The organism is Leclercia sp. UBA5958 (assembly GCF_002430365.1).
GTDB lineage: Bacteria > Pseudomonadota > Gammaproteobacteria > Enterobacterales > Enterobacteriaceae > Enterobacter > Enterobacter pneumoniae.
Genome location: NZ_DJCE01000007.1, coordinates 1 through 114811 on the forward strand (window position 1 = coordinate 1; position 114811 = coordinate 114811).

108 protein-coding genes, 2 tRNA genes and 1 pseudogene (1 of these 111 cut by a window edge) are annotated in these 114811 nt (G+C 55.4%); 77 read left to right on the forward strand and 34 right to left on the reverse strand.

Going from position 1 to position 114811, the window contains the following annotated elements; all coding sequences use genetic code 11:
- Positions 1–177 precede the first annotated feature (177 nt).
- Positions 178–981 carry a 2,5-didehydrogluconate reductase DkgB gene (dkgB, locus tag B2Q93_RS09450; protein WP_286932672.1) on the forward strand — a complete coding sequence of 268 codons (804 nt, stop codon included), beginning with the start codon at positions 178–180 and terminating at the stop codon, positions 979–981.
- A 22-nt stretch (positions 982–1003) separates the two neighbouring features.
- Here dkgB and yafC read toward each other — a convergent pair whose 3' ends face one another.
- Positions 1004–1909, reverse strand: coding sequence for a DNA-binding transcriptional regulator YafC (yafC, locus tag B2Q93_RS09455; RefSeq protein WP_046886694.1), 906 nt, complete (start codon positions 1907–1909; stop codon positions 1004–1006).
- A gap of 103 nt (positions 1910–2012) precedes the next feature.
- Here yafC and B2Q93_RS09460 point away from each other — a divergent pair, with 103 nt between their 5' ends.
- The 3 genes from B2Q93_RS09460 to B2Q93_RS09470 all read left to right on the forward strand — a co-directional run bounded on the left by B2Q93_RS09460 (position 2013) and on the right by B2Q93_RS09470 (position 5054).
- Entirely contained in the window at positions 2013–3203 is a 1191-nt protein-coding gene (locus B2Q93_RS09460; protein WP_286932674.1) for an MFS transporter, read from the forward strand.
- Between the two features lie 197 nt (positions 3204–3400).
- Complete coding sequence (locus B2Q93_RS09465; RefSeq protein ID WP_046886696.1) at positions 3401–4201, forward strand: endonuclease/exonuclease/phosphatase family protein; 801 nt, start codon at positions 3401–3403, stop codon at positions 4199–4201.
- 82 nt (positions 4202–4283) lie between these two features.
- Positions 4284–5054, forward strand: coding sequence for a class I SAM-dependent methyltransferase (locus tag B2Q93_RS09470; RefSeq protein WP_286932676.1), 771 nt, complete (start codon positions 4284–4286; stop codon positions 5052–5054).
- 52 nt (positions 5055–5106) lie between these two features.
- On the opposite strand, the gene mltD is transcribed toward B2Q93_RS09470, so the two are convergent.
- Both mltD and gloB read right to left on the reverse strand, forming a co-directional pair.
- On the reverse strand, positions 5107–6474 hold the full coding sequence (gene mltD / locus B2Q93_RS09475) for a murein transglycosylase D (RefSeq protein ID WP_286932677.1): 1368 nt from the start codon (positions 6472–6474) through the stop codon (positions 5107–5109).
- Between the two features lie 71 nt (positions 6475–6545).
- The gene (gene gloB, locus B2Q93_RS09480; RefSeq protein WP_286932679.1) at positions 6546–7301 is read right to left on the reverse strand and encodes a hydroxyacylglutathione hydrolase; all 756 of its coding nucleotides are present in this window, start codon (positions 7299–7301) and stop codon (positions 6546–6548) included.
- Positions 7302–7333: 32 nt separating this feature from the next.
- On the opposite strand from gloB, the gene B2Q93_RS09485 reads away from it, so the two are divergent.
- Positions 7334–8050 (forward strand): class I SAM-dependent methyltransferase, encoded by a 717-nt coding sequence (locus B2Q93_RS09485; RefSeq protein WP_046886700.1) that lies wholly within the window; start codon positions 7334–7336, stop codon positions 8048–8050.
- Here B2Q93_RS09485 and rnhA read toward each other — a convergent pair.
- A pseudogene (gene rnhA, locus B2Q93_RS09490) lies at positions 8051–8627 on the reverse strand (ribonuclease HI).
- On the opposite strand from rnhA, the gene dnaQ reads away from it, so the two are divergent.
- The 9 genes from dnaQ (at position 8581) to B2Q93_RS09535 (ending at position 17698) form a co-directional block, all read left to right on the forward strand.
- On the forward strand, positions 8581–9312 hold the full coding sequence (dnaQ, locus tag B2Q93_RS09495) for a DNA polymerase III subunit epsilon (RefSeq protein WP_040077050.1): 732 nt from the start codon (positions 8581–8583) through the stop codon (positions 9310–9312). The pseudogene rnhA and the gene dnaQ overlap by 47 nt on opposite strands.
- Positions 9313–9442: 130 nt before the next feature.
- Positions 9443–9519: transfer RNA gene (locus B2Q93_RS09500), tRNA-Asp, on the forward strand.
- Between the two features lie 401 nt (positions 9520–9920).
- Positions 9921–10640 (forward strand): FadR/GntR family transcriptional regulator, encoded by a 720-nt coding sequence (locus B2Q93_RS09505; RefSeq protein ID WP_040077049.1) that lies wholly within the window; start codon positions 9921–9923, stop codon positions 10638–10640.
- Positions 10637–11650 (forward strand): ABC transporter ATP-binding protein, encoded by a 1014-nt coding sequence (locus tag B2Q93_RS09510; protein ID WP_286932681.1) that lies wholly within the window; start codon positions 10637–10639, stop codon positions 11648–11650. The genes B2Q93_RS09505 and B2Q93_RS09510 overlap by 4 nt, the downstream gene beginning before the upstream one ends.
- A complete protein-coding gene (locus tag B2Q93_RS09515) occupies positions 11647–12729 on the forward strand; it encodes an ABC transporter ATP-binding protein (RefSeq protein WP_046886703.1) in 1083 nt (360 codons plus the stop codon). Before B2Q93_RS09510 ends, B2Q93_RS09515 begins: the two co-directional genes overlap by 4 nt.
- Positions 12730–12731: 2 nt before the next feature.
- Positions 12732–14246 carry an ABC transporter substrate-binding protein gene (locus B2Q93_RS09520; protein ID WP_286932682.1) on the forward strand — a complete coding sequence of 505 codons (1515 nt, stop codon included), beginning with the start codon at positions 12732–12734 and terminating at the stop codon, positions 14244–14246.
- A 21-nt stretch (positions 14247–14267) separates the two neighbouring features.
- A complete protein-coding gene (locus B2Q93_RS09525) occupies positions 14268–15209 on the forward strand; it encodes an ABC transporter permease (RefSeq protein ID WP_040077043.1) in 942 nt (313 codons plus the stop codon).
- A gap of 2 nt (positions 15210–15211) precedes the next feature.
- Complete coding sequence (locus B2Q93_RS09530; protein WP_212477124.1) at positions 15212–16087, forward strand: ABC transporter permease; 876 nt, start codon at positions 15212–15214, stop codon at positions 16085–16087.
- A 9-nt stretch (positions 16088–16096) separates the two neighbouring features.
- Positions 16097–17698 carry a gamma-glutamyltransferase family protein gene (locus B2Q93_RS09535; RefSeq protein WP_212477335.1) on the forward strand — a complete coding sequence of 534 codons (1602 nt, stop codon included), beginning with the start codon at positions 16097–16099 and terminating at the stop codon, positions 17696–17698.
- A 77-nt stretch (positions 17699–17775) separates the two neighbouring features.
- Here B2Q93_RS09535 and B2Q93_RS09540 read toward each other — a convergent pair whose 3' ends face one another.
- Positions 17776–18546: an amidohydrolase gene (locus tag B2Q93_RS09540; protein ID WP_286932686.1), complete on the reverse strand. Its 771-nt coding sequence runs from the start codon at positions 18544–18546 to the stop codon at positions 17776–17778.
- 108 nt (positions 18547–18654) lie between these two features.
- The gene (fadE, locus tag B2Q93_RS09545) at positions 18655–21099 is read right to left on the reverse strand and encodes an acyl-CoA dehydrogenase FadE (protein WP_286932688.1); all 2445 of its coding nucleotides are present in this window, start codon (positions 21097–21099) and stop codon (positions 18655–18657) included.
- A 238-nt stretch (positions 21100–21337) separates the two neighbouring features.
- Here fadE and lpcA point away from each other — a divergent pair, with 238 nt between their 5' ends.
- Positions 21338–21916 carry a D-sedoheptulose 7-phosphate isomerase gene (gene lpcA, locus B2Q93_RS09550; protein WP_040077038.1) on the forward strand — a complete coding sequence of 193 codons (579 nt, stop codon included), beginning with the start codon at positions 21338–21340 and terminating at the stop codon, positions 21914–21916.
- A 46-nt stretch (positions 21917–21962) separates the two neighbouring features.
- Positions 21963–22730 (forward strand): class II glutamine amidotransferase, encoded by a 768-nt coding sequence (locus B2Q93_RS09555; RefSeq protein ID WP_286932690.1) that lies wholly within the window; start codon positions 21963–21965, stop codon positions 22728–22730.
- Here B2Q93_RS09555 and dpaA read toward each other — a convergent pair.
- Positions 22701–23441, reverse strand: coding sequence for a peptidoglycan meso-diaminopimelic acid protein amidase (dpaA, locus tag B2Q93_RS09560; RefSeq protein ID WP_040077036.1), 741 nt, complete (start codon positions 23439–23441; stop codon positions 22701–22703). The genes B2Q93_RS09555 and dpaA overlap by 30 nt on opposite strands.
- A 423-nt stretch (positions 23442–23864) precedes the next feature.
- On the opposite strand from dpaA, the gene B2Q93_RS09565 reads away from it, so the two are divergent.
- The 7 genes from B2Q93_RS09565 to nqrM are packed head-to-tail and all read left to right on the forward strand — an operon-like array spanning position 23865 to position 29920.
- The gene (locus B2Q93_RS09565) at positions 23865–25208 is read left to right on the forward strand and encodes a Na(+)-translocating NADH-quinone reductase subunit A (protein WP_046886729.1); all 1344 of its coding nucleotides are present in this window, start codon (positions 23865–23867) and stop codon (positions 25206–25208) included.
- Between the two features lie 3 nt (positions 25209–25211).
- A complete protein-coding gene (locus tag B2Q93_RS09570) occupies positions 25212–26450 on the forward strand; it encodes an NADH:ubiquinone reductase (Na(+)-transporting) subunit B (protein ID WP_046886708.1) in 1239 nt (412 codons plus the stop codon).
- On the forward strand, positions 26443–27237 hold the full coding sequence (locus B2Q93_RS09575; RefSeq protein ID WP_046886709.1) for a Na(+)-translocating NADH-quinone reductase subunit C: 795 nt from the start codon (positions 26443–26445) through the stop codon (positions 27235–27237). The genes B2Q93_RS09570 and B2Q93_RS09575 overlap by 8 nt, the downstream gene beginning before the upstream one ends.
- Entirely contained in the window at positions 27230–27868 is a 639-nt protein-coding gene (locus tag B2Q93_RS09580; RefSeq protein ID WP_032616678.1) for an NADH:ubiquinone reductase (Na(+)-transporting) subunit D, read from the forward strand. The genes B2Q93_RS09575 and B2Q93_RS09580 overlap by 8 nt, the downstream gene beginning before the upstream one ends.
- Positions 27869–27874: 6 nt before the next feature.
- On the forward strand, positions 27875–28471 hold the full coding sequence (gene nqrE / locus B2Q93_RS09585) for an NADH:ubiquinone reductase (Na(+)-transporting) subunit E (RefSeq protein WP_046886710.1): 597 nt from the start codon (positions 27875–27877) through the stop codon (positions 28469–28471).
- Between the two features lie 11 nt (positions 28472–28482).
- Positions 28483–29706, forward strand: a complete 1224-nt coding sequence (gene nqrF / locus B2Q93_RS09590; protein WP_286932693.1) for an NADH:ubiquinone reductase (Na(+)-transporting) subunit F — start codon at positions 28483–28485, stop codon at positions 29704–29706.
- A 1-nt stretch (position 29707) separates the two neighbouring features.
- Positions 29708–29920 (forward strand): (Na+)-NQR maturation NqrM, encoded by a 213-nt coding sequence (gene nqrM / locus B2Q93_RS09595; RefSeq protein ID WP_046886712.1) that lies wholly within the window; start codon positions 29708–29710, stop codon positions 29918–29920.
- A gap of 34 nt (positions 29921–29954) precedes the next feature.
- Here the strand turns inward: nqrM and B2Q93_RS09600 are convergent, their stop codons facing one another.
- On the reverse strand, positions 29955–30800 hold the full coding sequence (locus B2Q93_RS09600) for a glycerophosphodiester phosphodiesterase family protein (protein ID WP_286932695.1): 846 nt from the start codon (positions 30798–30800) through the stop codon (positions 29955–29957).
- Positions 30801–30957: 157 nt separating this feature from the next.
- Between B2Q93_RS09600 and dinB the strand changes: the two genes are divergently transcribed.
- Positions 30958–32016, forward strand: a complete 1059-nt coding sequence (gene dinB, locus B2Q93_RS09605; RefSeq protein ID WP_286932697.1) for a DNA polymerase IV — start codon at positions 30958–30960, stop codon at positions 32014–32016.
- A gap of 41 nt (positions 32017–32057) precedes the next feature.
- Here dinB and pepD read toward each other — a convergent pair whose 3' ends face one another.
- The gene (gene pepD, locus B2Q93_RS09610) at positions 32058–33515 is read right to left on the reverse strand and encodes a cytosol nonspecific dipeptidase (RefSeq protein WP_286932699.1); all 1458 of its coding nucleotides are present in this window, start codon (positions 33513–33515) and stop codon (positions 32058–32060) included.
- 257 nt (positions 33516–33772) lie between these two features.
- On the opposite strand from pepD, the gene gpt reads away from it, so the two are divergent.
- From gpt to crl, 3 genes are all read left to right on the forward strand, one after another.
- The gene (gpt, locus tag B2Q93_RS09615) at positions 33773–34231 is read left to right on the forward strand and encodes a xanthine phosphoribosyltransferase (protein WP_040077024.1); all 459 of its coding nucleotides are present in this window, start codon (positions 33773–33775) and stop codon (positions 34229–34231) included.
- 97 nt (positions 34232–34328) lie between these two features.
- Complete coding sequence (gene frsA, locus B2Q93_RS09620) at positions 34329–35573, forward strand: esterase FrsA (protein ID WP_046886716.1); 1245 nt, start codon at positions 34329–34331, stop codon at positions 35571–35573.
- Between the two features lie 57 nt (positions 35574–35630).
- Positions 35631–36032, forward strand: a complete 402-nt coding sequence (crl, locus tag B2Q93_RS09625) for a sigma factor-binding protein Crl (RefSeq protein ID WP_046886717.1) — start codon at positions 35631–35633, stop codon at positions 36030–36032.
- Positions 36033–36100: 68 nt separating this feature from the next.
- On the opposite strand, the gene phoE is transcribed toward crl, so the two are convergent.
- Positions 36101–37153 carry a phosphoporin PhoE gene (phoE, locus tag B2Q93_RS09630; protein WP_286932701.1) on the reverse strand — a complete coding sequence of 351 codons (1053 nt, stop codon included), beginning with the start codon at positions 37151–37153 and terminating at the stop codon, positions 36101–36103.
- A gap of 306 nt (positions 37154–37459) precedes the next feature.
- Here phoE and proB point away from each other — a divergent pair, with 306 nt between their 5' ends.
- Positions 37460–38563, forward strand: coding sequence for a glutamate 5-kinase (gene proB, locus B2Q93_RS09635; protein WP_040077021.1), 1104 nt, complete (start codon positions 37460–37462; stop codon positions 38561–38563).
- 11 nt (positions 38564–38574) lie between these two features.
- Positions 38575–39828 carry a glutamate-5-semialdehyde dehydrogenase gene (proA, locus tag B2Q93_RS09640; RefSeq protein WP_212477106.1) on the forward strand — a complete coding sequence of 418 codons (1254 nt, stop codon included), beginning with the start codon at positions 38575–38577 and terminating at the stop codon, positions 39826–39828.
- A 40-nt stretch (positions 39829–39868) separates the two neighbouring features.
- Here the strand turns inward: proA and B2Q93_RS09645 are convergent, their stop codons facing one another.
- A complete protein-coding gene (locus B2Q93_RS09645) occupies positions 39869–42502 on the reverse strand; it encodes a bifunctional diguanylate cyclase/phosphodiesterase (protein WP_286932703.1) in 2634 nt (877 codons plus the stop codon).
- Between the two features lie 317 nt (positions 42503–42819).
- Between B2Q93_RS09645 and B2Q93_RS09650 the strand changes: the two genes are divergently transcribed.
- Positions 42820–42895 (forward strand) — tRNA-Thr (locus tag B2Q93_RS09650).
- Between the two features lie 8 nt (positions 42896–42903).
- Here B2Q93_RS09650 and B2Q93_RS09655 read toward each other — a convergent pair.
- Positions 42904–43356, reverse strand: a complete 453-nt coding sequence (locus tag B2Q93_RS09655; protein ID WP_286932704.1) for a GNAT family N-acetyltransferase — start codon at positions 43354–43356, stop codon at positions 42904–42906.
- 172 nt (positions 43357–43528) lie between these two features.
- On the opposite strand from B2Q93_RS09655, the gene B2Q93_RS09660 reads away from it, so the two are divergent.
- From B2Q93_RS09660 to B2Q93_RS09675, 4 genes are all read left to right on the forward strand, one after another.
- Complete coding sequence (locus tag B2Q93_RS09660) at positions 43529–44032, forward strand: DUF2778 domain-containing protein (protein WP_286932706.1); 504 nt, start codon at positions 43529–43531, stop codon at positions 44030–44032.
- A 260-nt stretch (positions 44033–44292) separates the two neighbouring features.
- Positions 44293–44784, forward strand: a complete 492-nt coding sequence (locus tag B2Q93_RS09665; protein WP_046886723.1) for an Hcp family type VI secretion system effector — start codon at positions 44293–44295, stop codon at positions 44782–44784.
- 204 nt (positions 44785–44988) lie between these two features.
- Positions 44989–45633: a LysE family translocator gene (locus B2Q93_RS09670; protein ID WP_046886730.1), complete on the forward strand. Its 645-nt coding sequence runs from the start codon at positions 44989–44991 to the stop codon at positions 45631–45633.
- A gap of 88 nt (positions 45634–45721) precedes the next feature.
- Positions 45722–46342 carry a LysE family translocator gene (locus tag B2Q93_RS09675; RefSeq protein ID WP_286932708.1) on the forward strand — a complete coding sequence of 207 codons (621 nt, stop codon included), beginning with the start codon at positions 45722–45724 and terminating at the stop codon, positions 46340–46342.
- A gap of 2 nt (positions 46343–46344) precedes the next feature.
- On the opposite strand, the gene B2Q93_RS09680 is transcribed toward B2Q93_RS09675, so the two are convergent.
- The 3 genes from B2Q93_RS09680 to B2Q93_RS09690 form a co-directional block, all read right to left on the reverse strand.
- Positions 46345–46581: a DUF1272 domain-containing protein gene (locus B2Q93_RS09680; RefSeq protein WP_072039535.1), complete on the reverse strand. Its 237-nt coding sequence runs from the start codon at positions 46579–46581 to the stop codon at positions 46345–46347.
- Between the two features lie 64 nt (positions 46582–46645).
- Positions 46646–48430 carry a diguanylate cyclase gene (locus B2Q93_RS09685; protein ID WP_286932710.1) on the reverse strand — a complete coding sequence of 595 codons (1785 nt, stop codon included), beginning with the start codon at positions 48428–48430 and terminating at the stop codon, positions 46646–46648.
- Between the two features lie 121 nt (positions 48431–48551).
- Positions 48552–49661, reverse strand: coding sequence for an AI-2E family transporter (locus B2Q93_RS09690; protein ID WP_046886726.1), 1110 nt, complete (start codon positions 49659–49661; stop codon positions 48552–48554).
- Positions 49662–50059: 398 nt separating this feature from the next.
- Here B2Q93_RS09690 and mmuP point away from each other — a divergent pair, with 398 nt between their 5' ends.
- From mmuP to B2Q93_RS09705, 3 genes are read left to right on the forward strand one after another with little or no spacing between them, the layout of a single operon-like run.
- Positions 50060–51460 carry an S-methylmethionine permease gene (gene mmuP, locus B2Q93_RS09695; protein ID WP_286932712.1) on the forward strand — a complete coding sequence of 467 codons (1401 nt, stop codon included), beginning with the start codon at positions 50060–50062 and terminating at the stop codon, positions 51458–51460.
- Positions 51447–52379 carry a homocysteine S-methyltransferase gene (mmuM, locus tag B2Q93_RS09700; protein WP_286932713.1) on the forward strand — a complete coding sequence of 311 codons (933 nt, stop codon included), beginning with the start codon at positions 51447–51449 and terminating at the stop codon, positions 52377–52379. The genes mmuP and mmuM overlap by 14 nt, the downstream gene beginning before the upstream one ends.
- A 5-nt stretch (positions 52380–52384) precedes the next feature.
- Positions 52385–52705: a hypothetical protein gene (locus B2Q93_RS09705; protein WP_286932715.1), complete on the forward strand. Its 321-nt coding sequence runs from the start codon at positions 52385–52387 to the stop codon at positions 52703–52705.
- Between the two features lie 26 nt (positions 52706–52731).
- Here the strand turns inward: B2Q93_RS09705 and fbpC are convergent, their stop codons facing one another.
- The 6 genes from fbpC to B2Q93_RS09735 form a co-directional block, all read right to left on the reverse strand.
- On the reverse strand, positions 52732–53778 hold the full coding sequence (gene fbpC / locus B2Q93_RS09710) for a ferric ABC transporter ATP-binding protein (protein ID WP_286932716.1): 1047 nt from the start codon (positions 53776–53778) through the stop codon (positions 52732–52734).
- Between the two features lie 4 nt (positions 53779–53782).
- Positions 53783–55861, reverse strand: a complete 2079-nt coding sequence (locus tag B2Q93_RS09715; RefSeq protein WP_286809841.1) for an ABC transporter permease — start codon at positions 55859–55861, stop codon at positions 53783–53785.
- A 65-nt stretch (positions 55862–55926) separates the two neighbouring features.
- Positions 55927–56958 carry an ABC transporter substrate-binding protein gene (locus tag B2Q93_RS09720; protein ID WP_040076991.1) on the reverse strand — a complete coding sequence of 344 codons (1032 nt, stop codon included), beginning with the start codon at positions 56956–56958 and terminating at the stop codon, positions 55927–55929.
- 11 nt (positions 56959–56969) lie between these two features.
- On the reverse strand, positions 56970–58271 hold the full coding sequence (gene uhpC, locus B2Q93_RS09725; protein ID WP_286932718.1) for an MFS transporter family glucose-6-phosphate receptor UhpC: 1302 nt from the start codon (positions 58269–58271) through the stop codon (positions 56970–56972).
- Positions 58272–58356: 85 nt separating this feature from the next.
- Positions 58357–59898 (reverse strand): MASE1 domain-containing sensor histidine kinase, encoded by a 1542-nt coding sequence (locus B2Q93_RS09730; RefSeq protein WP_286932720.1) that lies wholly within the window; start codon positions 59896–59898, stop codon positions 58357–58359.
- Positions 59898–60527, reverse strand: coding sequence for a response regulator transcription factor (locus B2Q93_RS09735; protein ID WP_040076988.1), 630 nt, complete (start codon positions 60525–60527; stop codon positions 59898–59900). The genes B2Q93_RS09730 and B2Q93_RS09735 overlap by 1 nt, the downstream gene beginning before the upstream one ends.
- A 240-nt stretch (positions 60528–60767) precedes the next feature.
- Here B2Q93_RS09735 and tauA point away from each other — a divergent pair, with 240 nt between their 5' ends.
- Genes tauA through tauD form a run of 4 tightly spaced genes read left to right on the forward strand, consistent with a single transcriptional unit; the run spans position 60768 to position 64181 of the window.
- Positions 60768–61730, forward strand: coding sequence for a taurine ABC transporter substrate-binding protein (gene tauA / locus B2Q93_RS09740; protein ID WP_286932722.1), 963 nt, complete (start codon positions 60768–60770; stop codon positions 61728–61730).
- 11 nt (positions 61731–61741) lie between these two features.
- Positions 61742–62509 (forward strand): taurine ABC transporter ATP-binding subunit, encoded by a 768-nt coding sequence (tauB, locus tag B2Q93_RS09745; RefSeq protein WP_286809835.1) that lies wholly within the window; start codon positions 61742–61744, stop codon positions 62507–62509.
- Positions 62506–63333, forward strand: coding sequence for a taurine ABC transporter permease TauC (gene tauC / locus B2Q93_RS09750; RefSeq protein WP_207293074.1), 828 nt, complete (start codon positions 62506–62508; stop codon positions 63331–63333). Before tauB ends, tauC begins: the two co-directional genes overlap by 4 nt.
- Complete coding sequence (gene tauD / locus B2Q93_RS09755) at positions 63330–64181, forward strand: taurine dioxygenase (protein ID WP_286932724.1); 852 nt, start codon at positions 63330–63332, stop codon at positions 64179–64181. The genes tauC and tauD overlap by 4 nt, the downstream gene beginning before the upstream one ends.
- Positions 64182–64250: 69 nt before the next feature.
- Here the strand turns inward: tauD and B2Q93_RS09760 are convergent, their stop codons facing one another.
- The gene (locus tag B2Q93_RS09760) at positions 64251–65963 is read right to left on the reverse strand and encodes a lysophospholipid acyltransferase family protein (RefSeq protein ID WP_286809827.1); all 1713 of its coding nucleotides are present in this window, start codon (positions 65961–65963) and stop codon (positions 64251–64253) included.
- A 130-nt stretch (positions 65964–66093) separates the two neighbouring features.
- Positions 66094–67068, reverse strand: coding sequence for a porphobilinogen synthase (gene hemB / locus B2Q93_RS09765; protein ID WP_207293077.1), 975 nt, complete (start codon positions 67066–67068; stop codon positions 66094–66096).
- A 525-nt stretch (positions 67069–67593) separates the two neighbouring features.
- On the opposite strand from hemB, the gene B2Q93_RS09770 reads away from it, so the two are divergent.
- Both B2Q93_RS09770 and B2Q93_RS09775 read left to right on the forward strand, forming a co-directional pair.
- Positions 67594–70365, forward strand: coding sequence for an autotransporter outer membrane beta-barrel domain-containing protein (locus tag B2Q93_RS09770; protein WP_286932725.1), 2772 nt, complete (start codon positions 67594–67596; stop codon positions 70363–70365).
- 62 nt (positions 70366–70427) lie between these two features.
- Positions 70428–71054, forward strand: a complete 627-nt coding sequence (locus B2Q93_RS09775; protein WP_286932726.1) for a helix-turn-helix domain-containing protein — start codon at positions 70428–70430, stop codon at positions 71052–71054.
- A 5-nt stretch (positions 71055–71059) separates the two neighbouring features.
- On the opposite strand, the gene ampH is transcribed toward B2Q93_RS09775, so the two are convergent.
- On the reverse strand, positions 71060–72217 hold the full coding sequence (ampH, locus tag B2Q93_RS09780) for a D-alanyl-D-alanine-carboxypeptidase/endopeptidase AmpH (protein ID WP_286932728.1): 1158 nt from the start codon (positions 72215–72217) through the stop codon (positions 71060–71062).
- 204 nt (positions 72218–72421) lie between these two features.
- Here ampH and B2Q93_RS09785 point away from each other — a divergent pair, with 204 nt between their 5' ends.
- The 3 genes from B2Q93_RS09785 to B2Q93_RS09795 all read left to right on the forward strand — a co-directional run bounded on the left by B2Q93_RS09785 (position 72422) and on the right by B2Q93_RS09795 (position 75406).
- A complete protein-coding gene (locus tag B2Q93_RS09785; RefSeq protein ID WP_040076982.1) occupies positions 72422–72955 on the forward strand; it encodes an isochorismatase family protein in 534 nt (177 codons plus the stop codon).
- Positions 72956–73070: 115 nt separating this feature from the next.
- Positions 73071–74291 (forward strand): peptide antibiotic transporter SbmA, encoded by a 1221-nt coding sequence (gene sbmA / locus B2Q93_RS09790; protein WP_286932730.1) that lies wholly within the window; start codon positions 73071–73073, stop codon positions 74289–74291.
- 14 nt (positions 74292–74305) lie between these two features.
- Positions 74306–75406: a DUF1615 domain-containing protein gene (locus tag B2Q93_RS09795; protein WP_286932732.1), complete on the forward strand. Its 1101-nt coding sequence runs from the start codon at positions 74306–74308 to the stop codon at positions 75404–75406.
- Here the strand turns inward: B2Q93_RS09795 and B2Q93_RS09800 are convergent.
- On the reverse strand, positions 75403–75705 hold the full coding sequence (locus tag B2Q93_RS09800) for a YaiY family protein (protein WP_040076979.1): 303 nt from the start codon (positions 75703–75705) through the stop codon (positions 75403–75405). The genes B2Q93_RS09795 and B2Q93_RS09800 overlap by 4 nt on opposite strands.
- A gap of 248 nt (positions 75706–75953) precedes the next feature.
- Between B2Q93_RS09800 and B2Q93_RS09805 the strand changes: the two genes are divergently transcribed.
- Positions 75954–76172: a DUF2754 domain-containing protein gene (locus B2Q93_RS09805; protein ID WP_040076978.1), complete on the forward strand. Its 219-nt coding sequence runs from the start codon at positions 75954–75956 to the stop codon at positions 76170–76172.
- Here the strand turns inward: B2Q93_RS09805 and ddlA are convergent.
- Complete coding sequence (gene ddlA / locus B2Q93_RS09810) at positions 76169–77269, reverse strand: D-alanine--D-alanine ligase (RefSeq protein ID WP_286932734.1); 1101 nt, start codon at positions 77267–77269, stop codon at positions 76169–76171. The two genes, B2Q93_RS09805 and ddlA, sit on opposite strands and share 4 nt — an antisense overlap.
- Before the next feature lie 106 nt (positions 77270–77375).
- Between ddlA and B2Q93_RS09815 the strand changes: the two genes are divergently transcribed.
- The 6 genes from B2Q93_RS09815 (at position 77376) to adrA (ending at position 83089) form a co-directional block, all read left to right on the forward strand.
- Positions 77376–78059, forward strand: a complete 684-nt coding sequence (locus tag B2Q93_RS09815) for an extensin family protein (RefSeq protein ID WP_046884488.1) — start codon at positions 77376–77378, stop codon at positions 78057–78059.
- 169 nt (positions 78060–78228) lie between these two features.
- The gene (locus B2Q93_RS09820; protein WP_286932736.1) at positions 78229–79452 is read left to right on the forward strand and encodes a multidrug efflux MFS transporter; all 1224 of its coding nucleotides are present in this window, start codon (positions 78229–78231) and stop codon (positions 79450–79452) included.
- A gap of 240 nt (positions 79453–79692) precedes the next feature.
- Positions 79693–79953: an anti-adapter protein IraP gene (gene iraP, locus B2Q93_RS09825; protein WP_040076973.1), complete on the forward strand. Its 261-nt coding sequence runs from the start codon at positions 79693–79695 to the stop codon at positions 79951–79953.
- A 98-nt stretch (positions 79954–80051) separates the two neighbouring features.
- The gene (gene phoA / locus B2Q93_RS09830; protein ID WP_046884486.1) at positions 80052–81470 is read left to right on the forward strand and encodes an alkaline phosphatase; all 1419 of its coding nucleotides are present in this window, start codon (positions 80052–80054) and stop codon (positions 81468–81470) included.
- A gap of 91 nt (positions 81471–81561) precedes the next feature.
- Positions 81562–81882, forward strand: coding sequence for a phosphate starvation-inducible protein PsiF (gene psiF / locus B2Q93_RS09835; protein ID WP_046884485.1), 321 nt, complete (start codon positions 81562–81564; stop codon positions 81880–81882).
- A gap of 106 nt (positions 81883–81988) precedes the next feature.
- The gene (gene adrA, locus B2Q93_RS09840; protein WP_286932738.1) at positions 81989–83089 is read left to right on the forward strand and encodes a diguanylate cyclase AdrA; all 1101 of its coding nucleotides are present in this window, start codon (positions 81989–81991) and stop codon (positions 83087–83089) included.
- Between the two features lie 14 nt (positions 83090–83103).
- Here the strand turns inward: adrA and proC are convergent, their stop codons facing one another.
- A complete protein-coding gene (proC, locus tag B2Q93_RS09845) occupies positions 83104–83913 on the reverse strand; it encodes a pyrroline-5-carboxylate reductase (protein ID WP_046884483.1) in 810 nt (269 codons plus the stop codon).
- 147 nt (positions 83914–84060) lie between these two features.
- Between proC and B2Q93_RS09850 the strand changes: the two genes are divergently transcribed.
- The 5 genes from B2Q93_RS09850 (at position 84061) to ppnP (ending at position 86810) form a co-directional block, all read left to right on the forward strand.
- Complete coding sequence (locus tag B2Q93_RS09850) at positions 84061–84519, forward strand: YaiI/YqxD family protein (RefSeq protein WP_040076966.1); 459 nt, start codon at positions 84061–84063, stop codon at positions 84517–84519.
- 250 nt (positions 84520–84769) lie between these two features.
- A complete protein-coding gene (aroL, locus tag B2Q93_RS09855; protein ID WP_207293087.1) occupies positions 84770–85294 on the forward strand; it encodes a shikimate kinase AroL in 525 nt (174 codons plus the stop codon).
- A 51-nt stretch (positions 85295–85345) separates the two neighbouring features.
- Positions 85346–85537 carry a protein YaiA gene (yaiA, locus tag B2Q93_RS09860; protein WP_040076963.1) on the forward strand — a complete coding sequence of 64 codons (192 nt, stop codon included), beginning with the start codon at positions 85346–85348 and terminating at the stop codon, positions 85535–85537.
- Between the two features lie 238 nt (positions 85538–85775).
- Complete coding sequence (locus tag B2Q93_RS09865; protein ID WP_046884481.1) at positions 85776–86453, forward strand: AroM family protein; 678 nt, start codon at positions 85776–85778, stop codon at positions 86451–86453.
- Between the two features lie 72 nt (positions 86454–86525).
- A complete protein-coding gene (gene ppnP / locus B2Q93_RS09870) occupies positions 86526–86810 on the forward strand; it encodes a pyrimidine/purine nucleoside phosphorylase (protein WP_040076960.1) in 285 nt (94 codons plus the stop codon).
- Between the two features lie 46 nt (positions 86811–86856).
- Here the strand turns inward: ppnP and rdgC are convergent, their stop codons facing one another.
- Positions 86857–87768, reverse strand: coding sequence for a recombination-associated protein RdgC (gene rdgC, locus B2Q93_RS09875; protein WP_286933410.1), 912 nt, complete (start codon positions 87766–87768; stop codon positions 86857–86859).
- Between the two features lie 124 nt (positions 87769–87892).
- Here rdgC and mak point away from each other — a divergent pair, with 124 nt between their 5' ends.
- Positions 87893–88798, forward strand: a complete 906-nt coding sequence (mak, locus tag B2Q93_RS09880) for a fructokinase (protein WP_040076958.1) — start codon at positions 87893–87895, stop codon at positions 88796–88798.
- A gap of 36 nt (positions 88799–88834) precedes the next feature.
- Here the strand turns inward: mak and sbcC are convergent, their stop codons facing one another.
- Together sbcC and sbcD are read right to left on the reverse strand one after the other, a co-directional pair.
- A complete protein-coding gene (sbcC, locus tag B2Q93_RS09885; RefSeq protein WP_286932741.1) occupies positions 88835–91969 on the reverse strand; it encodes an exonuclease subunit SbcC in 3135 nt (1044 codons plus the stop codon).
- On the reverse strand, positions 91966–93171 hold the full coding sequence (gene sbcD / locus B2Q93_RS09890) for an exonuclease subunit SbcD (RefSeq protein ID WP_286932743.1): 1206 nt from the start codon (positions 93169–93171) through the stop codon (positions 91966–91968). The genes sbcC and sbcD overlap by 4 nt, the downstream gene beginning before the upstream one ends.
- Positions 93172–93353: 182 nt before the next feature.
- Between sbcD and phoB the strand changes: the two genes are divergently transcribed.
- From phoB to malZ, 5 genes are all read left to right on the forward strand, one after another.
- Positions 93354–94043: a phosphate response regulator transcription factor PhoB gene (phoB, locus tag B2Q93_RS09895; RefSeq protein ID WP_040076955.1), complete on the forward strand. Its 690-nt coding sequence runs from the start codon at positions 93354–93356 to the stop codon at positions 94041–94043.
- A gap of 21 nt (positions 94044–94064) precedes the next feature.
- Positions 94065–95351 carry a phosphate regulon sensor histidine kinase PhoR gene (gene phoR, locus B2Q93_RS09900; RefSeq protein ID WP_046884478.1) on the forward strand — a complete coding sequence of 429 codons (1287 nt, stop codon included), beginning with the start codon at positions 94065–94067 and terminating at the stop codon, positions 95349–95351.
- Between the two features lie 418 nt (positions 95352–95769).
- The gene (gene brnQ, locus B2Q93_RS09905) at positions 95770–97089 is read left to right on the forward strand and encodes a branched-chain amino acid transporter carrier protein BrnQ (RefSeq protein WP_046884477.1); all 1320 of its coding nucleotides are present in this window, start codon (positions 95770–95772) and stop codon (positions 97087–97089) included.
- 77 nt (positions 97090–97166) lie between these two features.
- The gene (gene proY, locus B2Q93_RS09910) at positions 97167–98540 is read left to right on the forward strand and encodes a proline-specific permease ProY (RefSeq protein WP_286932744.1); all 1374 of its coding nucleotides are present in this window, start codon (positions 97167–97169) and stop codon (positions 98538–98540) included.
- A 132-nt stretch (positions 98541–98672) separates the two neighbouring features.
- Entirely contained in the window at positions 98673–100493 is a 1821-nt protein-coding gene (malZ, locus tag B2Q93_RS09915; RefSeq protein WP_286932746.1) for a maltodextrin glucosidase, read from the forward strand.
- Positions 100494–100540: 47 nt separating this feature from the next.
- Here the strand turns inward: malZ and B2Q93_RS09920 are convergent, their stop codons facing one another.
- Together B2Q93_RS09920 and acpH are read right to left on the reverse strand one after the other, a co-directional pair.
- Positions 100541–101143: a peroxiredoxin gene (locus B2Q93_RS09920; protein WP_207293092.1), complete on the reverse strand. Its 603-nt coding sequence runs from the start codon at positions 101141–101143 to the stop codon at positions 100541–100543.
- A 127-nt stretch (positions 101144–101270) separates the two neighbouring features.
- Positions 101271–101852, reverse strand: a complete 582-nt coding sequence (gene acpH / locus B2Q93_RS09925) for an ACP phosphodiesterase (RefSeq protein ID WP_207293093.1) — start codon at positions 101850–101852, stop codon at positions 101271–101273.
- A gap of 91 nt (positions 101853–101943) precedes the next feature.
- On the opposite strand from acpH, the gene queA reads away from it, so the two are divergent.
- The 8 genes from queA to B2Q93_RS09965 all read left to right on the forward strand — a co-directional run bounded on the left by queA (position 101944) and on the right by B2Q93_RS09965 (position 110056).
- Positions 101944–103014, forward strand: a complete 1071-nt coding sequence (queA, locus tag B2Q93_RS09930) for a tRNA preQ1(34) S-adenosylmethionine ribosyltransferase-isomerase QueA (protein ID WP_286932748.1) — start codon at positions 101944–101946, stop codon at positions 103012–103014.
- A 55-nt stretch (positions 103015–103069) separates the two neighbouring features.
- Positions 103070–104197, forward strand: coding sequence for a tRNA guanosine(34) transglycosylase Tgt (gene tgt, locus B2Q93_RS09935; protein ID WP_040076946.1), 1128 nt, complete (start codon positions 103070–103072; stop codon positions 104195–104197).
- A gap of 22 nt (positions 104198–104219) precedes the next feature.
- Positions 104220–104552: a preprotein translocase subunit YajC gene (gene yajC, locus B2Q93_RS09940; protein ID WP_003859109.1), complete on the forward strand. Its 333-nt coding sequence runs from the start codon at positions 104220–104222 to the stop codon at positions 104550–104552.
- 27 nt (positions 104553–104579) lie between these two features.
- A complete protein-coding gene (gene secD / locus B2Q93_RS09945) occupies positions 104580–106427 on the forward strand; it encodes a protein translocase subunit SecD (protein WP_046884474.1) in 1848 nt (615 codons plus the stop codon).
- 10 nt (positions 106428–106437) lie between these two features.
- Positions 106438–107409 (forward strand): protein translocase subunit SecF, encoded by a 972-nt coding sequence (secF, locus tag B2Q93_RS09950; RefSeq protein WP_046884473.1) that lies wholly within the window; start codon positions 106438–106440, stop codon positions 107407–107409.
- A 115-nt stretch (positions 107410–107524) separates the two neighbouring features.
- Positions 107525–108910: a M24 family metallopeptidase gene (locus B2Q93_RS09955; protein ID WP_286932765.1), complete on the forward strand. Its 1386-nt coding sequence runs from the start codon at positions 107525–107527 to the stop codon at positions 108908–108910.
- A gap of 77 nt (positions 108911–108987) precedes the next feature.
- Positions 108988–109353, forward strand: a complete 366-nt coding sequence (locus B2Q93_RS09960; protein WP_040076942.1) for a VOC family protein — start codon at positions 108988–108990, stop codon at positions 109351–109353.
- Between the two features lie 22 nt (positions 109354–109375).
- Positions 109376–110056, forward strand: a complete 681-nt coding sequence (locus tag B2Q93_RS09965) for a helix-turn-helix transcriptional regulator (protein WP_046884471.1) — start codon at positions 109376–109378, stop codon at positions 110054–110056.
- Positions 110057–110099: 43 nt separating this feature from the next.
- Here B2Q93_RS09965 and B2Q93_RS09970 read toward each other — a convergent pair whose 3' ends face one another.
- The gene (locus B2Q93_RS09970) at positions 110100–110984 is read right to left on the reverse strand and encodes a nucleoside-specific channel-forming protein Tsx (RefSeq protein ID WP_286932767.1); all 885 of its coding nucleotides are present in this window, start codon (positions 110982–110984) and stop codon (positions 110100–110102) included.
- A gap of 263 nt (positions 110985–111247) precedes the next feature.
- Complete coding sequence (locus B2Q93_RS09975; RefSeq protein ID WP_286932769.1) at positions 111248–111787, reverse strand: DUF3251 domain-containing protein; 540 nt, start codon at positions 111785–111787, stop codon at positions 111248–111250.
- A 153-nt stretch (positions 111788–111940) separates the two neighbouring features.
- On the opposite strand from B2Q93_RS09975, the gene nrdR reads away from it, so the two are divergent.
- The 5 genes from nrdR to thiL all read left to right on the forward strand — a co-directional run.
- On the forward strand, positions 111941–112390 hold the full coding sequence (gene nrdR, locus B2Q93_RS09980) for a transcriptional regulator NrdR (protein WP_040076938.1): 450 nt from the start codon (positions 111941–111943) through the stop codon (positions 112388–112390).
- Positions 112391–112394: 4 nt separating this feature from the next.
- On the forward strand, positions 112395–113498 hold the full coding sequence (ribD, locus tag B2Q93_RS09985; RefSeq protein ID WP_286932772.1) for a bifunctional diaminohydroxyphosphoribosylaminopyrimidine deaminase/5-amino-6-(5-phosphoribosylamino)uracil reductase RibD: 1104 nt from the start codon (positions 112395–112397) through the stop codon (positions 113496–113498).
- Positions 113499–113585: 87 nt separating this feature from the next.
- Complete coding sequence (gene ribE / locus B2Q93_RS09990) at positions 113586–114056, forward strand: 6,7-dimethyl-8-ribityllumazine synthase (RefSeq protein ID WP_040076935.1); 471 nt, start codon at positions 113586–113588, stop codon at positions 114054–114056.
- Between the two features lie 19 nt (positions 114057–114075).
- Entirely contained in the window at positions 114076–114495 is a 420-nt protein-coding gene (nusB, locus tag B2Q93_RS09995) for a transcription antitermination factor NusB (protein ID WP_040076933.1), read from the forward strand.
- Positions 114496–114571: 76 nt separating this feature from the next.
- On the forward strand, positions 114572–114811 hold the start of the coding sequence (thiL, locus tag B2Q93_RS10000) for a thiamine-phosphate kinase (protein WP_286932775.1). It continues 735 nt past the right edge of the window; 240 of the gene's 975 nt are visible here — the first part of the coding sequence; it begins with the start codon at positions 114572–114574; its stop codon lies beyond the right edge, outside the window.

A 114811-nucleotide genomic window follows, 5' to 3' on the forward strand; every position in this document is an offset into this window, starting at 1 on the left:
CCGTCCGTTCCGCCACTTATTGAAAGCCCTGAGCAGATGCTCAGGGCTTTTTTTTCGTCCGCGCTATTATTATTGCTTGAACAGCAAAAATCCTCTGCGTTTCACGATCTTTTTCTGCATAACGACAGCAGCGATAATCTTCCTCACTTAATAACAAAATGATTTATGAGGAATGACATGACTATCCCTGCACTTGGTCTGGGCACTTTCCGTCTGAAAGACAACGTTGTTATCGCGTCGGTAAAAACTGCCCTTGAACTGGGCTATCGCACCATTGATACGGCGCAGATTTATGATAATGAAGCGGCCATTGGCCAGGCCATTGAAGAGAGCGGTATACCGCGTGACGCGCTTTTTATCACCACCAAAATCTGGACCGAGAATCTCAGCAAAGAAAAGCTGATCCCAAGCCTTAAAGAGAGTCTGAAGAAGTTGCGTACTGAGTACGTTGATTTGACCCTAATCCATTGGCCTTCGCCAAACGATGTGGTCTCTATCGAAACGTTCATGCAGGCACTGCTGGAAGCGAAAGAACAGGGTTTGACCCGCCAGATCGGCATCTCTAACTTCACCATTCCACTGATGGAAAAAGCCATTGCAGCCGTAGGCGCGGAGAATATTGCAACGAATCAGATTGAATTATCGCCCTATCTGCAGAATCGCAAAGTAGTGAGCTGGGCAAAAGAGCACGGTATCCATATCACCTCTTATATGACCCTGGCTTACGGTAAAGCGCTAAAAGATGACGTTATAGTTCGTATCGCCGACAAACATAATGCGACACCAGCTCAGATCATTCTGGCCTGGGCTTTAGGAGAAGGATTCGCGGTGATCCCTTCCTCGACTAAACGTGAGAATCTGGCGAGCAACCTGTTGGCGCAGGATCTCAAGTTGGATGACGAAGATAGAAAAGCGATCGCGGCGCTAGAGTGCAACGATCGTCTGGTGAGTCCGGAAGGATTAGCGCCAGACTGGGATTAATGTTTTCTGGCTCTCTGAACCCTTACTCAGCTCCTTCGGGAGCTGTTTTTATACGTTCACTCAGAAAATCAATGAAGGCGCGGATCCGCGTGCTTACCGCTCTGTCGCTGTAGTACACGGCACTGAAAGGCATCTCAACGGGCAGACGTTTATCTGCCATCAACTCTACCAGCTCGCCTCGGGCTATTTCTTTATCAATCATGTAGTCAGACAGACAAGCGATTCCATTTCCCTCCAGACAGAGCTGTTTTAGCGTCTCTCCGCTGTTGGAAGACAATCCACACTCAATTTCATGTAGCTGCCCGTCATGGCAGGCTAGCGGCCACGTATTAAGGGACAAAGGCTCGGTAAAACCCAGGCACATATGTTGTTTGAGATCGTTCACCGTTGCGGGTTCGCCAAATTCTTTAAGATAGGCCGGAGAAGCAATAATCTTACGATAACTTTTAAACAGAGGGCGAGCGCGGAGGCTGGAGTCGGTTAATGTACCCGCTCTAATGGCGACATCAACCTTTCTTTCAATAAGATTAATGAATGTCTCTGAGGAGACCAGCGAAAGCGTCATTTCAGGATAACGTTCACGGAAAGGTTTGATTAGCGGCATCAGGAAATGCAGTACGACCGGCGTGGCGGCATCAATGCGTAATAACCCGCGCGGTGTGTTACGGCTCTCGATGATCTCGGTTTCTGCCGCTGCCATCTCCTGCAGTATGGACTGCACCCGGCGGAAATAGCGCTCTCCCTCTTCCGTCAGGCTGAGTTGCCGCGTCGTGCGGTTTAACAAGCTGACGCCAAGCTTCATCTCAAGCTTCTTCACTGACCGACTCACTGCTGAGTTGGCTTGCCCAAGCTGCTCCGCAGCACGACTAAAGCTTCCGCTTTCGACCACGGCGACAAAGATTGCCAGCTCTTCTGAGGTTGCTTTCATTGTTGCTATTTCCGCAAAATTATATTGATACTTTGACCATTTTTGTTATTTAAGCACTAACGCATACTACGTGTCATCTTAATCCTGATGAGACGGAGTTATTATGCCACTGGCATTACTTGCCCTGACGATCAGTGCCTTTGCAATTGGCACGACCGAATTTGTTATCGTAGGTTTAGTCCCTACCATCGCCGAACAACTTGCTATTTCGCTGCCTTCAGCGGGGTTGTTGGTTTCCATCTATGCGCTCGGCGTCGCTATCGGCGCGCCAGTCCTGACCGCGCTCACAAGCCGTTTGCCGAGAAAGCAGTTGCTCATAAGGCTGATGGTACTTTTCACCGCCGGGAACATGCTTGCCTGGCAGGCGCCAGATTATACGACGCTGGTGATTGCGCGCCTGCTTACCGGCCTGGCTCATGGGGTGTTCTTCTCGATTGGTTCAACCATAGCGACAAGCTTAGTGCCGAAAGAGAAAGCCGCATCGGCTATTGCCATTATGTTTGGCGGATTAACGGTCGCGCTGGTAACGGGAGTACCGCTGGGGACCTTTATTGGGCAGCACTTCGGCTGGCGTGAGACGTTTCTTGCGGTCTCTTTACTGGGCGTCATTGCGTTAGTGAGCAGTGTGTTATTGATCCCATCAAATATTCCGGGTCGTACAGCGGCGACACTGCGTGAGCAACTGCAAGTGCTCACACACCCGCGACTGTTGATCATTTATGTCATTACCGCCCTCGGTTATGGTGGCGTGTTTACGGCGTTTACCTTCCTAACACCTATGATGCAGAACCTGGCTGGCTTTTCCCCCAGCGCAGTGAGCTGGATCCTGCTGGGCTATGGTGTCTCTGTCGCGATAGGCAATATTTGGGGCGGTAAACTTGCGGATAAACAGGGTGCAGTGCCGGCATTGAAGATTATTTTTGCAGCCCTGGTGATATTACTGATGGTGTTCCAGTTTACTGCGTCGATTCAATATGCCGCGCTGGCAACCGTACTGGTCATGGGGATTTTTGCCTTTGGTAATGTTCCGGGCCTGCAGGTCTATGTCGTGCAGAAAGCGGAGCAGTATGCCCCGAACGCGGTAGATGTGGCATCTGGCCTGAATATCGCGGCATTCAATATTGGTATCGCACTGGGGTCGATAGTTGGCGGACAAACGGTACAGCATGCTGGGTTGGCGCAAACGCCATGGATAGGTTCCCTTATTGTTCTGGCTGCATTGGTGCTGGTTGGCATCAGCGGCCGTCTGGATAAGACCGACAGCCCCGTTCTGAAAAATGCGTCTGAAGGCTAGTCAATCATTTGATCCTTTTGGTTTAGCGAAGTGATAGTCCTGATGAAGCATCAGGACTATCAACGGTTATGCGGCAGCTTTCATAAACCCATTAAATGTTTCTCACCCATTGCATTGAAAGTGTGACCTGAAAACCTTATAACAATAGTACCCGCCCGTTTTTTGGGCGGTCCATGAGACTGAGGCCGTTTTCAACAGTGCGAAAGAATACCTATGCCATGCGCTATGTAGCCGGACAGCCAGCGGAGAGAATTTTACCTCCGGGCTCGTTTGCGACTATCGGCCAGGCATTGCCAGCCGGTGCGCCGTTAAGCAGCGACGAAAAAATTCGCGTGCTGGTGTGGAACATTTTTAAGCAGCAACGCGCCGAATGGTTATCTGTTCTGAAGAACTTCGGCAAGGATGCGCATCTGGTGTTACTGCAGGAGGCGCAAACGACCCCTGAGCTGGTCAGATTCGCTACCACAAACTATCTGGCTGCCGATCAGGTTCCGGCCTTTGTCCTGCCGCAGCATCCCTCCGGCGTGATGACGCTCTCTGCTGCACACCCGGTTTACTGTTGCCCGCTTCGCGAGCGAGAGCCTATTTTGCGGCTGGCCAAATCGGCACTGGTCACGGTCTACCCATTGCCTGACACCCGTTTACTGATGGTCGTAAACATACACGCCGTGAATTTCAGTCTGGGCGTCGATGTCTACAGTAAGCAGTTACTCCCAATAGGCGATCAAATTGCTCACCATAGCGGGCCGATTATCATGGCCGGGGATTTCAATGCCTGGAGCCGCCCGCGGATGAATGCGCTGTATCGCTTTGCCCGTGAAATGTCACTGCGCGAAGTGCGTTTTACCGATGATCAGCGCCGCAAAGCGTTCGGTCGTCCTCTCGATTTCGTCTTCTATCGTGGTTTGAACGTGCACGAAGCCTCTGTACTGGTTACGCGCGCTTCCGACCATAATCCTCTACTAGTTGAATTCAGTCCCGGCAAACCTGAGAAGTAATGGTTCGTCAGGTCTGCCGTGGGGCAGACCTGTGCTGGTGAGGTGCTGCCCTTTCTTTTTTCTAACAACAAAGGACAGTACGATGACAACACAATCCCATCATGACAACGTAGAAAAACAGTTCGGTTCACAGGCAAGCGCTTATCTGACAAGTGCAGTACACGCGTCGGGACGCGATTTAGTGCGTCTGGGCGAGCGTCTCGCCTCATTTCCAGACGCCCAGGTACTGGATTTAGGCTGTGGGGCAGGGCACGCCAGCTTTATTGCCGCCGGGCAGGTTGCAGGGGTGACCGCATATGACTTATCCAGCCAGATGCTCGATGTGGTTAACGTGGCAGCAAAGGAAAAAGGGCTGACCAATGTGACTACCCGACAAGGGTATGCAGAATCATTGCCGTTTGCAGAGGGGAGCTTCGACGTGGTGATCAGCCGCTATTCAGCCCACCACTGGCATGACGTCGGACAGGCGTTGCGCGAGATTAAGCGGGTACTGAAACCTGGCGGTATTTTCATCATTATGGACGTGATGGCGCCAGGCCACCCGGTACGTGATATTTGGTTACAGACCGTCGAAGCGCTGCGCGATACCTCGCACGTACGTAACTACAGTAGCGGCGAATGGTTAACGTGGATGACCGAAGCGGGATTAATAGCTCGCACGATGGTGACCGATCGCTTACCGCTGGAGTTCAGCTCCTGGATCGCCAGAATGCGCACGCCAGAAGCATTGAGCCAGGCGATTCGACTCTATCAGCAGAGCGCATCCGCTGAAGTGAAAGCGTACTTCGAACTGGAAAGTGACGGCTCTTTTACCAGCGATACCCTGTTTGCTGAGGCGCAAAAGGCCAGCTAAATAAAAAAAGGCACCGAGGGGAATCGGTGCCTTTTTCTTTCTGCGCCTGTTATCAGGAGTCTGGCGTTGCGTTGTTTTTTACAAACAACGTCAACTGGTCGCCTGGCTGCAGGTTGTCAGTATCATCATTCCAGCGCATCACATCTTTGATATTTACGCCGTGCGTTTTCGCGATACTGGAGAGCGAATCACCTTTGCGAACACGATAGGTAATGCTATCGCTGTTGCGGGCAAGACGCTGCGCGCTAGTACCCGCGCCAACGGTCAGGTTCTGACCTATCTTCAGGTTTGAACCACGCAGATTGTTCCACTGCTGCAAATCTTTGCTGCTCACGCCGAGTCGTGAAGCGATGCCCGAAAGCGTATCGCCTGAACGAACCTTATAGCTACGGCTGCTGACCGGTGAGTTATCGGCGAGCAGGGTTGACTGCACCGCAGCGATTTCACCAGACGCCAGCGAATTACGTAACTGTTCTGCATGCTTCTGCGGAACCAGTACGTATTTCGGACCACTGTTACCTAACGTCGAACCCTTCACGCCAGCGTTAAAGGCTTTCAGTTTCGTCACCGAGATGCCCGCCATATCGGCAACCTGCTTAAGTTCTACAGGATTGCTCAGACGCACTCTCGCCAGTGCCCGACTCTCGTCGGAAGTCGGTAACTGCACCCCATAACGTTTGCTGTTTTTGAGAATATCGCTCAAAGCCAGCATTTTTGGGACATACAGTTTGGTTTCCCGTGGCAGTGGAAGCGACCAAAAGTCCGTGGGTTTGCCACGCGCTTTATTCGCTTTCATTGCCTTCAGTACACGACCTTCACCGCTGTTGTAAGCCGCGACAGTTAGCAGCCAGTCACCATCAAACATCTTGTTCAGACGCTGCATCATATCGAGAGCGGCCGTAGTTGAGGCGACCACATCACGACGCGCATCGTAGCTGCGAGTCTGTTTTAAACCATAATTGCGCCCTGTGCTCGGTATGATCTGCCAAATACCTGCGGCATTGGCACCAGACGTTGCGTGTGGGTCAAAAGCGCTCTCCACTATGGGTAGGAGTACCAGCTCCATCGGCATGTTACGTTTCTTAACTTGCCCGGCTATCCAGTACATATACGGCTCTGCCCGTAAAGTTACATCGTGGAGATAGCTCTTATTTCTTAAATACTTCTGTTTCTGTTCGCGTATCCGGCTGTTTTCCGGAATTCCCATCTTTAGCTCGTCGCCAATAGAGGCCCACAAGTCCTGTTCCTGCGCAAATGACGTCCCATCGTCCATCCATCGCGCCGAACTTGTAAACTTCCCTGCTTCCCCTTGACCAGCTGCAGAAAGGCTCTGTGCGTGCTGTTGTACGTTGCCAGTGTTCTGAGACGCCTGGCAACCCACAAGCAGGACAGAGGCGAGTAAAATCGCTTTTGCCTTCATGTGTGTGTCAATAGTTGCTTAAAAGACGAGCGATGATAACGACCAATTTTTGAAAAGGCAACCCGCAATTGTTAAAAGTTGTCTTTCTTAGCCCTCAACCATGCGAAACAGGCCTCAGGGTGTTGCACAGTTGTTTCTTTGTTGATTTTATCAATTAAAACAGGATCATCCGTTCGTAGAAAAACATTAACTTTACGTTCATTTTTCAGAATAACAGGGAGTGTTTTTTGGTTTTTTGCACGTAACTCATTAACTTTATGGTAGTAATCGTTTATCGCTTGATCCTCAGGCAGAACGTGTCGGGCAAACTTCATATTTGCTAATGTATATTCATGCGCACAACAAATTAACGTCTCGTCAGGAAGCGCATTTATTTTTTGGAATGATTGATACATCTGGGCTGGTGTACCTTCAAAAAGTCTTCCGCAGCCGCCAGAGAACATCGTGTCACCGCAAAAAATATAAGGGAAACTGAAGAAAGAAACATGTCCCAAAGTGTGACCTGGTGTAGCAATTACGGAAAACTCCGACCTTAGTATGAGGATCTTATCGCCATCTTCTACTAAGCGTGTCGTACCCTTATCTTGCGTTTCAGCGGGGCCATATACCACAAGATGCGGGAATTTAGCGCGCAGCGCCGTCACGCCGCCCACATGGTCATGATGATGATGCGTTAACAGAATGGCGTCAGGCTGCCACTGGTTCTCCTCAATCGCCTGCAGAACTGGCGCGGCTTCACCGGGATCAACGATCACACAATGGTTTGTATCATCGGTCAAAACCCAGATGTAGTTGTCCTGAAACGCGGGAATACTGATAAGATTCATTTATTACCTCTGACTACGTAGCGGGTGTGTTGATGAAACCGGCAAGGATACCTCAGACAGTCTCACCACCGGAGCGATGGGCCGATTTGCCCTGGGGTGAATACTACCGCGAAGCGCTCGAGCAGCAACTCAAACCCTGGTTTGCAAAAATGTATGGTTTTCACCTGCTTAAGATTGGCAATTTAAGCGCGGAAATCAACTCGGAATGCTGTGCTATTTCGCACCAGGTGAATGTCTCTCTGGCTGGTCAGCCGCTACAAGTCAAAGCCAATCCATTGCACCTGCCTTTTGCCGAAAAGTCTGTCGATGCTTGTCTGCTGGCGCATACCTTACCCTGGTGTGGCGATCCTCACCGTCTTCTGCGGGAAGCCGATCGGGTGCTTATCGATGATGGCTGGCTGATTTTAAGCAGTTTCAACCCGATGAGTCTGATGGGGCTGCGCAAGCTGGTGCCCGTATTGCGTCGCACACCGCCCTATAACAGCCGCATGTTTACGATGATGCGCCAGCTGGACTGGCTCTCATTACTCAACTTTGAAGTGATGTATCACAGCGGTTTCCAGGTTTTACCCTGGACGCGGCGGGGAGGGAAGTTGCTTAGCACGCATTTCCCGGCGCTGGGCTGCATGCAGGTCATTGTGGCGCGCAAGCGGACTATCCCGCTCACGCTTAATCCGATGAAACAGAGCAAAAGCAAAACGCCGCTGCGTCAGGCCGTGGGTGCCACCCGGCAATACCGGAAGCCTTGATCACGCCTCCGGCTGATAACCCACATCTTCATGAACCGGATTCATTGCCGCTGCCCGCGCCAGCTCATCACAGCGTTCGTTCTCTGGATGTCCCGCATGGCCTTTAACCCACTCCCAGGTAATCTGGTGCTGGCTTAGTGCGGTATCAAGACGTTTCCACAGATCGACGTTCTTAACGGGTTTTTTATCTGCTGTCTTCCAGCCGCGTTTTTTCCAGTTATGGATCCACTGGGTGATCCCCTGGCGCACATACTGGCTGTCGGTGCTGAGCACCACATCGCAATGCTCTTTTAAGGCCTCCAGCGCCACGATAGCCGCCATCATCTCCATGCGGTTATTGGTGGTGAGCCGGTAGCCTTCACTGAAAGTTTTTTCATGCTCGCGATACCGGAGAATCGCGCCATAGCCGCCAGGGCCGGGATTGCCAAGGCAAGATCCATCGGTGAAAATTTCTACCTGTTTACGCATCTCTGGTAGACTTCCTGTTTTGAAACGATCGGTAAACGACAAGTCTGACATAAATGACCGCTATGAGCACTGCAATTACACGACAGATCGTCCTCGATACTGAAACCACCGGTATGAACCAAATCGGGGCGCACTATGAAGGCCACAAGATAATCGAGATCGGGGCGGTCGAGGTCATCAACCGTCGTCTTACCGGCAACAATTTCCATGTCTACCTCAAGCCAGACCGGCTGGTTGATCCTGAAGCCTTTGGCGTTCACGGTATCGCCGATGAGTTTCTGCTCGATAAGCCCACTTTTGCTGACGTCGCCGACGACTTTCTTGAATACATCACCGGCGCGGAGCTGATCATTCATAACGCATCGTTCGATATCGGCTTTATGGACTATGAGTTCAGTAAGCTTAATCGCGGCATTCCTAAAACGGATACCTTCTGTAAGGTGACCGACAGCCTGGCGCTGGCAAGAAGAATGTTCCCGGGCAAGCGTAACAGCCTGGATGCGTTGTGCTCGCGCTACGAAATCGATAACACCAAGCGAACGCTGCACGGCGCACTGCTCGATGCCCAAATCCTGGCCGATGTCTGGCTAACGATGACCGGTGGTCAAACGCTGTTAAAGTTTGGCAGTGATAATGACGCACAGCAGCAGCAAAACGAAGGCGGCATTCAGCGTCTTGTTCGTCAGGCGAGCAATCTGCGGGTTATACGGGCAGGTGATGAGGAGCTGGTAAATCACGAATCACGTCTCGATCTGGTGCAAAAGAAGGGTGGGAGCTGCCTATGGCGGGCATAAAACCTGCTTTTTTGCTGTTAATATCATCGGGTGGGCGATTTTTGCAGCAAACGATTAAAAACAAGAGAAAAAGCATTGACGGGTTCTGAGGCAGACCGTAATATTCGCCTCGTTCCCAAGGGAACAACGCGGAGCGGTAGTTCAGTCGGTTAGAATACCTGCCTGTCACGCAGGGGGTCGCGGGTTCGAGTCCCGTCCGTTCCGCCACATTCAGAAGGCCTGAATCAGAAATGATTCAGGCCTTCGTCGTTTCTACTCTGTCTGTCCTTTCTATCCCCTCTCTTTCTTATCTCACCATTCCTTTTTGTTAACATTTAATTAATTTAAATGGTGCAATTTATTAACAATTGCAGCTTTTTGGTGCAATATTTGCACTGTTATTGTGCATTTTATCGTCCAGGTGCTTTTTATTCGTTTCTCGATGTAACATTTCTGTAAAGAAATAACCCTTTTTTTATCATCATCTTATCTGAGCGATCCCAGAAATTTCCTGAACCAATGCGTAATTGGTTCGTTAATTGCTTAATCATTAAGGCAATAAGTAAAAATCTATATCAATAACTTATTGTTAATAAAAATAAAGTAATGATGAAAGCAGGCGAACCAATATGGAAAAAACGTCCGGATTTCTGGCAAATTCCAGTACCGCGCTTGAGCAACTGCGCGGGCTTATCAACCAGCATGAGTCAACACCAGGCATTCCGCTGCCCACTGAACGTGAGCTGTCGGAAAAACTCGGCGTAGGGCGACGGGAAGTTCGTCGTGCGCTGGATGTGCTGGAAGAGGAAGGGCGTATCTGGCGCAAGCAGGGCAAGGGCACGTTTATTGGCCCCGCTGCACCCGTTGAACCCTTAGCCTTGCAGGGGCTGGTTCAGCAGACCAATTTGCTGGAGGTCATGGAAGCCCGTCTGCAGCTCGAACCCGGCTTAGCCCGTCTTGCGGCACTGCGTGCCACCAGGGAAAACCTCGCGCTGATGCAGCGCATGCTTGAACGTATCGACAAGGTCAGCCCGGACGACCGCGATCTGAATGAACTGTGGGACAGCGCCTTTCACCGCGCCATCGCCGAAGCCGCAGGTAATCGCCTGATGCTTGGCCTCTTTGACGCCATCGATGCCGTCAGACGTGATCCTGCCTGGCAGCATCTGCGTGAAATGGCGCGTACGCCGGAGCGCGTCGACGTTTATAACGACCATCACCACAAAATCATCACGGCGATCATTCATCGCCAGCCCAACGAAGCTGCTGCCGCTATGCGCGAGCATCTGCTGAGTCTGCAAACCGCCCTGATCCAGGCGATCAACCTTGAGGATGCTCCCCTGCTATGACGACAATCCCTTTTAAGGAGACCGCGCCAGTTCTGCGTCTGCATAATCTCAACGTCAAGTTCGCTGGCTCGCCGGTCAGCGTACTGGACGGTATTTCACTCAGCGTTAAAGCGGGGAAAACCCTGGCGCTGGTGGGTGAATCAGGCTGCGGAAAGAGCATTACGTCGCTGGCGCTAATGGGGCTGCTCCCCTCAAGCGCGCAAATTGTTAGCGGTGAGATGCAGTTTCGACGCCATGATCTGCGCCAACTCTCGGCGCGTGAATACGCCGACCTGCGCGGCAGCGAAATGGCGATGATCTTCCAGGAGCCGATGACCTCGCTCAACCCGGCCTTTACCCTGGGCGATCAGCTTAGCGAGGCGGTCATGCGTCATCAGAAGGTTTCTAAGTCTGATGCGATGGCCGTTGCACGGCAGATTCTCGAAAAGGTGCAGATCCCGGCGGCAGAAATGCGCCTGAAATCGTATCCGCATCAGCTCTCGGGTGGCATGCGCCAGCGCGTGATGATTGCGATGGCGTTGATCAACCATCCGCGTCTGCTGATTGCCGATGAACCAACGACCGCGCTGGACGTGACTATTCAGGCCCAGATCCTGACGCTGCTAAACACCCTTAAAGACGAGACCGGCACCGCCGTGCTGATGATCACCCACGATCTTGGCGTGGTGGCGGAGGTCGCGCAGCAGGTGGCCGTAATGTATGCCGGACAGGTGGTCGAGCAGGGGAGCGTTGAGGCGATTTTTGCCGACCCGCAACACCCGTATACCATCGGACTGATGGGCTCTATCCCTTCGATGGGGGCCCGCAAAGGCCAGCTCTCGACCATTCCTGGTGCGGTACCTTTGCCCCAATCCATGCCTGTGGGCTGTCGTTTCGCCACGCGCTGTCCGTTTGCGCAGACTCGCTGCCATAACGAAAAACCGCAGCTCAGTACGCAGGGTGCGGGCCATCAGGTTGCCTGTTTCCGCGTACCGCTTGAGCAGCACATCGCCCTGGGAGAAATTGCATGACCACACCCATTCTGGAAGCTCGCGATCTGAGCAAACTCTTCCCCGGGCCGAAAAAGCTCTTTGCCCCACAGCGCTTTGTCACCGCGGTGGATCGGGTCTCGCTCTCGGTTATGCCTGGCGAAACGCTGGCGATAGTCGGCGAGTCGGGCTCGGGTAAATCGACCCTGGGCCGTCTATTGCTGCGTCTGCTGGCGGCGAGTGAAGGGCGCGTTTTTTATCAGGGCGAGGAGATCACCCATGCTTCGGGTTCCCGTCTGAACCAGCTGCGTCGTGAGTTGCAAATTATCTTTCAGGATCCCTTTGCCTCGCTAAACCCGCGCATGACGGTGGAGCAGATCGTCGGTGAGCCGCTGTGGCTGCATCAGGATATGAAAAAAGCCGATCGTCAACACCGGGTGGTGGAGCTATTAAAAACCGTTGGATTACCGGCCGCCTGGGCGGAGCGCTATCCCCACGAGTTTTCCGGTGGGCAGCGTCAACGTATCGGGATCGCACGCGCACTGGCCTCCGGGCCAAAGCTGCTGCTGGGGGATGAGCCTGTCTCGGCGCTGGATGTCTCGGTTCAGGCGCAGGTGGTCAACCTGCTGGAAAGTCTAAAACATCAGCTGGGTCTGACCATGGTTATCGTGGCGCACGGCCTGGCGGTGATCCGCCACATGAGCGACCGCGTAGCCGTCATGTACCTCGGGCAGATCGTCGAGCTGGCGACGGTAGATGAAATTTTTGACGCGCCGCTGCACCCCTATACCCAGGCGTTGATTGCCTCTGCTCCGCAGATGCAGCCGGGTGCCCAGCGCGATACCCCCTTGCTACAGGGCGATTTGCCGAATCCGGCGGATCCCCCCAGCGGGTGTCGTTTCCACACTCGCTGTCCTTACGTCACGGATGAATGCCGCCAGGTAGAGCCGATCGATCAGGTTCTGGAAGGTGGACGTCAGGTGGCCTGCCACCGCTGGCAGGAGATCAACCGCGATCGCAGTGTTATTCAGATAGCACCGCCATCGGCAGCCTTTTTGCGACGCCGCGCGCTGTTCGAACACGCGGCAACCCACTCCTCTCTTCCAGCCAGGAACTCATGATAATGACAATGCGAAATTCTCTTTTGACCGTACTGGGAAGTGTTATGTTGCTGGGCGCGGCGCTGCCTGCGCAGTCTGAAACCGTGCTGCGCATCGGCCTCGGTGCCGATCCCGATATGCTCGATCCTCACCTGGCGCGCACCTATTATGGCCGCTTTATCTTTGCCTCGCTGTGCGACAGGCTGGTGGACGTGGACGAGCACCTGAAAGTGGTGCCAGGGCTGGCAAAAGACTGGACATGGAGCGAAGACGGTAAAACCCTGACCATGAATCTGCGCGAGGGGGTCACCTTCCACGATGGCGAAAAGTTTGATGCGGCTGCGGCGAAATATAACCTCGATCGCGCCCTCACGCTGAAAGGTTCTCTGCGTAAAAGCGAAATCTCCTCCATCGAATCGGTGGAGGTAAAAAGCCCAACCCAGATTGCTATCCACCTGAAGACCCCGGACGCGGCGCTGCTGATGCAGCTTACCGACCGTGCCGGCGCAATGATGGCGCCGCAAGCCGCGGCGAAACCCGACTTCGCCGCGCATCCGGTCTGCTCTGGCCCCTATAAATTTGACAGCCGCGTCTCGCAGGATCGCATCGTGCTGAGCCGTTTCGATAATTACTGGAACAAAGAGGCCTACCACTTCGACAAAATCATTTATCTGCCGATCCCGGATGCGTCGGTGCGTCTGGCGAACCTGCGCGCGGGCGATCTGGATCTCACGGAAGGCGTGGCCGCAAGCGATGTCAAAACCGTTGAGGCCGACAGCAAACTGGCGCTGGCGAAGGTCACTGGCCTCGGCTACCAGGGCATCACCTTTAATATCAATAACGGCAAGGTGTCGAAAAACGATCCGTTCCAGGATGCTCGCGTGCGTGAAGCCTTCTCACAGGCGATTGACCGCGATGCGCTGAACCAGGTGGTGTTTGAAGGACTCTATACGCCAGCAAACCAGGCGTTCTCGCCGGTCAGTCCTTACCATGTGAAGGTGCCGGTGCCGCCGCGCGACGTTGAAAAAGCCAAAGCGCTGCTGAAAGCCGCGGGTGTGACCACGCCGCTGAACGTCAATCTGCTGGTGCCGAATAACCCCACCTCGCAGCAGGTAGGCCAGGTATTGCAGGCGATGGTGGCGGAAGCGGGCTTTAACCTCAATCTGCAAATGACCGAGTTCGCCACGTTACTGGATCGCCAGCAGAGCGGCGATTATCAGCTGAGCTTCTCCGGCTGGTCAGGCCGTCCTGATCCCGATGGCAGCATTTATGGCTTCATCAACAGCAAGGGCAACCTCAACGATGGGCGCTACAGCAACGCGCAGGTAGACGAGTGGCTCGCGCAGGCACGTCTGAGTAACGACCCGGCAGTACGCCAGCCGCTCTACAACAACGTCGTGAAGCAGCTGCAAACCGATATGCCGATCGCCTACCTCTACTTCGAACCGCGTATTTTCGGTCTGAATAAGAACGTACAGGGGTTCAAGCCCTATCCGGACGGTATCGTGCGTCTGGCGGGCCTGTCGCTGGCCAAATAACTGAGGGCGTGAGGAGAAACCATGCTGGAACTGATTTGCAAACGCCTGCTGCTGGCCATCCCGACCTTGCTGCTTGTGAGCATGATGGTCTTCGGGCTGCAAAAGTTGCTGCCCGGCGACCCGCTGATTGCGATGGCGGGAGAGGAGCGTGACCCGGCGGTCATCGCTCAACTGCGCGCGGAGTTAAACCTCGACGCACCGCTACCGGTGCAGTATTACGACTGGCTGACCCGCGCGCTGCAGGGCGACCTCGGTGTCTCCTTACGTACCCATGAACCGGTTACCACGCTGATTGCCAGCAAGTTGCCGGTAACTCTTGAGCTGTCGCTGCTGGCGATGATCATCGCGCTGGTGTTTGGCATCAGCATGGGGATCCTTGCCGCGGTGAATAAAAATAGCTGGGTGGATCATGGGGCTAACTTCGTGGCGATCTCCGGGATCTCGATACCGCACTTCTGGCTGGGGATCCTGCTGATTCTGGTCTTCTCGGTCAATCTGCAGTGGCTTCCCGCCTCAGGCTATGTGCCGTTTAGCGAAGATCCCCTGCAGAACCTGCGCACGCTGCTGCTGCCTGCGTCGGTGCTGGGTACCGGTCTGGCGGCGACGCTCATGCGCCATACCCGAGCCTCGATGATCGCGGTATTGAAGGCAGATTATATCCGTACCGCGCGGGCCAAAGGGCTGCTGCCCAACGCGGTGATCCTCAAGCACGCATTCCGCAACGCGCTGGTGCCGGTGATCACCCTTACCACGCTGTTGTTTGGCGAGTTGCTGGGCGGGGCGGTCCTGACCGAACAGGTCTTCACTATTCCAGGCTTCGGCAAAATGATCGTCGATTCTGTCTTTAACCGCGACTACGCGGTAGTGCAGGGCGTGGTGCTAATTGTGGCTATCGGCTTCCTGATGCTGAACCTGCTGGCGGACGTCCTCTACGTGCTTATCAACCCGAAAATGCGAGGTTAATTATGGCGGAACTGACTACTCAATCCGTTGCGGCCGTCACCCCCCGCGCGCAGAACCGGGTGCTGAAAAAATTTCTCGCCAACAAAAGTGCGGTAATAGGGGCCGTGGTTGTGGGGATCTTTGTCCTGATTGCGCTGCTGGCACCCTGGATTGCCCCGTTCGATCCGGTGAAAGCGAACTTCCTCGCGGTCCGTAAGCCGCCGTCGGAGCTGTTCTGGTTTGGCTCCGACGAACTGGGGCGCGACATTCTGTCACGCATCATCTGGGGCGCGCGTACCTCGCTGATGGCGGGCTGTGTCTCGGTGGTGATTGCGGTGGTTATCGGCGTCCCGCTGGGGCTGGTGGCGGGCTACTTCCAGGGGATCTGGGATGGCGTCATCTCCCGTTTTATCGAGGCGCTGCTGGCCTGCCCGTTCCTGATCATGGCTATCGCGCTGGGGGCGTTTTTAGGCCCGAGCCTGACCAACGCCATGATCGCCATCGGTCTTTCGGCGATGCCGATTTTTGCTCGCCTGACGCGTGGCCAGGTGATCGCTATTCGCAACGAAGAGTACATCGACGGCGCGCGGGCGATCGGTCTGCCGGACCGTTGGATCATCATCAAATACGTGCTGCCAAACGTGATGTCGCCGATTCTGGTGCAGGCCACGCTGGCGATTGCTTCAGCGATTATTGCCGAAGCCAGCCTTTCGTTTTTGGGGTTGGGCCAACAGCCGCCAAACCCCTCCTGGGGCTCGATGTTGAATACGGCAAAAGGTTTTCTTGAACAGGCGCCCTGGATGTCTGTTTTCCCCGGGATCGCCATATTCCTGGCGGTGCAGGGCTTTAATTTACTCGGTGACGGCCTGCGCGATGCGCTCGACCCGCGCCACGACTAAGGAGTCATGATGACCAAAGCGCTTGATTTTACGACCGGTTACGATTCTCGCCGTCCGCCCATGATGGGACATAACGCGGTGGCTACGTCACAGCCGCTGGCGGCGCAGGCAGGTATGCGTATGCTGCAACTGGGTGGTAATGCGGTCGATGCCGCGGTCGCCACCGCCATGGCGCTGACCGTGGTGGAGCCAACGGGTTGCGGCATCGGCAGCGATGCCTTCGCCATCATCTGGGATGGCGAAAAGCTGCATGGTCTGAACGCCTCCGGGCGCTCGCCGGCCAGCTGGCATGCGGATCTCTTTGCCGGGAAAACCGCCATGCCCGAGCTGGGCTGGGATGCAGTAACCGTGCCTGGCGCGGTCTCCGGCTGGGTGGCTCTGGCAGAGCGTTTCGGCACGCTTCCCCTCACCACGCTGGCACAGCCTGCCATTGAATATGCGCGGAATGGCTTCCCGGTATCGCCGCTGATTGGCCATCTCTGGCAGCGCGGTTACAACAAACTAAAAGATCAGCCCGGCTTTAGCGCCTGCTTCGCGCCGGAAGGCCGCGCGCCGCGGGTGGGTGAGATCTTCCGCAATCCGGCGCAGGCCGCGTCGCTGGAGCTGATTGCCAAAACCAATGGCGAGGCCTTTTACCGGGGCGAGCTGGCAGAGAAAATTGCCGCCTTTGCAACCGAGCATGGCGCACACCTGACGAAAGACGATCTTGCCAACCATCGCGTGGATTGGGTGGAGCTGCTGTCACGTGATTTTGCCGGCGGTTCCGTTCAGGAGTTACCGCCTAACGGCCAGGGCATTGCGACGCTGATCGCGCTGGGTATTCTGGAGCAGTGCGGCATTGAAAAGCATCACCCGGACTCCGTGCAGTCGCTGCACCTCTCCATCGAGGCCATGAAGCTGGCACTGGCGGATCTTGACCGCTATGTGGCCGATGAAGCTCATATGGAATTTGCCGCCAAAGAGCTGCTGAGCGACCATTATCTGAAATCACGCGCCGCGCTAATCGACCCGGATAACGCCTCTGACTTTGTCTACGGTTCACCGACCCAGAGCGGCACGGTCTATCTTTCTACGGCCGACGCCAGCGGAATGATGGTCTCGTTCATCCAGTCTAACTTTATGGGCTTTGGCTCAGGCGTAGTAGTGCCAGATACCGGTATCAGCCTGCAAAACCGCGGTTGCGGCTTTGTGCTGGATCCTAAACACCCGAACACGCTGGCGGGCAGCAAGCGTCCGTTCCACACCATCATTCCTGGCTTTGCGATGGACGGCAACGGCAAACCGCTGATGTCCTTTGGCGTGATGGGCGGGCCGATGCAGGCGCAAGGGCATATGCAAATGGCGCTGCGAATTATGCTGCACGGCCAGAACCCGCAGGCCGCGATCGATGCGCCGCGCTGGCGCGTAGTGCAGGGCAGGGAGGTGATCGTCGAATCCACCTTCGATCGCAATACCATCGCCGCGCTGCGTGCGCGTGGGCATCAGATTGTGGTGGAGGATCCGCTGCAAGAGTACAACTTTGGCGGCGCACAGGTGATCTATCGCCTGCCGGAGGGGCACTATGTTGCCGCGACGGAGAGCCGCAAAGACGGGCAGGCGTTAGTGAGTTAATAACTGACCTTAGGGGGAGGGAACGGCATTGCACGGTTCCCTCGCCCCTTTGGAGAGAGGGTCAGGGTGAGGAGAACTCACTCAATACGAAACGGATCCGCATCCTGCCAGGCAGGGAACTTCTCCCGATACTCCTTTAACGCCGTCAGCGAGAGCTCAGCGTCAATGCGCGTCGCCTGATGTGGCTCGGCGGTGGCAATGAGCTCGCCCTGCGGGCTCACCACCCGGCTATCACCACGATAATGGTGACCATTGCCGTCGGTGCCTACCCGGTTACATCCCGCGACCCAGGCCTGGTTTTCAATGGCCCGCGCGGTCAGCAGAGCTTGCCAGTGCAGCGAGCGCGGAGCGGGCCAGTTGGCAACATACAGCGCAAGGTCATAATCGTCGCGGTTACGTGACCAGACCGGGAAGCGCAGGTCGTAACAGACCAGCGGCAGAATACGCCAGCCGCGCCACTCAAACACCACGCGCACATTACCCGCCTCGTAATGCTGATGCTCATCGGCCATTCTGAAGAGGTGGCGCTTGTCGTAGAAATGCACCTTACCTTCAGGCTCCACCAGCAGGAAGCGGTTCACCGGGCCACGTTCAGTTTGCAGGGCAGCGCTGCCTGCGATCAACGCGTTGGCTTGCTGTGCCTTTGCCTGCATCCAGGCCACGACCTCTTCCTGTGCCAGCGATTTTGTCGCGGCTTCCATGGCAAAGCCGGTAGTAAACATCTCCGGCAACACAATGATATCGCGACCGGAAATCGCCTCCAGCTGACGATCAAAATGACGCAGGTTGGCAGGGCCATCCATCCAGACTAAGGGGTGTTGTAACAGCGTAATTTTCAAACCAGGCACAGTTAAGACTCCTCACAGGACCGCATCAAAACACTGTAGCACGAGGCCCGGCGAAATGGGGGCAATAAAAAACCCCGCACGGGGCGGGGTTTGTCGGTCCGATTTGGCTTACGCCGCTTCAGGCTTGCGGACCTTCTCCGGCAGCTTTACCGGCTGGGTCGCCAGCTCTTCAGCATCGAAATCATCAACGTTGATACTGCGCAGACGACTCTCTTCCGCTTTCACCAGCACAGCCGCTTCATCCGGGGTGATGATCCCACCCGCCATCGCCTGCTGAGCCAGTTCATCCAGACGGGTAAACGGCAGGTTTTTGCCCAGCTGTTTACAGATTTTCTGGTGAATCGGGTCGGCCGCCATGACATCCAGCAGCGCCTGTTCCAGCAGACCGACCGGATTATGCTCCGTCGGGGCCAGATACTGACCGCGGCCGATACGGGAGCGGGTTGCGCTCGGTATTTGCAGGATCTTCGCCACTTTATGATCCAGCTTATCGCTCGGTGCCAGGTAGTGACGTCCGGTCGGGAAGATCACCACGCGCAGGGCACCGGCCACAAAGCGGTTCGGGAAGTTCGCCAGCAGATCATCAATGGCCTGTTCTGCCTGATAAAGCGCATCCTGTACGCCCCAGTGCACCAGCGGCAGATCCGCTTCATGACGGCCTTCATCGTCGTAGCGTTTCAGTACCGCCGAGGCGAGGAAGATCTGGCTCAGCACATCGCCCAGACGGGCTGAGATGCGTTCACGACGCTTCAGGCTTCCGCCCAGCACGGCCATGGAGACGTCCGAGAGCAGCGCCAGGTTAGCACTCAAGCGGTTAAGGTGCTGGTAGTAACGTTTAGTGGCATCGCCGGTTGGGGTGGCACTGGTGAGACCGCGCGTCAGACCCAGCCAGAAGCTACGCATTTCGTTGCTTCCCACGTGACCAATATGTTTAAAGAAGAGCTTATCGAACGCGTCGAGATCGTTGTTCTGCGCCGCCGCCATCTCTTCCAGCACATAAGGATGGCAACGAATCGCCCCCTGGCCGAAGATCATCATGCTACGGGTCAGAATGTTTGCCCCTTCTACGGTGATGGCAATAGGCGCACCCTGATAGCCTCGCGCCAGGAAGTTGCCTTCGCCGAGCATAATGCCTTTACCGCCTGCGATATCCATCGCATCAATAATCGACTGCTGCGCACGGTGGGTACAGTGATACTTCACAATCGCCGACAGCACCGCCGGTTTTTCGCCGAGCATGATGCCGTAGGTAATTAATGATGCCGCGGCGTCCATCACGTAGGCATTGCCTGCGATACGCGCCAGAGGCTCTTCGATCCCTTCCATCTTGCCGATGGCAATTTTGAACTGACGGCGGATATGCGCATAAGCACCAATCCCCATCGCCACCGATTTCAGGCCACCGGTAGAGTTCGACGGCAGGGTAATACCACGCCCGACCGACAGACACTCCACCAGCATACGCCAGCCCTGACCGGCCATTTTCGGACCGCCAATAATGTAATCAATCGGGACAAAGATATCCTGTCCGCGCGTCGGCCCGTTCTGGAACGGCACGTTCAGCGGGAAGTGGCGGCGGCCAATTTCAACGCCAGGCGTTGAGGTCGGGATCAGCGCACAGGTAATGCCCAGCTCTTCATCATCGCCCAGCAGTTTGTCCGGGTCAGAGAGTTTAAAGGCCAGCCCCAGCACGGTGGCGATAGGTGCCAGCGTGATGTAGCGCTTGTTCCAGGTCAGGCGCATACCCAGCACCTGCTCACCCTGCCACTCACCCATGCAGACCACGCCGGTATCCGGAATGGCGCCCGCATCGGAGCCCGCTTCCGGACTGGTCAATGCGAAGCAAGGGATCTCCTGGCCACGGGCCAGTCGCGGCAGATAGTGATTTTTCTGCTCTTCCGTACCGTAATGTTGCAGCAGCTCACCCGGGCCTAATGAGTTAGGTACCCCGACGGTGATCGCCAGGATGCCCGAAACCCCGGCCAACTTTTGCAGCACGCGGGCTTGCGCGTAAGCCGAGAACTCCAGGCCGCCGTACTCTTTTTTGATGATCATCGCGAAGAAGCGATGTTCTTTCAGATATGCCCAAAGCTCAGGCGGTAAATCGGCCATCTCATGGGTGATAGCAAAGTCGTTTGCCATGCGGCACGCTTCTTCTACCGGGCCATCGATAAAGGCCTGCTCTTCTGCGGTCAGACGCGGCTGAGGATAGTTGTGCAGTTTTTTCCAGTCCGGCTTGCCCTGGAAGAGGTCACCTTCCCACCAGGTGGTGCCAGCGTCGATTGCCTCTTTCTCTGTACGGGACATCGGCGGCATCACTTTACGGAAACCGCGGAATACCGGGGCAGAGATCATCGACTTACGCATCGACGGTAAATTGAACGGCAACAGGATGATGGCCAGCGGCAGTACCATCCAGATATTCCACAGGCCAGCTAATCCCAGCGCTGCGGTCCAGGCCAGCAAAATCAGGCTGCTCAGCAGCAAATTGACGCGGTGATAAAAGAGCGCACCGATCAGAACAACGGTTGCGATAAGACTCAAAATCATCATAAAGAAAAGCTCCCTTGCTTGTAGGAGGTCTGACCACTTGTGATGATATGGTTGTAGTGGATGTCACTTCTTTTAGCAATGTGTTTACAAAGTAATTACAACCTGGTTCACATTGTTCATGTTTTACCCGGCACAAAAAATCAAAACCGCCGACGAATCGTGTGGCTTTAGCTTCTCGCTTTTCGCGCTATCCGTTACACTCGCACTGTTATTTCATCAATACTGAAGGATTATCCTCATGTACCAGGATCTTATTCGTAACGAACTGAACGAAGCGGCGGAAACGCTGGCCAACTTTCTGAAAGATGAAGCCAATATCCACGCTATTCAGCGCGCGGCGGTCCTGCTTGCCGACAGCTTTAAAGACGGCGGTAAGGTGCTCTCTTGCGGCAACGGTGGCTCACATTGTGACGCCATGCACTTCGCCGAAGAGCTGACCGGTCGTTATCGTGAAAACCGTCCGGGCTACCCGGCGATTGCGATCTCCGACGTGAGCCACATCTCCTGCGTGAGCAACGACTTTGGTTACGACTATGTCTTCTCTCGCTATGTTGAAGCGGTGGGGCGTGAAGGGGATGTTCTGTTGGGCATTTCCACGTCTGGTAACTCCGGTAACATCATCAAAGCGATTGAAGCGGCCCGGGCGAAAGGGATGAAAGTCATCACCCTGACCGGTAAAGATGGCGGCAAAATGGCCGGCACGGCGGACATCGAGATCCGCGTACCTCACTTTGGCTATGCTGACCGCATCCAGGAAATTCACATTAAAGTGATTCATATCCTGATTCAGTTGATCGAAAAAGAGATGGTTAAGTAAATCTTCGCCGGGGGCATCATTGTCCCCGCTGTTGTGGAGGTCATGTATGTGCGAACTGCTCGGGATGAGCGCCAATGTGCCAACCGATATCTGCTTTAGTTTTACCGGGCTGGTGCAGCGCGGAGGAGGGACCGGGCCGCATAAAGACGGCTGGGGTATTACCTTCTATGAAGGCAAAGGCTGTCGCACCTTCAAGGATCCACAACCCAGCTTTAACTCACCTATAGCCCGTCTGGTGCAGGATTATCCGATAAAATCCTGCTCAGTGATTGCCCACATTCGCCAGGCAAATCGCGGCGAAGTGGCGCTGGAAAATACCCACCCCTTTACCCGCGAGCTCTGGGGACGTAACTGGACTTACGCGCATAACGGGCAACTGTCGGGCTATAAATCGCTGGAAACCGGCAACTTCCGCCCGGTGGGCGAAACCGACAGCGAAAAGGCTTTTTGCTGGTTGTTGCACAAACTGACCGAGCGCTACCCGCGCACGCCAGGCAATATGACCGCGGTATTCAAATACATCGCCTCGCTGGCCACCGAGCTACGTGAGAAAGGGGTATTTAATATGCTGCTGTCGGACGGGCGTTACGTCATGGCGTTTTGCTCTACCAACCTCTTCTGGATCACCCGTCGGGCGCCGTTCGGTGTGGCAAAGCTGCTGGATCAGGATGTGGAAATTGATTTTCAGACCGAGACCACACCCAACGATGTGGTCACGGTGATCGCCACTCAGCCGCTGACGGGCAATGAGTCCTGGCAAAAGATCATGCCAGGAGAGTGGGTCTTATTTTGCCTCGGGGACCGCGTAATTTGACGCCAGCTGTGGATGAACCACTTCGTGGCTAAGCGGCTTGCTGACCACATAGCGGCCATCCACGACTGATACGGTCGGCGGCTTACGCGTTTGCTGGAAGTAGTCATAACCCGGTTTGAGCTGTTTCCAGAAATCGGCGTAATAAGAGTATTTATGACGCTGCATATTGGCATCGGTCATGCGGAACGGATAGATACTCACCTGAACGCCAGGCTGGCCAAACACCAGTGCGCCGGTCACAAACTGGAAGATCTCATCAATTCCGCTGTCGGTCATGGCGTAGCAGCCAACTGAGACGCAGGCACCGTGGATCATCAGGTATTTGCCGTCATAACCATGCGCACGGTCGTACTGATTCGGGAAGCCGATATTGATCGCTTTATAGAAGCGGCTATCGGGTTTGAGCTGGCTGCGCTGCACGGTATAGAACCCTTCCGGACTCTTAAAATCGCCCTGGCGCTGTTTCGGGCCTAGTCCGCCGGAATAGTTACAGATTTTGTAGCTGTCGAGCAGCTGATACGTCTCACCCATCTTCACGTAAAGATCGAGCGTCCGCTCCTCTTTAAAGATCTGGATATAGACAGGGGACCCCATCAACTGTTGCTTATACTCTTTGCTGACCGGCGTTGTCGAGCTATCGCTGCTGAGCAGCCCGGCAAATGACACGCACGGAATCAGAAGCATCGCAATGAACAATGCGATTTTGCGCATACTACATGTTCCTTGATAAAACTAAACCAACTTGCCAGGACGGCAAAAGAGACCCGAAATCAGATTTATCTGCATTTAGGAGCGCTCACATTAGCACCACTGGAGTTTTTCGCAAGATCCAGGGCGCGGGTTTACAAAATAGTTTTACGTTATATCCCATCTCGTCTGCGATGGCTGTGAGAACTTTGCGCATTAGCTCGCATTTTAGTGCCCGGCACGCCGCAATTCCTGCCGCCTGAACCCGGGAAATGGTACACTTCGGCAGCCTTAAGACCGAAGGATTAGAAAGGATGCTTTTCTCAGGAGTTGGCTCAACTCCGCCGCTTATCCGGGTGCCTCAACCCTCCCTTTCTTCCTGTGTATCGATTATTGACCCGTCTGGCTTGTTCGCCGGTCAGGTTGTTTATGGGTATTGCTAACACTATGATAAGAATCAAAAAAGGACTTGATTTGCCGATCTCCGGCATTCCAGTGCAGCAGATCTCTCCAGGCTCGCGCCCGCATCATGTCGCTGTTCTGGGGGATGACTACGTGGGGATGCGGCCTGCCATGCTGGTACAGGAGGGGGACAGCGTTGTAAAAGGACAGGCGCTGTTCGAAGATAAAAAGAACCCGGGCGTGCTCTTTACCGCCCCGGCCAGCGGCACCGTGGTGGCTATTCATCGCGGCGAGCGGCGTGTTCTGCAATCGGTGGTGATTCGCATTGAGGGCGACAGCCAGCGTGAGTTCGCCCACTACCCGCTCGCTGAGCTGCCAACGCTCAGTCGTTCGGCAGTGCAAGCGCAACTGTTGGCTTCTGGTCTCTGGACGGCGCTACGCACGCGTCCTTACAGTAAAACGCCGGTTCCCGATACGGTCCCGGCAGCCATTTTCGTGACCGCTATCGACACCCATCCCCTGAGCGCTGACCCGCAGCCGATTATTTTGGCCCAGCGTCAGGACTTTGATGCCGGGCTAACGGTACTGACGCGTCTGACCGACGGGCGGGTACATGTCTGCCAGGCCAGCGGCGGGAAGCTGGGCGGTCATGCACAGGGGCAAGTGACCTTTAATGCGTTTGCTGGCCCGCATCCGGCCGGGCTGGTAGGTACGCATATCCATTTCCTTGAGCCGGTGAGCCTGACAAAACAGGTCTGGCATCTCAATTATCAGGATGTCATCGCCATCGGTAAGCTCTTTACCACCGGGGTGCTCTCCAGTGAACGCGTGATCGCGCTTGGCGGCCCACAGCTGAAAACGCCGCGACTGGTGCGTACCGAACTGGGTGCCGATCTTAACGAACTGCTGGCCCAGGAGACCCTGGATGGGGAAAACCGTCACATCTCCGGTTCGGTGCTGAGCGGCAGGCATGCCACAGGTGCGCAGGCATACCTCGGGCGTTTTCATCTGCAGGTCAGCGTCGTGCTGGAAGGGCGTGAAAAAGAGCTTTTCGGTTGGGTGATGCCGGGCGCGGAGAAGCATTCCGTCACCCGCACCACCCTCGGCCATTTCCTGCGTAAAAAGCTGTTTAATTTCTCGACGTCCACCCATGGTGGCGAACGTGCCATGGTTCCCATCGGCAACTACGAGCGGGTAATGCCGCTCGATATTTTGCCCACTCTGCTCCTGCGCGATTTGCTGGCCGGTGATACCGACGGCGCACAGGCGCTGGGCTGCCTGGAGCTGGATGAAGAAGATCTGGCGCTCTGCACCTACGTTTGCCCAGGAAAATACGAATATGGACCGGTGTTGCGCGAGGTATTAACCCGCATTGAGCAGGAAGGATAACCGATGGGCCTGAAACATCTCATTGAAAAACTGGAGCCGCACTTTACGCATGGCGGCAAACTGGAAAAGTATTACCCGCTGTTTGAAGCGACCACAACGGTGTTTTACACCCCGGGTCAGGTGACGAAGGGGGCTGCGCACGTACGCGATGCCATCGATCTCAAAAGGATGATGATCCTCGTCTGGTTTGCCGTCTTCCCTGCGATGTTCTGGGGCATGTACAACGTGGGCCTGCAAACCATCCCGGCGTTGCACCATCTGTACGACGCCCAGCAACTCCAGCAGGTTATTCAGGGCGACTGGCACTACCGCGTGGCGCAGATGCTCGGCGTGAGCTTTGCTGCCGATGCTGGCTGGATAAGCATGATGACCCTGGGGGCCGTCTACTTCCTGCCTGTTTATATGACGGTTTTCCTGGTCGGTGGCTTCTGGGAAGTGCTGTTTGCCATCGTGCGTAAGCACGAGATTAACGAGGGATTCTTCGTCACCTCAATTCTGTTTGCCCTGATTGTGCCCCCCACGCTTCCTTTGTGGCAGGCGGCGATGGGCATCAGTTTTGGCGTGGTGATGGCGAAAGAACTCTTCGGCGGCACCGGACGTAACTTCCTCAATCCGGCCCTGGCCGGCCGTGCTTTTCTCTTCTTTGCCTATCCGGCCCAAATTTCTGGCGACCTGGTCTGGACGGCGGCTGACGGCTTCTCGGGCGCAACGCCGCTTTCGCAGTGGGCGGCACACGGCGGTGAGACGCTGGTCAATAACGCCACCGGCCAGCCCGTTAGTTGGTTTGATGCCTTTATCGGCACCATTCCGGGGTCGATAGGTGAAGTATCAACGCTGATGATCCTGATTGGCGGTGCCATCATTCTGTTTGGTCGCGTCGCCTCCTGGCGCATCGTGGCCGGGGTCATGATCGGCATGATTGCCATCGCCTCGCTCTTTAACCTGATAGGTTCCGACACCAACCCGATGTTCTCTATGCCATGGTACTGGCACCTGGTACTGGGCGGTTTTGCCTTCGGCATGATGTTTATGGCAACCGATCCGGTTTCGGCTTCATTTACCGACAAAGGGAAGTGGTGCTACGGCATCCTGATCGGTGCCATGTGCGTGTTGATCCGCGTGGTCAACCCGGCTTATCCGGAAGGGATGATGCTGGCGATCCTGTTTGCCAACCTGTTCGCGCCGCTGTTCGACTACCTGGTAGCGCAGGCCAACATCAGACGGAGGAAGGCGCGTGGCTGAGAACAAAAATAACGATAGCATCGGCAAGACCTTGATGGTGGTGCTGGTGCTGTGCCTGGTGTGCTCCATTGTGGTGGCGGGCTCTGCCGTAGGGCTGAAGTCGCGCCAGCAGGAGCAGCGAGCCCTGGACAAACAGCGCAATATCCTGGCGGTAACGGGACTCATGCAGGGTGAGATGAGTGCTGAAGAGGTCGCACAGACCTTTGCCGAGCGTATCACGCCGAAGCTGGTGGAGCTAAAAACCGGCGCGATACTCGACAAGGATCCAAACAGCTATAACCAGGGGCTGGCGCTAAAGGATCCCAAAATGAGTACGGTACTGGAGGCCAGCGAAGATCCGGCGGGTATTAAGCGTCGCAGCAACGTTGCTGAAATCTACCTGGTGCGCGATGAACAACAACGTGTGCAGCAGCTGGTTCTGCCGGTCTATGGCAACGGCCTGTGGTCAATGATGTATGCCTTTGTGGCCCTTGATACCGATGGTCGCACCGTTAAAGGCATCACCTGGTACGATCAGGGAGAAACCCCGGGGCTGGGCGGTGAAGTCGAAAACCCGGGCTGGCGTGCGCAATTTATTGGCAAAAAAGTACTGGACGATAACGGGCAGCCGGCGCTGAAAGTGATGAAAGGCGCTGCGCGGCAAGGCGACGAGTACGCGGTAGATGGCCTTTCTGGCGCCACGCTCACCTCGAACGGCGTACAACACAGTTTCGATTTCTGGATGGGCGAATTGGGTTTTGGGCCCTTTCTTAAAAAAGTACGTGAAGGAGAGCTGAATCATGGCTGACGCGGGCGAGCTGAAAGAAGTCAAACGGGTTTTGATTGGGCCGTTGATTGCCAATAACCCTATCACCCTGCAGGTGCTGGGGGTCTGCTCGGCGCTGGCGGTGACCACAAAACTGGAAACGGCGGTGGTCATGACTCTGGCGGTGACGCTGGTGACGGCGTTCTCCAGCATGTTTATCTCGATGATTCGCCACCATATCCCCAACAGCGTACGCATTATTGTGCAGATGGCGATCATCGCCTCGCTGGTGATCGTGGTGGATCAACTGTTACGCGCCTTCGCCTATGAAACCTCGAAACAGCTGTCGGTGTTTGTCGGCTTGATCATCACCAACTGTATTGTGATGGGCCGGGCTGAAGCCTACGCCATGAAAATGCCGCCGCTGGCAAGCTTTATGGATGGCATTGGCAACGGCCTCGGTTACGGGGTGATTCTACTGACCGTGGGCTTCCTGCGAGAGCTGATTGGCAGCGGAAAACTGTTTGGGATTACGGTACTGGATACCGTGCAAAACGGTGGCTGGTACCTGCCGAATGGCCTGTTTTTGCTGGCGCCAAGCGCCTTCTTCATTATCGGTTTGTTGATCTGGGCGGTGAGAACCTGGCGCCCGGAGCAGCAGGAAAAGGAGTAACCGACAATGGCTCATTACCTTAGTTTGTTTGTGCGCGCGGTGTTTGTCGAAAACATGGCGCTCGCGTTCTTCCTCGGGATGTGTACCTTTCTTGCCGTCTCCAAAAAGGTATCGACCGCGTTTGGTCTTGGCGTGGCCGTGACGGTGGTGCTGGGGTTGTCGGTCCCGATTAACAATCTGGTCTTCAACCTGGTGCTGCGCGACGGTGCGCTGGTGGAAGGGGTGGATCTCAGCTTCCTTAACTTTATTACCTTTATTGGCGTGATTGCTGCGCTGGTGCAGATTCTGGAGATGATCCTCGATAAATATTTTCCATCCCTTTACAACGCGCTGGGGATCTTTCTGCCGTTGATTGCGGTGAACTGCGCCATCTTTGGCGGGGTGTCATTTATGGTTCAGCGTGATTACAACTTCACCGAGTCGGTCGTGTACGGATTTGGCTCGGGTATTGGCTGGATGCTGGCGATTGTCACCATGGCAGGGATCCGCGAAAAAATGAAATACGCTAACGTGCCGGCCGGTTTACGCGGCTTAGGGATCACCTTTATCACCACCGGTTTAATGGCGCTGGGCTTTATGTCCTTCTCCGGTGTGCAGCTATAAGGGCTTAATAAATGGAAATTATTCTTGGCGTCGTGATGTTTACGCTCATCGTTCTGATGCTATCCGGATTGATTCTGGTGGCGCGTGCGAAGCTGGTTAATGCAGGTGATGTCACGATCGATATTAACGATGAAGCGGACAAACAGATTCGCACCGCAGCGGGTGATAAGCTGCTCAATACGCTCTCCGGCAACGGCATTTTTGTCTCCTCCGCCTGCGGCGGCGGCGGCTCCTGCGGACAGTGCCGGGTTGTCGTGAAAGAGGGGGGCGGTGACATCCTCCCCACCGAGCTTGCGCATATCAGTAAGCGCGAGGCGAAAGAGGGATGTCGTCTGGCCTGTCAGGTGGCGGTGCGCCAGAACATGAAAATCGAACTGCCTGAAGAGATTTTCGGCGTTAAGAAGTGGCAGTGTGAAGTGATCTCCAACGATAACAAAGCCACCTTTATCAAGGAGCTGAAGCTACGGGTACCGGAAGGCGAAGATGTTCCCTTCCGTGCAGGGGGTTATATTCAAATCGAATGTCCCGAACACACCGTGGCTTACGCCGATTTTGATGTGCCTGACCAGTACCGTGCGGACTGGGATAAATTTAATCTTTTCCGCTTCGTCTCTGACGTCAAAGAGCCCACGCTGCGGGCGTACTCCATGGCCAACTATCCGGACGAGAAGGGCATCATCATGCTCAATGTGCGTATCGCCACGCCGCCCCCGGGCGTGCCTGATGCGCCGCCGGGAATTATGTCCTCCTATATCTGGTCGCTGAAAGCGGGCGATAAGGTCACGATTTCCGGGCCGTTTGGCGAGTTCTTTGCCAAAGAGAGCGAGGCCGAAATGGTCTTTATCGGCGGCGGTGCTGGCATGGCGCCGATGCGCTCACATATCTTCGATCAGCTAAAGCGTCTTGGCAGTAAGCGTAAAATCAGCTTCTGGTACGGTGCCCGCTCGCGGCGTGAGATGTTCTACGATGACGAGTTTGAACAGCTGGCGCGAGAAAATCCTAACTTCAGCTTCCACGTTGCGCTCTCCGATCCGCAGCCGGAAGATAACTGGACGGGCTATACTGGCTTCATTCACAACGTGCTGTATGAGAACTACCTCAAGAACCATGCCGCGCCGGAAGACTGCGAGTTCTACATGTGCGGTCCACCGGTGATGAACGCGGCGGTTATCAGGATGCTGAAAGATCTTGGCGTGGAGGATGAGAACATCATGCTGGACGACTTCGGAGGCTGATATGTTTGTTTTTATCGCCACCTTTGCGGTATTTGTGCTGGTTATCTTTGCCATGTCGCTCGGCTGGATCATCAAGCGTAAAAGCCTGCAGGGCAGCTGCGGTGGGATCTCCTCCCTGGGCATGGAGAAAGTGTGCGACTGCCCGGAACCGTGCGATGCGCGGAAAAAACGGATGGAACGTGATGCCCGGCGTCAGCAGGGCAGAATACTCTAAAATCATCAGGCCGCGCTCGCGGCCTGATTAACGATTAATGCCACTGGCTGGCCTGCGCAGGGGAATCGACCACGACACCGTCGGCACCCAGCATTTTTGCAGTCTGGAAATCTTTGCTGGCGTTGATGCCCAGTAAAATAATGTGCGCATTCCCCTGCGAACGGAAACAGGTCATCGCCTCTTTGTCCCACGTCAGCGTCGCCGGCGAAATGCCTTCGCCAAGCGTGAATTTTTCGACTATCTCAACCTTACGGTTAAGCTCCAGGCCATACCAGTATTCATCCATGGTTTTGGCTGGGGCATCGCACAGATGATTCAGCGAAATGTTTGCCAGACGAGTCCGGGTTTCACTGCGGGTCACAAAACGCGGTACCGTAGGCGGCAATGCGTCCAGGTAACGATCTTCCGTGGAGTAAACGCGAACCCGCTGTAAGCTATTCGTCTCTTGCAGGGTGGCCGTCAACTGTTTCGCCATCTCCTCCGGCGCCGCGTCCGGCGATTTAATATCAATAAAGAACCGGGTCTCTGGCCACTGTTCCAGTACGGCTTTTAGCGTCGGGATGGTGGCATTTGCAATCGTCCTTTTCCATTTGGTAGCGGCATTAAAGGTCGTAAGCTCGGCAGCGGTGTAGGCAGAAACTTTTCCCTTCATTGACGTTAACGCCTGCAGGTCGCTGGGACGATAAAGCACCGGCACGCCGTCACGGCTAAGCTGTACGGTTATCCAGATGGCCTGAGCCTGATTTTGCAGCGCCAGCTTAATGGCCGGCAGGGTATTTTCTGGCGCGTCGCTCGTGCCGCCACGATGCGCAATGATTTCTGGGCTGGCCCAGAGCGAGGTGCTGAGAAACAGCAGCGAGGCGGCAATCCGTTTGTTCATGAAACGATCTCCAGAGATTTTTTAAAATAATGAATTATAAGATTTTTATAGGGTTCTCTTTTTAACATAGCCGTATGACGGTAATGAGACGCTAAAACGGCTGTCGCATTAAATGTTGTTTGTTATACTGTATGCAATTACAGGTATGGTGAATGGAATGCGCAAAATCATTCATGTCGATATGGACTGCTTTTTTGCTGCGGTAGAGATGCGGGACAATCCGGCGCTGCGGGATATTCCCATTGCTATCGGCGGCAGCCGCGTAAAGCGGGGCGTCATCAGCACGGCAAACTACCCGGCGCGCAAATTTGGCGTGCGCAGCGCCATGCCTACGGCGATGGCCCTGAAGCTATGCCCCCACTTAACCCTGTTGCCGGGTCGCTTTGAGGCCTACAAAGAAGCGTCGCTGCATATTCGCGATATCTTCTCCCGCTACACCTCTCTCATTGAGCCCCTGTCGCTTGACGAAGCCTATCTCGACGTTACGGAAAGCCTGCATTGCCACGGCTCGGCAACGTTGATGGCGCAGGAGATTCGCCAAACCATTTCCAACGAACTCAACCTCACCGCCTCGGCGGGGGTGGCGCCGGTAAAATTCCTGGCCAAGATCGCGTCCGATCTTAATAAGCCCAACGGTCAGTATGTGATCACGCCCGATGACGTCCCGGCGTTCTTAAAAACCCTGTCGCTCAGTAAAATCCCCGGGGTGGGCAAAGTCTCTGCGGCAAAGCTGGAGAGCATGGGGCTTCGCACCTGCGAAGATGTGCAAAATAGCGATCTTGCTATGCTCCTTAAGCGGTTCGGTAAATTTGGCCGGGTGTTGTGGGAGCGAAGCCAGGGGATTGACGATCGCGACGTTAACAGCGAGCGGCTGCGAAAATCGGTTGGTGTGGAGCACACCCTGAGTGATGACATTCATGACTGGGCGGAGTGTGAAAAAATCATTACCGAACAGCTCTATCCCGAGCTAGAGCGGCGACTGGCGAAAGTGAAGCCAGACCTGTTGATTGCCCGTCAGGGGGTCAAACTTAAATTTAACGATTTTCAGCAGACGACCCAGGAGCACGTCTGGCCGCGTCTCAACAAAGACGACCTTGTCGCCACCGCGAAGAAAACCTGGGCAGAGCGTCGGGCAGGGCGGGGCGTACGGCTGGTGGGTTTACACGTCACGCTATTGGATCCGCAATTAGAGCGGCAGCTGTTGCTGGGGTTATAAAAAAGCCCGGCGGAGCCGGGCTGGATGGCGAGCAGAAATGCTTATTTCGCCGGGATGGCTTTCAGCAGTTCTGTCAGCAAGGTCCAGTAGTGGCCCACGCTTTCAATATGAACTTGCTCGTCTGGCGAGTGCGGACCCGTAATGGTTGGGCCGATAGACACCATGTCCATATCCGGGTACGGTTTTTTAAACAGACCGCACTCCAGACCGGCGTGAATCACCTGAATGTTCGGGGTGCTGTTGAACAGACGCTGGTAGGTTTCACGAACCAGGGCCATTACCGGCGAGCTTGCGTCCGGCTGCCAGCCTGGATAGCTGCCTTTTGCGGATGTTTTCGCTCCGGTCAGGGCGCCCAGCGACTCCAGCATACTCACAACGTACTCTTTACCGCTGTCGATAAGTGAACGGATCAGGCAGATGATTTCTGCACTGTCGTCGCTCATGGTCACCACGCCCACGTTCAGGGAGGTTTCCACCACCCCTTTCGCGACGTCGGAGTTACGGATCACGCCGTTTGGTGTGGCATTCAGCAACTGAACAAAGGCGTCACGGGATGCGGTAGTCAGCGCCGCTTTGTCGCTGGAGACGGCTTCGAGCACCACGGTCAGGTTCTTCTCTTTCACCGAGAGTTCGTTTTTCAGGATATCCAGATAAACGTTCGCCTGGTTTTTCAGCGCGTCGGCTTTGTCAGCCGCAACGGCGACGGTGGCGAAGGCTTCGCGCGGGATGGCGTTACGCAGGGTGCCGCCATTGAAATCGACAAGGCGCAGATCCAGTTCGGCCGCGTGGCCTGCCAGGAAGCGTGCCAGCAGTTTGTTCGCATTGCCCAGGCCCAGGTGAATATCGCCGCCGGAGTGGCCACCTTTCAGCCCTTTCAGGGTCAGCTTAAAGGTCTGGAAATTGGCGGGTACCGCTTCACGGGTCAACGGCAGGGTGGCGATGAAATCGATACCGCCAGCGCAACCCATGTAGATCTCACCCTCTTCTTCGGAGTCAGTGTTGATCAGGATATCTGCCTGCAGCCAGTTGGCCTGCAGACCAAATGCGCCGTCCATACCCGCTTCTTCCGTCATGGTCAGCAACACTTCCAGCGGGCCATGCTCAACGCTGTCATCAGCCAGTACGGCCAGGGCAGAGGCCATGCCGATACCGTTATCCGCGCCCAGCGTGGTGCCGCGCGCTTTAACCCACTCGCCGTCGATGTACGGCTGAATCGGATCTTTAGTGAAGTCGTGGACGGTGTCGTTGTTTTTCTGTGGAACCATGTCCAGGTGCGCTTGCAGTACAACTGCTTTGCGGTTTTCCATGCCTTTGGTGGCAGGTTTACGGATCAGAATGTTACCAACCTGGTCGCGCTCGGCGTGCAGCCCTTTTTCCTTCGCCCAGCCCATGATGTGTTCGGCAAGCTGTTCTTCGTGATAGGAAGGGTGAGGAATGGAGCAGATTTTGGCAAAAATATCCCACAGCGGTTGTGGAGATAGTTGAGACAGTTCAGACACTATGAGTCTCCTTGTCGATATCCTGCAACAGGGATGCAGGACACGGGGTTAGCAGGTTTAGAGTCACCACAAGTCAGACTTGCGAGATGCGGTTGAGAATACCACTTTCTCTGGCAACGCATAGTATTAAGCATGCAAAAACTCCACCCCATGCCGCTTAACACTGGTTTTTAGTGCGTCAGATCTCTATAATCTCGCGCAACCTGGTTCACCCCTCATTTTTTTAAGCCGTATACAAACAGGCTGGGACACTTCACATGAGCGAAAAATACGTCGTCACCTGGGACATGTTGCAGATTCACGCACGCAAACTGGCTGCGCGCCTGATGCCTTCCGAACAGTGGAAAGGCATTATCGCCGTTAGCCGTGGCGGTTTGGTACCGGGGGCGCTGCTGGCACGTGAGCTGGGTATTCGTCATGTCGATACCGTCTGCATCTCCAGCTACGACCATGACAACCAGCGTGAGCTGACAGTACTCAAGCGCGCCGAAGGTGATGGCGAAGGCTTTATCGTTATTGACGACCTGGTCGATACCGGTGGCACCGCGGTCGCTATTCGCGAAATGTATCCAAAAGCGCATTTCGTCACTATCTTCGCAAAACCGGCGGGTAAACCACTGGTGGATGATTATGTGATTGATATCCCGCAAGATACCTGGATTGAGCAGCCATGGGATATGGGCGTGGTCTTCGTACCGCCTATTTCAGGCCGCTAAATCCTCTTTTTAACGCCCGGTGACGCCGGGCGTTATTGTTTTTGCCTGTAGCACGTTACAATAGCCTTCTCTGACGTATCTCTAGAGGCAGCGCGAAATGACCCAGGCGAATCTCAGCGAAATTCTCTTCAAACCCAAATTCAAACATCCGGAAACCTCGACCCTGGTTCGCCGCTTCAACAGTGGCACAGAGCAGCAGGTGCAGTCCGCGCTGGATGGCAAAAATATTCCTCACTGGTATCGCATGATTAACCGCCTGATGTGGATTTGGCGCGGAATCGATCCGCGTGAAATTCTGGAGGTGCAGGCGCGCATTGTGATGAGTGATGCTGAGCGTACCGATCCGGAACTGTACGACACGGTGGTGGGATATCGTGGCGGCAACTGGATCTATGAGTGGGCAAAACAGGCGATGCTCTGGCAGCAGAAAGCCACGCAGGAGCCAGACCCGGCCCTCAGCGGCCAGCACTGGCTGCACGCCGCCGACCTTTACAGTATCGCGGCGTATCCGCATCTGAAGGGCGATGAGCTGGCAGAGCAGGCGCAGGCGCTGGCGAATCGCGCCTATCAGGAGGCCGCGCAGCACCTGCCGGGGCGGATACGTGAAATCGAATTCACCATTCCCGGCGGCCCCTCCGTGACCGGATTCCTGCATATGCCCGCAGGCGAGGGTCCCTTCCCGACGGTTATGATGTGCGGCGGCCTCGATTCTCTGCAGACCGATTATTACAGCCTTTATGAACGCTATTTCGCCCCGCAGGGCGTCGCGATGCTCACCCTGGATATGCCCTCTATTGGCTTCTCTTCGAAATGGAAGCTGACCCAGGATTCCAGCTTGCTCCATCAGCACGCCCTGAGATCGCTGGAAAAAAATCCCTGGGTCGATCATACCCGCGTCGCGGCATTTGGTTTCCGTTTTGGTGCGAACGTGGCCGTGCGTCTGGCCTATCTGGAGTCGTCGCGCCTGAAGGCGGTGGCCTGTCTCGGTCCGGTCGTCCACGCCCTGCTTAGCGAACCCGCCCGGCAGGGGGGCGTGCCAGAGATGTATCTGGACGTGCTCGCCAGCCGCCTGGGCATGCAGCAAGCCTCCGACGAGGCGCTGCGCATCGAGCTCAACCGTTATTCGTTAAAAACGCAGGGCTTGCTGGGGCGACGCTGCCCAACGCCGATGCTCTCGGGCTACTGGAAGAACGATCCATTCAGCCCGGAAGAGGAGTCACGTTTAATCACCTCGTCATCTGTCGATGGCAAGCTGCTGGAGGTGCCGTTTAGCCCGGTTTACCAGAATTTTGACAAAGCACTGCAGCAAATCTCGCGTTGGATCCATCAGAGATTGTGTTGATTGATTGCTAATTTTTTGTGGTTTGGTAAAACAGTGGCTTCACAAAAGGAGATCGCAATGACGTTACCGAGTGGACATCCGAAAAGTAGAATGATCAAAAAGTTCATGGCTCTTGGCCCGTATATCCGGGAAGAGCAGTGCGAAGGGGCACGCTTTTTTTTCGATTGCCTGGCAGTTTGCGTCAATGTTAAGCCCGCGCCGGAAAAGCGCGAATTCTGGGGCTGGTGGATGGAGATGGAAGCAGAAGAGAGCCGATTTACTTACAGCTACCAGTTTGGTCTGTTTGATAAAGATGGGCACTGGCAGGCGGTCGCCATTAAAGATCCCGAGGTGGTGCAGCGTCTGGAACACACCCTGCGTGAATTCCATGAAAAAGCACGCACTCTGCTGGCAAGTTTTGAACTGAAACTGGAACCTGCCGATGATTTCACCAATCAACCGGTGAAACTTACCGCCTGATTGCGGGGTCACCAATACAAAATAAAAAAGCCCGGCGCTCTGGCAGCCGGGCTTTTTTTTAGTCTGAATTAGAACTGGTAGGTCATACCCAGGGCAACGATGTCGTCGCTGCTCACGCCCAGCGCATTATCGTCGTCGATCTGGTTGATTTTATAATCAACAAACGCGGACATGTTTTTGTTGAAATAATAGGTCGCGCCCACATCGATATATTTCACGAGATCTTCGCTGCCGATCCCTTCAATATTTTTGCCTTTAGACTGGACATAACCCAGGGATGGGCGCAGACCAAAGTCAAATTGATATTGTGCCACTACTTCAAAGTTCTGTGCTTTATTCGCAAAGCCACCGGAAATAGGGGTCATATTGCGGGTTTCGGTATACATAGCCGCCAGGTAGATATCGTTAGCGTCATATTTCAGACCGGTACCCCAGGCTTCGGCTTTGTCGCCGTTACCACGTGCCAGCAAGTTCTGATCGTTAGTACGATCGGAGTTGGTATACGCGCCGCTCACCGCAAACGCGCTGCCGCCGAAATCATAGCTTAAAGAGGTACCGAAGCCGTCGCCGTTCTGTTTCTTGGCGTCGCGATCTTCGTTTTTACCCTGATATTGCAGAGTCAGGTCCAGGCCGTCTACCGCACCGAAGAAGTCGGTGTTGCGATACGTCGCCAGGCCGCTGGAGCGTTTGGTCATGAAGTTATCGGTCTGACCAGAGGAGTCGCCGCCGAATTCAGGGAACATATCGGTCCAGGATTCAACGTCGTACAGTGCGCCCAGGTTACGGCCATAGTCGAAAGAACCAATATCTTTAATTTTAAGACCGGCGAAGGCCAGACGGGTCTTTTGCGTAGCGTCGCTCTCGGCTTTGTTGCCAGAGAATTCTGCTTCCCAGCGACCGTAACCGGTCAGCTGATCGTTAATTTGAGTTTCGCCTTTAAAGCCGAAACGGACGTAGGTCTGGTCACCATCTTTGGCGTCGTCATCACTGAGGTAGTGCATGGCTTTTACTTTACCGTACACATCCAGTTTATTTCCGTTTTTATTAAAAACTTCTGCTGCGTGAACAGATGCGGAAGCAACAACGCTCATTACCACTAATGCCAGAGTACTCTTTTTCATTTTCAATCCTGAGTGTTTTGTAAACGCGCTAATATTCGCTGAGCAATAAGAATCGACTTATTACCCCGTGAAAAACAGGAAGGGTTTTAACGTCCGCGGGTGAACGTTTTATGACAATTTCAGAATAATTTCAAAAAGCGCTGATTTATTATTTCAGTAATAAAAATGTAAAAATCTGCCGCTACGCTTCCTGATCCCGCGCAATAAAGTGTTCCCCTCTGCGCAAAGCCTGTTGGCAACGCGGCTCAGTCCTGCTAAAACGTCTGATTAACATCATTTTCCCTTATTGTTGAACGGCAGAGAATCATGAGTGATAGCCAGACGCTGGTCGTAAAACTCGGTACCAGTGTATTAACAGGCGGATCGCGCCGCCTTAATCGAGCCCATATCGTTGAGCTGGTGCGCCAGTGCGCGCAGCTGCATGCCGCAGGGCATCGCATTGTTATTGTTACCTCCGGCGCGATTGCCGCCGGGCGCGAACATCTGGGCTACCCTGAACTCCCCGCAACGATTGCCTCCAAGCAGCTTCTCGCCGCCGTGGGCCAAAGCCGTCTGATTCAGCTTTGGGAGCAGCTCTTCTCCATTTACGGCATTCACGTAGGCCAGATGTTGCTGACCCGCGCAGACATGGAAGACCGCGAGCGTTTCCTGAACGCGCGGGATACCCTGCGCGCGCTTCTGGATAACAACATTGTGCCGGTCATCAACGAAAACGATGCGGTGGCCACCGCCGAAATCAAAGTCGGCGATAACGATAACCTCTCTGCACTGGCGGCTATTCTGGCGGGAGCCGATAAACTGCTGCTGCTGACCGACCAGCAAGGGCTGTTCACCGCCGATCCGCGTACCAACCCACAGGCTGAACTGATCACCGATGTGAAAGGGATCGACGATGCGCTGCGCGCGATTGCCGGCGACAGCGTTTCGGGCCTGGGGACGGGCGGCATGGGCACAAAACTGCAGGCTGCGGACGTGGCTTGCCGCGCGGGCATCGACACCATTATTGCGGCGGGCAGCCGTCCTGGCGTGATTGGCGATGTGATGGAGGGTATCTCTGTCGGCACGCGTTTCCATGCCGAAGCGACGCCGCTGGAGAACCGTAAACGCTGGATCTTTGGTGCCCCCCCGGCGGGGCAGCTCACCGTGGACGAAGGCGCGACCGCGGCAATTCTGGAACGTGGGAGCTCATTGCTTCCAAAAGGCATTAAAAACGTGACAGGTAACTTCTCCCGTGGTGAAGTGATCCGTATCTGCAATCAGGAAGGGCGCGATATTGCCCACGGCGTTTCTCGCTATAACAGCGATGCGCTGCGCCGTATCGCAGGCCATCACTCCCAGCAGATTGACGCGATTCTCGGGTATGAATATGGCCCGGTTGCTGTTCATCGTGACGATATGATCATTCGCTAAGGAGCCAGAAAATGTTGGAACAAATGGGCGCCGCCGCCAAAGCCGCCTCGTACAAGCTGGCGCTCCTCTCTAGTCGCGAGAAAAACCGCGTGCTGGAAAAAATCGCTGATTATCTGGAAGCACAGTCCGCTGAGATTCTGCTCGCCAACGAACAGGATCTGCTGGAAGCCCGTCGCAATGGTCTGAGCGAGGCGATGCTCGACCGCCTGGCCCTGAATCCGGCGCGTCTGAAAAGCATCGCCGACGATGTGCGTCAGGTCTGCAATCTGGCCGACCCGGTTGGACAAATTATTGACGGCGGTCTGCTGGACAGCGGCCTGCGCATTGAACGTCGCCGCGTACCGCTGGGCGTAATCGGCGTGATTTATGAAGCCCGCCCGAACGTGACGGTGGATGTTGCCTCCCTGTGCCTGAAGACCGGCAACGCCGCGATCCTGCGCGGCGGGAAAGAGACCTGGCGTACCAACGCCGCGACCGTGAAAGTGATTCAGCAAGCGCTGGAAGAGTGCGGCCTGCCAGCCGGTGCCGTACAGGCGATCGAAAGCCCGGATCGCGCGCTGGTAACCGAAATGCTGCGCATGGATAAGTACATCGATATGTTGATCCCGCGCGGTGGCGCTGGCCTGCACAAACTGTGCCGCGAACAGTCAACGATCCCGGTGATCACCGGAGGGATCGGGGTGTGTCACATCCTGGTCGATGAGAGCGCCGAGATCGACCCGGCGCTGAAGATCATCGTTAACGCTAAAACCCAGCGTCCCAGCACCTGTAACACCGTTGAAACGCTGCTGGTACACCGGGGCATCGCCAGCGCCTTCCTGCCGGCGCTGAGTAAGCAGATGGCGGAAAGCGGCGTCACCCTCCACGCGGAACCGGATGCGCTGGCCCTGCTGCAAAACGGCCCGGCGAAGGTTGAGGCGGTGAAAGCGGAACAGTATGACGACGAATACCTGTCGCTGGATCTGAACGTCAAACTGGTTGCCGATCTGGATGAGGCCATTGCGCACATCCGTGAACATGGCACGCAGCACTCTGATGCTATCCTGACCCGCACGCTGCGCCATGCCGACCGCTTTATCAATGAAGTGGACTCATCGGCGGTGTACGTCAATGCCTCTACCCGCTTCACCGACGGCGGCCAGTTTGGCCTGGGCGCGGAAGTGGCGGTAAGTACCCAGAAGCTGCATGCGCGTGGCCCAATGGGGCTTGAAGCCTTAACCACCTACAAGTGGGTCGGCTTCGGCGACGACACGGTACGTCGCTAACGACGCTGATGCACGCGGGTGGCTTGTAGGGCCGCCCGCGTTACTCCTCCAGCCGCTGCCCTGTGCGCTCTTGCGCCGCCGAGTCGAGCGCGGCCATCTGCTCCTGTAACGCTGCCAGACTGAGCGGCCGCCCAATCAAGTACCCCTGGGTTTCATCGCACTCCATCATCATCAGTTTTTGCAGCTGTCCTTCCGTCTCAACCCCCTCCGCCGTGATGCTCAGCGAAAAAGCTTTGCCGAGGCCAATAATATTTTCAACGATGGTATTGGCACTGTCGCTCTCCGGCATGCCGGAGATAAAGGACTTATCGAGCTTGATCCCATCGAACGGGAAGTTGCGCAGATAGCTGAGGGAGGAGTAGCCGGTGCCAAAATCGTCCATCAGCAATTTCACCCCCAGCTTCTTAAGCGCCAGCATCAGCTCAAGGCTATTTTCCGGGTTCCATAGCGTGGCGTTTTCAGTGATCTCAATCTCCAGCCGCGCCGGGTCGAGCCCGGAAAGGGTTAATGCGTCACGAATGCGCTCTACCAGGCTCCAGGACTGGAACTCCACGGCGGAGATGTTGACCGACACCGAGAGGCCATTCAGAGATTGCTGCGCATCGCGACAGGCGGTCTTAAGCACCCAGTCACTGAGCGCAACGATAAGGCCGGTCTCTTCTGCCAGCGAGATAAACTGATCGGGCATGAGCAGGCCAAGCTCAGGATGTTCCCAGCGAATAAGGGCCTCCACGGCGATAATCCGCGATGAGTTGTGTCCATAGCGCGGCTGATACACCAGGCGGAACTGCTCTTTCTTGATGGCCTCGCGCAGGCCGTTTTCCATCTCGCGGCGTTGCACCATCTGCTCGGCCATTTCCGCAGTGTAAAAGAGCCATTTGTTGCGCCCGCTGCTTTTGGCTTTATAAAGCGCGATGTCCGAGAAGCGCAGCAGTTCGCCCGCGTCGACGGCATCCTGCGGGGCCATCGCAATCCCGATACTGGCGCCGATAAATATCTCATTGCCGTTGATAAAGAACGGCCGCGCCAGCTCGGCGAGAATACGTTCACACAGATGTTCGATATCCTGACGATCGAGAATGTCAGAGATAATCAGGATAAATTCGTCTCCCCCCTGGCGTGCCACCAGATCGTAGTCGCGCACGCAGTGGCGTAGACGGGCCGAGACCTCATGCAGCACGGTATCGCCAGCACCGTGACCGAACAGATCATTCACCGGCTTGAACTTATCCAGATCGAGGCTGATCATTGCCAGCGGATGCGCCTGTGTAGGCTGCGCTTGCAGCTTACCCTCCAGAAACTCGCGCATTCTTACCCGGTTAGGCAGGCCGGTCAGTTCGTCATGGCGCGACAGATACTGCACGCGCGCCTGGGCTTCAACTTCGAGCGTGACGTCCGTGGCGGTGCCCCGGTAGCCGGTAATCCCCTCCGGCGTGATTACAGGCTTCAGGGCGATATGACAATAGCGCTGGTGGCCCATTGCCGAAAGATAGCGGCAGTGAAGCAGGCGGCGATGGCCTGTCTGGCCTGGCAGGGTGATCCACTCCGCCAGCGGTTGACCCTCAGCCTCTAAAAATTCGGTCACCGGACGGCCAATCCATGCCGATATGCTGTGCCCGGTAATGCCGGGAAAGCGGTCCGAGAGCCAGGTAAAACGCAGGTCAGGGTCCGTTTCCCAGATCCAGTCCGTGGTGGCCTCGGCCACGTCGCGAAAGCGCCTTTCGCTGGCGGTGAGGGCAAGACGACTTTGGGTCAGCAGGAAGGTGTTTTCATCAAACATCCGGGCTTTTTTGAGCGCGTTGCGTCCCAGAATCACCCCGGCAAAGCCGGTACAGAGCGCCAGTAAAATCAGCAGCGGCAGAATGTAGCGCATCAGTTCCCGACCGGGGTTTTCACTTTTCCACTCAAAAGCGATATGCTGCCCGTCGATAGGCAGGGTGGCAACGCCGCGACGCCCCGCTAACGCCGGCGCATTGCTACGTTGCACGCGGGCCTGGGCGATGCCGTACTCTTCCCCCATCGCCATCAACTTTTTGTCATCCAGCACGTCCACAAACACCAGTACAGGCGCCGGGCCAGGAATGCGTGCTATGCGTGAGTCATCGCCAGGGGTAATGCGTGCCGCTAACACCAGGGCGGGATGCCCAGCTTTCATGACGATGGTGCTGGCCAGCGGTTCCCCGTCCGGCCTGTCGATTTTATGCAATAGCTCTGGAATGGGGTTATCCCCCAGCCACGCTTGCAGAGGCCGCGTGACCAGCGCGCCGTCGATCACGCTGTAGCGCGTCTGGCCGGCACCGTCGAGTACGAATATCCCCTCGTACTCAAAATCACGCCAGAGCGTGGCGCCCATATTTTGCCGGGTATAAGCCCATTCAACATCCACATAGGGGTGAAGGTGCTGATAGGCCTCGCCCCACCAGGCATAGTCTTTGATATGGGTGGTTAGGATATCAATGCGGTTATGGATCGCTTTTTCCAGCAGCAGGGCGCTATGTTTATCGGTTTCCTGGTTGATATTGTGCACGATAATCAGCAGCACAATGATGGCGATGACAAACAGGGCCGATAGCAGTGACACCATGAGCATCAGGGCGCGTTTGATAAAGGAGGCCGTACTTTTATGCTCCAGAACCGGCCCGGTCGTCTCATCATTGACAAAAAGTTTCTGCATCCGATACCCACTCCCGATTTTATTGCCGCGGTCTGGGAAGTATCGACCTGCGCTCACGGGGCTTTATTGTAGAGAGATAAAATTGAAGATAGCTGATTTCGAAAGGAAAGAGGGGAGGGAGTGGCCGCGAGCGGGTCTTTTAATGATAAATGTGAAGGCAGGGGGGACCGGGTTTCGGTTAGGGTTACCCATACATTTTGTGCTGATTATTCAGGGCTTGATGCAAAAAACATCAACTGAAAGGCGAAGGTGTTGACGAGGAAAGCGCTTTTTCTTAACCTTGCAAACCGTTGTCACGTTCGTGGCAGGCCTGAAAAGCCGATATAGCTCAGTTGGTAGAGCAGCGCATTCGTAATGCGAAGGTCGTAGGTTCGACTCCTATTATCGGCACCATCCCCCTTTCAACCAATCCGCTTAGCAAAACAGACCGCATCATCGCGCCCCACATACACCCCGTAATTGGGAATCTTTTGATATCCCTGTTTTAAGTAAAAATCTACCGCCTGGGTATTTACGACACGGGTTTCTAAACAGAGCTCCTGATACCCGAGCTCGCGCGCGGCCTGCTCCAGCCAGGTCAAAATGGCTGTGCCAATACCGGGTTGTGTTCTGCTGGAAAACATTCTTTTAAGTTCGGCAGTGGTAGCCGACACCGGACGAAACGCGCCGCAGCCGACTGGCGTTTGGCTGGCATCTCTGGCGATAACCCACCTCGCCCCCGGCGCCATGACATCGTCCAGCTTGAAATTGCTTTCCCCGCTGGAGCCCGTAATGTGGGATAACTCAGCCGATAGATATTCAATAAGTCGCTGCGAATCAGCACTGCGTGGGTCGGATTCTTCAATCGTGATCATGTCGAGCCTTGTGTTGCATGAGCATTATAAGGTTGTCTATGCACAATATGATAACGATGTTATTTATACAAATATGAAATATTAATCATTTCTGAAAAGGAAATCTCTCTGTTGAATTAAGTTTAAGCTGCCTATAGCCTGGGCCATTATGACTTTAGCTTAAGGTGAGTATATGGCGCTGCAAGGAAGTTTGATTCTTAATGGCGCTGATTATGCGCCTTTCAATTTATTTGGTGTCGGTGTTTTTATGGCTTTTTCAGGACAAGGGTTTTGTCGAAATAATCTCTCATGTATGGCAAATGCAGGAGATGGCCCTATTCCTTCAGGAAAGTATTGGATCGTTGACAGGCAAGAAGGCAACTGGTTATTTCAAAAACGCGTTGAACTCAAAGACTCGGCTAATAAAATACTTGGGCGACGTGAATTCGGCAAATCCGATTGGTTTGCGCTCTATAGAGATGACTGGGGGATTGATGATGGAACCTGGGTCGAAGATGTTTATCGGGGATTGTTTCGTTTGCATCCTGGGCGAGTTTCAAAAGGTTGTATCACCATCGCTCATGATTCAGACTTTGCAATAATCAGACAAGCACTATTAAATACTCAGCTTGTTCAGGTTCCCTGTATGCGCTCACTTAAGGCTCGTGGGTGGGTCGAGGTGCAGGCTAGTGGTTAATAAACATTTCCTATACTATGCTTGCCACATGTCATTGTTTTTAATAGTTATGATGGCTGTGGGTCGAGTCTTGCCAGGCCCTGAAAGTTATATCGACGGTAGTCTGGCAACAATGTTTTGTCGATTTCTTTATAGCGATGTCAATTGCGAAACTCTATACGATACGCTGTTTTATATAGATATGTTTGTCATCCTCTCATTAGCAGTGCTTATTTATTTAGCATTTTTAAACTTAATCAATAGATACAGGAAGAGATAACATGCCAATTCCACCCTATATGTGGCTTAAAGATGATGGTGGTGCAGATATTAAAGGATCTGTTGATATTAGATATCGCGAAGGCAGTATAGAGATCATTGGCCTCGGCCATGGTATAAATTTACCGGTAGACAATTTAACGGGTAAGATTACAGGTAGTCGACAACATTCATCAATGATGATTGAAAAAGAGGTGGACAGTTCTACACCCTATTTATATAAAGCCGCCGCGACTGGACAATCAATGAAAAGTGCGGAAATTAAGTTTTATAAAATAAATGATGCCGGTCAGGAGGTATGTTACTACACGGTTTTGATGGAAAAAGTAAAGGTTACAGGCGTTAATTGTAGCGTACCTAATATAAAGTTAGCAGGAAACAGTAAAATAAATCACGTTGAAAGCGTCAGCCTTCAATATGAAAAAATAACCTGGAGAATCGAAGACGGTAATATCCAGTTTACCGACGCCTGGAATGAGCGAAATACGGCATAAAATTGTCTGAGGAAGAGGTAAATTGTGATCATGTAATCACGTCCATTGAATACGGCTATGCAAACTTAGTTTCGCGGCTGTAGGAATAGTGAAAAAGGGCTGTATGAGTAATTATGCTTAAATATTGATTAATCATGCTATTTGTTCGTGGGTAACTTCTTATCAACAATGTTAAGGTATGGAACCCACCCTCTGGAGGTCACCATGCTGGATATTACGCATTTTGGACTGTTTGCTCTGTCTGTTCTTCTTCTTTCCATCACGCCGGGGCCAGATATCGCCTACGTTGTCGGGCAGAGCGTGGCCAATGGGCGCCGGGCCGGGGTGATCTCTGCGGCGGGGGTGGCGTTAGGAAGTTGTACCCATGCGGTTGCCAGCGCGGTAGGTCTCACCGCGTTAATCGCCGCCTCTCCGCTGATGTTCACCGTGATTAAATATTTAGGTGCAGCCTATCTGATGTATCTGGGCAGCAAGATGATCCTGGGCACGCTAAGCAAGAAGAAGGCCGAGGATACAGCGCGGCCGACCATTAAGCCGCTACTGCACCCTTACAGTTTGCTGTCAAAAGGCTTTATTACTACCCTCACCAATCCGAAGGTACTGCTGTTTTTCATCTCCTTCTTCCCGCAATTTGTCTCCCCGGGCGGCGAGCATCAGGCGGTTTCATTCCTGCTGCTGGGGCTGGTTTATGCGCTCATTGCGTTTCTCACCGATGTGACTTTTGCCGTTCTGGCGGGCAGCGCCGCAGGAGCGGTATCGCAAAATAAAACGCTGCAAACGCTGTTGGATCGCGTTGTTGGCGCGACCTTTATCACCCTGGGTATTCGCCTGGCGCTGACCCGTCGATAATCGAACGATTCAAAAGGGCATCCCCTCAATATTCAGGATTGCCCCTTCGATGGCTTAACGTTAACCTCTGCGTTTTCGGAGCTCCTGAATGACCGTTACCGATGCCCTGCTGGCCTTTACTCTCGCTGCCACGCTACTGACACTGACTCCCGGCCTTGATACCGCCCTGATCCTGCGCACCGCCACTGCGGAAGGTGGCAAAAAAGTCTTTCATGCAGCACTGGGGATAGATGTGGGCTGTTTTATCTGGGGAGCAATGGTGGCTTTTGGGCTGGGGGCGCTGCTGGCAGTGTCTGAATTCGCCTATACGCTACTGAAATGGTGTGGGGCAGCCTACCTTTGCTGGTTAGGCATTCAACTCTTACTGCGCCCGCGTCAGCAATTTACCCTTAATCAGGCTGCAACCCATGCATCGGGTAACTGGTTTGTACGCGGGATGCTGGGCAACGTGCTCAACCCAAAAATGGGCGTGTTTTACGTCTCGTTTTTACCGCAATTTATCCCGAACGGTCACTCGCCGCTGCTCTGGACGTTTTTGTTGGTGGGTATCCACGTGCTGATTGGCACCCTCTGGTCGCTGACCTTGATTGTGGCGACGCGCTACGCCGCCGGAGTGCTAAAAAAGCCCGCCGTGGTGAAATGGATGGATCGCACAACGGGCTGCGTCTTTTTGCTGTTTGCCGCCAAACTGGCCATCAGTAAGCGCTAGCATTACGCTGGCCGCTTCGCATGCACCCGGGTAAGAGAAGCGGGGAATTTCTCAAGTTTGTTGGCCGGACGAATCGGCCGTCTCACCAGTTCGCCTCCGCAATTTGGGCAGCGATTGTCCAGCGCGTGTTCAGCGCACTCTGCGCAATAGGTGCATTCAAAAGAACAGATTCTTGCCGCCGTTGATTCAGGCGGCAAATCGACATCGCACCATTCACAGTTGGGACGTAATTCCAGCATTGCGTGCTCCTGTAAGCGAAAAAACAGACAGCGTTATCGGCCCTGACTTTTTTAGCGCGGGTCGTTAACCCGCCTCAAGCATGCCAAAACTGACAATCCGCGAACGGCCGAGCTCCTTCGCGCGGTATAGCGCTACGTCGGCCGCGCGCAGCAGGGTATCGCTCTGAGCATGTTCCGGGTAGCTGGCGATGCCGATAGAGACATCAACCGGGCCGAGTTCAGCCAGGCCATAGCGCAGCGACAATCCCCGTACCCCGTCATAAATTTCCGTTGCGCAGGCGTGGGCGGCAGCTTCATCTGCCCCGGCGAGCAGCGCCAGAAACTCCTCGCCGCCATAGCGGAAAGCCAGGCCGGATTCATGCACGGCGCGCTGCACAATCGTCGCCACGCTTTTAATGACCAGATCGCCCGCCTCGTGACCAAAACGGTCATTAATGCTCTTGAAGTGATCAATGTCGATCATCAGGCAGCTCACCGGCTCCTTATTACGCATCGCCTGCGCCATTTGGGTTCGCAGGGTATCTTCCAGATGATGGCGGTTACGCAGGCCGGTCAGCGGATCGAACAGGGCTTTTTCCAGCAAGGCATCGCGCAATCTCTGGTTAGCCAGCGCCAGGCCCAGCGCCTCTGCCATTAACTCCAGATAAGCACGCGACGGAGCGTTTTCAGGGGTAAGGTTCTGGAAAGAGAGCAGCCCAATGGCTTCTCCCTGGGCGATAAGGGGCACGCATAAGGATTGATGTGCGCAGGATGCCGGCAAGTGATAGCAGGTGATATCCGGCTCACCGCTCCTCGGAGGGTGGCTCTGCCCGCGCCGTACCGCCCAGCACGCATCCGGATGGAACGCCGTTTTGTCCCCCTCTGGTGCCAGCCATTCCGCGGCGCAGCGCATCTCCCAGAGTTCGCGATCGAGAATATATAAGCGCCCGGAAACGCCAGGCGCGATATTGGGGGCAAACAGCTTCGCCACGTTAATGACATCCGCAAAGTTCTCGCATCCCTGCAGGCGCTGCGTCATCCGTGCCAGCAGTTCGCGGATGGCCCAGTCGGCATCGCGCTCTTTTTCTAGCCGCTGTCGGGCCAGGCCGTTTTCACGGAAGATACGGATGGCCTGCGCCATATCGCCAATTTCATCGATCTGATTGAAGTTCGGCGTTTCAACGGCGTAATCCTGTGAAGCCAGCCGGTGCACCACGTCGCTCAGGCGCACCACCGGGTGCAGGACGCGGCGTTTAAGAATAAAGCCCAGCACGAACAAGAAGAGCAGGGCAGTGAGGCCCACCATCACTTCCGAAGCGGTGCGCAACGTTTTTGATTTGTTGGTGGCGGCGTGAACGTCTGCGATGATCCGTTTGTCCAGCATCTGGCGAAAATGGTCAATTTGTCGCTGGGCGCGTTCAAGCTCTTGTTCATAAGGTGAGCCATAAAGCAGGTCCACGGCCTGTTGCTCTTCCCCCCTGGCCATACCCGCCAGTGCCGCCTGCTGTTCGTCCTGCAACTCATCGATAATTTGTAATCCGTCACGCAGCAGGGAGAGCTCTTCAATAGAGGCGCCATTATCCTTCAGCTGCGTCAGCCGGACTTCCACGTTCTTCAGTTCGAGGGCCTCCTGCCGGTACGCTTCCAGTGCGGAGGGATCTTTTTTGATGACAAACAGGCGGGCTAAGTCAGACAGCCTCCAGGCATCTGTTTCGATCTCTTCGCTGAATTGATCAAACATCTGCCGCTGTTTCACGGCCTGACGCTCAACGTTGTCAGCATGAGAAGCCATTAGCATCACAATGCCTGAGGCGATAGTCAGACAGACGGTGGCGCCGTAGGCCCAGTTGGTAATCGTAGCGATTCGCACCTGTTGGATCCTTTTACGACGAAAGTGGGGTGGCGTTCTTTCAAATTATAGAAAATGTTTGATTTCAGCTAATAAAAAAGGCGGCACAGTGCCGCCTGGTTTATCGTTTACCGATGCCCCTTCACAAATCGGGCGGGGTTTTCCCCTCTTCAAGGAAATCGGCATCCAGCTCTTCGGTGTTGCCAGCATGGTCACGTCCGGAGAAGAGATTCCAGCAGGCGATAAACAGCGCCGCAATCAGCGGGCCAATCACAAAGCCGTTGATCCCGTACAACTCCATGCCGCCGAGGGTGGAGATAAGGATCAGATAGTCTGGCATTTTGGTGTCCTTGCCCACCAGCAATGGACGCAGAATGTTATCCACCAGCCCAACGATAATCACAAAGAAGCCGACAATAAACAGCCCTTGCCACAGCTGGTGCGTGGCGAAAAGGAAGATGGCGGCAGGCACCCAGACGATAGCCGAGCCGACGGCCGGGACGAGCGAGAGGAACGCCATCAGCGCGCCCCACAATATGCTGCCGTCGATGCCGACAATCGCGAATGCAATCCCGCCAAGCGTGCCCTGAACGACCGCCACTACCGCCGTACCTTTCACCGTTGCCCGTGAGACGCCGACGAATTTGGCAAACAGGTGCTCTTTCGCAAAGTTGCTCAACGGCAGCGAATCCAGGATCTGGCGTACCAGGTAAGGCCCATCCTTCAGCAGGAAGAAGAGCAGATAGAGCATAATGCCAAAGCTGATGGCGAAGCCAAATGTGCCTTTGCCGATCAGGAATGCGCTGCCAGCCAGGTACTGCCCACCCCGCAGCGCGGCTTCAGAGAGTTTTTTCTGAATCTCCGCCGCATTCGCCAGGTTGTGATCGGCAAGAAAGCCGCTCGCCCAGCCGGGCAGGCGGTTAAGGATACCGGCCACCACTTCCGGGAACTGGGTATTGTTTTGCTGAAGCTTGGTGTACACCACGTTCAGCTCAATGGCGAGCGACGAGAGGATCACCATCAACGGAATAAAGACGATCAGGCAGATAATGCACAGGGTCAAAAACGACGCCAGGCCGTTGCGTTCGCCCAGCAGGGTGCGCAGCTTGTTTTTCACCGGGTTGAAAATGATGGTCAGGATGGCCGCCCACAAAATGGCAGAGAAGTAGGGGGAGAGCACATCAAAAAAAGCCCAGGTGACAAGGGCGAGAATAAAGATGAAGAAACCTTTGGTCAGTCCGTTAAATCGCATAGTGAGTCCTGATAACTAAGTAACTGTGACGACTATAGAACCCTTTAACGGATTTACCAATAATTGCGCGCGTGCTTCATCAGATAAGCGGGCGGGCGGGGGCCCGGGTCCAGTAATGGCCTTTAAAGACTGCGTAAGGCATACAAAGGTTTAGCAAACAGTAAACAGATACCACTTTCGCCTGACCGAGAAAGTTTGCCCCCCGCGCCATGCTGTAAGTATCTTCTTGCGGAGGACATTATGGCCTGGCGACCAATACTCTACGTGATCCTCACAGCCCACCCCAGACTCAGCGCACGACGTGCCCGGCTGCGGCTGGTTGGCTAGCTTTTTGTTAACAATCGCGGTATAACACACCTTCTTTGGATGTTTAGATGTCCATACGTTTAGAAGGTAATATGCAAACAGAACACGAAAATGGGCAGCTAAAGCGCACCATGAAAACACGCCACCTGATTATGCTCTCGCTGGGTGGGGTCATTGGCACAGGGTTATTCTTCAATACCGGATACATTATTTCGACGACCGGCGCGGCGGGCACGCTGCTGGCGTACCTGATTGGCGCACTGGTTGTGTGGCTGGTGATGCAGTGTCTGGGCGAACTTTCCGTCGCGATGCCGGAGACCGGCGCATTCCACGTCTATGCCGCCCGCTATCTGGGCCCGGCGACCGGGTACACCGTCGCCTGGCTTTACTGGCTTACCTGGACGGTCGCGCTCGGGTCGAGCTTTACCGCCGCCGGATTCTGCATGCAGTACTGGTTCCCGCAGGTGCCCGTCTGGGTGTGGTGCGTGGTGTTCTGCGTCGTGATTTTTGCCCTTAACGTCATCTCTACCCGGTTCTTTGCCGAAGGGGAGTTCTGGTTCTCGCTGGTGAAAGTTATCACCATCATTGCCTTTATCATTCTCGGCGGCGCGGCGATCTTTGGGTTTATCCCGATGCAGGACGGCTCTCCCGCGCCGGGCCTGAGCAATATCACCGCTGAAGGCTGGTTCCCGCACGGTGGCCTGCCGATCCTGATGACCATGGTGGCGGTGAACTTCGCCTTCTCGGGAACGGAGCTGATCGGCATTGCGGCGGGGGAGACCGAAAACCCGCACAAGGTTATTCCGGTAGCGATCCGCACCACCATCGCCCGGCTGATCATTTTCTTTATCGGCACCCTCTTTGTGCTGGCGGCCCTGATCCCGATGCAGCAGGCCGGGGTAGAGAAAAGCCCGTTCGTGCTGGTCTTTGAGAAAGTGGGTATTCCTTACGCGGCGGATATCTTTAACTTTGTGATTCTTACGGCAATCCTCTCGGCGGCGAACTCGGGGTTATATGCCTCTGGCCGGATGCTGTGGTCGCTCTCGAACGAGAAAACGTTGCCGCGTTGCTTTGCCCGGGTTAACAAAAATGGCGTGCCGTTGACGGCGCTGTCGGTGTCGATGCTGGGCGGCGTACTGGCGCTGTTCTCAAGCGTGGTGGCCCCGGATACGGTATTCGTCGCGCTCTCTGCCATTTCCGGTTTCGCGGTGGTGGCGGTGTGGATCAGCATTTGCGCTTCGCACTTTGTCTTCCGCCGCCGTCATGTGCAGGCTGGCCTGCCGCTCTCTGACCTGCACTATCGGGCGCCGTGGTATCCGTTAGTGCCGGTGCTTGGTTTTATCCTCTGCGTAGTGGCCTGCGTCGGCCTGTGGTTTGACCCCAGCCAGCGCATTGCCCTTTATTGCGGACTCCCCTTCGTCGCCCTGTGTTATGGTGCGTACTACCTGACCCGAAATCTGACAACGCAGGAGCATCAACATGTCGCAGAATAATCCGCTTACCGCCATCCTCGAAAAACAACCCTTTGTGGTGCTGGATGGCGCGATGGCAACGGAGCTGGAAGCGCGCGGCTGTAATCTTGCAGACGGCCTCTGGTCTGCCAAAGTGCTGGTGGAAAACCCGGATCTTATCCGTGAAGTGCATCTTGATTACTATCGTGCTGGCGCGCAGGTGGCGATCACCGCCAGCTATCAGGCCACGCCTGCAGGCTTTGCGGCACGCGGGCTGGACGAAGCGCAATCCCGGGCGCTGATTGGTAAAAGCGTGGAGCTGGCGCGCAAAGCGCGCGAGGCATATCTGGCCGAGAACGCCCAGGCGGGCACGCTGCTGGTGGCGGGCTCCGTCGGGCCCTATGGTGCTTACCTGGCGGATGGCTCCGAATACCGCGGCGACTACGTGCGCAGCGCGGAAGAATTTACCGCGTTCCACCGCCCACGGGTAGAGGCGCTGCTGGACGCGGGGGCCGATCTGCTGGCCTGCGAAACCCTGCCGTCATTCCCTGAAATTAAAGCGCTGGCCGCGTTGCTGACAGAATACCCCCGCGCCCGGGCATGGTTCTCGTTTACCCTGCGCGACAGCGAGCACCTGAGCGACGGCACGCCGCTGCGTGAAGTCATTGCTGTGCTGGATAACTTCCCACAGATTGTGGCGTTGGGTATCAACTGTATCGCCCTGGAGAACACCACGGCGGCGCTGCAACATCTGCAAGGCCTGACGGCATTGCCGCTGGTGGTCTACCCGAACTCGGGCGAGCACTATGATGCGGTGAGCAAGACCTGGCATCATCACGGTGAAGCGTGCGAGACGCTGGTGGGGTATTTGCCGCAATGGCAGTCGGCCGGAGCGAAGTTAATTGGCGGGTGTTGTCGGACGACGCCGAAGGATATTGCTGAGTTATATGCGCTGCGCTGAGTTTTGTGCAGCCTGATGCCCTCACCCCGGCCCTCTCCCACAGGGAGAGGGAGAAAACCGCGAAAAGACGAAAACTGAACGGTCCCCTCTCCCATAGGGAGAGGGAGAAAACCGCAAAAAGACGAAAACCGAACGCTCCCCTCTCCCACAGGGAGAGGGAGAAAATCGCGAAAAGACGAAAACCGAACGCTCCCCTCTCCCACAGGGAGAGGGAGAAAACCGCGAAAAGACGAAAACCGAACGCTCCCCTCTCCCACAGGGAGAGGGAGAAAACCGCGAAAAGACGAAAACTGAACGGTCCCCTCTCCCTTGAGGGAGAGGGTTAGGGTGAGGGGGAGACGCGCGCACAACCTCACGCCACGTCTGCCAGCACAAACATCCCGTACGGATGAATCTCCAGGTAATACGACTCCCCCACGTCCGGCTGTAGCCGCGTGGCATTCACCTGCAACAAAATTTCCTGCCCGTGCCACTCCACAATCACTTCATACTGCGGTCCCATATAGGCCACGTGGCGAATCACGCAGCGCTGGCTTGCCTCGCCGTACTGACTCAGGGTGATGGCCTCCGGGCGTACCCCAACGGTGCCTGTCCCCTGCGCGGCGAAATGCAGCGGACGGGGCAGCCGGTAGCCGTGGATTTCCACCGCCTCTTCACTGAAGTTCGCCGGAAAGAGGTTGGCATCCCCCATAAAGCTCGCCATAAAGCGCGACGCGGGCTGACGGTAGAGATCCTGCGGGGAGCCAATCTGCATAATATTGCCCTTGTTCATCACCAGTACGGTGTCAGAGACCGCAAACGCCTCGCTCTGATCGTGGGTCACATACAGCGAGGTGATGTTGAACTGCTTCTGCAGCTCGCGAATTTTATCGCGCATGCTGCGTCTGAGGTTGGCGTCGAGGTTACTCAGCGGCTCATCAAAGAGCAGAACTTTGGGTTTGAGGATCAGCGCACGGGCCAGCGCCACGCGCTGCTGCTGCCCGCCGGAGATCTGATCCACATAGCGATCTTCAAATCCCTCCAGGTCCACCATCGCCAGCGCTTCCTGGACGCGGGTTTTAATCTCCGCGCGCGAGACGCCCAGCATCTTCAGGCCGTAGCCGACGTTCTCCCCCAGCGACATATGCGGGAAGAGGGCGTAGGACTGGAACACCATACAGATATCACGCTGCTGGATGGAACGGTGTGTCACATCTTCACCGTCGATATAAATTTGCCCTTCGGTCGGCTTCTCCAGTCCGGCCACCAGACGCAGGACGGTCGTTTTGCCGCAGCCAGATGGGCCAAGCAGCGTCACCATTTGTCCTTGCGGAATCGCCAGGTTGATATTCTCAATCACCGTGTTAGCGCCGAAGCGCTTTGTCACGTTACGCAGTTCAACGAAATGTTTCTGAGTCATAGTGTTACGCCTGGTTTTTGGCTTTTGAACGGGAGATACGTGCCTCACCGATCAGCCAGTCAAAGAGGAAAATGATCGCCAGCATGACCACAATCAGGATCGAGCCGTAGGCAATCGCCACGCCATATTCGCCGTCTTCCACGCGGTTCAGAATGTAGGCCGTTGCCACGCGGGTATCCGGCGTGACGAGGAACACAATGGCGCTGACGGTGGTAATAGCGCGCACAAAGCTGTAGATCAGCGCCGACAAAATGGCGGGGCGCAGCAGTGGCAGCAGGATGTGGGTAATGGTTCGCAAGCTCCCGGCACGCAGACTGAGCGAGGCCTCATCCAGCGACTTGTCGATCTGACCCAGCCCGGCGATCCCGGCGCGAATGCCCACCGGCACGTTACGCATCACCATGGAAATAATGACGATGGCGGCGGTACCGGTCAGGTACACCGGCGCGCTGTTAAAGGCCAGAATATAGGAGACGCCAGCCACGGTGCCCGGTACGGCGAAGCAGAGCATGGTGGTGAACTCGATAGTCTTTTTCCCTTTAAACTGCTGGCGCACAACCACCCAGGCAATCAGCAGACCGAAGGCGGCGGTGATCGGCGCGGCGATCCCGGCGTAGAGCAGTGTGTCGAGCAGCGAAGGCCATGCGCCGTCGCTCATGCCCTGGCCGAACAATTTGATAAAGTTATCCAGCGTCAGGGTGTAATCCACCCCCCAGTTGACGGTGAAGCTGCCGTAGAAGATGCTGCCGTAAAGCAGGGCGTTGAAGGCGATCCACACCGCCAGCAGCGCGATGACGCTCCACACCAGCGTCACCGGTAGCGGCTGCACGTCACCGCGGTAGGATTTACCGGAGACGGTCACGTAGGAGCGTTTGCCAATCCACATGTACTGGATACAGAACACCAGCAGCGAGAAGAGCAGCAGGAAGGCACCCAGCGTACTGGCCGCCTGATAGTCCAGCTGCGAACCGGTGATATAGAAGTAGATTTGCGTCGCCAGCACGTCGAAGTTGCCGCCCAGCACCAGCGGGTTACTGAAGTCTGCCAGCGACTGGACAATGACAATTAAAAAGGCGTTGGCCAGCGCCGGTTTCAGCAGCGGCACGAAGACGCCGTTAAAGGTCTGCCAGCGGCTGGCGCGCAGCGTATAGGAGGCCTCTTCCAGCGACGGATGAATAGTTTTAATGGCCCCGTCGAGGATCATAAAGGCCATCGGCGTAAAGGCCAGCACCTGCGCCAGCCAGATGCCGGTAAAGCCGTACAGCCAGTTGGTATTGGTTAAACCGAACCACTCCACCATAAATTCGGTCACATAGCCGGAGCGCCCCATCATCAGCGTTACGCCTAAGCCCACCACAAACGGCGGGGTCACAATGGGCAGAATGGAGAAGATGCGGCCGATGATCGCGCTGCGTTTGGCGATGCGAGTGGTGTAAATGGCCAGCACCAGCCCGAAGAAGGTGCAGCCGATACCGACGGCAATCGACAACAGAATGGAGTTAATGATCACCTGAATGATGTGCGCCTGCGAGAGCACATTCATAAACGCCAGCGGAGCAAACTCGCCGGCATCGTTGGTAAACATCGGAATAAAGATGGCGATGCTGGGCCAGACGATGAAAATGCCGATCAGGGCAACAATGGTGATAAGGGATCCAATGACAAAGCGGTCACCGCCCAGCCACTCCAGGCGGGTGAGGGCCAGAGTCATGATGGCACCCAGCGCCACGAACAGCACGATGGTGGCATAGCCTAAACCGCGCCCTTCCAGGGTAGCGCTTATGACCACAAACGCCATGCACAGTAGCGCCCAGCCGGCGTCCAGGTAATGGCGGCTGCGCTGTTCGCGTTTCGCTTCGTTAAACGGACGCACCAGCAGCAGGCTTGGCAGCACGTACCACAGCCAGCTGATATTAACCTGCGACCAGCTGTAGGCATCGAGGATCTCGTCGCTGGTGGACTCCAGCAGGCCGTAATCAAGGCTCCAGCTCGGCAGCAGGGCAAAGGCCAGCCAGCCGAGTAAAACCCAAAGGAATACCGCATCCCGTTTTTTGACGGGATGGAGAGCGAGTGTGTGTGACATAAGTTTTCCAGGTGTTGGAGACCCGGCGGCAAAATGGCGCCGGGTGATAACCACTGTTTGCGGGCTTATTTACCCATCTTCACGTCGCTGACCCATTTGTTGATCAACGCTTTTCGCACATCCGTGGAGCCATACTTATCCATGTCGTAACTGATCAACTTCAGATCGTCGAGCTTGAGGGAGTTCGGCGAAGTTTCCGCCGTGGTGTTGGTCAGGATCTGATAGGATTTGCCTTTCTTCCATGCCAGCTCCTGAGCCTCTTTCGACAACACCCAGTCGACGAACAGCTTCGCGTTCTCTTCGTTACGCGCCCCTTTCAGAATGCTCACGCCGCCAATTTCATACCCGGTGCCTTCGCACGGGGAGATCAGCTCCAGCGGCGCCCCTTGCTCTTTTTCCAGGGAGTAGTCGTGCAGGAACCCGATGCCGATGGCCGTTTCGCCGCGTGCGGCGTTACGCGCCGGGGCAATGCCGGATTTGGTGTACTGAGAGACGTTACCGTTAAGCTGCTTCAGGTAGTCGAAGGCCTGATCTTCACCCCACAGCTGGACAAAAGTTGCCAGCGCGGTGTAGGCAGTGCCGGAACTTTGCGGATCGGCAATCTGGATCTCGCCTTTGTATTCCGGTTTGGTCAGATCTTTCCAGCACTGAGGCACCGGCAGGTTCTTCTCTTTCAGACGCTGGGTATTCACACCAAAGCCGAGGATCCCAACGTAGACCGCCGAAGAGAGGTTGCCCTTCACTTTGGCCGGATCGCGGAATTTCTCCATGATCTGCTCAAGATTCTTCGATTTGTACGGCTGCAGCAGCCCCATTTCGCCCGCCTGAGACTGCGGATCCAGGGTGCCGCCATACCAGACGTCGGCCTGCGGGTTTTTCTTCTCGGCATCCACCTTCGCCAGCGTGCTGCCGGAACCGTTGCGGATAAACGAGGTTTTGACGTCGTACTTATCGCCGAACGCTTTGGTCTCGGCTTCGCACATTTCGTTGGTTGCGCTGCAGTAAACCACCAGGCGGCCTTTAGCCTGTGCGGCACCCGTTAAGGTAGCCAGCGCGATCCCGGAAGCAATGAGGGTAGAGAGAAGTGTCGTTTTCATTATTCAGCCTTTTATGACGTTATGTGACTGCGAGAAGCGGTGATGCCCGCCATCAGCAATGGCATCAGTAACAAACCCATCAGCACGGCGGCGATCGAGAGCAAACTGAACATTCCCGACCAGCCGTAGCGTTCGATAATCTGCGACAGCGGCCACCCGGCTAGCGCGGCCCCCAGATAAGCGAACACGCCAAGAAAACCGGTAATCGACCCTGCAGCCTGTTTATGTCCACACTCCACGGCGGCAAGGCCAATGAGCATTTGCGGACCAAAGACAAAAAATCCCACCGTAAAAAAACACATCGCCAGCAGGGCGTAATGGTGGACCGGCGCCAGCCACAGGGCGGCCACCGACACCATCAACCCCAGCGTGAAAAGCAAAATCATCGGCGCACGCTGACCACTGAACAGCAGATCCGATCCCCACCCGGCAAAGAGCGCCCCCAGCAGTCCGCCCACTTCAAAGAGCATCACCGTAGCGTTAGCGCTCAGCAGGTTTACCCCGTGGCTCTCTGCCAGCCAGATATTCCCCCAGTCGTTCAGGGCGATGCGGATGAGATACACCAGCACATACGACGCCCCGAGCAGCCAGATCATCGGGTTTTGCAGCATGGTGCTGCGTAACATCTGCCACAAACCCATCGGCGGGCTCTGCTGTTGCTGGCGTAACTCGAGCGGATCGTTACGCCATTCGCCGACCGTCGGCAGACCCTCTTCCTGCGGTGTGCCCCGCAGTTGTGTGGTCAGCCACAGGCCAAGCACGATGCTGATTATCCCCGGTGTCAGCATCGCCGCCTGCCAGCCCCACCAGTGGGCGGCAGCGGCACAAATCAGTGGAATAATCGCCCCGCCAATATTGATGGAGGTATTCCAGCATCCCCACCAGAAGCCGCGCTCATTGCGCGAGTACCAGTGGGTCAACAATCTGGCGCAGGGCGGCCATCCCCATCCCTGGAAGAAGCCGTTCAGCGTCCAGATAAACAGCAGCAGCGGGAAGGCATCGCTAAAGGTGAACAACACGTTCAACACCCCTGTCGCCAGCAGCCCGATGCCCATAAATGCCCGCTGACCGTGGCTGTCGTGCCAGAGTCCGGCGGCAAATTTCGACAGCCCGTAGCTCAGGTAGAAGAGCGAGCCAATCAGCCCGATATCACTCTTACTCAGCCCCAAATCCATCTGCAGCGCGGGTAACACATAGTTAAGGCTTTTACGCGTCAGGTAGAACGCGGCGTAGCCAATCACCATACACAGCAGCAGTCTGGGGCGAAGCGCCCGATAACGTTGTGAAACCTGTTCGGCAGACAGTACGTGCATGATCTTCTCCGTTTGAGCTGACTCTAGTTAAGCGCGACTGAAATGGGATGAGAGAAAGTCTGGAGTGACTAAGACTTTTTCCTGGTTAATGCGGTGTTTGTTGCAAATTTGTGGGCAGGTTAACAATTACGCGCGTCCCCGCGTGGGATTCCAGCGTCAAATCGCCACCCAGGGCAGAGACGCGCTCACGCATCCCCTGAATACCAAACCCTGCTGGCTGCTGTGAACCCATCCCGCTGCCGTTATCACGCACCTCAAGATGCAGCTGATCATGGCGCTGACAGAGCAGGATCGTCACCTCGCTGGCGTCGGCGTGCTTGCTTACGTTATTCAGCAACTCTTGCAGCAGGCGGTAGAGGGTGAAAATGACGGTTTCACTCTGCGGCGGGGCGGGGAGCTGGTAGTCAAACCGGCAGGCGATGCCGCGCTCGGTAAAGGCAAACTCATTCACCAGATGATGTAGCGCCTCCTTCAGGGAGAGCTCATCCAGCACCGGTGGGCGAAGCTGGCGCAGTAGCTGGCGGGTGGAGTGATGAATACGACGTGCCAGTTCGTTAATCTGACCGGCGGCTTCCACGGCCAGCGGCGTATCGCCCGCCCGTTTCACCAGCTGAGACTGGATCTGGATAGCGGTGATGTTCTGGCCAATCTCATCATGCAGTTCGCGCGCAAGGTGCTTGCGGGTATCTTCTTCAGTATGGATCAGCTTTTCCGTCAGCTCTCGCCGGGCCTGTAACTCCGCTTCCAGCCGACGGCGGTAGCGGTCAAGGTTCATCGCCAGATGCTGCTGGCGGCTGATGGCGATCCCCAGACCCATCCCCAGCAGAGACTGGGTGGCGAGGAAAATCTCCAGCTCCAGCAGATCGCTAAATCCGATCCCGACCTGCCGGGCAATGGTGATCATCATGCTGCCGAGTAACCCGGAGAGTACGCCGCCCTGCCAGCCAAATTTCCACGCCATCACCACGTTGGGCAGGAATACCACAATCAGCAGTAACCGCTCCAGCGATGGGGAGAGCACCATCTGGGTGCCGATGCCGATAATGAAAAAGAGGCTGCACCAGATAATAAGGGACGTCCGCAGCGGCGGGTTGCTGGTATCCAGCCCCAGCAGATGATAGCGATGCTGCTGGCGCAAAAATTCAAACACCAGATAGACAAACGGAGTAAGCAACACCCCACCGGTAAACGAGGCCAGTAATAGCAGGGTAGCGGTGCTTTCCAGAAACGGCGACAACAGCAGGGTTTGCAGCAGGGCATTAACCGTTACGGCCGCAATCAGCATCGAGAGACGTTGCCAGTAGAGGGGAAACGCGTGCCAGTAGCGCTGGGCTAACCAGGCGCTGAGCAGGCCGGTTAGCGGCACCGCGAGCATGACGTGGTGGGTAAGTAATTGCTCCTCGTGCAGCCACAACAGCGCCGCCAGCACGGGCAGGATCAGCGCCAGCCAGTAGCGGCGTGCGAGCAGAATCAGCAGGGCCAGATAAACGCCCTGTGGCAGAAAAAGCGCCGCCTGCTGGCCATTGTGGGTGAGGTAAAAACTGAGCGTCCATAGCATCAGCCAGCCGGTGCCCCAGGCCAGCATAATAAACAACGAAAGAATAAGATGTCGCAGGGGGCGCCGCATCAGTGGCCCGTGAGTAACTGGTTGTCGAGGGCAAAATGCACCAGCTCAATGGTGCTGTTGCACTGTAATTTGCCAAGCACGTTGGCGCGATGGACGTGTACGGTTTTGTGGCTCAGGGCCAGTTTAAAGGCAATCTCCTTGACGCTCTCGCCTTTGACCAGCAGCTCAAACACCTCCCGTTCGCGTGGGGTGAGCACGTTGAGCACGCTGGACGTCGGCTCGCCGCCGCGCAGCGCTTTTACCGCGTCAGCACATAAATAGTGACCACCCATGCCGACGGAGCGTACCGCCTGTACCAGCTCTTCCGGGCCACAGCGTTTGGTCAAATAGCCGCTGGCACCCGCATCAAGCGCGCTTTGAACAAACGCCGGCGTGTCATAGATGCTCAGAATAATGGCGCGAAACTGAGGGCGTAGCTGACGCAGCCGCTTCAGCAGGCTCAGTCCGTTCTCATCGGGCATGGCGACATCCATCACGGCGACGTCAATCGCGTCCCGTGAGAGGGCCGGCCAGGCCTCAGCGGCGCTGCTGTATTGGCCTTCGACCACCAGATCATCTTCCAGATTTAATAGCTGGGCGAACCCGGAACGGACCACCACGTGATCGTCTACCAGCACGACTTTGATCATTTCAGCACCCATTGCACAAGAGTGACTCTATGATGCCCGTTGCCGCCGGGCTGGCAATGCTGTGGCTGCGGTTATGTAACGGATGTAACAGAATTGCAATAAAGCGTTCCGTCAGTTTTTAACTATCTTTTGCCGCTTTTTTTCTAAAAACGAATCGGAATGAGCGATGCGATTTTGTTCCTTTATGAAAATGATCTCGCCGGAAATACTGCTCCCATAACAACAAGGGGGACAGAGACTATGGCGATTTCATCGAGAATGACGTTACTCGGCGCGCTGGCGCTGTGGGCATTTCAGGCGCAGGCGGTGGATGTCACCGTCGCGTACCAAACCTCTGCCGAGCCGGCGAAAGTGGCCCAGGCGGATAACACCTTTGCAAAGGCGAGCGGCGCCAACGTGGACTGGCGCAAATTCGACAGCGGGGCTGCTATCGTGCGGGCGCTGGCTTCCGGTGATGTACAGATTGGTAACCTCGGCTCCAGCCCGTTGGCGGTAGCGGCCAGCCAGCAGGTGCCAATTGAAGTTTTTCTGCTGGCGTCCCAGCTTGGCCAGTCTGAAGCGCTGGTCGTAAAGAAAAGTATCACGAAGCCCGCCGATCTTATCGGCAAGCGCATCGCCGTTCCCTTTATCTCCACCACCCATTACAGCCTGCTGGCAGCGCTCAAACACTGGGGCATCAAGCCGGGGCAGGTCCAAATTCTTAACCTGCAACCCCCGGCAATTATTGCCGCCTGGCAGCGCGGCGATATCGATGGCGCCTACGTCTGGGCACCTGTCGTGAATGAGCTGGAAAAAGAGGGTACCGTGCTCACCGACTCTGAAAAAGTGGGGCAGTGGGGGGCGCCAACGCTCGACGTATGGGTTGTGCGCAAAGACTTTGCTGAACAACATCCCGAGGTCGTCAAGGCCTTTGCCAAAAGCGCCATCGACGCCCAGCAGCCCTACATTGCCAATCCGGATGAATGGCTGAAACAACCCGATAATCTGGAAAAACTCTCTCGTCTGAGCGGCGTACCGAAGGCGGACGTGCCGGGGCTGGTGAAGGGCAACACCTACCTGACCCCTGCCCAGCAGGCACAGCAGCTGGCCGGGCCGGTGAATAAAGCGATTGTGGATACCGCTGGCTTCCTGAAAGAACAAGGCAAAGTGCCGGCGGTAGCGGCAGATTACAGCCAGTACGTTACCGACCGCTTTGTCAAATAAGGTTGCCTGCGATGCTGAATATTACCCATCTGTCTGCGGATTACGCTGGAAAGCCCGCACTGGAAGAGATCAATCTGACGCTCGACCGCGGTGAGCTGCTGGTCGTGTTGGGGCCGTCTGGCTGCGGTAAAACCACGCTGTTGAATCTGATTGCCGGGTTTGTTCCTTATCAGCATGGCAGCATCCAGCTGGAGGGAAAAAAGGTCCAGGGGCCAGGCGCGGAACGTGGCGTGGTGTTTCAGAACGAGGGGCTGTTGCCCTGGCGTAACGTGCAGGAGAACGTGGCCTTTGGCCTGCAGCTGGCGGGCCTTGGGCGTGAGCAGCGCCTGACCGTTGCCCGGGAGATGCTAAAAAAAGTGGGGCTCGAAGGGGCGGAAAAACGCTATATCTGGCAGCTTTCTGGAGGCCAGCGCCAGCGGGTGGGAATTGCCCGCGCGCTGGCGGCGAATCCGCAGCTTCTGCTGCTGGATGAGCCCTTTGGGGCGCTCGACGCCTTCACCCGTGAACAGATGCAAACCCTGCTGCTGCGTCTGTGGCATGAGACCGGAAAACAGGTGCTGTTGATTACGCACGATATTGAAGAAGCGATATTTATGGCCACGGAACTGGTGTTGTTATCGCCCGGGCCTGGACGCGTGCAGGAGCGCTTGTCGCTCGACTTTGCCCGTCGCTACGTGGCGGGTGAGCCGGTGCGCAGTATCAAATCCGATCCGCAGTTTATCGAGCAGCGCGAATATGTGCTGAGTCGCGTGTTTGAACAACGGGAGGCATTCTCGTGAGCATTGTCTTCGGTGAAAAAACGCGGCGCTCGCGCTTCGCATTACGCTGGCCCTTCTCCCGTCAAATCACGTTGAGCGTGAGTACGCTGGTGGCGCTGCTGGCCGTGTGGTGGGCCGTTGCGGCCCAGCAGTGGATCAGCCCGCTCTTTCTCCCCCCGCCGGGTCAGGTGCTGGAAAAACTGATCAGCATCGCTGGCCCACAAGGCTTTATGGACGCCACGCTCTGGCAGCACTTAGGGGCCAGCCTGGCGCGTATTCTGGTGGCGCTGCTGGCGGCAGTGGTCGTCGGCATCCCGGTGGGGATCGCGATGGGGTTAAGCCCAACGCTGCGCGGCATTCTGGATCCGCTGATAGAGCTTTACCGGCCGGTGCCGCCGCTGGCCTATCTGCCGCTGATGGTTATCTGGTTTGGGATCGGTGAAACCTCAAAAATCTTGCTGATCTATCTGGCAATTTTTGCTCCTGTGGCGATGTCTGCCCTGGCGGGGGTGAAAAGTGCTCAGCAGGTGCGGATTCGTGCCGCGCAGTCGCTTGGCGCCAGCCGCGTGCAGGTGCTGCTTTTTGTGATTTTGCCCGGTGCTTTGCCGGAAATTTTAACCGGGCTGCGTATTGGTCTTGGCGTGGGCTGGTCGACGCTGGTGGCGGCCGAGCTTATCGCCGCCACGCGTGGGTTGGGGTTTATGGTGCAGTCGGCAGGAGAGTTCCTGGCGACTGACGTGGTGCTGGCCGGTATTGCGGTGATTGCCGTGATTGCCTTCGGATTAGAACTGGGGTTGCGCGCGTTACAGCGTCGTCTGACGCCCTGGCATGGAGAGATTCAATGAGTGAACGTCTGACCATTACCCCGCTGGGGCCGCATATTGGCGCGCAGGTCTCGGGCCTGGATGTCAGCCGCCCGCTGAGCGATAACCAGTTTGAGCAGCTGTACCATGCGGTGCTGCGCCATCAGGTGGTCTTCCTGCGCGAGCAGGCCATCACGCCACAGCAGCAGCGTGCGCTGGCACTGCGTTTTGGCGATCTGCATATCCACCCCGTCTATCCCCATGCGGAAGGGGTGGAGGAGATAATTGTGCTGGATACCCATAACAATAACCCGCCGGATAATGACAACTGGCACACCGATGTGACCTTTATCGATACGCCACCTGCCGGGGCGATTCTGGCGGCGAAACAGTTACCCGAAACGGGCGGAGACACGCTGTGGGCCAGCGGTATTGCGGCCTTTGAGGCGTTATCGGCACCCTTCCAGACGCTACTGAGCGGACTGCGAGCGGAGCACGATTTTAAGAAATCGTTCCAGGAGTATAAGTACCGTAAGACCGAAGAGGAGCACCAGCGCTGGCAAGAGGCGGTGGCGAAGCATCCTCCGCTGCTGCATCCGGTGGTGCGTACCCATCCGGTGACGGGCAAACAGGCGCTGTTTGTGAACGAAGGGTTTACCACCCGTATTGTGGACGTCACCGAAAAAGAGAGCGAGGCGCTGTTACACTTCCTCTTCGCGCATATCACCAAACCGGAGTTTCAGGTGCGCTGGCGCTGGCAGGAGAACGATCTGGCTATCTGGGATAACCGCGTGACGCAGCACTATGCCAACGCGGATTACCTGCCGCAGCGCCGGATTATGCAGCGAGCGACAATTTTGGGGGATAAACCGTTTTATCGTGCGAGCTGATTCCCTTCACCATCTCCTCGCCCCTTTGGGGCGAGGAGATGGGGTAGTACGGTGTTCAGCTTTTCCCTTTTAGGGTGAGGGAGGTAAATGCGCCTCAATATACCGCTGATAGCGGTTCGCCTTCAGATAACACAAATCCACCAGCACCAGCCCATCAACGCAGTTGTTGAAGGCCGGATCGCTGCCAAAATCGATAAATTGCACGCCGCCGGGTTCGCACAGTTCAGAGTACTGTTTATAGAGCGGCGGAATGCCGCAGCCCATATTACCCAGCAGTGATTTCAGCCGGGTCAGGTCATCAACATAATCTACCCCACCAAACTGCGCCAGCACGTCAGGCAGCGACGCGGGATAAGGCTGGCGAGAAGCCGCCAACGGGTGGCTCGCCGGGAACCAGAGGCGGTAAAAGGCCACCAGTAAATCCCGGGCGTCGGGCGGTAGTCCCCCTGAAATTGAGACCGGGCCAAACAGATAACGATAATGCGGATAGCGAGCCAGCCAGGCGCCAATGCCAGACCAGAGATAATCCAGCCCGCGACGCCCCCAGTAGCGTGGCTGAATGAAGCTGCGTCCCAGCTCAATGCCATGCGCCAGCACCTCTTCCATTTTGTCGTCGTACTGGAACAAGCTGTAGCTGTACAGCCCCTCCACGCCACGTTTTTCGACCTGAGCGGCCGTGGGCATAAAGCGGTAGGCGCCAACGATCTCCAGCTCCTCTTCATCCCACAGGATCAGGTGCAGGTAGTCATCGTCATAGCTGTCGGTATCGCGTCGTCTGCCGCTGCCTTCCCCCACGGCCCGGAACGAAATTTCCCGTAAACGCCCCAGTTCGCGCAGAAGCGGGGCCTCTTCCTGCCCGTTGCGTTGCCATAAATAGATGATTTTTCCGTCGCCGGTTTTCCCGAGACACTCCGCCAGCGCCAGCTCTCGTTTGAGCAGCGCCCGATCTTCGGGGCGGGCAATCGCAGAGACAGTTTTAAAGATACCGGGCAGTCCTTTCCCCAAACGCACTACGTGCCGGCGGCACTGCTCTGCCATCTCACGGGGCGATAAGGTGGGGCTAAACCAGCTGTGCCAGGTAATCTGCTCGCCGATCTTAATCGGCAGCGCGCTGTGGCGGCGGCGGAACATTTGCTGCATCAATAACAGCAGAGGAAGGGTAGGGGAGATCAGCGTGGTGGCGTAAAACAGCAGGCTGTTATGTGCCTGAATGTGCACCGGCAGCAAGGGGGCCCGAAGCTTACCGGCGAGTTTAATAAAGCCGGAATGCCACTTTTTATCGCGGATCCCTTTGCGGGTGGGGCGCGACACCTCGCCCGCCGGGAAGAAGATAAGCACACCGGCGTTTTGCAGATGCTGTTCCATCTGTATCAACGACGTTTTCGCCGTTTTACCGCCCAGGTTATCCACCGGGATAAACAGCGAACTTAACGGCTCAAGGTGCGTCAGCATACGATTGGTTACCACTTTGACATCGCGGCGAACGCGCGAGACGGCGTACATGAGCGCCAGCCCGTCGAGAGTCCCTGTGGGGTGATTTGCCATGATGACCAGCGGGCCGTGTTCGGGGATTTGTTCGAGATCGCGGGCGGAGACGGTGCAATGAATATCCAGGTGCTCCAGAACCTGCTCCACCATATCGAGTCCTTTCAGGTGGCGGTGGGTAGCGGCGAACTGCTGAAACTCTTCTTCATAAAATAGCTTTTTTAGCAGGCTTTTTTGCCAGGGCGCAGGCCTCGCCTGAGGCCAAAGGTCATCGAGAACGCTGTCGAGACTAAACATGGTGGCTTCTCCTCCTGTCCTGCCGAGACAGTAGTAGGGCCAGATGTCGTTTCTATTGCAGATTAGTGAAGATTCGTGCGGGGGGGTTCAGGCCGGGCAGGGCAAAGCCGCTACCCGGTCGAGTGGGGGATTAGCGCAGAATTTTCTTCTCAGCCAGATCCAGCGCGAAGTAGCTGAAGATCAGATCCGCGCCCGCGCGTTTGATCGCTCCCAGGCTCTCCAGGATCACTTTCTCTTCGTCGATGGCGCCCGCCTGTGCGGCGAATTTGATCATCGCGTATTCACCGCTCACCTGATAAGCACCCAATGGCAGCTCGGTACGCTCGCGGATGTCGCGCAGAATATCCAGATAGGCCCCCGCCGGCTTCACCATCAGGCAGTCGGCACCCTGAGCTTCGTCGAGAAGGGATTCACGGATCGCTTCGCGGCGGTTCAGCGGGTTCATCTGATAAGTTTTGCGGTCGCCTTTCAGCGCGGTTCCTGCGGCTTCACGGAACGGGCCGTAGAAAGAGGAGGCAAATTTAGTGGAGTAGGACATGATGGCGGTGTCGGTAAAACCCGCCGCATCCAGCGCCTGGCGAATCGCCTGCACCTGGCCATCCATTGCCGCCGATGGCGCGATGAAATCAGCCCCTGCGGCAGCGGCGACAACCGCCTGTTTGCCGAGATTAAGCAGAGTAGCGTCATTGTCTACGCCGTGATCGCACAGTACGCCGCAGTGGCCGTGAGAGGTGTATTCGCAGAAGCAGGTATCGGACATAACGATCATCTCCGGCACGGCCTCTTTGCAGATCCGGGACATGCGGGCGACGAGGCCATCCTCTTTCCACGCATCGCTGCCGGTGGCATCGGTGTGATGGGAGATACCAAAGGTCATCACCGAGCGGATCCCGGCGTTGGCGATACGCTCGATCTCACGTGCCAGATGCTTTTCCGGAATGCGCATCACGCCCGGCATAGCATCAATGGCTTTGTAGTCATCGATCTCTTCTTCAACAAAAATCGGCAACACCAGATCGTTTAAGCTCAGTGTTGTCTCTTCAAACATAGCGCGCAGTGCGGGTGACTTGCGCAGGCGACGGGGACGTGCAATTAAATCGGTCATGGTATGCCTGACGTTTGCGAAAATAAGGAGCACCAGTTTACCTGAACTGCTGCCGGACTGTTTTACTAAAGTTGTCGTTTAGCCTTAAGCCCCGGATCGGTACGGTACCCGCGGGTTTATGAACCTGATTAATGTCAGGAAATAAGTAGGGCAATAATATTGTCATCCTCAAAAAGTGTTTTCTTGATGTTATTTCTTATCTAACGCCTTGTGATTAACGGGCAATTTATCTTTCATGTTTCATTTTAATATTCATGATAATTGTTTGTTTCGCTTTGTTGATTTATTTTTCTGATCTTTCGTTTTTTGCGCTGTATCTTTTGTTTTAATATAAGCTATTGTTATTAAATTATTTTTTAATTTATTTTTGTCGATTAAAAAGTGTTTATTAATTCTGTCTGTTTTCGGACATAATTCATCGATTCATTGAACCATTTTGTTTTGAGGCGGCATAATTCATTGCGCAATTTATTTGCTGTGTATTTATGGACAAACTTGCTTACGTCCCTGAGGAGGGATGACCCAATGCAAAAATGGAAAAAGAAACTTGTTGTATCTCAAATTGCATTAGCCTGCACGATGGCTATCGCTTCTCAGGCAAATGCAAAAGATATTTCTGGTACAACCTATAATACCTTTGGCTACGATGGTACCGCCGCCTCTACGCTGTATAACGGTTACACTGACTGGCGCAATGCCAGTGCCACGGTTGATGGCGATATCTATCCGGTTATCAACAAATCTGTCGTAAACGGGGTGATCTCTGGTTACTACCTTGATGATGCAGTCGGCGGTAAAACCAACTCGCTCTCCATCAGCAACAGTACCCTTAATGGTATGGTCACCTCTGAATGTATCACCACGGAGTGTGCGGGCGGCGTGAATCGCGACGGTTCTACCCACTACCAGTACGACCGCTTCGCATTGAGGGTGAATAATACCACCATTAACGACACCTATGAGCATTACGCTTACGACGTGGTAACAGGCGGCACTACCACCAACTACTGGGATACCTACGCGCTCGGCAATGCTATCAGTCTGGATGTTGAGTCTGATATCGTTATCGAAAACAACTCCCGCATCGCGGGTATAACCCTGACTCAGGGTTATAACTACCCGGACAATACCCCTTACGACAGCACCGTTGGCATCGAAAACAGCGCGCATGTCTTCAATAACACCCTCAAAGTGACCGACTCTGCTGTCACATCCGGTGCCTACAGCGACCTGGGAACCACCGGTTTTTATGGTCAGTCAGCGAAGCCGAGCGACTACGGCAATCCGGGTGCCACCTCACTGGATGATGCTGCGCTCATCGTTGCGGCTGGCGCGGCTGATAACGCCATGCAGACGGTGGCAAGCTTTGACCACTCGACCCTGACAGGCGATGTGTTGTTCTCCAGCACCTTTGATAATAACTTCTTTGTCAATGGTGACCCGGCGACCGATACCACTGCCGACGGCGTTTACAACCCAACCACCAACGGCTGGGACGGTACCGATAAACTGGATCTGACCTTAACCAATGGCAGCAAGTGGGTCGGTGCGGCGACCTCCAGCGTGGAGATGATCGCCCCGTCTCAGATGTATGGTCTGGGGTATAGCAGCGTTGATCTGACTACCCTGTTACCAAACAGCATCTGGCCTGATTCAACCTTCAACAGTAACAACCATCTGGTGGGTACCCAGGTTTATCAGAGCGGTATTTTCAACGTTACACTGGATAACGGTTCAGAGTGGGACACGCGTAAAGAGTCGAACATCGATGCGTTGACCGTGAAGAACCATTCTCAGGTTAATGTAGAAAACTCCGGCCTGCTGGCCGACAGCATTACGCTGACTAACGCCTCTACCCTGAATATCGGTGATGCTGGTAGTGTGGCAACAAACAGCTTGAACCTTGACAGCAGCAGCCAGGCAACCCTGACTCAGGAGCTTGCCGATCTGTACGCGAACACCATCACCGTTGACAACCGCTCTGAGCTGGCGCTGGGTCTGGGCCAGGTTGATACCCATAAACTGGTGCTGATCGACGGCGGCGTGCTGAACGTTGCCAGCCGCGATTATGTGTTCAATTCCGATCTGAACAACGCGCGTTATATCACTAATGACAGCATGAAGAGTGGGGACGATTACGGTGTGATTGCCATCAACGCGGATGGTCATCTGGCCGTTAATGGTGAAACCTCAGGTAACTACAAAGTGCGTCTTGATAACGCGACCGGTAAAGGCGGCGTTGCAGATTATCGCAACAAAGAGCTTATCCGTGTTTATGATAACAACGCTGATACCCGCGTCTCCTTCACGGCGGCTAACCGCGCCGATCTGGGTGCATATACCTACCAGGCACAGCAGAAGGGCGATACTGTTGTTCTGAATCAGGAACGCTTAACGGATTACGCCAATATGGCGCTGAGCATTCCTTCTGCGAATACCAATATCTGGAATCTGCAGCAGGATACCGTAGGCACCCGCCTGACCAATGGGCGTCATGGCCTGACGGATCAGGGCGGCGCCTGGGTTAGCTTCTTTGGCGGTAACGTCGATGGCGACAACGATGTCATCAAGTACGATCAGGACGTGAGCGGCATCATGGTGGGTGTAGATACCCAGATTGATGGCAACAGCGCGAAATGGACCGTCGGTGCAGCTGCAGCCTTCGCTAAAGGCGACATGAATGACCGTTCAGGTCAGGTGGATCAGGATAGCCAGACGGCGATGATCTACTCCGCTGCTAAATTTGCCAACGATATGTTCCTCGATGGCAGCATGAGCTATACCCGCTTCAACAATGATCTGAGCGCGACCATGAGCAACGGCGAGTACGTTGACGGCAGCACGAATACCGATGCCTGGGGCTTTGGCCTGAAGCTTGGTTACGACTGGATGCCGAACGACGCAGGCTACTTAACGCCATATGCCGCGGTTTCTGGCCTGTTCCAGTCGGGTGATGACTATCGTCTGAGCAACGACCTGCAGGTGGGTTCGCAGTCTTATAACAGCATGCGTTATGAACTCGGTTTAGACGCGGGTTACACCTTCGGTTACGGTGACGATCAGGCGTTAACGCCATACTTCAAACTGGCTTATGTCTATGACGATGCCAGCGAGAATGCTGATGTTAACGGCGATAGCATTGATAACGGCGTGAAAGGCTCTGCGGTACGTGCAGGTCTGGGAACGCAGTTCAGCTTCACCAAAAACTTCAGCGCTTATACTGACGCCACCTACCTGGGCGGCGGCGACGTTGAGCAGAACTGGGGTGCTAACCTGGGTGTGAAATACACCTGGTAGTCGTTGTAAAATGGGGAGGCTTTGCCTCCCCATTGTATTTTCAAGGATGATTTGAGGTCTGCATGAACCGTTACGCAAAGCCGGTTCCTGAATTCTCCCGGCTTGAAAAGTGCCTTTTTGACCATAGCAAAACGTTCAAACTGGCAGGACAACACTCTGTATTTGGGGAAGTCTTCGAAGAGGAGCAGTTTGCGTTATTGCTGCAAACCGGCACGCTGGCAATTCATCGGCAGCAAGATGACTTGTTGATGGAAATAGTGAGCGCACCCTATATCTTTGGCATTAATGCCGGAATGATGGGCTGTAGTACCGAATACAAACTTATCACCCATTCACCCTGCACGGGTTTTTATCTTCCTGCGGCCACGGCCCGCACCCTCATACAACAAGCCGGCCTGTGGCGGGAGGCCTTTTGCTGGCTCTCCTGGCATCATCGGGTCATGGAAATCCGCGATAAACAGCTGGTGGGAAACAACTCCTATAGCCAGATCCGCTCGACACTGCTGGATATGGCTCAGTGGGATGAGACGCTGCGTATGCGCGTGGGGGTAATGAATTACATCCAGCGACGCACGCGGATTTCGCGCTCTGTGGTGGCCGAGGTGCTGGCCGCGTTGCGTCAGGGGAATTACATCAATATGGTTCGGGGTAAACTGGTCAGTATCAACCGTTTACCCGCAGAGTATTAACGCGATCAGGAAGCAGGAACAACCTGAGCTTTGTTGTCACTGAGTTCCGTGACCAGTTTATTAATACCATCGCTCATGTTGACGAAACGGGTATTGGGGGAGCGAGTGACCACCACAAAGGCGCCAACGTTCGATTGTGGGATCATCGCCATATAGGTAATAAAACCGCCACCGCCGCCTGTTTTCTGAATAATTCCCGGATGCCCGTTCTTTGGCGCCATATACACCCAGCCCAGACCCAGCGCGTCCGCTTTGCCCGGTACATCCATGCCAATGACGCGCTGGAACTGGCTGCGCTGATATATCAGCGTCTGCATCCGGTCAGCCTGAGTGCTGCGCGAATAGAAATCGGAAGAGAGGAACTGCTGCATCCAGCGCATCATATCGCCGGGTGTGGAATAGACACCGCCGCTGCCAATGGCTGCCAGCGTGTTGTTACATGGGCTGGCCCCTTTCTCTGCCACCATCAGGCGTTTGCACTGATCCGGTGAGGGGGTAAAGGTGGTGTCTTTCATACCCAACGGGCGCGTAATCTGCTCTTCAAACAGCTGGGTATAAGGTTTACCCGAGGCGGTAGCCAGAGCATCGGCCAGTAAATCGAATGCCAGGTTAGAGTAGGCTGCCTGGGAGCCCGGCGTGGTTTTCAGGTTCGCGGTGCTCAGATAGTTCCAGCGCTGTTCGCGGGTTGGCCAGACGAAGACCGGCCGATGCGCCGCACCGCCCGGTTGTTCACGCGGCAGGGCGCTGGTGTGCGTCGCCAGATTAACCAGGGTGATAGGGGTGCCCTGATAGGTTGGCACCCGTGCACCCGGTGGCGCATATTTGCTCAGCGGGTCGTTAAGCTTCACGACCCCCTGATCGAGTAATTTCACCAGCATCTCGCTGGTCATTAATTTGGTTAAGGACGCAATACGAACCACGGAGTCCAGCTGCGGATGAATATTATTGCCTGGACGCGTTTCGCCAAAGCTCCGAAACACGCGCTGATTACCATCAATAACAACCAGTGCCATACCGGTTGCGCCGCTGCCGTAATAGATCAGGTTTGCATAACGGTCGGCAATATCAGAGGCAAGTACCGGGGTGGTCAGCGGTTGGGCAGCCTGAACCGTCGAAAGGCTCACCGCACACAGCGCGGCAATAGATAGCAGACAAGATTTCAACGAAAAGCATCCATAAGAGAAATGAAGATAATTAAGCGTATTTATACTACTAACGTGCCCGGTGCAATGGGCTGAATAGCCTAACGATAGCGGGAAAAACGTAACCGCGAGTAAATAAAAACAATTTCATTACGTGCCATCTCCCATTTTGTGACATCGGGCTTATGATAGACCCCTACGTAGCTCAGCGACCCGGAGAAGGTGATGTCAGAAAAGCGTGTGGTGATGGTTGTCGATATGCAGCAAGGTGTTTTTGCGACCCCTCGTATTCAGCGCGAACAATGCGTTTCACGTATCAATCAGTTAACCCAGGCCGCCGATACGGTCATTTTTATCCAGCATACCGAAGCTGGTGGGCTGGAAGAGGGGAGCGAGGGGTTTGCGTTGTTACCTGAACTGCACCAGCCGGAAGGGGCGCACTACGTGACCAAAACGGCGTGCGATGCGTTTTACCGCACCTCGCTCGCCGCGTTATTAAGCGAGCTGGATATTCATCATTTTGTGCTTTGCGGCTGTGCTACCGACTACTGCGTGGATACTACCCTTAAAAATGGCGTTAGCCGGGGATACCATATCACCGTCGCCGGTGATGCGCACACCACCGCCCACCGTCCTGCCGCCCGGGCAGAAACGCTGATAAACCACTACAACGATGTCTGGCGCGATCTGATTGCTCCCGGCAATCCGCCGGGTGTGAAACTCACCGAAACAATTCTCGCCCACTGGAAAGCGAACTAATAATTACCCGTCAGGTCTGATTTTTTTGCACCGGCCGGAGACCGGCTGGTGGATGCAATGTCGTGTGGTGATGTGTTGAACACAGCAACAGCCATAATTACAAGAAGGAAGTTTTATGTTTAAGTCATTTTTCCCAAAGCCGGGGCCCTTTTTCCTCTCGGCATTTATATGGGGCCTTATCGCCGTTATTTTCTGGCAGGCCGGTGGCGGCGCCTGGCTTGAGCGCCTAATTGGTGCTTCCAGCGACGTACCCCTTAGTGCCGCACGTTTCTGGGCGCGTAGTTATCTTTTGTTCTACGCCTATTACGCCCTCTGCGTTGGGCTGTTTGCCCTTTTTTGGTTTACCTTTTCACCCCATCGCTGGCAGTACTGGTCCGTGCTGGGAACGGCATTAATTATTTTTGTCACCTGGTTTTTGGTGGAAGTCGGGGTCGCGGTCAACGCCTGGTATGCTCCCTTCTATGATCTGATCCAGAAGGCTCTCAGTTCCCCGCACAAGGTCTCTATCGACCAGTTTTATCACGAAGTGGGGGTCTTCCTCGGCATCGCGCTGATCGCCGTGATCATTGGCGTGATGAATAACTTCTTTGTCAGCCACTATGTGTTCCGCTGGCGTACCGCCATGAACGAGCACTATATGGCCCACTGGCAGCAGTTACGTCATATCGAAGGTGCCGCCCAGCGTGTGCAAGAAGACACGATGCGTTTCGCCTCTACGCTGGAGGATATGGGGGTGAGCTTTCTCAACGCCATCATGACGCTGATCGCTTTCCTGCCGGTGCTGGTTACCCTGTCGGCTCACGTGCCGGATCTGCCCATTATCGGCCATGTCCCGTACGGTCTGGTTATCGCCGCGATTATCTGGTCGCTGATGGGCACCGGTTTACTGGCGGTGGTGGGGATCAAACTGCCGGGACTGGAGTTCAAAAACCAGCGCGTTGAAGCCGCCTACCGTAAAGAGCTGGTTTACGGTGAAGATGACGCTAACCGGGCCTCGCCGCCTACTGTGCGTCAGCTGTTCAGCGCGGTACGTCAAAACTATTTCCGCCTCTATTTCCACTACATGTACTTCAACATTGCGCGCATTCTCTATCTGCAGGTCGATAACGTATTCGGCTTATTCCTGCTGTTCCCGTCGATCGTTGCCGGTACCATTACCCTCGGTCTGATGACTCAGATCACCAACGTCTTCGGCCAGGTTAGGGGCTCGTTCCAGTATCTCATCAGCTCCTGGACTACGCTGGTAGAGTTGATGTCTATCTATAAACGTTTACGCAGCTTTGAACGCGAGCTGGATAACCAGCCACTGCAGGAAGTGACCAACACGTTAAGCTAATACAGGGAGTCGTTATGCCTTTTGCCGTATCACGCGCCTTACCGTTATCACTCCTTGCTGCCCTGGTGCTGGCAGGCTGTGCTGAGCAAGGTGCAGCCCCGCTTAAAAAGGGCGAGAAACCCGTCGATGTCGCGAGCGTGGTGCGGCAGAAAATGCCCGCCAGCGTGAAAGATCGCGACCAGTGGGCCAGCGCGCTGGCAAAGACCTTCGATAGCCAGAAGATAGCCCCGACCGAAGAGAATATCTGTTCGGTACTGGCGGTAGCGCAGCAGGAGTCAATGTATCAATCCGACCCTAAGGTGCCCGGGCTGAACAAGATCGCCTGGAAGGAGATCGACCGACGGGCAGAATCGATGCATATACCGGCGTTTCTGGTCCATACCGCCCTCAAAATCACCTCTCCTGATGGCAAGAGTTATAGCGAGCGGCTGGACACGGTGAAAACTGAGAAGCAGTTGAGTGAAATCTTCGACGATATGATCAGCATGGTGCCGATGGGGCAAAAGCTCTTCGGCTCGCTTAACCCGATACATACCGGCGGGCCGATGCAGGTCAGTATCGCCTTTGCCGAGAAACACACCGACGGTTACCCGTGGAAGTATGACGGTACCGTGCGTCAGGAGGTCTTTTCCCTGCGCGGAGGTTTGTGGTTTGGGACTTATCATCTGCTCAATTACCCTGCCAGCTACAGCGCGCCGCTGTACCGCTTTGCCGACTTCAATGCAGGCTGGTACGCGAGCCGTAACGCGGCATTTCAGAATGCCGTCAGCCGCGCCAGCGGTGTGAAGCTGGCGCTGGATGGCGATTTAATTGCTTATGGTAGCCGCACGGCGGGCAAAACCGAGATGGCGGTTCGCAAGCTGGCCGGGAAGCTGGATATGAGCGAGAGCGAGATTCGACACCAGTTGGAGAAGAGCGATAGCCAGAGCTTCGAGAAAACGAAACTTTATCAGCAAGTTTATGCGTTAGCGGAGCAGAAGAGTGGAAAGACGTTGCCGCGAGAGATGTTGCCAGGCATTCAGCTTGAGAGCCCGAAGATCACGCGCAACCTGACCACAGCCTGGTTTGCGAAACGTGTCGACGATCGTCGGGCTCGCTGTATGGCAATGAATTAGTGGTAGCGACGCCAGCGGTTAACTAGCGCGACAACACCCAGGATGACGCAGCCCACCAGGAAGGGAATCAGTCCAAAGATGGTTCCCACGCCCAGTCCGATTTCAACGCGCGGGCGGCCGCTGTCCTCTACCTGCATCAAATGTTCATAGACGCCAGGTGCATGCACCAACATGTTCAAAAACTGCGAACCCGCCCAGAAGCAGAACAGTACAAACAGGGCATAGGCGATATTACCTGACGTGGAGGTTTTCGGGTGTTTACCATTAAAGATCGGCTTCGACATAGTAAAGTCTGCCATAAAGACCTCCGTATAGTTCGTTCTGGCCATACACCAGTGATATAAGCGAAGTTTGACAGGTCATCGCATTTGTCAATATCGGAATCGTGGTAATTTGCAGCATGGATTTCTCCTGGATCGCCGATTTCTGCACCAACTCACAATTTCGTAACCTTAAGTTAAATTCATTAACATTTAAGAATTTCCGTATTGGACACAGACCTGACGCGGAAACTATGCGAGGATGTTTTTTTTATTCAGGAGCGACCATGAAACTGCCTGCCAAAATTCGCCGTGACTGGCATTACTACGCCTTTGCCATTGGGCTGATCTTTATTCTTAATGGGGTTGTGGGGTTACTGGGATTTGAAGCGAAGGGTTGGCAAACCTATGCGGTAGGTCTGGTGACATGGGTCATTAGCTTCTGGCTGGCAGGATTGATTATTCGCCGTCGCCCGGAAGAGCCGACGGCGAATAATGTCGATTAACCGTTTACCGTAATATTAAGCGCGCTATCGGCGGCATGCTGCTCCAGCGCCAGCTCAATCAGGCGGGTAATCAGCTCTGGATAGCTGATGCCGCTCGCCTGCCACAATTTCGGGTACATGCTGATATTGGTAAAGCCAGGCAAGGTGTTAATTTCATTGATGATGACGTCATTTTCAGTGGTTAAAAAGACATCGACCCGGGCCATTCCGCGACAGCCCAGCGCCTGATAAGCCTCAATCGCGATGGCCCGGATGCGGTCGTTTACCGCCGAGTGCAGGGCTGCCGGCACGACGACCTGTGCGCCTTTGTCATCAATGTATTTGGTGTCATACGAATAGAAATCGCTGTTCAGTACCACTTCGCCGCAGGTACTGGCCTGGGGGAAGTCATTGCCCAGCACCGCACACTCGATTTCACGTCCTTTGATACCCTGTTCAACCACCACTTTATGGTCAAAGGTAAATGCCAGACGTACGGCCTCGTTGAATTGCGCCTCGCTGCTGACTTTACTCACCCCAACGGACGACCCCTGATTTGCCGGCTTCACAAAGAGCGGCAGGCCAAGCTCTGCCTGTAGAGCGCTAAAGCTGTGTTTGTCGCGATTGGCGCGGGTGAGGGTAACGAAAGGCGCTACGTTCAGACCGGCGTCGCGCAACAGACGTTTGGTGACATCTTTATCCATGCAGGCGGCAGAACCCAGTACGTCGGAGCCGACAAACGGCAGGTTTGCCATGCGCAGCATGCCCTGCAGCGAGCCATCTTCGCCCAGCGTACCGTGCACGATCGGGAAGATGACGTCGAGTTGCAGAAGGGCCTGTGCGTTGCTGGCGTTAAGCAGTTGATTCTGTGCCACGCCCGGCACAACCGCGACGCTCATGTCAGAAGGATTCAGGGCGATGTGTGCCGGATCGTCAGCATTAAGCAGGTAACTGTTGGCGTCATTAACATGCCACTGTCCCTGCTTATCGATACCCAACAGCACAACGTCGAACCGGCTCTTATCAATCGCATTGACGATGTTTTTGGCCGATTGCAGCGACACTTCGTGTTCTGCTGATTTTCCCCCAAATACAATACCCACACGCAGCTTTGCCATTACTCTCACTCATCCAGTCTGACTCAAAACCCATACCTTACCACGATGCCCGGCGGGATTCGCCGCCTTCTGCCATAATGTTTTAGCAAGCAACGGAGGGGGGAAAGTGCGAGGAAAAGGTCTAATTATCTGTCTTGTTATTATCGGCGCGGCAGCGGTGGGGTATCGCTGGTTGCCGTCTTACTACAACCCTTTTGCGCCTCTCTCGCTTGACGATCCCCCCGGGAAAATCACCCAGTTTAAGCTGCGGCGACTCACGCCCGAGCACTGCGAAACCTTGCTCAGCCAGGCGAACGATTCAAAGCTGATCCGTACCCAGACGGTTGCCGACAGTGGGGGCGAGTGTCCCCTGGTGGATGTGGTGCGGGTGCGTGACTTTGGCCGCGTAGGGCTGAGCAGCAGTTTCCTGGCCAGTTGTCCCCTGGCGCTCAGTGCTGCCCTCTATATTCACCAGCAGGCACAACCGCTGACACAGCGCATGATGGGGAGCCGCCTGACCCGCGTTGACCATTTTGGCAGCTTTGCTTGCCGAAATATCTATCATCGACAGGATGCGCGACGCAGCGAGCATGCCAGCGCCCAGGCGCTCGATATTAGCGGCTTTCAGTTGGCTGACGGGCAGAAGATCACGGTGCTGCAAGGCTGGAAAAACGCCCGAACGCAGCCCTGGTTAAAGGCGATGCTTAGCGCCAGCTGCGGCTATTTTGGCAATGGGCTTGGGCCAGAGTACAACAGGGCGCATGCTAACCATTTTCATCTGGGTATGCGGGGATATGGTTACTGCCCGTAAGCATAAATCCCCCGCTAAAAGAGGATAGAGTGTGATTTGTTTCACATTTTTGATGACTGGGAAGATAAAACACTAAAATTCATCCCGACAGCATCAGCTGCGCTTTGTGATGAGGCGTAACTTGCTAATCTATGAGCGAATTCGCTCAAAAAAATGAATGTGTCGCGCTATGGAATCCTGGAAGGTTAACCTTATATCGGTCTGGTTCGGTTGTTTCTTCACCGGGCTTGCCATCAGTCAGATCTTACCTTTTCTGCCGCTGTATGTGTCTCAGCTGGGGGTCTCCTCGCACGAGGCGCTTTCGATGTGGTCCGGGCTTACCTTCAGCGTGACGTTTCTGGTTTCTGCCATCGTCTCGCCTATGTGGGGAAGCCTTGCCGATCGCAAAGGGCGGAAGCTTATGCTGCTGCGTGCCTCCCTGGGAATGGCCATTGCTATTCTGTTGCAGGCCTTCGCCTCCAACGTCTGGCAGCTTTTTCTGCTACGAGCGCTGATGGGGCTGACCTCCGGTTATATTCCTAACGCCATGGCGCTGGTGGCGTCGCAGGTACCACGCGAACGCAGCGGCTGGGCGTTGAGTACGCTCTCAACGGCGCAAATTAGCGGCGTAATTGGCGGGCCACTGATGGGCGGTTTCCTGGCCGATCACGTAGGGCTGCGGGCGGTCTTTATTATTACCGCTATCCTGCTGATGGTCAGTTTTCTGGTCACGCTGTTCCTCATTAAAGAGGGGGCGCGTCCCACCGTCAGTAAAGCGCAGCGCCTGAGCGGGAAAGCGGTCTTTGCCTCACTGCCCTACCCGGGGCTGATGATCGCTCTCTTCGTCACCACGATGGTGATCCAGCTCTGTAACGGCTCGGTGGGGCCTATTCTGGCGCTGTTTATCAAATCGATGGAGCCAGACAGCAACAATATCGCTTTTCTGAGCGGCATGATTGCCGCCGTACCGGGTGTTTCTGCCCTTATCGCTGCACCGCGACTGGGCAAGCTGGGAGACCGTATCGGCACCGCACGCATTTTAATGGCGACGCTGGTGGTGGCCGTGGTGCTCTTCTTCGCAATGTCGTTTGTCACCACCCCATTCCAGCTTGGTGTGTTGCGCTTTTTACTGGGCTTTGCCGACGGCGCGATGTTGCCAGCCGTACAGACCCTGCTGGTTAAATACTCCAGCGACCAGGTGACCGGACGCATCTTCGGCTATAACCAGTCTTTCATGTATCCCGGTAACGTTGCCGGGCCGCTGATTGGGGCGTCGGTTTCGGCTATGGCAGGATTCCGTTGGGTCTTTGCTGCCACGGCGGTAGTGGTGTTGCTGAATATTCTGTATCTGGCGGTGGTATTACGCCGGCGCCGTCAGCAGGAGGCTAATAGAAGCGTCGGTAACAGAAGATAACGCTGCTGTATTATATATTCTTATACTTAAACCTGACGGTAATAACTAAAATGGCTTTCTGTTTTTTTAATGACGCAAAGCAATTCAAGCTTTGGCGCTAATATAAAAACGTTTCGCTGAACCTGGATCGCATTTATTTAAAATAATGGATTTTATTTGTCTAAAGATAATACTTTTCCCTCTTTGCAACCCCCATCCTTAGTGCTAAGTTCAGAGCAAATCTGATAAGGAAATAGCACGATGAAAAATCTCATTGCTGAGTTGTTAGTGAAGCTCGCCCAAAAGGAAGAAGAGTCAAAAGAACTGGTAGCCCAGGTTGAAGCGCTGGAAATTGTCGTCACCGCGTTATTACGCCAGATGGCTCAGTCCGATCAGCAGGCGTTGATCCGAAGCGTTGAAGGGGCGCTGGATGCGGTACGGCCAGATTCACTGGTGCCGGAGCAGGATAGCGAAATGCTACAACAATACGTAAAGAAGCTGTTGCGGCACCCGCGGAGCTGATTGGTTTGCGTATCTAAAACGCTGTCATCGATCTGTCACGTCGGTTGCCTATAGTCGCTCTGTTTTATTTTTTATGTATTTTTACATGGAGAAAATAAGTGAAACAGAGCGCACTTGCTATTGCATTACTTCCCCTGATGTTCACTCCTACAATTTATGCAGAAACGGTAACATCATTCCCCGTTCTTGAAAATCGCGCAGCTCAGGGTGATATCACCCAGCCGGGCGGCGCGCGTCGCTTGTCGGAAGACCAGACCGCCGCATTGCGCGCCTCCTTAAATGATAAGCCAGCAAAGAATATTATCCTGCTGATTGGCGATGGAATGGGTGATTCAGAAATTACTGCTGCACGAAATTATGCTGAAGGCGCGGGCGGATATTTTAAAGGGATTGATTCGCTGCCGCTTACCGGCCAGTACACCCACTATGCGCTGGATAAAAAAACCGGTAAGCCGGATTACGTCACGGATTCCGCCGCGTCTGCCACGGCCTGGTCAACCGGCGTAAAAACCTATAACGGCGCGCTGGGCGTGGATATTCACGAAAAAGATCACCAAACCATTCTTGAAATGGCAAAAGCGGCAGGCCTGATGACGGGTAACGTCTCGACGGCGGAATTGCAGGACGCGACCCCGGCGGCGCTGGTGGCGCATGTGACGTCACGTAAATGCTACGGCCCGAGCGTCACCAGCGAAAAATGCGCTACCAATGCGCTAGAAAAAGGCGGTAAAGGCTCTATTACGGAGCAGCTGTTAAACGCCCGTGCCGACGTCACGCTTGGCGGTGGCGCCAAAACCTTTATGGAGACCGCCACCAGCGGTGAATGGCAGGGCAAAACTCTGCGCGAACAGGCCCAGGCGCGCGGCTATCAGCTGGTTAACGATGCGGCCTCACTGGCGGCCATTACCGAAGCCAACCAGGATAAACCGCTGCTGGGCCTCTTCTCCGAGGGCAATATGCCTGTGCGCTGGGAAGGGCCGAAAGCCAGCTATCACGGTAATCTCGATAAGCCTGCCGTCACCTGTGCGCCTAACCCGAAACGCAATGAAAGCGTACCGACACTGGCAGCGATGACCGAAAAAGCGATCGCGCTGCTGGATAAGAGCGAAAAAGGGTTCTTCCTGCAGGTTGAAGGTGCATCCATCGACAAGCAGGATCACGCCGCTAACCCTTGCGGCCAGATTGGCGAAACCGTCGATCTGGATGAAGCCGTGCAGAAAGCGATGGCCTTCGCGAAGAAAGATGGCAATACGCTGGTGATCGTGACGGCTGACCACGCTCACTCCAGCCAGATTGTGGCGCCGGATACCAAAGCTCCGGGTCTGACCCAGGCGCTGAACACCAAAGATGGCGCTGTGATGGCCATTAGCTATGGCAACTCCGAAGAGGAGTCGATGGAACATACCGGTAGCCAGCTGCGCATTGCCGCCTATGGTCCACATGCCGCAAACGTGGTGGGACTGACAGATCAGACCGATCTCTTCTACACCATGAAAGCGGCTCTGGGTATGAAGTAAAACGAATGCCCGGCGGGAATCTTCTCTGCCGGGTGGTTTTTTTACCGCAAACGACCAGACTTAATGTGATCATTCACAGAAGGATAGTGCTATGAAAATCACATTACTTGTTACTTTGATCTTCGGCCTGTTTTTCATCGCCACGGTGGGGGCGCAAGAGAAGACCCTCACGCCGCAACAGCAACGTATGACCACCTGCAACCAGCAGGCGACGGCTGATGCGTTGAAAGGCGATGCGCGAAAAACTTACATGAGCGACTGCCTCAAAAATGGAGCCTCGAAACCGGGCGAAAAGAGCCTGACGCCACAGCAGCAAAAGATGCGTGAATGTAACGTTAAGGCGACAGAGCAGTCTCTTAAAGGCGATGACCGTAATAAGTTTATGAGTGCCTGTCTGAAGAAAGCTGTCTAGTGCTAATGGGTGAGCGGGCTTCCCGGCTCACCCAAAATCTCATACTCCCCCGTCGGACCCCCTCTCTATAATTTGGGAAATTGTTTCAGAATGTTCCCAAAAGATAATGAATGACGAAAACTTTTACCAGAAAGGGCTGACGCGCGAAGAGTGGGATTATCCTTTTCCCTCGGATGACCATCATCGTTCCGGCATACGCTTCGCCCGGCGGGTTCGCCTGCCGCGGATGGCTGGCCTTGCGACGATGTTTTTCCCCATTGCTGGCGTTCTGGTGACGCAACCTGTGGCCGGCGGCTGGTGGCTGCTGCTGGTTGGCTGGGCGTTCGTCTGGCCACATCTCGCCTGGCAGTTGGCGTCACGCTCTGCCGATCCCCGCAGCAATGAATTCTATAACCTGAAAGCTGATGCCATTATTGCCGGGATCTGGATTGGCCTGATGGGGGTTAATGCGTTTCCTACCGCTGCGCTATTGATGATGACCAGCATGAACATGATGGGGGCTGGCGGGCTACGGCTGTTTACTGCTGGCACGCTGCTGACGACCCTTGCCGCCCTGGCGACACTGCAGATGGCCAGCATTCCCCCCCTCTTTGTGAGCTCAGCGCTGCAGGGGTGGCTCACGCTGCCGGTGTTAATTTTCTACCCGGTGCTCTTTGCCTGGGTCAGTTACCAGACCGCAATCCGGCTGGCGGAACACAAGCGACGGCTGGAATTAATGAGTACCCGCGACGGCATGACGGGCGTCTTTAACCGGCGGCACTGGGAAGACCTGCTGCGCAATGAGTTTGATAGCTGCCGCCGTCATCATCGTGACGCCACCATGCTGCTTATCGATATCGACCATTTCAAAACCATCAACGACACCTGGGGGCATGATATTGGCGATGAAGCCATTATCGCCATTACGCACCAGCTACAACTCACGCTGCGCGGAAGCGATATCATAGGCCGGTTTGGCGGGGACGAATTTGCGGTGATCATGAGTAACACCGCGGCGGACAGCGCTATCGCCGCGATGTCGCGAGTCCATGAGCGGCTGGCGCAGCTAAGCCTGCCGGGCGCACCGCTGGTGAAGCTCTGTATTAGCGTTGGGGTGGCACCGCTCACGCCGCCGATGGGGCACTATCGTGAGTGGCTAAAGGCGGCAGATGTTGCCCTGTACAAAGCGAAGAACGCCGGACGAAACCGCACCGAAGTGGCGGCCTGACGCCCGGCATGCGATCAGGACTTACTCAGCTGTTCTGATTTTTCCATACACTTATTCATGGCTTCAATAACCGCCGAGCGGAACCCTCGCTCTTCCAGCACCCGTACAGCTTCAATGGTCGTCCCGCCTGGCGAGCAGACCATATCTTTCAGTTCACCCGGATGCTTACCGGTTTCCAGCACCATTTTGGCCGAGCCCATCACCGCCTGAGCTGCAAATTTATATGCCTGTGCCCTTGGCATTCCACCCAGCACGGCGGCATCCGCCATCGCTTCGATGAACATAAAGACATACGCAGGCGCCGAGCCGCTCACACCCACTACCGGATGGATCATCGCTTCTGCAATCACTTCCGCTTCGCCGAAGCAGCGGAAGATATTCACCACGTCGGCCACATCTTCCGTGGTGACCAGCGCATTAGGGGTGATGGAGGTCATGCCTGCGTTGACCAGCGAAGGGGTGTTTGGCATCGCGCGCACGATTTTGCGATCGTGGCCCATGGCACGAGCCAGCTGATCCAGAGTGACGCCGGCAGCAATCGATACGACAACGGTATCCTTGTTCAGGCTTGAGGTGACGTCGCTCAGCACTTTGACCATGATATTAGGCTTTACGGCACCGAAGAGGATATCCGCTACCTGGGCCACTTCCTGGGCGCTCTGCGCCGCATTGATACCATACTGATCGTGCAGGGCAGCGACTTTATCTGGCGACGGGGTATAGACCCAAATCTGGCCAGGCTGCACCTGGCCGCTGGCAATCAGGCCACCCAGGATGGCTTTACCCATGTTACCGCAGCCGATAAAACCGATTTTCTTCTCCATCACGTCTCCCTCTTTTATGCCTTGTTATGTGTATGGAAGGCTAGCTTAGCGCGGATTGTTACGCAGCGCTAAAGCTTCTGCCTCATCCGCTGCTTTGCCTGAGAAGAAAAGCAGGCGACAATGGGGCAGTTATCGAAAGGAGAGAACATGGCGATTTGGGTGGATGCCGATGCGTGTCCAAATGTGATTAAAGAGATTCTGTTTCGCGCCGCCGAGCGCGTGCAAATGCCCCTGACGCTGGTGGCTAACCAGAACCTGCGAGTCCCACCGTCACGGTTTATTCGCGCCATGCGCGTACCGGCCGGCTTTGACGTAGCGGATAACGAAATAGTGCGTCTGTGCAGCGCGGAGGATCTGGTTATCACCGCCGATATTCCGCTGGCGGCTGAGGTGCTGGAAAAGGGCGCCGCCGCGCTAAATCCAAGAGGTGAGCGTTACTCTCCGGCCACCATCCGTGAAAAACTGACGATGCGTGATTTTATGGACACCCTGCGCGCCAGCGGCGTACAAACCGGGGGGCCGGATAGTTTATCTCAGCGCGACCGACAGCTCTTTGCTGCTGAGCTGGATAAATGGCTTCTCGAGGTGAAACGTCGTCAGGGATGAGCCCAGCATTGTCGTCGGATTGTGCTCCCGTTATGCCACTGGGGTTGTCAGCCCCTGCCGCAATCAGGTATGGTGTGCGGCATCAGGTATGCAATCATTTCTTTACAGTCGCTATCCCTAATTATCAGGGGATAAATCTACATTTGTAAAAATAAATTTACACTGACTTCTGTACTAGTTAAATGGTATCATTGGCCACTTTTCGACGTTACGCTCCGCAACTTTGCGGCCTTAAGGGGAACACCAGGTTATGACCCAGCCTATATTCTTGATCGGCCCCCGCGGCTGCGGCAAAACGACGGTGGGGCATGAGCTGGCGCGTCTGTGCGGCTGTGAGTGCATCGATACCGATCGCTGGCTGCAAACCCACGCGCAAAAAAGTATTGCTGAAATTGTTGAGCAGGAAGGGTGGGAAAGCTTTCGCGCTCGCGAGACCGCAGCCCTGGAAGCGGTGACGGCGGTCTCAGGCGTCATTGCCACCGGCGGCGGCATTATTCTGGCACCTTATAACCGGCAGTTTATGCGCGAGAAAGGCACTGTTATTTATCTCTCTGCGCCCGTGCCGGTGCTGGTTGAGCGCCTTGTGGCATTTCCAGAAGAGGGTCAACGCCCTACGCTTACCGGCAAACCGATCAGCGAAGAGGTGAGCGAAGTACTGGCAGAACGCGACGCCCTCTATCGCGAAGCGGCTCACCATGTGGTTGATGCCTCGCTCTCCCCGTCAGAAGTGGTACAAAATATTGCTACTGCGCTGCGTCTGGCTTGTGTTAGCTAACTGATGTCTATACTGATAGTTCACCCCAGATAAAGATAAAAAGGATGAACTATGCCAACAAGACCTCCCTATCCGCGTGAAGCCCGTGTCGTTGCCGTTGAGAAAGGCGCTACGGGCCAGACCGTCACCTGGTATCAGCTGCGTGCCGACCATCCAAAACCCGATTCGCTCATTAGCGAGCATGAAACGGAGCAGGAAGCGCTCGACGCCAAGGTCCGCTACGAAGATCCCGATAAGACTTAAAAAAAATCTGAAAGCGGGAAATACCGCGCCTAAATCACATTTATCACTCATTGAATAAGTTAAGCAGAGGTTAATATCTAGTTATTACAGATACCTTCTGCCAGGCGTCCGGATCTTTACATTCCGGCAGGCACATACGCTGCTACGCTATTGTGCTGTTCATACCAGAACAGCGAGCCGCGCAGCGTTGTGAGCCTGTGCCTGTTTTACGTAGTGGTAGTGGAGAAAGGCGAGAAAGATGAAGGCCACCTTGGCGATCCTCACGATTGGGGTAGTCCCAGTAAGCGAAGTGTTACCGCTCTTGACCGAGCATATTTCGGAACAACAGATCACCCATCATAGCTTGCTGGGTAGTCTAAGCCGTGAGGCGGTCATGGAGACCTACGGCGTTGCGCCGGGAGATGATTCCCTGCCGACACTGTTAAGCGACGGTAAAATGGCGACGGTATCCCGGCAGAAGATAGAACGCGATCTACAGGCTGTGATTGAAGTGCTTGATAATCAGGGGTATGACGTCATCCTGCTGATGAGTACCGCCCCGGTATCCGGGCTGGTGGCCCGTAATGCGATCCTGCTTGAGCCGATGCGGATTATCCCGCCGCTGGTGGCCTCGATTGTGGATGGTCATCAGGTGGGGGTGATCGTGCCGATCCCCGAATTGATGCAAAATCAGTCCCGAAAATGGCAGGCGTTAGAACGTCCGCCGCTCTACTCGCTGGCGAACCCTATCTGGGATAGCGAGGCCAAATTGATCGAGGCCGGGCGCGATCTGCTGGCGCAGGGAGCTGATGTATTGATGCTGGATTGCCTCGGTTTTCATCAGCGTCATCGCGATCTGTTACAAAAAGCGCTCGATGTGCCCGTTTTGTTATCAAACGTACTGGTGGCGCGGCTTGCCTCGGAGCTGCTGGGATAATGATTTTGCGTGACAGGCAGGGAGTGTGCCCCCTATATTGGATTGACATCCAACAACAAAAAGGGCCAGTTCATGCTTCAAAGTAATGAGTACTTTTCCGGTAAAGTGAAGTCCATCGGTTTTACCAGCAGCATCACTGGCAATGCCAGTGTCGGCGTGATGGCTGAAGGGGAATATACTTTTGGTACCGCTCAACCTGAAGAGATGACCGTCGTCAGTGGCTCTCTGAAGGTATTGTTACCGGGTGAGACGGAGTGGAAATTGTTTACTGCGGGTCAGATCTTTAACGTTCCGGGCCATAGCGAGTTCCACCTGCAGGTGGCTGAGCCGGCCTCTTATCTCTGCCGTTATCTGTAATTTTTTTACCCTCTCCCGGTCGGGAGAGGGTGAACAGCATGGCCGATTAGCGCTGTGCTTCTCCGCCGAGACCCTCTACCAGGCTTTGAATCAGTGCGGCTAACTCGCCCGTCATCAGAATAAAGTCGGCATCAAAACGCTGCGCCGGATCGTCACGGTCGATGTCGTCGTTCTGATCGCGCAGTTCGTCAGAGAACTTCAGCCGTTTTACGGAGCCATCGTCGCAGATCATGAACTGGATCCGTTGCTGCCAGTCGAGCGCCAGCTTGGTCACCAGTTTGCCCGCTTCAATGTGTACGGCAATTTCATCGCTCACCAGATCCTGTTTTTTCGCGCGGATCACACCGCCATCTTCCAGGATCGCCTTCAGTTCTGCTTCATCCAGCAGCTGGAAGCCCTGCGGTACGGTACCGCCGCGAACCCATTCGGTGAGCGTCAGCTCAATGGGGTTTTCCATGGTCAGCGGCACGACCGGAAGGGAGCCCAGGCTCTTACGCAGCAGCGCCAGGGTATCTTCCGCTTTTTTAGCGCTGGCACAGTCGACAATAATCAGGCCGTTAACGGTGTCGATCCACATCATCGTCTGGCTGAAGCGACTAAAGGCACGCGGCAGCAGCGAGTGCAGCACTTCATCTTTCAGCGAGTCTTTTTCGGTTTTTTTCAGCTTGCGGCCCTGTTCTGCCTCCAGCTTAAAGATCTTCGCTTCCAGCGCCTGTTTCACGACCGGCGCGGGCAGAATTTTCTCTTCTTTGCGGGCGCAAATGATGATGTGACCATTGGTGGTGTGGGTCAGCGCATCGCTCTGAGAGCCCATCGGTGGAACCCAACCGGTTTTGGCCATATCCTGGCTGCCGCAAGGGCTAAACGTATAAAGGGCTAACTGTTTTTCCATCTCGTCAGCGCGCAGCGGGACATCGCGGCTGAGACGGTAAACCATCAAATTTTTGAACCACAGCATGATAATTTCCACGGCCTTGTCGTTAAATGCAGCGGGCATGATAACGAATTGTCGCATCGCTTGCATTGCTAATCGGGATGCCGACTTCTACTCTGTTGATAATCAAAAAAATGAGGAACGTCCTGTGCGAATTGGTATCGATTTAGGCGGCACGAAAACCGAAGTGATAGCGCTGAGTGAGCAGGGGGAGCAGCTGTTTCGCCACCGTCTGCCCACCCCTCGTGATGATTATCAGCAAACCATAGAAACCATTGCCACGCTGGTGGAGATGGCGGAGCAGGCCACAGGCCAGAGTGGTAGCGTGGGTATGGGGATCCCGGGTTCGATTTCGCCCTATACCGGCGTGGTGAAAAATGCTAACTCAACCTGGCTCAATGGCCAGCCGTTTGACAAAGATCTGAGCCAGCGCCTGAATCGTGAAGTGCGGCTGGCAAACGATGCCAACTGCCTGGCGGTATCTGAGGCTATCGATGGGGCGGCGGCGGGGGCACAGACCGTTTTTGCGGTCATAATCGGCACCGGTTGCGGCGCGGGCGTGGCCTTTGGCGGTCGCTCTCATATCGGCGGCAACGGCACGGCGGGCGAGTGGGGGCACAACCCTTTGCCGTGGATGGACGAAGATGAGCTGAAATACCGCGCGGAAGTGCCCTGCTATTGCGGCAAGCAGGGGTGTATTGAAACCTTTATCTCCGGCACGGGCTTTGCCACCGATTACCACCGACTGAGCGGCAAGCCGCTGAAGGGGAATGAGATCATCCGTCTGGTTGATGCGCAAGATCCCCTCGCTGAACTGGCCCTCAGCCGCTACGAAACGCGGCTGGCGAAATCTCTGGCGCACGTGATCAATATTCTGGATCCGGATGTGATCGTGCTGGGGGGCGGCATGAGCAATGTGGATCGTCTTTATGCCACCGTGCCTCAGCTGGTGAAGCAGTGGGTGTTCGGCGGCGAGTGCGAGACCCCGATTCGCAAAGCGGTGCACGGGGACTCCAGCGGGGTGCGCGGCGCCGCCTGGCTCTGGCCGCAGTGACGATGTCGCCCTCTTGCAGCGCAAGAGGGCGCAGTCTTATTCGACCGCAAACGCGCGGTCTAGCTTGCTGAAGCCCAGCCCGTTGATCTTCTTAACCTTAATCTGCACCGGAATGCGCTCCTTCATCGCCTCGACGTGACTGATCACCCCGATGGTTTTGCCGCTGGCGTTCAGGGCATCCAGCGCATCCAGGGCTGTGTCCAGCGTCTCGCTATCCAGGGTGCCAAAACCTTCATCGAGGAACAGCGAGTCGATACGCGTTTTATGACTCACCAGGTCGGAAAGCGCCAGCGCCAGCGCCAGGCTCACCAGGAAGCTCTCACCGCCTGAAAGGGTGCGGGTATCGCGTACGGCATCGGCCTGCCAGGTATCGACCACCTCCAGCTCCAGTGCGTCGCTGACTTTCCGTTGCAGGAGATAGCGGCCGTGCAGGCGGATTAGCTGCTGGTTTGCCAGCCAGACCAGGTTATCCAGGGTCAGCCCCTGCGCAAATTTACGGAAGCGATCGCCCTCTTTTGAGCCAATCAGCGCATTCAAATATCCCCAGTCCTCCGCCAGACGAGCAGCCTCTTCAATTTGCTGCATCAGCATCTGCTGGTGCTGGCGATTGTCGGCGTCCTGTTTTAGCTGCTGGCGTATTTCACCCTGGCGGGTGGTGTTTTCACGCAGTTTCAGCGCCAGGTGGTGTAACTGCTCCTGCAGGGTCTGCATCGCGACCTCATCAGGAAGGTCTGCGGGGCGTTGTGCCGCATGCGCTTTACACTGCTGCTCTGCCTGGTGAGCCAGGGCGCGTGATTGCTGGATCTGCTGCTCCAGCGTCTGTTTCAGCTGCTCCAGCTTGCTCACGCTCTCATCATCCAGCACGGCGGCCAGGAAGGCCTGCTGATCGGTAAAACAGCTGGCGGACAGGGCTGCCGCAAACTGCTCTTGTAATTCCGCCAGCCTGTCGGCGTCCACTTTCTCTTGCGCCTGCAGCGTATTCAGTTGGCTCTGCAGCGAGATGCACTCGGTATGGATCGCCTGCCAGTTTTCGGGCACCGGCTCTTCATCTTCCTGCTCTGAAGGCGGTAGGGTATCAAGCAAGGGTTTCAGGGCCTGGATACGCTCCTGGATGGCCGCAAGCTGCGTCTGTTGCGCTTGCCAGCTATTCGCCTCGGCTTCACGTTCGGCGAGCCAGGCCGCAGCTTCGCCCTCGGCGGGGGCGGTGAGTGCCAGCGCCTCTAGCGCGCTCTGCAGGGACTGTTGCTGGGCGTCGAGTTGTTGTTTGCTCTGTTGTCGCTGCTGTTCCAGGTCGTTTAACTGAACCTGTAGAGCGTGGTGCTGGCTAAGCTGGTAAAGCTGCTGCTCGTAATGCTCCTGCTCGTTCAACCAGTGTGTGATGTCGTCCTGAATCGAGTGGGTGATGGCTAGCTGGGCGCAACTCTCCTGCCACGCTTTAGTAAGTGCTTGCTCATCTTCAGAGAGCGTCTGGATCAGCTTCGCCTCGCGATGCAACTGCTCAACACGTGCGTTCAGTTGCCCGCGCAGCAGCAGACCCTCTTCCTCAAGCTGCTTAACCGCACGCTCAAGCTCATCACGACGTCGCTGATTTTCCGTTAACTCCAGCGCCTGGTATTGTGATACCGCAGGATGGTGGGTCGAGCCGCAGAGCGGGCAGGCTTTGCCGGCCTCCAGCGTGGCGCGATAACTTTCCAGCGCTTTAATCTGTTCTTCCTGCGCGCAGAGCGTTTTGACATCCAGGTAGTGTTGCTGCTTCTCTTTATACTGCAGGCGGCGCGCCGTCAGGGTCTCTTCCAGACGGGTTTTCTCTGCTTCTCCTTTCTGCTGACCGTCGCGATTTTCAGCCAGTTGTTTTTGCAGCGGCTGGTAGCGAGCCTGCAGGGTGGCGAGGCGCTGGCGCACCGGGCGCAGTTGCACCTGTCGCTCAATGGCGGCGGCGGTCTCCTCTGGCGACAGCGTCAGAGCAGGCTGCGGCAACGCAGCGCGTTTTTGCTGAAACTCCGCAAGCCGTTTGTTGAGGCCATCATACTGCTGTTTATCGCGTTGCTGCTGGCTGAAAAGGGCCCGCCAACCGGCAATGTGCGAACTCCAGAGACCAAACTGACGATGCGCTTCCATCCAGACGGTCATCTGCTTTTGTTGCGCCTCAAGCTGCGCCATGCTGCTCGCTGCACCGTTACGGACGCGCCCCCGCTGTGCCATCCGGTCACGTAAGCGAGCATTCACTTCTGAAATTTGCTGGCGGGTACGGGTGAGAGAGGCACTCTGCTCTTGCTCGCGAGCCCATAGTGGACGCAGCGCCTGTGCGGGAAGGGCTAGCTGCAGCCTCGCCAGTTGCGGCTGGGCATCCGTTTGCGCGTGAAGCGCTTGCTGATGTGCAGCCTGCGCCTGTTGCTGGGCGCGGGCCAGCTCATCACTGCGCACCCACCACTGATGCCAGCGCTGCTGGCGCTGCTGTTCGGCCAGCAGTGAGGTTTCTTCGTCAGTAAGTGCCTGCAAACCTTGAACTAACTGCTGCTGTTGTTCTTCGCTTAACAGCACCACCCCGGCGGCTTGCGCTTCGCGCATTTCAAGCTGTTGGCGAGCGGCTTTGTGTTTTTCAAATACCTTCGCCGAAATCTGGCCGTAGATCTCCGTTCCCGTCAGCTCCTCTAACAGCTCCGCACGCTCTTTCGGTTTTGCATTGAGAAAGGCGGCAAACTGACCCTGCGAGAGCAACATTGAGCGGGTAAACCGGTCGTAATCCAGCCCGGTCAGGGAGGCGGTCAGTTCCAGTTTATCTTTCACTTTGTCGGCGAGGATTTTGCCATCTTCACAGCGGGCCAGCTCAACGCGCGGCGCCTGCAGATTGCCATCAGGCTGGTTGCGGGCGCGGTTCTGGCTCCAGAAGGCGCGATAGGCCACCTCTTTGACCTCAAATTCCACTTCAGCAAGACACTCGGCGGTGTCCCGGGTCATGAGATCGTTTTGTGACTGTGAGAGCGTGTTCAGGCGCGGTGTTTCGTGGTAGAGCGCGAGGCAGATGGCGTCCAGCAGGGTGGTTTTCCCCGCACCGGTCGGCCCGGTAATGGCAAACAGACCGTTGCTGAGAAAGGGCTCGGCGGTGAAGTCGATTTTCCACTCACCCTTTAATGAATTGAGGTTCTTCAGGCGCAGACTCAAAATTTTCATGGGTGCGACTCCTCGTCATTCAGGGTATTTAGCGCATCGTTAAACAGCTCATTCAGCCGCGCGCGCCGTGTTTCATCCAGCTCTTCCTGGGCCAGTCGCCGTTCGAAGACCTCTTCCACCTTCAATTCACTCAATGTCTCGCGCTGGGCGGCGAGCAGACTTTTCTGGCGCTGTTCCCGGCTGCGGCGCACCAGTAACACCTCTACCGGCAGATCCTCGGTGAGGGCCTGAATTTTACGCTGCATATTGTGCAGGTATTCGTCGGTAGTGATCTCAATATCGAGCCACACCGGCGGGGTTTGCGCGACGCCGCGCCACTGTTCAAGCTGCTGGGTAATTGACGCCAGGTCGCCTTTCAGGACGGCCAGTTGCTGGGTTACCGGCACCTCCAGCGTCTCGACGGCGCTCAGCTTGCCGTCGTGGAAGCTGACCAGATGCACGCTTTTGTTTTTCCCCGTCTCGTCAAAGCTAAGGGCGATAGGGGAGCCGCAGTAGCGGATATGCTCACAGCCGCCGATGACCTGTGCCCGATGAATATGGCCCAGCGCGATATAGTCCGCCGCCGGGAAGTTCTGCGCCGGGAACGCGTCCAGCGTGCCGATATAGATATCGCGGACCGCATCGCTTTTACTGGCGCCCACGGTCGTCAGATGGCCCGTGGCGATCACCGGCAGGGCGCTATCGCTCCGCAGGGCACAGGCGTCGGCATATTGTCTGGTGTAATAATCGGTAATGGCCTGCAGGAGATGCTGCTGCTTCTCTGCACCGGACATCCCCGCCTGGCTCTGCACCACATCGCGAGGGCGTAAAAACGGTACCGGGCAGAGTATGGCACCCGGGGTGCCGTCGCGTTTTTTTAACACCTGCGGTGGGTGTCCGGTGCTGGCGATGACGGTCGTATTCAGAAACGCCAGCAGATCGCGGGATTCGTTCAGGGTCGCCACGGAATCATGATTGCCTGCGACAATCACCAGATGGCAGCCGGTCTGCTGCAGGTTCACCACAAAGCGGTTATAAAGCTCACGCGCATAGCTGGGGGGCGATCCGGTATCGAAGATATCTCCGGCGACGACGATGGCATCTACCTGCTGCGCTTGCGCAACCTCCAGCAGCCAGTTGAGGAAGGCTTCATGTTCATTGGCGCGGCTCTTACTGTAAAAATTCTGACCCAGGTGCCAGTCTGAGGTGTGAAGTATGCGCATAACAGATCCGTGGCAAAAAGAGGGGAAGGGGATTATAAACGTCTAAAGGCAGGAAAATCACGGCTGCCAGAAAACAACAGCTTGCCATCTGAGCCGGAACAGTTTTTCATAAATCTGTCACAAATCTGACGCATAATGACGCCGCATTACAATCATATAACCTAATTAAGACAGGGCAATGTATGGCGAGACGTATTCTGGTCGTAGAAGATGAAGCACCTATCCGTGAAATGGTCTGTTTCGTTCTTGAGCAAAATGGCTTTCAGCCCGTTGAAGCCGAGGATTATGACAGTGCGGTGAACCAGCTCAACGAACCCTGGCCCGATCTTATTTTGCTGGACTGGATGCTGCCTGGCGGCTCGGGTCTGCAATTTATCAAACACATTAAACGTGAAGCCCTGACCCGGGATATCCCGGTGGTGATGCTGACCGCGCGTGGTGAAGAGGAGGATCGTGTCCGCGGTCTGGAAACCGGCGCGGATGATTACATCACCAAGCCCTTCTCGCCAAAAGAGCTGGTGGCGCGTATCAAAGCCGTGATGCGCCGCATCTCGCCGATGGCGGTGGAAGAGGTGATTGAGATGCAGGGACTTAGCCTGGATCCTACCTCTCATCGCGTCATGACCGGCGAAAACCCACTCGATATGGGCCCCACCGAATTCAAATTATTGCACTTCTTTATGACCCACCCGGAGCGTGTCTACAGCCGCGAACAGTTGCTCAACAATGTCTGGGGAACTAACGTCTATGTCGAAGACCGGACGGTGGATGTCCATATCAGGCGCCTTCGCAAAGCGCTGGAACTCAGCGGGCACGATCGCATGGTGCAGACGGTCCGCGGCACGGGTTATCGATTCTCGACCCGTTACTGAACAATGACAGGAGTGTGACGCGTGCTGGAACGTCTGTCATGGAAAAGGCTTTTATTTGAACTGATCTTATGCTGCATTCCGGCCCTGATTCTGGGGGCCGTGTTGGGTTATCTTCCGTGGTTTTTACTCGCGGCAGTGACCGGCCTGCTTATCTGGCACTTCTGGAATTTATTGCGTCTCTCCTGGTGGCTATGGGTAGACAGAAGCATGACCCCGCCGCCGGGTAGCGGCAGTTGGGAGCCGCTCCTGTATGGCCTGCACCAGATGCAGATGCGTAATAAAAAGCGTCGACGCGAGCTGGGTAGCCTGATTAAGCGCTTTCGCAGCGGCGCCGAATCGTTGCCGGACGCGGTGGTGTTGACCACCGAAGAGGGGGCGATCTTCTGGTGTAATGGCCTGGCGCAGCAGCTTCTTGGCCTGCGCTGGCCGGACGATAACGGCCAGAATATCCTTAACTTGCTGCGTTATCCGGAATTCGCCCGTTACCTGAAAGCGCGCGATTTTACCCGCCCGCACAATCTGGTACTGAACAATAGCCGTCATCTTGAGATCCGCGTCATGCCTTACAGCGATCAACAGTGGTTGATGGTGGCGCGTGACGTGACCCAGATGCACCAGCTGGAAGGGGCGCGTAGAAACTTCTTTGCTAACGTCAGCCATGAGTTGCGTACGCCGTTAACGGTGTTGCAGGGCTATCTGGAGATGATGCAGGAGCAGACGCTGGAGGGGGCACCGCGCGAAAAAGCGTTGCACACCATGCGTGAACAGACCCACCGGATGGAGGGGCTGGTTCGCCAGTTATTGACGCTTTCGCGTATCGAAGCCGCACCAACGCTGGCGCTGAACGATACCATTGATGTGCCGATGATGCTGCGCCTGCTCGAACGTGAAGCCCAGACCTTAAGCCACGGTAGACACCAGCTGAGCTTCGACGTGGACAACACGTTAAAAGTGCGCGGCAGTGAAGATGAACTGCGCAGCGCCATCTCGAACCTGGTCTATAACGCGGTGAATCACACCCCTGAGGGCACCTCGATTAAGGTGCGCTGGCAGCGTGTCGCTTCCGGCGCGGAGTTCAGCGTTGATGATGATGGACCCGGGGTGGCACCAGAACACATTCCGCGTTTGACTGAACGCTTCTACCGGGTGGATAAAGCCCGATCCCGGCAGACCGGGGGCAGTGGCCTGGGGCTGGCGATTGTGAAGCATGCCATTAATCACCATGAAAGCCGGCTCGATATCTCCAGCCAGCCCGGCGTAAGCACGCGCTTCAGCTTCGTTATTCCGGAACGTTTGCTTGCCAGCTGAAAGGGCTGAGAGGAGTGCTGTAATCGGAAGTTGCCACAGGCCAGCGAAAGCTGGCCTGTTTACTTTGCAGTCAGGCGAAGCGAGCATGATTTTCATACTACTGTTGCTTTTTTGTTCGCATGATTAGCCATGAGTTTTTCTTATACATGGTTCATTGTTCCAATCACTCTTTTCATTCCGGCATAATGTTCTGGTTTTGAGATCCTATATTGCCTTTAAACGTTATAAGCGTTTAAATTGCGCCCCAGATATCGTCATACCGACTATATTTGCGTGGTAAATCGAAAAACTATTCTTCTCCACGCCAGTACGGGAGTATATCCCACTGAAATTGAGTATTTTTTCCGCTGTTTTGTCCCGGCAGGGATGGCGAAAAATTCATCGTTTTCAACACCACATCCACAGGCAGTAAGGTTTTATGACCCATCATCTGAAATCGCGCGACATCGTTGCGCTGGGCTTTATGACATTTGCGCTGTTCGTTGGCGCAGGCAACATCATCTTTCCTCCCATGGTTGGCTTGCAGGCGGGTGAACACGTCTGGACGGCAGCCATTGGCTTCCTGATCACTGCCGTGGGTCTGCCGGTGCTAACCGTCATCGCGCTGGCGAAAGTGGGCGGCGGCGTGGACAGCCTCAGCACCCCGATTGGTAAAGTGGCTGGCATTCTGCTGGCGACCGTCTGTTATCTGGCCGTGGGCCCGCTGTTTGCCACGCCACGTACCGCGACCGTCTCATTCGAAGTGGGGATCGCGCCCCTGACGGGCGACGGCGCGATGCCGCTGTTTATCTACAGCCTGGTTTACTTCGCGCTTGTGATTCTGGTTTCTCTCTATCCGGGCAAACTGCTGGATACGGTAGGTAACTTCCTGGCTCCGCTGAAAATCGTGGCGCTGATCGTTCTGGCCGTGGCCGCCGTGATGTGGCCTGCTGGCCCCATCAGCGATGCGATGGATGCCTATAAAAACGCTGCCTTCTCTAACGGCTTCGTGAATGGCTATTTGACGATGGATACGCTGGGCGCCATGGTGTTTGGTATCGTTATTGTCAACGCTGCGCGTTCCCGTGGCGTAACGGAAGCGCGTCTGCTGACCCGTTACACCATCTGGGCGGGTCTGATGGCCGGCGTGGGCCTGACGCTGCTCTATCTGGCATTGTTCCGTCTGGGTTCCGATAGCGCCACGCTGGTGGATCAGAGTGCGAACGGTGCGGCGATCCTGCATGCTTACGTGCAGCATACCTTTGGTGGTGCAGGTAGCTTCCTGCTGGCGGTATTGATCTTCCTGGCCTGTCTGGTGACGGCGGTAGGGCTGACCTGCGCCTGTGCAGAGTTCTTTGCGCAGTATCTGCCGCTCTCTTACCGCACGCTGGTGTTTATCCTCGGCATCTTCTCAATGGCGGTCTCGAATCTGGGACTGAGCCACCTGATTCAGGTGTCCATTCCGGTACTGACGGCCATTTACCCGCCGTGTATTGTACTGGTTGTGCTGAGCTTTACCCGCCCGTGGTGGCATAACTCCTCACGAATTATTGCCCCGGCCATGTTTATCAGCCTGATTTTTGGTATCCTTGACGGGATTAAAGCATCCGCTATTGGCGACGTACTGCCTGCCTGGACACAGCGTCTGCCGCTGTCTGAGCAGGGGCTGGCCTGGCTGATGCCTACCGTTGTTGCACTGGTATTGGCTGTTATCTGGGATCGTGCTGCAGGACGCCAGGTTACATCGAACGCGCATTAATCAACGGCAGAATGTACAACCACGGGGCTTATGGCCCCGTGGTTTTTTGTTTTTTTGTGTTGAATGGCAAGACATAAATGGAAAGCTCTAACAAACTCAAGCGGGGTCTCACCGCCCGTCACATTCGCTTTATGGCACTGGGTTCTGCAATAGGCACGGGCCTTTTTTATGGCTCGGCAGATGCCATAAAAATGGCCGGTCCCAGCGTATTGCTGGCCTATATTATTGGCGGCGCTGCGGCCTATATCATCATGCGTGCCCTTGGGGAGATGTCGGTTCATAACCCCTCAGCCAGCTCCTTCTCACGCTATGCCCAGGAAAACCTCGGGCCACTGGCCGGGTATATCACCGGCTGGACCTACTGCTTTGAAATTCTGATTGTGGCCATCGCCGATGTGACCGCGTTCGGAATTTATATGGGCGTCTGGTTCCCCACGGTGCCGCACTGGATCTGGGTCTTAAGCGTCGTGATGATCATCTGCGCCGTTAACCTGATGAGCGTAAAAGTGTTCGGTGAACTGGAGTTCTGGTTCTCGTTCTTTAAAGTCGCCACCATCATTGTGATGATTGCTGCCGGCTTTGGCATCATTATCTGGGGCATTGGCAACGGCGGCGAAGCGACCGGAATTCATAATCTCTGGAGCAACGGCGGCTTCTTCAGCAACGGCTGGATTGGAATGGTGATGTCGCTGCAGATGGTGATGTTTGCCTACGGCGGGATCGAAATCATCGGTATTACCGCGGGCGAAGCGAAAGATCCTGAAAAATCTATTCCTCGTGCGATTAACTCAGTGCCAATGCGTATCCTGGTCTTCTATGTGGGCACGCTGTTCGTCATTATGTCCATCTACCCGTGGAATCAGGTCGGCACAAACGGCAGCCCGTTTGTCCTTACCTTCCAGCATTTGGGGATTGCCTTTGCCGCCAGCATTCTTAATTTTGTGGTGCTGACCGCTTCGCTCTCGGCCATCAATGCCGACGTATTTGGCGTGGGTCGTATGCTGCACGGCATGGCCGAGCAGGGCAGTGCGCCGAAGATCTTCGCCAAAACCTCCCGTCGTGGTACGCCGTGGGTGACGGTGATGGTGATGACGGTCGCGCTGCTGCTGTCGGTCTACCTGAACTACATCATGCCGGAGCGCGTCTTCCTGGTGATTGCTTCGCTGGCTACCTTCGCCACCGTATGGGTGTGGATTATGATCCTGTTGTCGCAGATCGCCTTTCGCCGCCGTCTGGGGCCAGAAGCCTCGAAAGCGCTGAAGTTTAAAGTGCCGGGCGGGGTAGCGACGACGGTCGTTGGGCTGATCTTCCTGGTCTTTATTATCGCGCTGATCGGTTACCACCCGGATACCCGCATTTCGTTGTACGTAGGCTTCGCGTGGATCGCTCTGCTGTTGGTGGGCTGGGTCTTCAAAAGCCGCCACGAACGTCGGATCGCCAAGGTACAGTAATCAGAATGCCCGGCACCTGCCGGGCATTTTTTCTCCTCCCCCGATCTCCTCCCCTAATAATTGTCTCCGCGATGAGTGAACATCCTCTACCCTATGGCAAGGTGGCCTCAATTCTGGGAAAGGGGATACGAAATGTTGAAGGCATGGCACCTCGCGGTTGCCCCATTTGTTAAGCAAAACAAAGACAAGCTCGTGATTACGCTCTGGCTGGCAGGCGACAATCAGCCTGAGCGGGTGACGCTTCGCGCCGAAGTGGACAATGAAGAGACGACGCTGAAAATGCACAAACAGCGTAGCCAGCCGCAGCCGGGGATCACGGCATGGCGGGCCACGATCGATCTGAACAGCGGCCAGCCGCGTCGACGCTACAGTTTTAAACTGCTCTGGCACGACCGCCAGCTGTGGTTTACCTCCCAGGGCTTCAGCCGTTTTCCACCGGCTCGTCTGGAGCAATTTGCCGTCGATTATCCCGATAATGGCCCTCAGTGGGTGGTGGAGCAGGTCTTCTACCAAATCTTCCCGGATCGCTTTGCCCGCAGCCAGCAGCGTACGGCATTGCAGGATCAACGCTATTATCACCACGCCGCCGGGCAGGAGGTTATCTTCCGCCAGTGGGATGAGCCCGTCACCGCGCAGGCGGGCGGCTCCACCTTCTATGGCGGGGATCTGGACGGTATCAGCGAAAAGTTACCCTATCTGAAAAAACTCGGCGTCACGGCGCTCTACCTGAATCCGGTCTTTGCCGCGCCCAGCGTGCACAAATACGATACCGAGGATTATCGTCGGGTAGATGAGCAGTTCGGTGGCGATGGAGCATTGCTGCGCCTGCGTGAAAATACTCACCGTGAGGGGATGCGTCTGATTCTGGATGGCGTCTTTAACCACAGCGGCGACTCTCATGCCTGGTTTGATCGCCACAACCAGACAATGGGCGGCGCCTGTCATAATCCGCAATCGGCCCAGCGTGACTGGTATAGCTTCAACGAAGAGGGCTACGCGCTTGACTGGCTGGGTTACCCCAGCCTGCCGAAGCTGGACTATGCCTCGGATGCGCTGGTGCAGGAGATTTATGGCGGCGAGGAGAGTATTGTCCGCCACTGGCTGAAAGCCCCCTGGAACATGGACGGCTGGCGGCTGGATGTCGTGCATATGCTTGGCGAAGCGGGCGGCGCGCGGAATAATTTGCAGCACGTCGCCGGTATCACCCGTTCGGCGAAAGCCGCCCGGCCAGATGCCTTTGTCTTTGGCGAGCATTTCGGTGATGCCCGTCAGTGGCTGCAGGCCGATGCGGAAGATTCGGCGATGAACTATCGCGGTTTTACTTTCCCGCTCTGGGGCTTTTTGGCGAATACGGATATCTCTTACGATCCGCAGCGTATCGACGCTGAAACCTGCATGGCGTGGATGGATAACTACCGCGCCAGTCTGTCGCATCAGCAGCAGCTCCGGATGTTCAACCAGCTGGATAGCCACGATACCGCACGCTTTAAAACGCTGCTGGGCAAAGATGTGGCGCGGTTGCCGCTGGCGGTCATCTGGCTCTTTAGCTGGCCGGGCGTGCCGTGCATCTATTATGGCGATGAAGTCGGGCTGGATGGCAATAATGACCCCTTCTGCCGCAAAACCTTCCCGTGGGAGCCAGAGAAGCAGGATAAACACCTGCTGGCGCTCTATCAGCGGATGGCGAAGCTGCGCAAACAGAGCCAGGCCCTGCGCTACGGCGGTTGTCAGGTGATCTATGCGCACGATAACGTGGTGGTGTTTATACGCGTCTATAACCAGCAGCGGGTGCTGGTGGCGATAAATCGCGGTGAGGCCTGCGAAGTAGTACTGGACGACACGCCGTTATTAAGCGTGAAGACGTGGCTTCTGAAAGAGGGGAAAGGCAGCGTGCAGGATGGCGTGCTCTCTCTGCCGGCGATATCGGCCACCGTCTGGGCAGGCAACCATTAATAACAAAAAGGCCCGCATGCGCGGGCCTTTTGCGTAAACCTTGCCAGTTACAGGCTGGATACGTTCTCGGACAGGTATTTTGCTACGCCGTCTGGAGAGGCGTTCATACCTTCTTTACCCTTTTCCCACTGAGCCGGGCACACTTCACCGTGCTCTTCGTGGAACTGCAGCGCGTCAACCATGCGCAGCATTTCGTCGATGTTACGACCCAGCGGCAGATCGTTCACAACCTGGTGACGAACGATGCCGTTTGCGTCGATCAGGAAAGAACCACGCAGCGCAACGCCCGCGTCCGGATGTTCGATACCGTAAGCCTGCTGAATTTCACGTTTGATGTCCGCAACCATCGCGTATTTCACCGGACCGATGCCGCCGTTGTCGACAGGGGTGTTACGCCATGCGTTGTGTACAAACTCAGAGTCGAAGGAGACGCCAACCACTTCCACGCCACGCTTCTGGAATTCTTCATAACGTTTGTCGAACGCGATCAGCTCAGACGGGCAAACGAAGGTGAAATCCATCGGCCAGAAGAACAGAACGGTCGCTTTACCGTTGGTGTGCTGTTTGAAGTTGAAGTTATCAACGATTTCACCGTTACCCAGTACAGCTGCTGCTGTAAAATCCGGAGCCGGACGAGTTACCAGAACCATATGATTCTCCTGTATTTACTAAGGTTATTTGGAACGCAACGCCGGCCAGTATAGAGAGTGTGGCGCTTTAACTCAAAGAGGCCCTAACAATCGTTCGATGAGCTTTTGCCTATCAATGACGCACCGGTTACAGCTGTCTGCTTTTTGCCTGCGCCATCATGCGTGGATAGAACTGCCAGAAACGGGTTTCGAGTGCGTCATAATGGTCGTCCAGATCTTGCCAGGAGTCGCGAAGAGCATCCAGACGCGGGCGGCGGCTGGCCATGCCATTAAGCACGTTCTGAATAAAATCCATATCGCGATAACGTTCCATCCAGCGCTCTGACCATAAGTAATGATTCAGATTCACAAAGCGTGGGGGAGAGTCGGGCAGGATGGTTGCTATCTGCGTCTGGGCATAGCGTACAAATTCTGACAGCGGCATCTCGGGTGAGAGCTGTGCCCAGTGCCGAGAGAGAAAGTGATCCCACATGACGTCCAGGGTAATCGGCGCGACGCGGCGGGTGTGAGGACGGAACCAGCCTTTCGCTTCGGTCACTTCGGGCAGGTTATCGGTCAACACGTCGATGCGCCGATGCATAAAAATACCCTCTACAACCTCAGGAGGGTACTCTTCTGCCGGGTTGCCGCGGACGAAATCGGCCAGCAAATTACCAGAAAGCGAGCTATCGGCCAGGTGAGCCAGGTGCAGGTGAGCGAGAAAATTCATGCGATTCGGTATCCGGAGTCGGCTAGTTGTTGCAGCAAAGTGGTGTGAGCACTAGACTAAGCCGCCTGTTTTTAAGTCACGAGTATAAGTCATGCGCGTCGCCGATTTCTCCTTTGAATTACCTGATTCCCTGATCGCCCACTATCCAATGCCTGAGCGCAGTAGCTGTCGCTTACTCTCTCTGGACGGGCCAACGGGCGCGCTGACGCACGGTACTTTCACCGATCTGCTCGATAAGCTCAACGCGGGCGATCTGCTGGTCTTTAACAATACCCGTGTGATCCCGGCCCGCCTGTTTGGTCGTAAAGCCAGCGGCGGAAAGATTGAAGTGCTGGTTGAGCGCATGCTGGATGATAAACGTATTCTGGCACATATTCGCGCATCCAAAGCGCCAAAGCCGGGCGCGGAACTGCTGCTGGGCGATGACGAGAGCATCAACGCGACCATGGTTGCGCGCCATGATGCCCTGTTTGAAGTGCAGTTCAACGACGAACGTCCGGTGCTGGATATTCTGAATGCCATTGGCCATATGCCGCTGCCGCCCTATATTGAACGCCCGGACGAAGAGGCCGACCGCGAGCTGTACCAGACCGTCTATAGCCAGAAGCCAGGCGCAGTTGCTGCGCCGACGGCCGGCCTGCACTTTGACGAACCCCTGCTGGCAAAACTGCGCGATAAAGGTGTTGAAATGGCCTTTGTAACGCTGCACGTCGGCGCGGGCACCTTCCAGCCCGTGCGCGTGGACTCTATCGAAGACCACATCATGCACTCGGAATACGCAGAGGTCACGCAAGAGGTTGTAGATGCGGTAATGGCGACTAAAGCGCGTGGCAATCGCGTTATCGCGGTGGGGACCACCTCTGTACGCTCGCTTGAGAGCGCGGCGCAGGCGGCGAAGAGCGAATTGATTGAACCCTTCTTTGGCGACACGCAAATCTTTATCTACCCGGGCTATCAGTACAAAGTGATTGATGCGCTGGTGACCAATTTCCACCTGCCTGAATCGACGCTGATTATGTTGGTTTCCGCCTTTGCGGGTTATCAGCATACGATGAATGCCTATAAGGCTGCGGTAGAACAAAATTATCGCTTTTTTAGCTACGGGGACGCGATGTTTATCACGTACAATCCGCAGGCTTTGAATGAGCGTGTCGGGGAATAAGTCCGCGGCACCGGAATAATGTGTTGGACTGTTTTTCTGACACAGAGGAAAAAAAATGAAATTTGAACTCGATACCACCGACGGTCGCGCACGCCGCGGTCGCCTGGTGTTTGATCGCGGCGTGGTAGAAACCCCCGCGTTTATGCCTGTGGGCACCTACGGCACCGTAAAAGGGATGACGCCGGAAGAAGTTGAAGCCACTGGCGCACAAATCATCCTCGGTAACACCTTCCACCTCTGGCTGCGTCCTGGCCAGGAGATCATGAAGCTGCACGGCGATCTGCACGACTTCATGCAGTGGAAAGGCCCCATTCTTACCGATTCCGGCGGTTTCCAGGTCTTCAGCCTCGGCGATATCCGCAAAATCACCGAAAAGGGTGTGCACTTCCGTAACCCAATCAACGGCGACCCGATCTTCCTGGATCCTGAAAAATCGATGGAAATCCAGTACGATCTCGGCTCCGATATCGTGATGATCTTCGATGAATGTACGCCATACCCGGCAGACTGGGATTACGCGAAGCGTTCCATGGAGATGTCACTGCGCTGGGCGCAGCGTAGCCGCGACCGTTTTGACTCGCTCGGCAACAAAAATGCACTGTTCGGCATTATCCAGGGCAGTGTTTACGAAGATTTACGTGATATCTCGGTTAAAGGTCTGGTAGAGATAGGTTTTGATGGCTACGCTGTCGGCGGTTTGGCTGTGGGTGAGCCGAAGGAAGACATGCACCGTATCCTGGAGCACGTCTGTCCGCAAATCCCGGCTGATAAACCGCGATACCTGATGGGTGTGGGTAAACCAGAAGATCTGGTTGAAGGCGTTCGTCGCGGTATTGATATGTTTGACTGCGTGATGCCAACACGCAATGCCCGTAATGGTCACCTGTTCGTGACCGATGGCGTGGTAAAAATTCGTAATGCGAAGCATAAAAGCGACACCAGCCCACTCGATGCCGAGTGCGATTGCTATACCTGTCGCAATTATTCTCGCGCGTACCTGCATCATCTTGATCGTTGCAACGAGATTCTGGGCGCGCGTCTCAATACCATTCACAATCTTCGTTATTATCAGCGCTTAATGGCTGGTTTACGTAAGGCCATTGAAGAGGGTAAATTAGAGAGCTTCGTGACCGATTTCTACCAACGTCAGGGCCGTGCTGTACCACCTTTGAACGTTGATTAATTTTAATAATGAGGGAATTTAAATGAGCTTTTTTATTTCTGATGCGGTAGCAGCAACTGGCGCTCCGGCGCAGGGCAGCCCAATGTCTCTGATCCTGATGCTGGTTGTGTTCGGTCTGATCTTCTACTTCATGATCCTGCGTCCACAGCAGAAACGCACCAAAGAGCACAAAAACCTGATGAACTCCATTGCGAAAGGCGATGAAGTGCTGACCAACGGTGGCCTGGTGGGTCGCGTGACCAAAGTAGCGGAAAACGGCTACATTGCTATCGCCCTGAACGACACCACTGAAGTGGTTATCAAACGTGACTTCGTAGCTGCCGTTCTGCCGAAAGGCACCATGAAGGCGCTGTAATCCAACCATTTCCCAAAGGGAACTGCCGTGTTAAACCGTTATCCTTTGTGGAAGTACATCATGCTGGTCGTCGTGATTATCGTCGGCCTGCTGTACGCGCTTCCCAACCTGTATGGTGAGGATCCGGCTGTTCAAATCACTGGCGCGCGCGGTGTCGCCGCCAGTGAGCAAACGCTGATCCAGGTCCAGAAAACGTTACAAGAAGAAAAAATTACCGCTAAGTCTGTGGCACTGGAAGAGGGCGCTATTCTTGCTCGCTTCGACTCCACCGATACGCAGCTCCGCGCTCGTGAAGCGCTGATGGGCGTGATGGGTGATAAATATGTCGTGGCGCTGAACCTTGCTCCTGCAACTCCGCGTTGGCTGGCTGCGCTAAACGCAGAGCCAATGAAACTCGGTCTCGACCTGCGTGGCGGTGTGCACTTCCTGATGGAAGTGGATATGGATACCGCGCTGGGCAAGCTGCAGGAACAGAATATCGACAGCCTGCGCAGCGATCTGCGTGATAAAGGCATCCCTTACACCACCGTGCGTAAGGAAGAGAACTACGGCATGAGCATCGCGTTCCGCGACGGCTCTGCACGCGACCAGGCAGTCACTTACCTGACGTCGCGTCACCGCGATCTGGTGATCACCTCGCAGGGCAGCAACCAGCTGCGCGCCGTGATGACGGATGCCCGTCTGAGCGAAGCGCGTGAATACGCCGTTCAGCAGAACATCAACATTCTGCGTAACCGTGTAAACCAGCTGGGGGTAGCCGAGCCGCTGGTACAGCGTCAGGGTGCTGACCGTATCGTGGTTGAACTGCCAGGTATCCAGGATACCGCGCGTGCGAAGGAGATTCTGGGCGCGACCGCGACCCTGGAGTTCCGTCTGGTAAACACCAACGTTGACCAGTCCGCAGCCGCCTCTGGCCGCGTACCGGGCGACTCTGAAGTGAAGCAGACCCGTGAAGGTCAGCCGGTGGTGATGTACAAACGTGTGATCCTGACCGGTGACCACATTACCGACTCCACTTCCAGCCAGGATGAATACAACCAGCCGCAGGTGAACATCTCGCTTGATAGCGCAGGTGGCAACATCATGTCGAACTTCACTAAGGACAACATCGGTAAACCGATGGCAACCCTGTTCGTGGAGTATAAAGACAGCGGTAAGAAAGATGCGAACGGTCGCTCGGTGCTGGTGAAAGAGGAAGAGGTGATTAACATCGCCAATATCCAGTCCCGACTGGGTAACAGCTTCCGTATCACCGGTATCAACAACCCGAACGAAGCACGTCAGCTGTCGCTGCTGCTGCGTGCCGGTGCGCTGATTGCGCCAATCCAGATTGTTGAAGAGCGTACCATTGGTCCAACCCTGGGTATGCAGAACATCAAACAGGGTCTGGAAGCCTGTCTGGCCGGTCTGGTGGTCTCCATCATCTTCATGATCTTCTTCTATAAGAAGTTTGGTCTGATCGCGACAAGCGCGCTGGTGGCGAACCTGGTCCTGATTATCGGCATCATGTCCCTGCTTCCGGGGGCGACGCTGACCATGCCGGGTATTGCGGGTATCGTTCTTACCCTTGCGGTGGCGGTCGACGCCAACGTACTGATAAACGAACGTATCAAAGAAGAGCTAAGCAACGGTCGTTCTGTGCAGCAGGCGATTGAAGAGGGCTACAAAGGGGCGTTCAGCTCCATCTTCGATGCGAACGTAACAACACTGATTAAGGTTCTTATCCTGTATGCAGTGGGTACTGGCGCTATCAAAGGCTTTGCGATTACTACCGGTATCGGTGTAGCAACGTCAATGTTTACCGCTATTGTCGGCACCCGTGCCATCGTGAACCTGCTGTACGGCGGCAAGCGCGTTAAAAAGCTGTCTATCTGAGGAGTGCGTTGTGGCACAGGAATATACTGTTGAACAATTAAACCACGGCCGTAAAGTCTGGGACTTTATGCGCTGGGACTACTGGGCCTTCGGCATATCAGGTTTTCTGCTGATTCTGTCCATCGTCATTATGGGCGTGAAAGGCTTCAACTGGGGTCTGGACTTCACCGGTGGTACGGTGATTGAAATCACCCTGGAAAAACCGGTCGATATGGACCAGATGCGCGAATCGCTGCAGAAAGCGGGCTTTGAAGAGCCGCTGCTGCAGAACTTCGGCAGCAGCCGCGACATCATGGTGCGTATGCCACCGGTACACGATGCCAACGGCAGCCAGGAGCTGGGCAGCAAGGTCGTTCAGGTTATCAATGAATCGACCAGCCAGAATGCAACGGTTAAGCGTATTGAGTTTGTTGGCCCGAGCGTGGGTGCAGACCTGGCACAGACCGGTGCCATGGCGCTGCTGGTGGCGCTGATCTCCATCCTCGTTTACGTTGGCTTCCGCTTCGAGTGGCGCCTGGCGGCCGGGGTGGTTATTGCTCTGGCGCACGACGTGGTGATCACCATGGGCGTACTGTCGCTGTTCCACATTGAGATTGACCTGACGATTGTGGCATCCCTGATGTCCGTTATCGGTTACTCACTGAACGACAGTATCGTGGTATCTGACCGTATCCGTGAAAACTTCCGTAAGATCCGTCGCGGTACGCCGTACGAAATCTTTAACGTGTCGTTGACCCAGACGCTGCACCGTACCTTGATCACCTCCGGGACCACCTTGATGGTGATCCTGATGCTGTATCTCTTCGGTGGCCCGGTACTGGAAGGCTTCTCGCTGACCATGCTGATTGGTGTCTCTATCGGTACGGCGTCGTCCATTTACGTGGCGTCCGCACTGGCACTGAAACTCGGCATGAAGCGTGAGCACCTGATCCAGCAGAAGGTCGAAAAAGAAGGGGCGGATCAGCCGTCCATTCTGCCGTAAAGGCAACAGCGCGTTAATACAGAATCCCGGTCGCAAGGCCGGGATTTTTTTGGTACATCGCGCACGGATTTGGGTACTCTCCAGTGTGAATGCGAAATGACATGGAGCAATACCGATGGCCGTCATCACCCTCTCATCTGTTCCCCAACCGACCCTCTGGCACGATGTGCCATCTGTAACGCTAAGCGATGAAACGCTGCAGCAGCGCAAGGCGAAAGTCCTTAGCCGCATGGTACAGCAGGGGCTGGATACGCTGGTTATCTATGCCGACAAAGAGCACGGCGGCAATTTTGAATATCTCACCGGGTTTATCCCGCGCTTTGAAGAGGCGCTCCTGATACTGCAACAGACGGGGGAGGCGGCCCTGGTGCTGGGTAATGAAAACCTGAAGCTGGCGGCGCATGCCCGACTGGCGAACCGCGTTATCCATGCGCCGTGGTTTTCACTGCCAAACCAGCCGATGGATAATCAGCACTCCTTCCCGGAGTTGCTTCGTGAGGCGGGGCTCTCAGGCGCGAACACCGTTGGGCTGGTGGGCTGGAAGCTATTTACTGGCGCACGCGACGACAGAATGCAGATGTTCGATCTCCCCGCGTTTATTGTTGATGCCCTGCGTCTGGCGGCACCTCAGGCGCGGTTATGCAATGCAACGGGGATCTTTATCTCGCCCGAGAGCGGCGCCCGCATCACCAATAATGCAAACGAACTGGCGCACTACGAATACGGTGCCAATCTCGCCTCCACGGCAATTCTCACGGCGCTGAATGCCATCGCGCCCGGCAAAACCGAGAAGCAGATCGGCGCGCTGCTGGCGGCAGAGGGGCAGGCCAATAACGTGGTGATGATTGCCGCCACTGGCGAGCGTTTTGCTGATGCCAGGCTCTATCCAGGGGACAAAATTATTCAGCGCGGCGATAAATTCTCGCTGACGACCGGTTATAAAGGCGGCTTAAGCAGCCGTGCGGCTTATGTGGTGGCAGATGAAAATGAGCTAACACCGGCGGTAGCAGACTACCTCGAGGTGGTCGCCAAACCCTATTTTAATGCGGTGGTCAGTTGGCTGCAGCACCTGCGTATCGGCCTGCGTGGCGGTGAGATGTATGACCTGGTCGAACGGGTGTTGCCGAAAGCAGACTACCACTGGCACCTTAATCCGGGACATCTGGTGGCGGATGAGGAGTGGCTCTGCTCGCCCATTGGACCGAATTCGGCGGCAACATTACAAAGCGGCATGCTCCTGCAAATCGATATCATTCCCTCCCGCGCAGGATACGCTGGCGCCAGCATTGAAGATACCGTGGCGCTGGCGGACGAGGCGCTTCGCCACGAGATTCAGACCGCCTGGCCCGCGCTCTGGCAGCGTATTTGTACGCGCCGGGCCTATATTCAGACGCAGCTGGGCATCAGGCTGCCCGAGCAGGTTTTACCGCTCTCTAATACCGTCGGTTATCTGCGTCCGTGGCTGCTAAATCAATCGCTTGCCCTTATTTTTACTGAGTGAGCCACTCTGCTGACAGTATGCTGTCAGGAGGCCAGGCGTACACTCCTTCTGAACTTACTCAACAGGCAGGAGGATGTATGAATAACGTCATTAACTGGTTTGAAATTGCAGTGACGGATATGGAACGGGCCATCGCCTTTTATGAGCCGGTGATGCAGGTCTCGCTAAAACGTGAAGCAATGGACTGCGCGGAACTGGCCGTGTTCCCGCACGATGATCCGGCCGTCGGCGGCGCGCTGGCAAAATTTGACGGCATTGCGCCGTCGCAGCAGGGGGCGATTATCTATCTTCATACCTCAAACCTTGCGGCAACGCTCGATCGCGTGGCCTCAGCCGGGGGAGAATGTGTTTTCGGCCCGCTGGTCCTGCCGCGCGGCATTGGCACTATCGCGCTGTTTACGGACAGCGAAGGCAACCGGGTAGGGCTCCATCAGCCCGCCTGATAACGAGTGAAGGTGAAAATCGATGACCCGACGCGCTGACCGCCTGTTTCAGATCGTACAGATTCTGCGGGGCAGACGGCTGACCACCGCCGCGCTGCTCGCTGAACGACTGGGCGTGTCGGCGCGCACGGTGTATCGCGATATCCGCGATCTGTCGCTGTCGGGTGTGCCGATAGAGGGCGAAGCCGGAAGTGGTTATCGACTGCTGTCGGGCTTTGATTTGCCGCCGTTGATGTTGACTAACCGCGAGTCCGAAGCGCTGATCGTTGCCATTCGCCTGCTTAAAACCTGGGGAGGTGAGTCGCTCTCAAAAGAACTGGAGTCGGCGCAGGAGAAAGTGCTCGCTATTTTGCCCGAAGAGAGCCGTCGCAAGGCCGAGCAGACCCGCATCTACGCGCCGGATATTGCCCTGCAACCCCACTCGAGAAGCGGCTTTGATGTGATTCATCAGGCGATATCTTCCCAGCAGGTGCTCGCGTTACATTATCGGGATGAGGCCGGGCAGCTCTCCTGGCGGGAGGTGCAGCCGTTAGGGCTGTTCTTCTGGGGAGAGCACTGGCTACTCGCAGCCTGGTGTGAGCGACGCAATGACTACCGCTGTTTTCGCCTTGACCGTTGCCTGACCATCACCCTGACCGGGCGACGCTTCAGCGAAAGTGTAGAACGTTCTCTGGCCGACTTTTTGCGTAAAGTGAAGCAATAAAAAAGCCAGCCCGGAGGCTGGCTTTCATACATTGAAGCGATGCTTAGAAGTTGTAACCGACAACCAGATAACCACCCCAGCCGGTAGTACGTGTGTTGAAGTTGCCATTGCCAAAGTTCAGCTCAGCATCGTCGTTCCACTGACCACCGTTGTGCCAGTAACGCGCAACAACAGAGTAATGCCAGTGATCGTAGTTCAGCGCCAGAATGTGGCTGGAGGCGATAGAGTCGTTGGTACGGGATTTATTGCCGTTCAGATCGTTGGCGCTGTCATCGCCTAAATCGGAACCCCAGTCAAAGTTGGTGAAGCTGATGTAGCTCAGGTTACCGCCCCACAGCTGGGTAATCGGCACGAAGTATTTCACTTTGAAACGGTAGCCATCCCACTCGTTTTCGTTCGCAGCACCGTAGTTCTGCCACTGGTATTTCGCGTACACGTTCAGGGAGAGGCTCATCGGCAGACCGGTATCAATGTCGGTACCCAGACCCATATACCAGGTGCTCTGGCGGCCATCTTTATTACGACCCATGTCGTAGATGTAGTTGTTCGCGATGTACCACTCTTTGAACGGACCAAAGCTCAGGTCGGTGCCGGTCAGCTTATCGATAGAGAAACGCGGCTCGATCTCCATGAACAGCGGAGAGCCGTGGTTCCAGATACCTTTCGCATCAGTGTTACCACCGAAGAATACTGGCGCATCCAGGTAACCATAGAAGTCAAACCAGTCTTTCTTGGCAAACGCTTCGTATTCAAGGTAGGTATCGTTACGGATCTGAGGTCCGAAGCGGGTGTGGTAGCTACCGACCACGTTTACGCTCTGGTGCCACCAGTCGGAGACATATTCAGGTTTATCGTTTTCCGCTGCGTTAACAGAGAAAGTGGTTGAGAGCGCCAGAACTGCGCCAGCTGCCAGTAATGTTTTTTTCATAATGATGCCACTGATTTGAAATCCCTTACGGGAGTGAAAAATGCGCGAATAGCGTTTCTAAATATTTCGTGTTTCTGCGAGCCTATTATAGGAATCCGTGCTCACAAAAATATGTGTTGTTTCACATATCTCTCACATACGTAATCGATTGCGTTCACGTTTGCGTACTTTAAACGGAGCGGATTGTACTGGCAAACATTTATGTTGCCAATCTTTGCGGAATTTAAATGAAAGCGGAACGTGGTTACGTTCCGCTGAAGAGATTACTGCGCGACGGGCTGGATATCGTGGATGCGGACAAAACCGAGCTGTTCTGGGGTAACGCCATTCAACTGCAGTAGGATATCCACATCGCTCGGGGCGAGTACGCTGGCCGGCGCATTAATCAGCTGGCTTTGCACATTCACCTCCTGGAAATTATCTGTGGTGCCCTGGATCTGGCCCCACTCCACGGTGCCGCTAAAAGCGGGTAAGGGATCGTTAGACTCGCCCTGAATGCGCAGCGTCGCACGGGTACCGTCAGCATTGGGCGCCACGTCTACCAACGACATTCGCAGCGTGCCGATCTGGCTTTTCAGCCGCGCCGGAGTGTTAGCGCCCGGTAGCAGATAAACACCGCTGGTCGATTTCACATTCAGCGCGTTCTGCTGGGTGATCTTTACGGTTTCCTGGTTGAGCTCGCTCATGGTCTGGTTTAGCGCGCTCACGCTCTGGTTCATCTGGCGAACTTCGCTTTGCTGTGCACAGGCGCTAAGGCTAAAGAGGCTCCCCACCAGGAGAATTTTCAGGTAACGTCTTGTCATTGCGTTTAATTCCTTGAAATAACGGATGGTGATAAGCGTAGCCAACGAAGCAAGGCAGGGTATAGATCCATTATCTCAAAAACGCTCTTCCTTTGTTGTCAGCCCAGTTCAGGGTAAAATGGAACTCAGTTAACCCGAAAGTCAGGACACCGTATGCATTGCCCATTCTGTCTCGCCGTGGATACCAAAGTAATCGACTCCCGTCTGGTGGGGGAAGGCTCCTCCGTACGCCGCCGCCGGCAATGCCTGGTATGCAACGAACGTTTTACTACCTTTGAAGTGGCAGAGCTGGTTATGCCGCGGGTAGTGAAAAGCAACGATATTCGCGAACCCTTCAATGAAGAGAAGCTGCGAAGTGGAATGCTGAAAGCGCTGGAAAAACGCCCCGTCAGCGCAGATGACGTCGAAACGGCACTTAACCACATCAAATCCCATCTGCGCGGTACCGGTGAGCGCGAAGTGCCGAGCAAGATGATCGGCAACCTGGTGATGGAGCAGCTGAAAAAGCTCGATAAAGTGGCCTATATCCGCTTCGCTTCTGTCTACCGCAGCTTCGAAGATATTAAAGAATTTGGCGAAGAGATCGCCCGCCTACAGGATTAAGCCCATGCAGGATGAAATGTACATGGCGCGAGCCTTAAAGCTGGCGCAGCGCGGACGGTTTACTACCCATCCCAATCCCAACGTTGGCTGTGTAATTGTGAAAGAGGGCGAAATCGTCGGAGAAGGTTTTCACTTTCGCGCCGGCGAGCCGCATGCCGAAGTACACGCCCTGCGGATGGCTGGCGAGAAGGCGCGTGGGGCGACGGCTTACGTGACGCTTGAGCCTTGCAGCCATCATGGGCGCACGCCACCCTGCTGTGAAGCGCTGATTAACGCAGGGGTGACGCGTGTGGTGGCAGCGATGCAGGATCCTAATCCGCAGGTAGCCGGCCGTGGATTGTTCCGCCTGCAGCAGGAAGGGATTGAAGTGAGTCATGGCCTAATGATGCAGGACGCCGAAGCCATTAATAAAGGTTTCCTGAAGCGCATGCGGACGGGCTTTCCCTTTATTCAGTTAAAGCTCGGCGCCTCTCTTGATGGCCGTACGGCAATGGCCAACGGCGAGAGCCAGTGGATCACTTCTGCGCAATCAAGGCGCGATGTGCAACGTCTGCGCGCGCAAAGCCATGCTATTCTCACCACCAGTGACACCGTGCTGGCGGATAACCCGTCAATGACCGTGCGCTGGGACGAACTTTCTGCCGATACGCAGTCCTGCTATTCCCAGGATGACCTGCGTCAGCCGCTTCGCCTCGTGCTGGACCGCCAAAACCGCGTCACGCCAGAGCATCGTATTGTCCAGCAGCCAGGTGAAACGCTTTTTGTCCGCACCGGGGAAGATAGCCGCGCATGGCCGGAGGGCGTTCGAACGCTGATTGTACCCGAGCATAATGGCCACCTCGATCTGGTAGTACTTATGATGCAGCTCGGCAGACAGCAGGTGAACAGCATCTGGGTTGAAGCAGGGCCGACCCTTGCCGGGGCGCTACTGCAGGCGGGGCTGGTGGATGAACTCATTGTTTACGTTGCCCCTAAACTGTTAGGCAACGACGCGCGTGGTCTGTTTGTCCTGCCGGGCCTTGAAAAACTGGCCGATGCACCGCAGCTTAAGTTCAGCGAGATACGCCCGGTTGGACCCGATATTTGCCTGCATTTAATTCCCGCGTAAGGCTTACTGAAATAGGGAAGCAGTACGCAAATTATTATGATAAAATCCGCCCCCCTGCGGGGCCAAATGAACCCGTTAAGGAAGAGTATGAACATTATTGAAGCCGCTGTTGCTACCCCGGACGCTCGCGTCGCCATCACCATTGCGCGTTTTAACAACTTCATCAACGACAGCCTGCTGGAAGGTGCGGTAGACGCCCTGAAACGTATCGGTCAGGTGAAAGACGAAAATATTACCGTTGTCTGGGTTCCAGGCGCTTATGAACTGCCGCTGGCAGCAGGCGCGCTGGCGAAAACCGGCAAGTATGATGCGGTAATTGCGCTGGGTACGGTTATTCGTGGCGGTACCGCGCACTTTGAATATGTAGCAGGCGGTGCCAGCAATGGTCTGCTGCACGTTGCGCAGGATGCTGAAATTCCTGTCGCGTTTGGCGTGCTCACCACTGAAAGTATTGAACAAGCTATCGAACGCGCTGGCACCAAAGCCGGTAACAAAGGTGCAGAAGCTGCACTGACCGCGCTTGAAATGATTAATGTATTGAAAGCCATCAAGGCCTGATTTTTGTAAGGGGAATTCCGTGAAACCTGCTGCTCGTCGCCGCGCCCGTGAATGTGCCGTCCAGGCACTTTACTCCTGGCAGTTGTCCCAGAACGACATCGCTGATGTTGAATACCAGTTCCTGGCGGAACAAGACGTCAAAGGCGTTGATGTCCTGTACTTCCGTGAACTGCTGTCGGGAGTGGCGACTAATAGCGCGTATCTCGACGGACTGATGAAGCCATACCTGTCCCGTCTGCTCGAAGAGCTGGGCCAGGTTGAGAAAGCCGTACTGCGTATCGCCCTGTTCGAACTGTCCAAACGTGACGATGTGCCGTACAAAGTGGCCATCAACGAAGCGATCGAACTGGCGAAAACCTTCGGTGCTGAAGACAGCCATAAATTCGTCAATGGCGTGCTGGATAAAGCCGCTCCTGCGATCCGTCCCCACAAAAAGTGATCCGCAAACCGGAGTACTGTGCTGCCTTCGTGCGGTGTAGTCTCCGGTTTTTTCTTTTCTTAGCGAGGCATAACGTATGGCATGCGGCGAATTCTCCCTGATTGCCCGTTATTTTGACCGCGTCAGATCTTCTCGTCGTGATGTTGAAACCGGCATCGGTGACGACTGCGCACTGCTCAATATTCCGGAAAAACAGACGTTGGCCATCAGCACCGATACGCTGGTGTGTGGCAACCATTTTCTGGCGGACATCGATCCTGCCGATCTGGCGTACAAAGCGCTGGCGGTGAACGTCAGCGATCTGGCGGCGATGGGG

Coding starts and splice junctions, on each gene's coding strand:
- B2Q93_RS09730 (WP_286932720.1), bottom strand. CDS start 59,898: ATGCGGCGCCCCCTGCGACATCTTATTCTTTCGTTGTTTATTATGCTG.
- B2Q93_RS09760 (WP_286809827.1), bottom strand. CDS start 65,963: ATGTTTAGTCTCGACAGCGTTCTCGATGACCTTTGGCCTCAGGCGAGG.
- B2Q93_RS09785 (WP_040076982.1), top strand. CDS start 72,422: ATGTCAGAAAAGCGTGTGGTGATGGTTGTCGATATGCAGCAAGGTGTT.
- B2Q93_RS09515 (WP_046886703.1), top strand. CDS start 11,647: ATGACCACACCCATTCTGGAAGCTCGCGATCTGAGCAAACTCTTCCCC.
- B2Q93_RS09665 (WP_046886723.1), top strand. CDS start 44,293: ATGCCAATTCCACCCTATATGTGGCTTAAAGATGATGGTGGTGCAGAT.
- B2Q93_RS09735 (WP_040076988.1), bottom strand. CDS start 60,527: ATGATCAAAGTCGTGCTGGTAGACGATCACGTGGTGGTCCGTTCCGGG.
- malZ (WP_286932746.1), top strand. CDS start 98,673: ATGTTGAAGGCATGGCACCTCGCGGTTGCCCCATTTGTTAAGCAAAAC.
- iraP (WP_040076973.1), top strand. CDS start 79,693: ATGAAAAATCTCATTGCTGAGTTGTTAGTGAAGCTCGCCCAAAAGGAA.
- B2Q93_RS09510 (WP_286932681.1), top strand. CDS start 10,637: ATGACGACAATCCCTTTTAAGGAGACCGCGCCAGTTCTGCGTCTGCAT.
- yafC (WP_046886694.1), bottom strand. CDS start 1,909: ATGAAAGCAACCTCAGAAGAGCTGGCAATCTTTGTCGCCGTGGTCGAA.
- dkgB (WP_286932672.1), top strand. CDS start 178: ATGACTATCCCTGCACTTGGTCTGGGCACTTTCCGTCTGAAAGACAAC.
- mltD (WP_286932677.1), bottom strand. CDS start 6,474: ATGAAGGCAAAAGCGATTTTACTCGCCTCTGTCCTGCTTGTGGGTTGC.
- adrA (WP_286932738.1), top strand. CDS start 81,989: ATGAATGACGAAAACTTTTACCAGAAAGGGCTGACGCGCGAAGAGTGG.
- B2Q93_RS09655 (WP_286932704.1), bottom strand. CDS start 43,356: ATGATCACGATTGAAGAATCCGACCCACGCAGTGCTGATTCGCAGCGA.
- B2Q93_RS09975 (WP_286932769.1), bottom strand. CDS start 111,787: ATGACAAGACGTTACCTGAAAATTCTCCTGGTGGGGAGCCTCTTTAGC.
- nqrM (WP_046886712.1), top strand. CDS start 29,708: ATGTTTGTTTTTATCGCCACCTTTGCGGTATTTGTGCTGGTTATCTTT.
- nqrF (WP_286932693.1), top strand. CDS start 28,483: ATGGAAATTATTCTTGGCGTCGTGATGTTTACGCTCATCGTTCTGATG.
- B2Q93_RS09775 (WP_286932726.1), top strand. CDS start 70,428: ATGAACCGTTACGCAAAGCCGGTTCCTGAATTCTCCCGGCTTGAAAAG.
- tgt (WP_040076946.1), top strand. CDS start 103,070: ATGAAATTTGAACTCGATACCACCGACGGTCGCGCACGCCGCGGTCGC.
- fadE (WP_286932688.1), bottom strand. CDS start 21,099: ATGATGATTTTGAGTCTTATCGCAACCGTTGTTCTGATCGGTGCGCTC.
- B2Q93_RS09920 (WP_207293092.1), bottom strand. CDS start 101,143: ATGGTTCTGGTAACTCGTCCGGCTCCGGATTTTACAGCAGCAGCTGTA.
- B2Q93_RS09970 (WP_286932767.1), bottom strand. CDS start 110,984: ATGAAAAAAACATTACTGGCAGCTGGCGCAGTTCTGGCGCTCTCAACC.
- dpaA (WP_040077036.1), bottom strand. CDS start 23,441: ATGCGCAAAATCGCATTGTTCATTGCGATGCTTCTGATTCCGTGCGTG.
- B2Q93_RS09570 (WP_046886708.1), top strand. CDS start 25,212: ATGGGCCTGAAACATCTCATTGAAAAACTGGAGCCGCACTTTACGCAT.
- yaiA (WP_040076963.1), top strand. CDS start 85,346: ATGCCAACAAGACCTCCCTATCCGCGTGAAGCCCGTGTCGTTGCCGTT.
- ribD (WP_286932772.1), top strand. CDS start 112,395: ATGCAGGATGAAATGTACATGGCGCGAGCCTTAAAGCTGGCGCAGCGC.
- aroL (WP_207293087.1), top strand. CDS start 84,770: ATGACCCAGCCTATATTCTTGATCGGCCCCCGCGGCTGCGGCAAAACG.
- B2Q93_RS09580 (WP_032616678.1), top strand. CDS start 27,230: ATGGCTGACGCGGGCGAGCTGAAAGAAGTCAAACGGGTTTTGATTGGG.
- brnQ (WP_046884477.1), top strand. CDS start 95,770: ATGACCCATCATCTGAAATCGCGCGACATCGTTGCGCTGGGCTTTATG.
- dinB (WP_286932697.1), top strand. CDS start 30,958: ATGCGCAAAATCATTCATGTCGATATGGACTGCTTTTTTGCTGCGGTA.
- tauA (WP_286932722.1), top strand. CDS start 60,768: ATGGCGATTTCATCGAGAATGACGTTACTCGGCGCGCTGGCGCTGTGG.
- B2Q93_RS09600 (WP_286932695.1), bottom strand. CDS start 30,800: ATGAACAAACGGATTGCCGCCTCGCTGCTGTTTCTCAGCACCTCGCTC.
- sbcD (WP_286932743.1), bottom strand. CDS start 93,171: ATGCGCATACTTCACACCTCAGACTGGCACCTGGGTCAGAATTTTTAC.
- B2Q93_RS09820 (WP_286932736.1), top strand. CDS start 78,229: ATGGAATCCTGGAAGGTTAACCTTATATCGGTCTGGTTCGGTTGTTTC.
- dnaQ (WP_040077050.1), top strand. CDS start 8,581: ATGAGCACTGCAATTACACGACAGATCGTCCTCGATACTGAAACCACC.
- fbpC (WP_286932716.1), bottom strand. CDS start 53,778: ATGACTCAGAAACATTTCGTTGAACTGCGTAACGTGACAAAGCGCTTC.
- B2Q93_RS09800 (WP_040076979.1), bottom strand. CDS start 75,705: ATGGCAGACTTTACTATGTCGAAGCCGATCTTTAATGGTAAACACCCG.
- B2Q93_RS09485 (WP_046886700.1), top strand. CDS start 7,334: ATGAAACCGGCAAGGATACCTCAGACAGTCTCACCACCGGAGCGATGG.
- B2Q93_RS09505 (WP_040077049.1), top strand. CDS start 9,921: ATGGAAAAAACGTCCGGATTTCTGGCAAATTCCAGTACCGCGCTTGAG.
- gpt (WP_040077024.1), top strand. CDS start 33,773: ATGAGCGAAAAATACGTCGTCACCTGGGACATGTTGCAGATTCACGCA.
- sbmA (WP_286932730.1), top strand. CDS start 73,071: ATGTTTAAGTCATTTTTCCCAAAGCCGGGGCCCTTTTTCCTCTCGGCA.
- B2Q93_RS09660 (WP_286932706.1), top strand. CDS start 43,529: ATGGCGCTGCAAGGAAGTTTGATTCTTAATGGCGCTGATTATGCGCCT.
- phoE (WP_286932701.1), bottom strand. CDS start 37,153: ATGAAAAAGAGTACTCTGGCATTAGTGGTAATGAGCGTTGTTGCTTCC.
- nrdR (WP_040076938.1), top strand. CDS start 111,941: ATGCATTGCCCATTCTGTCTCGCCGTGGATACCAAAGTAATCGACTCC.
- hemB (WP_207293077.1), bottom strand. CDS start 67,068: ATGACCGATTTAATTGCACGTCCCCGTCGCCTGCGCAAGTCACCCGCA.
- B2Q93_RS09645 (WP_286932703.1), bottom strand. CDS start 42,502: ATGCAGAAACTTTTTGTCAATGATGAGACGACCGGGCCGGTTCTGGAG.
- proY (WP_286932744.1), top strand. CDS start 97,167: ATGGAAAGCTCTAACAAACTCAAGCGGGGTCTCACCGCCCGTCACATT.
- B2Q93_RS09530 (WP_212477124.1), top strand. CDS start 15,212: ATGGCGGAACTGACTACTCAATCCGTTGCGGCCGTCACCCCCCGCGCG.
- yajC (WP_003859109.1), top strand. CDS start 104,220: ATGAGCTTTTTTATTTCTGATGCGGTAGCAGCAACTGGCGCTCCGGCG.
- B2Q93_RS09675 (WP_286932708.1), top strand. CDS start 45,722: ATGACCGTTACCGATGCCCTGCTGGCCTTTACTCTCGCTGCCACGCTA.
- ddlA (WP_286932734.1), bottom strand. CDS start 77,269: ATGGCAAAGCTGCGTGTGGGTATTGTATTTGGGGGAAAATCAGCAGAA.
- B2Q93_RS09795 (WP_286932732.1), top strand. CDS start 74,306: ATGCCTTTTGCCGTATCACGCGCCTTACCGTTATCACTCCTTGCTGCC.
- B2Q93_RS09865 (WP_046884481.1), top strand. CDS start 85,776: ATGAAGGCCACCTTGGCGATCCTCACGATTGGGGTAGTCCCAGTAAGC.
- proA (WP_212477106.1), top strand. CDS start 38,575: ATGTTGGAACAAATGGGCGCCGCCGCCAAAGCCGCCTCGTACAAGCTG.
- ribE (WP_040076935.1), top strand. CDS start 113,586: ATGAACATTATTGAAGCCGCTGTTGCTACCCCGGACGCTCGCGTCGCC.
- B2Q93_RS09670 (WP_046886730.1), top strand. CDS start 44,989: ATGCTGGATATTACGCATTTTGGACTGTTTGCTCTGTCTGTTCTTCTT.
- mmuM (WP_286932713.1), top strand. CDS start 51,447: ATGTCGCAGAATAATCCGCTTACCGCCATCCTCGAAAAACAACCCTTT.
- B2Q93_RS09565 (WP_046886729.1), top strand. CDS start 23,865: ATGATAAGAATCAAAAAAGGACTTGATTTGCCGATCTCCGGCATTCCA.
- B2Q93_RS09770 (WP_286932725.1), top strand. CDS start 67,594: ATGCAAAAATGGAAAAAGAAACTTGTTGTATCTCAAATTGCATTAGCC.
- B2Q93_RS09715 (WP_286809841.1), bottom strand. CDS start 55,861: ATGTCACACACACTCGCTCTCCATCCCGTCAAAAAACGGGATGCGGTA.
- phoB (WP_040076955.1), top strand. CDS start 93,354: ATGGCGAGACGTATTCTGGTCGTAGAAGATGAAGCACCTATCCGTGAA.
- acpH (WP_207293093.1), bottom strand. CDS start 101,852: ATGAATTTTCTCGCTCACCTGCACCTGGCTCACCTGGCCGATAGCTCG.
- B2Q93_RS09460 (WP_286932674.1), top strand. CDS start 2,013: ATGCCACTGGCATTACTTGCCCTGACGATCAGTGCCTTTGCAATTGGC.
- B2Q93_RS09960 (WP_040076942.1), top strand. CDS start 108,988: ATGAATAACGTCATTAACTGGTTTGAAATTGCAGTGACGGATATGGAA.
- B2Q93_RS09520 (WP_286932682.1), top strand. CDS start 12,732: ATGACAATGCGAAATTCTCTTTTGACCGTACTGGGAAGTGTTATGTTG.
- uhpC (WP_286932718.1), bottom strand. CDS start 58,271: ATGCACGTACTGTCTGCCGAACAGGTTTCACAACGTTATCGGGCGCTT.
- B2Q93_RS09470 (WP_286932676.1), top strand. CDS start 4,284: ATGACAACACAATCCCATCATGACAACGTAGAAAAACAGTTCGGTTCA.
- tauB (WP_286809835.1), top strand. CDS start 61,742: ATGCTGAATATTACCCATCTGTCTGCGGATTACGCTGGAAAGCCCGCA.
- lpcA (WP_040077038.1), top strand. CDS start 21,338: ATGTACCAGGATCTTATTCGTAACGAACTGAACGAAGCGGCGGAAACG.
- B2Q93_RS09525 (WP_040077043.1), top strand. CDS start 14,268: ATGCTGGAACTGATTTGCAAACGCCTGCTGCTGGCCATCCCGACCTTG.
- B2Q93_RS09535 (WP_212477335.1), top strand. CDS start 16,097: ATGACCAAAGCGCTTGATTTTACGACCGGTTACGATTCTCGCCGTCCG.
- crl (WP_046886717.1), top strand. CDS start 35,631: ATGACGTTACCGAGTGGACATCCGAAAAGTAGAATGATCAAAAAGTTC.
- B2Q93_RS09805 (WP_040076978.1), top strand. CDS start 75,954: ATGAAACTGCCTGCCAAAATTCGCCGTGACTGGCATTACTACGCCTTT.
- psiF (WP_046884485.1), top strand. CDS start 81,562: ATGAAAATCACATTACTTGTTACTTTGATCTTCGGCCTGTTTTTCATC.
- proC (WP_046884483.1), bottom strand. CDS start 83,913: ATGGAGAAGAAAATCGGTTTTATCGGCTGCGGTAACATGGGTAAAGCC.
- B2Q93_RS09680 (WP_072039535.1), bottom strand. CDS start 46,581: ATGCTGGAATTACGTCCCAACTGTGAATGGTGCGATGTCGATTTGCCG.
- B2Q93_RS09850 (WP_040076966.1), top strand. CDS start 84,061: ATGGCGATTTGGGTGGATGCCGATGCGTGTCCAAATGTGATTAAAGAG.
- B2Q93_RS09555 (WP_286932690.1), top strand. CDS start 21,963: ATGTGCGAACTGCTCGGGATGAGCGCCAATGTGCCAACCGATATCTGC.
- frsA (WP_046886716.1), top strand. CDS start 34,329: ATGACCCAGGCGAATCTCAGCGAAATTCTCTTCAAACCCAAATTCAAA.
- ppnP (WP_040076960.1), top strand. CDS start 86,526: ATGCTTCAAAGTAATGAGTACTTTTCCGGTAAAGTGAAGTCCATCGGT.
- queA (WP_286932748.1), top strand. CDS start 101,944: ATGCGCGTCGCCGATTTCTCCTTTGAATTACCTGATTCCCTGATCGCC.
- tauD (WP_286932724.1), top strand. CDS start 63,330: ATGAGTGAACGTCTGACCATTACCCCGCTGGGGCCGCATATTGGCGCG.
- mmuP (WP_286932712.1), top strand. CDS start 50,060: ATGCAAACAGAACACGAAAATGGGCAGCTAAAGCGCACCATGAAAACA.
- B2Q93_RS09720 (WP_040076991.1), bottom strand. CDS start 56,958: ATGAAAACGACACTTCTCTCTACCCTCATTGCTTCCGGGATCGCGCTG.
- gloB (WP_286932679.1), bottom strand. CDS start 7,301: ATGAATCTTATCAGTATTCCCGCGTTTCAGGACAACTACATCTGGGTT.
- proB (WP_040077021.1), top strand. CDS start 37,460: ATGAGTGATAGCCAGACGCTGGTCGTAAAACTCGGTACCAGTGTATTA.
- B2Q93_RS09965 (WP_046884471.1), top strand. CDS start 109,376: ATGACCCGACGCGCTGACCGCCTGTTTCAGATCGTACAGATTCTGCGG.
- nqrE (WP_046886710.1), top strand. CDS start 27,875: ATGGCTCATTACCTTAGTTTGTTTGTGCGCGCGGTGTTTGTCGAAAAC.
- B2Q93_RS09955 (WP_286932765.1), top strand. CDS start 107,525: ATGGCCGTCATCACCCTCTCATCTGTTCCCCAACCGACCCTCTGGCAC.
- B2Q93_RS09690 (WP_046886726.1), bottom strand. CDS start 49,661: ATGCGATTTAACGGACTGACCAAAGGTTTCTTCATCTTTATTCTCGCC.
- sbcC (WP_286932741.1), bottom strand. CDS start 91,969: ATGAAAATTTTGAGTCTGCGCCTGAAGAACCTCAATTCATTAAAGGGT.
- rdgC (WP_286933410.1), bottom strand. CDS start 87,768: ATGCTGTGGTTCAAAAATTTGATGGTTTACCGTCTCAGCCGCGATGTC.